The following is a 114,795-nucleotide window of genomic DNA, read 5'->3' on the forward strand; positions in this document are numbered from 1 at the left end:
CTTCTCACGGACGCCGGACAGGCGCGGTACCGGCTCCTTCGAGAAATAAGCGCGCGGCAAGGGCTCGAACGTGATGACGGCAGGTACGAGGCCCCGCGCTTCGGCACGGCGACGCACCTCGTCGAGGATGGTCTGGTGGCCGAGGTGCAGGCCATCGAAAGCACCGATCGCGACGATGCTGCCCTCGGGTGCCAGGCAGGGTCCATCGACGTCGCGATGAAGTCGCAGCGTCATGCGTAGGCGTCCTGGAAGCGATGCGGAATAAAAGCCATCGGGTCAGTATAGCGGCCCCATTGCGCCGCACAATGCGACGCGCCGGGGCCTCGTCGTCGGCTCAACGGGTGCGCAGGTCGCGCGGGCGGAAGCCCATCGCGAACAAGGCCACGACGTAGGCACCGCCACCGGCAACGACCAGCGCAGCGAGGCGCCCGACCCGCTCCCACTTCTCCACGTCGGTCCACTCCGGCCAAAGGGCCAGGCCGGCCAGGAGCACGGCGATCATCGCCGCGCAGGCCACACCCAGGCGAAGCAGGTGACGTGCCCAGCCGGGCTGGCGCTCGTACACGCCGGCCTTGCCCAGCCAGCGCCACAGCAGGGCCAGGTTGAGGTAACTCGCCAGCGCACTGGCCATGCCCAGGGCCATGTGCAGGCCCGGAATGACGGAAATCGCGGCGAACCAGGAACCGGCTTTCTGCGCCGGCGTGGCCCAGAGGTAGAACAGCAGGGCGAGAAAGGCGACGTTGAACACCATGTTGGCGACCAGCGAGGCAACGCCCGCGCGCACCGGTGTCCGGGTGTCCTTGCGGGCGTAGAACGCCGGCAGCACCACCTTGACCAGGGCGAAGGCCGGCAAGCCGAAGCTCAGCGCGGAAATCGACAACGAGGCCATGCGTGTATCGAAGGCGGTGAAGCGCCCGTGCTGGAAGATTGTCGCTACCAGCGGGACGGACAGGATCATCAGGGCAAACATCGCCGGCACCGCGATCAGCAAGGTCGTACGCAGGCCCCAATCCAGGGCCCGTGAGAACGCTTCCTTGTCCGCACCCACGTGGTGACGCGACAGCGAAGGCAGGATCACCGTGCCCAGGGCGACACCGAACACACCCAGCGGCAGCTCAAGGAAACGATCGGCCTGGGACAGCCAGCTCTGCGAGCCGGCTACCAGCAGCGAGGCGATCACCGTGTCCAGCAGGAGGTTGATCTGCGCCACGGAGGAGCCGAACAAGGTCGGCACCATCAGCCGCATGATCCGGCGTACATCCGGCGAGCTCCAGCCCCAGCGCGGCACGGCGAGCAGGTCGAGGCGGCGCAGCGTCGGCAACTGGAACGCCAGCTGCAGGATGCCGGCGAGCAGGATCGCCCAGCCCATGGCCATGATCGGCGTGTGCAATCGCGGCGCCAGCCAGAGCGCGCCAGCAATCATGCACAGGTTGAGGATCACCGGCGTCAGCGCCGGCAGCCCGAACTTGTGGAAACTGTTGAGCGCCCCGCCACACAAGGCCGTCAGCGAGACGAACAGCAGGAAAGGGAACGTCAGGCGCAGCAGGTTGACGGTGAGCTCGAATTTGTCGGGCGACTCGACCGCGCCGGGCGAGAACAACGCCGTCACCTGGGGCGCGAAGAGGACACCCAGGGCCACCACCACCAGCAGCACCCCGCCGAGCGTTCCCGCCGTGCGCGACATGAGCTGCTTCAGGTCGTCGTGCGGTCGGGTTTCCTTGACCTCGGTGAACACCGGCACGAAGGCCGTCGAGAACGAGCCCTCGGCGAACAGGCGGCGCATGAAGTTCGGAATGCGGAACGCCACCCAGAACGCATCGGTGGCCGCATTGGCGCCGAACGAGGCATTGATCGCCATGTCGCGGACCAGGCCGAGGACACGGGAGACCATGGTCATGCCACTGAAAGACAGCACGCCGCGAAGAAGGCTGGGGGTTTTCATCCGTGTCCGGGTGACTGCAAACCCCTAGTTTGACAGCGGCGGGCAGGCGGAGGACAGTCTGTGGTCTGGTATTTACCGGGCACGGAGCCCGGCCCGCCCTCCAGGCCCGCCCGTGCGGGCTCTAAGCTATTGACGCGACCCGTCTTTGGCCTCAAAATGGGCGTCTTTCTTAAAACCAACAGAACTCTGGAGCTTCACCTTGGCCAACATCAAGTCCGCGAAGAAGCGTGCGCGTCAGTCGGAGCAGCGCCGTCTGCGCAACGTCAGCGCGCGCTCCATGGTGCGTTCCGCACTGAAGAAGGTCGTCAAGGCGATCGACGCCAAGGATAAGGCTGGCGCAGCCACGGCTTATGCCGTCGCCGTGCCGGTGATGGACCGCTACGCTGCACGCGGCCTCATCCACAAGAACAAGGCTGCCCGTCACAAGAGCCGCCTGAACGCGAAGATCCGCGACCTGGCGTAATTGCCTGCGCGACATCGCAGTTCGCAAAAAAGCCGGCGCAAGCCGGCTTTTTTGTTGCGTGGATTCCGGTGGCTTGACCCGGTAAGGATGACCTGGCTCGGTAGGAGCCGATTCATCGGCGATCCCCTCCGTCGAGGAGGCCAACGCAAGCAACCTTGGAGGAGCGCTGCTGCGCAGCGCGGTAATTTACTATTCGCCGATGAATCGGCTCCTACATTTACCTATTCGCGCATGCGCACGTCGTCGGCCAGTTCCTTGTTCTCGCGCTGCTTTTCGCGCTCTTCGTCGAAGAACTGCTGCACCTTGAGGCAGACGTCCCAGGTACCGATTTCGCCAGCGGCGGAGACGAGGAACCAGGGACCCTTCCACTCCAGACGAGCGACGATATCGTCAGCCACGCGCTTAAGCTCGTCCTCGTCGGAGAAGACGTCGGACTTGTTGATCACCAGCCAGCGCGGACGCTCGACCAACTCGGCATCGAACTCCGCCAGCTCTTTCTCGATGGTACGGACCTGCTCGACCGGATCCGAGCCGTCGATCGGCTGGATGTCGACCACGTGCAGCAACAGGCTGGTGCGCGAGACATGGCGAAGGAACTGGATACCCAGGCCCGCGCCCTCGGCCGCACCCTCGATGATCCCGGGGATATCCGCGATCACGAAGCTCTGGTCGTAGCCGATGCGCACGACACCCAGGTTCGGGTGCAGCGTCGTGAACGGGTAATCCGCCACGCGCGGCGTCGCCGCCGACACGGCGCGAATGAACGTGCTCTTGCCCGCATTGGGGAAGCCCAACAGGCCGACATCCGCGAGCAGGCGCATCTCGAGCTTGATGTCGCGGACTTCGCCCGGCGTACCCGGCGTGAACTTGCGCGGCGCGCGGTTCACCGAGCTCTTGAAATGGATATTGCCGAGACCGCCGCGACCGCCCTGCGCCACCTTGAGGCGCTGGCCGTGCGCCGTGAGATCGCCGATCACCTCGTCGGTGTCGACGTTGATCACGATGGTGCCGACCGGCACGCGGACTTCGGAATCTTCGCCGCCCTTGCCGTACATCTGGCTGCCCATGCCGCCCTGCCCGCGCTCAGCCTTGAAGGCGCGCATATGGCGGAAGTCGACGAGCGTATTGAGCCCTTCGTCGGCGACGAGCCAGACCGAACCACCGTTGCCGCCGTCGCCGCCATCGGGACCGCCGAACGGAATGAATTTTTCTCGACGGAAGCTGACGCAGCCGTTGCCGCCGGTACCGGCCGTGACCCTGATCTGTGCTTCGTCGACGAATTTCATGGGAAAGGAACCTGGGTGAAGAAGTGATACTGCTTTACAAACGAAAAGCCCCGCCGTGGGCGGGGCCTTCGTCATCGCGTCGAAACAGGCTTACGCCGTGACGACGTCGACAAACTTGCGACCCTTGTCGCCACGGACCTTGAAGGCAACCGTGCCGTCGATCAGGGCGAACAGGGTGTGGTCGCGGCCGAGGCCGACGCCCACGCCAGCATGGAACTTGGTACCACGCTGACGAACGATGATGTTGCCGGCTTCAACAGCCTGGCCGCCATAGATCTTCACACCGAGATACTTCGGGTTCGAATCGCGACCGTTGCGGCTGGAACCTACGCCTTTTTTATGTGCCATGACTCATATCCTCCGCAGATCAGGCGTTGATGCCAGTGATCTGGATTTCGGTGTAATGCTGACGATGTCCCTGCGTACGCTTGTAGTGCTTACGACGACGGAACTTGACGATGCGGATCTTATCCGCGCGACCGTGGGCGCGAACCGTCGCGCTGACGGTGGCACCGGCGACCAGAGGGGCACCAATGGTGACCGACTCGCCTTCGCCTACCAGGAGGACCTGGTCGAACTGGACGGTGGAATCGACTTCGGCGGTGAGCAGTTCGACGCGCAGGATTTCGCCTGCCATCACACGATACTGCTTGCCACCGGTCTTGATGACTGCGTAGCTCATGGTTGTTTCCTGTTGCTGATTATGTAGTTCTTTTTAGGGTCGTACGGGTGTTGCGAACTGCGAATTATAGCCAAGGGGAAAAGGCAAGGTCAATCAGATGGTTAAGGCGAGGCGGGCGGGATGGGCGCCGGTCGAGCCAAAAGCCCTTAAAACCTTTCGTAACAACGACATATGCCAAACCCCTGTAGGAGCCGCTTCAGCGGCGAACCCTCAGGGGCGGGTTCGGCGAGGGAGGCCTGGCGCCTCGTGCATGCCGGCTGTTCAGGCCTCAGAGCCAACCGCCCGCTCCGTGAGATCGGACAGCCGGCCTGTGCCAGCGCAAAGCCTCATTCGCCAAGGGAGCGCCTGAGGGTTCGCGGACAAGTCCGCTCCTACCCCATACCCTGTTGGCGGCAGTGTACCGCCGCCTTGCAGGTGCGCTATTTCTTTTTAGAGGGCGTCGGCGCAGCCGGCGCCGGGGTTGCGGGCGTAGCGGGCTTCGCGGCGGTGCCGCTGGCCGGGCACTGGCCCTGCGGATTCAGGGTGCCCTGGCTCTGCAGCTGGGAAATCATCTGCTGGCCGCGCTCCTGGCCCCAGGCCTTGCCGATCTGCATGCCCTCGGCCATGGTCGCCGGCATCTGGGTGATCACCTTCTGGCCGAGCGGCGAGCGGTAGAACTTGAGCAGGCCGTCGATATCCTCGGCGGTGAAATGCTTCTGGTAGACCGGCACCATGCGGCCGATCAGCTGGTTGGTCGCATTGGCGTCGACAAAGCCCTGCCAGTAGCTGGCCGGCACGCAGGGCAGCGCGTTCTGCATCACACCGGCCATCTGGCTGTTCATCTGACTGAGCATACGGCCCATGCCCACAGCGTCCATCAACTGGCGCACCTGCTGCTCGCTGGGCTGCGCCGCAAGCGCCTGACCCGTACAACCCGCCAGCACGAGGCCGACGGCGATCCCTGTCCACTTACGCATGTGTCACGTTCCTCTTTGGGATGGATGGCACACCCCTCCCCGGGGTAGCGGCCATGGTAGCCGCGTCCGGCGCGGACGGGTACGCCTTGACGGCCAGCTACCGATCCCGCAAATCACCTGTGCTGAACCGTCATAAGTCGAGGCGGAATGAAGGCGGAAAACCCTTGGTATAGTCGGGGGCTTCCCCCACATTGTCGGCACATGGACAGCATTCGCATCCGCGGCGCCCGCACGCACAATCTCAAGAATATCGACCTCGACCTGCCCCGCGATCGCCTGATCGTGATCACGGGGCTGTCCGGATCCGGTAAATCCTCGCTGGCTTTCGACACGATCTATGCCGAAGGCCAGCGTCGCTATGTCGAGTCATTGTCCGCCTACGCGCGGCAATTCCTCTCGATCATGGAAAAGCCGGACGTGGACACGATCGAAGGCCTCTCGCCGGCCATCTCGATCGAGCAGAAGTCGACTTCCCACAACCCCCGCTCCACCGTCGGTACGATCACCGAGGTGTACGACTACCTGCGCCTGCTCTACGCGCGAGTCGGCACACCCCGCTGCCCGACCCACGGCATCGCGCTAGAGGCTCAGACCGTCAGCCAGATGGTCGACACCGCGATGACACTCGATGCCGACAAGCGCTGGATGCTTCTCGCGCCGGTGATCCGCGAGCGCAAGGGCGAGCACGTGCAGGTCTTCGACCAGCTGCGCGCCCAGGGCTTTGTCCGTGCCCGTGTGGACGGCGAGGTCTACGATCTCGACGCCGTGCCGCCGCTCACGCTGCGCCAGAAGCACACGATCGAGGCCGTGATCGACCGCTTCCGCCCGCGTGACGACATCAAGCAGCGCCTGGCGGAATCCTTCGAGACCGCCCTCCGCCTCGGTGAAGGCATTGTCGTCCTGGTCGACATGGACGATGCGAAGGCGCCTGAGCAGCTGTTCTCCTCGCGCTTCTCCTGCCCGATGTGCGACTACTCGCTGCCGGAGCTCGAGCCGCGCCTGTTCTCGTTCAATTCCCCGGTCGGCGCCTGCCCGACCTGCGACGGCCTGGGCGTGACCCAGGTTTTCGATCCCTCGCGCGTGGTCGGCCATCCCGAACTCAGCCTTGCCGGCGGCGCCATTCGTGGCTGGGACCGCCGCAATGCGCATTATTTCCAGCTGATCATCTCGCTGGCCAAGTATTACGGCTTCGACCCGGAAACCCCGTGGCGCGAGCTGGCCAAGCCGATGCAGAACGCCGTTCTCAACGGTTCGGGCAAGGACGTCATCCCCTTCCGCTACATCACCGATCGTGGCGGCAAGGTCACCCGCGAGCACAAGTTCGAGGGCATCCTGCCCAACCTCGAGCGTCGCTACCGCGAGACCGAGTCCGCTGCCGTGCGTGAGGAACTCTCGCGCTACATCGCGGACCACCCCTGCCCGGACTGCGGCGGCCAGCGCCTGAACCCGTCGGCACGTAACGTCTTCGTCGCCGACCGTGCGATTCCGGAGCTGACCTCGCTCGCCATCGACAACGCGCTCGGCTTCTTCGAAAACCTCAAGCTGCCCGGCTGGCGCGGTGAGATCGCCGTCAAGATCGTCAAGGAAATCCGCGAACGGCTGACCTTCCTCAACGATGTCGGCCTCAACTACCTCACGCTCGATCGCCAGGCAGATTCGCTGTCCGGCGGCGAAGCGCAGCGCATCCGCCTGGCCAGCCAGATCGGTGCCGGCCTCGTGGGCGTGATGTACGTGCTGGACGAGCCGTCCATCGGCCTACACCAGCGCGACAACGAACGCCTGCTCGGCACCCTCACCCGTCTGCGCGACCTGGGCAATACGGTGATCGTGGTCGAGCACGACGAGGATGCGATCCGCGCGGCGGACCACATCCTCGACATCGGCCCCGGTGCCGGCGTCCACGGCGGTGAAATTGTCGGCGAAGGTTCGCTGGAAGACATCCTCGCGTCGCCGCGTTCGGTGACCGCGAAGTACCTGACCGGCGAGCGCGGCATCCGCGTGCCGAAGAAGCGTCGGCAGCCGCGCGACGACAAATGGATCGAACTCAAGGGCGCGACGGGTAACAACCTCAAGGATGTCGACGTCCGCATTCCGGTCGGCACCTTTACTTGCGTCACCGGCGTGTCCGGCTCCGGCAAATCCACCCTGATCAACGACACGTTCTATCGCCTCGCTGCGATGGAACTCAACGGTGCGGGCGAACAGCCGGCACCGTATGAGTCGATCGAAGGCCTCGAGCTGTTCGACAAGGTGGTCGACATCGACCAATCGCCGATCGGCCGCACGCCACGCTCCAATCCGGCCACGTATACCGGCCTGTTCACGCCACTGCGTGAGCTTTACGCGCAGGTGCCGGAGTCGCGCCAGCGCGGCTATTCGGCCGGCCGTTTCAGCTTCAACGTACGTGGCGGTCGCTGCGAGGCCTGCGAAGGCGACGGCATGATCAAGGTGGAGATGCACTTCCTCCCGGACGTGTACGTACCCTGCGATGTCTGCCACGGCAAGCGCTACAACCGCGAAACGCTCGAAGTCCTCTACAAGGGCCACACCATCGCCGACGTGCTCGACATGACGGTGGAAGACGCGTTCAAGCTGTTCGAGCCGGTGCCGGTAATCGCGCGCAAGCTGGAAACGCTTCGCGCCGTGGGCCTGGATTACATCAAGCTCGGCCAGAGCGCGACTACCCTGTCCGGTGGTGAAGCGCAGCGCGTGAAGCTGTCGAAAGAGCTGTCCAAGCGTGACACGGGCAGCACGCTCTACATTCTCGATGAGCCGACGACGGGCCTGCATTTCCACGACATCGAACAGCTGCTCGATGTGCTGCACAAGCTGGTCGAACACGGTAATACCGTGGTTGTCATCGAGCACAACCTCGATGTGATCAAGACGGCCGACTGGTTGATCGATCTCGGCCCCGAGGGCGGGTCCGGCGGCGGACGTATCCTGGTCAGCGGCACACCGGAAACGGTGGCGGCGACGAAGGAATCACACACGGGTCGCTTCCTGAAGTCGCATCTGACACCCGTCGCCACGCCTGCGGCGAAGCACGTGACCAAGACGGTAGCGAAAGCGGCGACGAAGCCCGCCGCCAAGCAGGCTGTCGTCAAGCAGGTTTCGGCCAAGTCGGCGACCACGAAGGCATCTGCAAAAACCGCGGCGTCGGCCACGAAGGCCGCGCCCGTCAAATCCACCGCGAAGGCGGCTACGGCCGCAAAGAAGAAACGAACCGCATGAGCACCGACGCTTCGAACACGCCTCTTCCGCTGTTCATCACGCCGATGGACGTCCGTTGGCAGGACATGGACGCCTATAACCATGTCAACAACGCCAACTACCTGGTCTACCTGCAGGAGGCCCGCCTGAAGTGGCTGCAGGCGCTACCCGGCGACTGGTACAGCGACGAAGGCGCACCCGTGATGGCGCACAGCGAGATCAACTATCGCCTGCCGATCGAATGGCCCGCCGATATTCAGATCGAACTCTTCGCCAACCGCATGGGCAACAGCTCGATGACCGTCGGTCACCGCATCGTCGACTCCAACGACGCGACGAAGATCCATGCCGACGGCAGCGTCACCATGGTCTGGATCAACACGAAGACCGGCCGGCCCGTGCCGCTGCCGCAGGTCATTCGCGACGCGGTCGCCGACKCACAGAACGGCTGAGGTTTTTCTTGTAGGCCCCAGGCCGTTGTTGTAGGAGCCGATTCATCGGCGATCCCGCGGCAGCGGGCAGGTTATCGCGAGCACCCAATCGCCGATTCACCGGCTCCTACACCGTTCACGTCTCCCCGGTATGATCCCGCAGGATCATCACGGAGAGAGCCTCTATGTCGCGTCGTTTACTCGTTCTCGCGATCGCCGGTGCCATTGCGCTGCCGGCCTTCGCCGCTACCGACGAGCGCACCGCGCTCACCCTCTACCGCGCCGAGGGGGATCAGCTTTTCGCCACCAATGGCGAGGCAGTGTCGGGTGACGGCTACGCGGTGGTTCACGAGCGCCGCCACTTCGACCTGAAGGGTGGTGCCCAGGACCTCTCCATCGACGGCCTTCCCTCCGCCCTGGACAGCGAAGCGCTATCCCTGCGCTTTCCCGGCAAGGGCACGCGTGTCGTCTCCCAGCGCCTCCTGCTAGGCCAGGGCTTCGACGGCGCTGTGGCCGGGCTGGTCGGCCATAACGTGACCGCCATCGGCAGCACGGGCCAGCCGATCGCCAGCGGCACCCTGGTCCGTGGTGGCGACACCCTGGTGATTCGCGAAGCCAGTGGCCAGGCGAGCCTGATCAAGAGCTACAGCGCCCTTCGCGCTGCCGACGCCACCGACTTCGCCCGCGGCTCCACGCTGCAGGTGCGAGTCGCCGGCGGCAGCGCGGGCAGCACGACCGCCCAGCTCGACTATCCGACCTCCGGCCTCGGCTGGCGTGGCGCCTACGTGGCGACCGTCGCGCCGGGGGCCACGTGCAAGATGAACTTCGATGCGTCGGCCAGCATCGCCAACCGCAGTGGGCGGGACTGGAAGGATGTCTCCCTCAAACTGGTCGCCGGCGACGCGCAGCGCGCCAAGGCGCCGCCGCAGCCCAAGGTGTTCATGGCCCGGGCCGCCCCGGCGGCGATGGCGATGGATGCCGCCTCCATGGAGCCGCGCCAGGCCACCCTGGGTGACCTGCGTACGTACACCCTGCCCGCCGCTGTGGACCTGCCCGACGGCAGCGTGACGCAAACGCCGCTTTACGACAGCCGCACGCTCGATTGCGAGCGCGAGGCGCTCTACGACACCAACCTGCGTTACTACGGCAACGCGCCGCGTCTGGAGCGCGACATCGGCATGCCGCCGTCGACCCAGATCGTCTCGAACCTGCGTTTCAAGGCTTTCGATGCGCTGCCATCGGGCTACGTGCGCGTGCTCACCACCGATCGTGACGGCAACGCGGAACTGCTCGGCGAAGGCCGTCTCGACGACACCCCGAAGAACAAGGACGCGACGATTTCGCTCGGCAACGCCTTCGACCTCACCGCAACGCGCGAACAGACATCGTTCAGCGCGGACGCCGCCTCGCATCGCATGGATGAAGGCACCCGCCTGACCCTGAGCAATGCGGGCGATACAAAGCGAACGATCACGGTGCGTGAGCATCCGAGCCGCTGGCGCGCCTGGACGGTCACGTCGTCCTCGGTGAAGCCCACGAAGTCGACGCCCGACCTGCTCGAGTTCCAGGTGGAGGTACCGGCCAACGGCTCGGTCAATCTCGATTACGCCCTGCGCTACACCTGGGCAGACGCCGACCTGCCACACCAGTAAAGCGTCATAATTGGCCCCACATCACCGACGGAAACGCGCCCATGCTCGACATCCTTCCGCACGACGGCGGCATCCATGAAATCCGCATGGCACGCGCGCCGGTCAACGCCTTCGACATCCACCTCGTGCGTGCGCTGCGCGAAGCCATCGTCGAAGCACCGTCCAACGGCGCGCGCGGCATCGTTCTCTCCGGTGCCCAGGGCATGTTTTCGGCGGGCGTGGACGTACCGGCACTGATCCAGCGCGATCGCGCCGGCGTGCAGGAGTTCTGGAACGAATTCTTCGCCCTCTGCGGAGCGATCGCCGCATCGAGCATTCCCACCGTCGCCGCCGTGACCGGCCACAGCCCCGCGGGCGGCGCCGTGGTGTCGTTGTTCTGCGACTACCGGATCATGGCGCACGGTCCGTACAAGATCGGCCTCAACGAGGTACAGGTCGGCCTGTCGGTGCCCGAGCCGATCCAGTTCGCCATGCGCCGCATCGTCGGCAATTACCGCGCTGAACGCCTTCTCGTCGCCGGCGCCATGGTCGATGCCGAGCAGGCCCACGCCATCGGCCTGGTCGACGAACTGGCGACCGTCGAACAGGTCGTCCAGCGCGCCGTGATCTGGATGACCGATATCCTGAAGCTGCCGCCGAACGCGATGCTGCGTACGCGGGCCATCGCGCGCGCCGATCTGGTCGCCGTCTGGGGCGATACGACCCACTTGCTCGACCCTGGCTTCATCGATGATTTCTTTGCGGATGAAACGCAGGGTGTGTTGAGGGCGTTGGTTGCGCGGCTGAAGTCGAAATCCTGAGGTCGGAAAGGATCGCTTTGCGATCCATCGCCGATGAATCGGCTCCTACACAAGCCCGCCCTTTGTAGGAGCCGATTCATCGGCGATGCTTTTACAGTTACAGAAACCCTCGAATACCAGCCACACCCTGCGCCGCATGCAACCGCGCCTCCATCCCATCACCTGGCCCCAGCCCACCCAAGGCATACACCGGCAACGAAGCCCCCTCGGCGAGCTGCGCGAAGCGCGGCCAGCCGAGCGGCTCCGCACCCGGATGGCTGGCCGTGACCTGCACCGGCGACAGGGTCGCGAAGTCGCAACCCAATGCGGAGGCCCGCGCGAGTTCGTCCGCGTCATGACATGACGCGGCGACGACCTGTGACAACGGCAACGGCCGAGCGTCGAGCTGATTCAGTTGCGACGCCGCCAGATGCACGCCGACGCCTTCACCGAAGGCATGCGCACCTTCGATATCGCGATTCAGCAGCAAGGTGGCGCCGAGCGCGCGTAGCTCCGGCAACACCTGCGCGACGACGCCGTGGACCACCTCTGTCGGCAAGCCGGGCACGCGCAGCTGGAGCAGCCGCTCGCCACGCGCCAGCGCGCTGGTCAGCAAAGCCAGGGCCGCGTCGGCCGTTACATCAGGCGGCGTGATCGGGTAATGCGACGGCAACCGCGTGGCCGCCAGGATCGGGCGGTCGGCCGGAGCGAGCAAGGCAGGGTCGATATCGCGGGGATCGGCCCAACGAATCTCGGCCGCATCCAGTGCTTTTGCCTCACCGGCCCATGCGCGCACCAGGATCGCCTCCAGCAGCATTGCCCGCTCGCCGTAAGTCCACGGAATGCGCACGAGCGCCTCGAACGAGAGCGGGTCGACGGCAATCCCGAGCTCCTCGTCCAGCTCGCGCTCGAGCGCCATCGGCGGCGTTTCACCCGCCTCGAGCTTACCGCCGGGGAACTCCCACATCCCTGCCAGGTGCTTGCCCGGCGGCCGCTGCGCGATGAGGATCCGTCCGGCGCCGTCGACGAGGACGCCGGCAACGACATGCATCAGACGTTCCGGACGTATTCGACCATGTCGAACGAGTGGGCGTGGTCCTTGTCGGCCTTGTGATGCACGCGCGAGACCTCGGCCCATTCCTTGAAGTCGATGCCGGGGAAAAACACGTCGGCGCCATCGACCGCGGCATAGACCCAGGTCAGGTACAGCGTGCGCGCGTACGGCAGCGCCTCGCGGAACACCTCACCACCGCCGATGACCATCAGGCCCGCGTGGTTGCAGCTGGCCTGTGCTTCGGCCACCGAACGCACGGTAATCTGACCCGGAAACGGGGCCTCGCCCTTGCGCGAAAGCACATAGTTCACCCGGTCCGGGAGCGCCTTGCCGATCGACTCGGCGGTCTTGCGCCCCATCAGCACGGACTTATCCATGGTCAGGCGCTTGAAGTGACGCAGGTCTTCGGGGAGGTGCCAGGGCAGGCCTCCCTGCTTGCCGATGGCAAAATTCTCGTCGAGCGCGGCAACCAGGTGAACGGACATGTAGCTTCCTTCGGATGAGAGGTGGAGCGGGCGCACACGGCGGCCCTTGCGGACCGCATAGTAGTCCTCCGCGTGTGATGAAGAAACTAACGCCGGCGTTCCCGCGGGCGGCCCACGTCCGCCTGTCCGCCGTCGATCTGTCCGCGGACAGGCCCCTTAGGCCGGGCGTCGCCCCGTGGCGCGGCCGAAGCCATGGCACAGCCCTTGCTACCCTGCCCTGAAGGACACACCACAGGGATCGCCAACGATGTTCGGTTACTACGTGCAACTCGGGCTTCGCAGCCTCAGGCGCAACCCGGTGCTCACGCTGTTGATGGTGCTGGTGATCGGGGTGGGCGTCGCCGCCTCGATGACGAGCTATGCGGTATTCCGCGCGACATCGGGCAACCCCATACCTGAAAAATCCTCGCAACTGTTCATCGCGCAGATCGACAACTACGGTCCTGACTCCACCGACAATGGCGAACCGCTGAACTGGTTGACCTGGCGTGATGCCACAGCGCTGGCCGCCGCGCATCGGGCAAAACGCCAGACCCCGATGTATCCCATCGGGGTATCCGTCGTCCCCGATCAGCCGAACACGATGGCCTCGCCGGCACGCGGTTACGCCGTCCAGGCCGACATGTTTCCCATGTTCGACGTGCCGTTTATCTACGGCGGCCCCTGGTCGGCAGCCGACGATGCCGGGCAGGCGCGCGTCGTCGTAATCGCCAAGAGCCTCAACGATCGCGTGTTCGGTGGGGTCGACAGCGTGGGTCGCGACCTCGATCTCGACGGCCACTCCTTCCGCGTCGTCGGCGTCACCGACTACTGGGATGCACGGCCGCGCTTCTTCGACCTGGATTCGAAGCACGGGTTCGGCGATCTAGGCGAGGTCTACATGCCGTTCACGCGGGCTATCACCGACGGTCTGGAACCGGCCGGGGGCAACGTCTGCAACCGCCCTTCGAAACCGGGCTGGGATAACTTCGTCCATTCCGAATGCCTGTTCGTCAGCTTCTGGGCGGAGCTGCCCGATGCCGCCAGCGCCACGGCCTATCGGCAGTTCCTGCACGACTACGCCGCCGAACAAACGCGCAGCGGCCGCTTCACCTGGCCGCCAAACGTGCGACTGCGTGACGTCATGGAATGGCTGAACGTCCGTCACGTCGTCCCCGCCGAGGCACGCATGGGTCTGTTGGTATCCGCGGCCTTCCTCGTCATTTGCCTGGTGAACGTCATCGGCCTGCTCCTGGCGAAATTCATGCGCCGCGCCCCGGAAATCGGCATACGCCGTGCACTGGGCGCATCGCGCGGCGCCATCTACACGCAATTCCTGCTCGAGGCCGCCTCGGTAGGACTGGCCGGCGGCGCCCTCGGGGTCATCTTCACCGCCCTGGGGACCCTGTGCATCGGCGCCGTCTTCGACCCCGCCATCGCCGACCTGGTGCACATGAGCCTGCCCCTGCTTGGCCTGACGATCCTGGTTGCCCTGGCGAGCACCCTGGTCGCCGCCTTCTATCCCACCTGGCGCGCCTCACGAGTGCAGCCGGCATGGCAACTCAAAGCCAGCTGATCCGGAGTCCGATATGCCGCCTTTCCGCCCTATCCTCGCCGCGCTGCGCTATCACAAGGCCGGCGCCATCCTCATCGCCCTGCAGGTCGCCTTGACCCTTGCCGTCATCTGCAACGCGATCTTCGTCATCGAGCAACGCTTGCAGCGCCTGTCACGCGACACGGGCATCGCCGAGAGCGAGCTGATGGTCGTCAACAACAAGTGGGTCGCACCGGCGGCGGAACTTCCCGCGCGACAGGCGGCGGACGTGGCGATGCTGCGCGCCTTGCCCGGCGTGGCGGACGCGTACGCGACCAACGCGTATCCGCTCATCGGCGGCGCCTGGCAAAGCGGCGTGCGACTGGATCCGACCAGCAAGCACTTCGTCAGCGAAAGTGCGTCGATCTACTTCGTCGACGACCATGCACTGAACACCCTTGGTGTAAAAATCGCCGAAGGGCGGAATTTCCGCTCCGACGACATCGGCGCCCTTGTGCCCAACGGCAGCCCCGACGCACCGTCCATCATCATCACGCGTGCGCTGGCCAAGCGCGCTTTCCCCGACGGCCAGGCACTGGGCAAGGCGTTCTACATCGGCAACAGCGACTCTCGTCCGAGCACGATCGTCGGTATCGTCGAGCACGTGCAAACCCCGCAAACCGATAGCAACGACGATATCTACTGGGAGGATTCGATCTTCGTGCCGATGCATCTCACCGGCAGTGGCGCGTTCTTCGTCGTTCGTGCGCAGCCGGGGCAGCTCAATGCGCTCCTGCGCTCCGTGCCGGAGGCGCTCAAGACATTGAGCACACGGCGTGTGATTCCACAGCCACACGGCGTCATGCCCTTCAGTCAGGTGCGCGACATCGCCTACCGCAGCGATCGCGGCCTGGCCTGGATGCTCGCCGGCATCTGCGTCACCCTGCTCGTGGTCACCGCCGCCGGGATCGTGGGACTGACCAGTTTCTGGGTAGGCCAACGTCGTCGGCAGATCGGCATCCGTCGTGCGCTGGGCGCTACGCGTCGCGACATCCTCGTGTATTTCCTCACCGAGAACGGACTCATCAGCCTGGCCGGTACGCTCGCCGGCGTCGTGCTGGCATTCGGCGTCAACGCGTGGATGATGCGCGCCTTCGAGACGTCACGGCTTTCGCTGCTCTATGTCGGCACGGGGGCTGTGATCCTGCTGCTGCTCGGCCAGCTGGCCGTGCTCTCACCGGCACGGCGCGCGTCACGCGTTCCTCCGGTCGAGGCGACGCGGACGATCTGAGCCGACGGATCACAACCTGTCCGATTTATGCAGTGGCACGACTGCAGATCGCGACGAGGGTATCGCGCAGCCAGCGATGACCGGGGTCGGCGTCAAGGCGAGGATGCCAGATGGCGGACACGTTGATTCCCGGCGTTCTTACCGGGAGTTCGAAGTGCTCGACGCCTGCGTTGTTTCCATGGCTGCTCCATAGCGTGCTGCCCAGGCTCGAATGCGGGACAAGTCCCAGAAGGTCCGAGTGTCGTGCGATCTGAACAGCGTTGGCGTAAGTGAGCACCACCATGGCGATGGTTCTCTGCAGACCCAGTGCTTCCAGCGCATCGTCCACCGGACCGGCGTACTGCCGCTTCCGCGAGACCACCACGTGCTGGAAGCGGGCGTAATGCTTCGCGCTCATGCTTGTCAGGAAAGGATGCCCGGACCGACAAACACCGACAAACCGGTCGCGAAACAGCAGCCGGGTCTTCAGTTCCGGTGCCGAGGTTCCGAGCACGCCCACCTCGAGGTCGATGCTGCCTTCCCGGAGCGGAGCCGCATCCTTATCCGGCTTGGGTACGAAGCGGATACGGACATTGGGAGCGGCACGTGCCAGCTCCGCAAGCAGCGGCGCGCCGACCAGCTCGACGAAGCCATCGTTCGCGCGAATCGTGAATGTCCGATTTAGCGCGACAACGTCCAGGGTACGATTCGCCGGTCGGAGCACCGCCTTGACGCCCTGGGCGAGTTCATGGACCTGCTCGCTGAGCTGCTCGGCATACGGCGTCGGAACGAGCTTTCGACCTGCCAGCACCAGCAACGGATCGCCCGTGGCCATTCGCAACCGGGAAAGGGTCCTGCTCATGGCCGAGGGACTGAGACCGAGTCGGCGCGCCGCCTTGGTCACGCTGCATTCGGCGAGCAGAACATCCAGGGCCGTCAGAAGATTCAAGTCTACGTCTTGCATATCAGGCGCCCTTCGCTCAGATCGTTGACTTCGGTGCAATCAACTATTGCATACCGTGCGTCTGGTGCAACCAACTGTTCGCGAAGAGAATCGGCGGCACTCGTCTCAAGGGCTCAGCCATGAAACTGATCGGTATCGAAGAACACTTTCTGACCTCCGGCATTCGCGACGCCTGGACGGCCCGCGGCCTCGACGCAAGCGATCCCAGCGTAGCGTTTCATTCGGGCGCCATCGAAGGACGCCTGCTCGATCTAGCGCACGATCGACTTGCGCTCATGGACGAGACCGGCATGGATATGCAGGTCTTGTCACTGACGACTCCCGCACTCCACGACCTCGGAGCGGAGAGCGTCGATCTGGCTCGACGTACGAACGACGCGCTGGCTGAGGCCGTTGCAAGCCACCCCACGCGTTTCCAGGCCATGGCGACCTTGCCCGTGTCGATGCCGGACGAAGCAGCCATCGAACTGGAGCGCTGCGTCAAGACGCTCGGCTTCAAAGGCACGGTACTGTGCGGAAAAGTGGGGCAGCGCCATCTGGACGATCCCGCCCTTTTGCCTGTGCTGCAAAGCGCCCACGCCTTGGGCGTGCCGATCTTGATCCACCCTCGCGTGCCCGACACCGCCGTGAGAGCTGCCTACTATTCGGGCTTCGCACCCGCGGTCGACGCGGCCTTCGCCACGTACGGACTGGGCTGGCATTACGACGCAGGCATCCAGTTTCTTCGTCTCGTACTCGCCGGCACGTTCGATCGCATGCCCGGACTTCAGATGATTCTCGGGCATTGGGGCGAGGTGGTGCTGTTCTACGCCGAACGTCTCGCCGCCATGGACAGAGTGTCCGGGCTCGCCCAGCCGATGGCCAGCTATCTGCGAAAGAACCTCTACGTCACTGCCAGCGGGATGTATCTGCCGCATTACCTCGAGCGTGCCGCCGCCGTTGTCGGCACCGACCGCCTGCTGTTCTCGAGTGACTTTCCCTATCAGTATCGACCGGGCCACGACGCAAGACGCTTTTTGGAAAATTGTGGACTCAGCGAACACGACAAGGCTGGATTCGCCCATGCCAACTGGACGCGGCTGACGGGCGAGCTCTAGCCTGGTCCTCCGATCCCGCGCGGCCTACACCGCCACAGGTGCCTTGATCGCCGGATACGGGTCGTAATCCACGATGGCGACATCCTCGAAGCGGAAATCGAAGACCGACGTCACGTCCGGATTGAGCGACAGGCGCGGCAACGGACGCGGCTCGCGCAGCAATTGCTTGTCGGCCTGCTCGATGTGGTTCGAATACAGGTGTGCATCGCCCAGCGTGTGCACGAAGTCGCCCACTTCCAGCCCGGTCACCTGGGCGATCATGTGCGTGAGCAAGGCATAGCTGGCGATGTTGAACGGGATGCCGAGGAAGATATCGCCCGAGCGCTGATAGAGCTGGCAGGATAGCTTGCCGTTGGCCACGTAGAACTGGAACATCGTGTGGCACGGCATCAGGGCCATTTTCGGCAGCTCGCCCACGTTCCACGCCGAAACGATCAGGCGACGCGAATCGGGATTGCGCTTGATCTCGTCCACCACCCAGGCGATCTGGTCGACCACCTTGCCGTCCGCCGTCGGCCACGCACGCCACTGGCGTCCGTAGACAGGGCCGAGGTCGCCATTGGCGTCGGCCCACTCGTCCCAGATGCTGACCCCGTTTTCCTTCAGGTAGGCGACATTCGTGTCGCCCTGGAGAAACCAGATCAGCTCATGGACGATGGACCGCAGATGCAGCTTCTTGGTCGTGACCAGCGGAAAGCCTTTGGCCAGGTCGTAACGCATCTGCCAGCCGAAGACACTGCGCGTGCCCGTGCCGGTGCGGTCCGATTTCTCGGTGCCGTGGTCGCGCACATGGCGCAGGAGTTCGAGATAGGGCTGCATGGCTCGGGACGATATCAGGTCGCGGTCGCGGCGGTGGCCGCGACGGGAGCGACAGGCGCGTACGGCGCACGGCGCGACATCACCAGCCAGAGGATGCCGAGCGCGATCAGCGGCAACGAGAGGACCTGCCCCATAGTGACCCAGCCGAAAGCCAGATAACCCAGTTGGGCGTCGGGCACGCGGACGAATTCGATGATGAAGCGGAAGCTGCCGTACATCAGCGCGAACAGGCCCGACACGGCATAACGCCGGCGCGGCTTCAGCGTGAACAGCCAGAGCACGGTGAACATCACCACGCCTTCGAGAGCGAACTCATAGAGCGGATTGGGATGACGCGGCAGGGCGTCGGGGGCATGCGGGAAGATCATGCCGATGGCCAGGTCGGTGGGCTTGCCCCACAGCTCGCCATTGATGAAGTTGCCCAGGCGGCCCAGGCCGAGGCCCAGGGGCACCAGCGGGGCGACGAAGTCGATGGTGTCGAAGAACTTGACGTGGTTGCGCCGCGACCACCAGATACCGGCCACGACCACGCCGAGCAGGCCACCGTGGAAGGACATGCCGCCGTCCCAGATGCGGAAGATGGCGAGGGGGTCGGTCCAGATCCAGGAAATGGCCGTGTAAAACAGCATGTAGCCGACCCGGCCGCCCAGCACCACGCCCATCATGCAATAGAACATGAGGTCGCCGAAGCGGTCTGCGCTGACAGGCAAACGCCCCTGTCGGCGGCGATACTCGCCGAGCGCCCATCCGCCGAGGAAGCCGCCGAGGTACATGAGCCCGTACCAATGGACCTGAAGAGGTCCGAGGGACAGCGCGACGGGATCGATATTGACGACGAACGGAGTTGCCATGGAAGGCCCAGATAGAACGCAGGCGGCAAGTGTAGCGCCCCCTCCGGCCGAGGGGGCCGCCTTGTGGGCGGCTCCGGAATCGGCTATATCCGGCGAGGGCGCTGTCCGGGGAGGGCAGCGTGTAAGGGAAGTACACCAAAGCAAGGGGAGTCGAACATGAAGTACCGCTTCGCGCGGCCGCTACTGGCCGTGCTGTGTCTCGCCGCGTGCGCCACGGGCGTCGCCGCCGCCGATCTCATCCCGACGGCCGATTTCGCCCGTCGCCTGCCCCTGACCATGCCGCGTCTCTCGCCCGACGGCAAACACTTCTCCGTGGTCTACAACGACCCGGACGGCAAGACGCACGCGATCGCGATCTATTCGGTCGACGACCCGACCAAGCCGGGAAGCCTGATCCGCATGCCTCCGTACGAATTGCCGGCGAACATCGTCTGGGCGAGCGCCACACGCCTGGTCGTCGCGCGCGGCAAGCAGGACGGCTCGATCGGCAACACGTCGTACACCGGCGAGATCATGGCCATCGACATCAATGGCAAGAATCCCGACTACCTGTATGGCTACGAGGCCGTCGGCAAGCGCTCGGGTACCCGCCAGACCGACTCCGGCTGGGGCGAGATCGAAGGCACGCCGGTGCAGAGCAACGGCCACTTCTACATGCGCGCCACCTCGTGGTCGGACAAGAATCGAAGCACCCTCTTCGACGTCGACGCGACCACCAGCACACGTAAGGAGATGGCCAACATCGGCATCGGCGACATGGGTTTCATGGTCTCGCCCGAAGGCGTGGCCAAGTTCTCCTACGGCACGGACGACAACTTCAAGTACGTGGTGTTCCACCGCGAAGGCACTGGCTGGGCCAAAGTCCCGGAGAACGGAGACCTGCAGCGCTTCGTACCTGTCGCCTCCGTCGCGGGAAGCAACCGCATGTATGCCCGCTACAGCCCCGGCGGCATGGGTGGCGAGTTTGTTGAGCAGGACGAGGACGGCGGCAACCGTCGCGTGATCAGCAAGGACGATTTCAGTACCGTCACGTCCGCCGGCTTGTGGACACCGGTGCCCCTGCGTCCCTTCGGCACGTACGCCACCAGCGGCGTCCCCAAGGTGACCTATGTCGACCCGAAGGAGACCTACTCCAAGTTGCACCAGGCACTGTCGCTGAAATTCCCGGGTAACTTCGTCAACTTCATCGACTTCAGTGAAGATGGCAGCCAGCTGATGTTCGGTCTGGCCAGCGACCGCGATCCCGGCCGCTACATGCTGATCGACACCAAGACCTTCAAGGTGCGCAACCTGTTCGCCGTCGCGCCCTGGATCGACCCAGCGAAGATGGCCGAGCGCCGACCGCTGCGTTTCAAGGCCAGCGACGGTACGGAACTCGAGGCCATCCTGACCTTCCCCAAGGGCAAGTCCGAAGGCAACCTGCCGATGGTGCTCGTCCCCCATGGCGGCCCGATCGGCATCAAGGACGACTGGTTCTACGATGAAGACGCGCAGTTCCTGGCCAACCGCGGCTACCTGGTGCTGCAGGTCAACTACCGGGGCTCCGGTGGCCGTGGCAACGGTTTCGAGCAGGCCGCGTACCTCAAGTGGGGCACGAGGGTCCAGCAGGACCTGATCGATGGCGTGAAATGGGCCATTGCAGAGAATTACGCCGATCCCAAACGCATCTGCGTTTATGGGGCCAGCTTTGGTGGCTACTCGGCCATGATGACCACGATCCGTGAGCCCGGTCTGTTCAAGTGCGCCGTTGGCTACGCGGGCATCTACGATCTGGACATGATGTACAACAAGGGCGACATCAAGACGACCAAGACCGGCCGCAGCTACCTCACCACGGTGATCGGCCGCGACGAGGCCGACCTGGCGGCGAATTCGCCCGTGCATCTGGCCGACAAGATCACCGTCCCCGTGCTCCTGATCCACGGTGAAGACGACGAGCGCGCCCCGTTTGCCCAGTTCAAGGCCATGCGAGCGGCGATGGACGCGGCCCACAAGCCCTATGACGTCCTGACCAAGTCCGGCGAAAAGCACGGTTTCGTCAAGCCGGAGAACGTCGAGGAGTTCTATAACAAGCTGCAGGCGTTCCTCGACAAGAATATCGGTGGCGGCGAGGCCAGCACCGCGTCGAACTGAGACGGAGTCCCAACCGGCGGTCGTCCATGACTTCCGTCGGTTGCCCCCGTCACGCCGCACGCGTTATCTTCGTGTGATCGTCGAGCCCGGGTGGGGTATGGCGGGGCTTGGGAGGCTTCAGGGTATGTACGTCAGTTCCGGGCACAAGCGCCTCGTCGCAGGGCGACGCGTAGCGCTTGCCGTAGCGCTCGGAGCCTGCTTGCCCTATGTCGGCGTCAACGCGCAGGAAACCCCTCCGTCGGCGGAGATGCTCGCGCCGGTGAACGTCAGCGTGACCGGCTCACRCATTCGTGGCACCGATGTCGAAACCGCGCAGCCGGTCTTTACCATGGATCGCCAGGCCATCCGCGACACGGGCCTGACCAGCCTGGCCGACGTGATCGCCCGTATTCCCTCCGCTGCGACGCCCGAAGTGACCCCGCAGGACACGCTCTCGTCCAGCACCGACGCCGGTGGCCGCTACGCCAACCTGCGCAATCTTGGCGCGGTGCGCACCCTCATCCTGGTCAACGGCCGGCGCTGGACCACCAGCCTGAACGGCCTGACCGATCTCTCCACCATTCCCGTGGCGATCGTCGAGCGCATCGAAGTCCTCAAGGATGGCGCCTCGTCGATCTATGGCTCCGATGCCATCGGCGGTGTCGTCAACATCGTCACGACGGATCGCTTCGAAGGCGCGTCCGCCGACGTGCTCTACGGCGTCAACGGCAAGGGTGACGGCACCCAGAAGAACGGCACGTTCACCTGGGGCAAGAGTACCGAGCGCGCTTCGATCATCCTCGGCGCCAGTTACGAAGACGGCGACGAACTGGACGACAGCAAGCGCTCACTGACCCGCACGGCCTACGGTCCGCGCCATCCGGACGATGGATTCGGCATGGGCCCCTACGGCGGTGTGGTCGATCCTCGCGCCGCCGGCACGGCCGGTGCCGGCGCGTACACCGCCGACGGCTCGTGGGCGCCCAACCGTTACGTCGTCAACCATCCGGGCGGCGTGGTTGGTAACACCGCGGACCTTGCCAACTACCACCCCTACGACGTCAACAGCAACGCCGACAAGTATTCGACGCCGCAGGACATGACCTTCCGCGCGAGCAGCAAGCTGCGCAATCTGTTCGCGACGGGCCGCTACAACATTACCGACGACATCGCCCTGCGTGGCATGGCCAACTACGGCGTGCGCGACACGCGCAGCCAGGCGGCGGGCTATCCTCTCGAAAGCGGTTCTGGACGCACCAGCGACCTGACTATCGATGCAGGCAACGCGTACAACCCGTTCCCAGGCTACGGCACCGACTTCTTCCGCCGCACGACGGAACTGCCACGTATCAGCTGGGCGAAGAGCAAGGCCTTCCACGTCGATGCCGGCGCCGAAGGCAGCTTCCTCTGGAATGAGCGCACCTGGAACTGGGACGTCACCTACGGATATTCCGAGGCGCGCGACAGCCGCACCGACAGCGGCAATATCAATCTGGTCAATGCCGCCAAAGCGCTGGGACCGACGTCGGTCGTCAACGGTAACGTCGTCTGCGCCAATGCTGCGGATCGCGCGGCCGGCTGCGTGCCGTGGAACATCCTTGCCGGTCCCGGCGGCACGCCGGATGCCGTATGGAACTACGTGCAATCCACGACCACCGCCCGCCAGGTGACGAGGACCAACGACGTCGTCGCCAACCTGACCGGCGGCGTGTTCGACCTGCCCGCCGGCACCGTTCGCGTGGCTGGGGGCCTCGAGCATCGCACCGAGAACGGACGCTATGAACCTGATCCTGCCGACTCCGCCGGCCTGACGACACAACTGGCCAGCAATCCGACGAACGGCGGCTACATCGTCAACGAGGCCTACCTCGAGCTCGACGTGCCGCTGCTGGCCGACCTTCCCTTCGCGCGGGAACTGGCTGTGAATGCGTCGTCTCGCTATTCGCACTACACGGCCTTCGGTGGCCGCACCAACAACAAGTACAGCTTCCGCTGGAAGCCGTTCGACGATCTCCTCTTGCGCGGCACCTACGCGGAAGGATTCCGCGCGCCGACGGTCGCCGATCTCTACGCGGGTTCGAGCGAGAGTTTCGAAAGCTTCCTCGACCCGTGCGACAGCGCCTATGGTGCCGCCGCATCCGATGCAGGCGTGCGTGGCCGCTGTGCCGCGGCAGCTGTCCCCGCGAACTACCGGCAAGTCGACCAGTCGGGCGCACAGGTCAACTCCGCCACCGGCGGCCAGAATCCCGTCGCTTTCCGTACGGGCGCCAATCCCGCGCTGAAACCGGAATCGTCGATCACGCGCACCGCCGGCCTGGTGTACAGCCCCGGTTATCTCGATGGCCTCGACGTCACGCTCGACTATTACAAGGTCGACATCCGCGATGTCATCACGCCGATCCTCGCCGGCGACATTCTCAACTTCTGCTACGTGCGGAACGATCCGACGTATTGCGGACGCTTCACGCGTGCGGCCGACGGCCATATCACCTCGCTGGACGAAAGCCTGGCCAACCTCGGCACGTTGCGTACCGAAGGCTACGACCTCGGCGCGCATTACCGTTTCCCGGAAACACGCTACGGCGAGTTCACCCTGCTTTCGGATAGCACCTATCTGAAGGACTACACGCAATCGAGCAGCCCCGGTTCACCGCCACGCCAGCTGGCCGGCTACATGAACGGCGTGCAAGGCCTGTATCGCGTCCGCTCGAACCTCTCGCTCGACTGGTCGTGGCGGCGTTTCGGCGCGACGTGGACCGTGCGCTACTTCGACGGCCTGAAAGACTCGTGCTGGTCGTCCACGGTTGAGTGCAATCGTCCGAATGAACTCAACGCGATCACCGGCGTCACCGGCGTGAGCCGCAAGGGCTCGGTCGCCTTCCACGATGCGCAGCTGCGCTGGCAGGCGCCGTGGAACGGTAACTTCCGTGTCGGCATCAACAACGTCTTCGCCCGCAAGGGACCGCTCTACTACAACGTATCCAGCGCCGGCGGGGGCAGCCCGCCGTACAACCCCGCGTTCGACATCGATCRCTACTTCTACGTCGGCTACCAGCAGAAGTTCTGACCTCACGAAACCAGGCTTAGTTAGGCCATGCGCTAAGGCACCAAGGCCAACGGCGAAACGATATCCGCCCCTTCGCTACGCACAGGCGCGCCATTCGTGTTCTGACCCACCGCGATCAACCACTGGCCGTGCTGCTTGCGCGCGAGAAACATCATGATGCCGGAACGGGGCGGGATCGCCCGGCCCGCGTCGTCGGTGGCGCCGGTGATCTGCCAGGTGTAATGCACGGAGGCGAGATCCGGCCCGAGAAAACGCACGTTGGTACCGATGACGCGGTTCACCGAGTCGCGAAAGCGTGTGCCGAGGATGCGCGTGTGGTACGTCTCGAAATCCTTCTGCCCCCGCATCCACTTGCCGTCGACCGTGACGAAGTCCACGTCGCGTTCGGTGAGGACGGTCAGGCCATGACCGTCGTGCCGATTCCACGCATCGATGAACGCCTGGGGTAGCGCCGTGAGCGCGGCCTCGTCGTTGCCGGACTGGGCCTGGGCCAGCGACGGTCCGAGCAACAGGATGAGCAGGAGCAGGAAGGTCTTCATGCGTCGCACCGGACGGGGATGACTCAGGAAGCGTGCTACGGCGAGCCCCGCGAGACCATTCCCCGAAGGGAATATGCCCCCTGCCCCGGGGTGCGTAACGCCAGGGTTACAGCACCAGCGGCCGGTCGGGCAGTTCGTTCTCGCGCGGGCGACCGTTGGCCGGAAAGTGTCGCGCCAGCAAGGCTCCAGCATCCGCCACACCGATCTGTACCCCTTCGCGGAAACGACCTTCGGCGAAGGCATCCCGCATGTGCACGGTAATGGCCTCCCACTCCGCTGGCGTGACAACGCTGGCGATGCCGCGGTCCGCGATGATTTCGATGCGATGCTCGGCGAGCAGGACGTACAGCAAGACACCACAGTTGTCGTCGGTATCCCAGACGCGCAGATGAGCGAACAGCATGGCTGCGCGATCGCGGGCCGTGACGCCGGATGCGACGGCAGAGACCGGCAAGCGCGATTCGATGGCCACACGCAATTCGCCGCGATGCGTGGCTTCGCCTGCGGATACCGTGCCCGCAATGGCATCGAGGGTGTCCGACCCGAACTGACGCCCCATCTGGAACCAGGCACCGAACAGGTTGGCGACGATCCGTTGCATGTCCATCAATAGCTCCCCGACGCGCCACCACCACCGAAGCCGCCGCCGCCGCCTCCACCCCCACCGCCGAAGCCGCCGCCTCCGAAACCGCCACCACCGCCCCAGCCACCGAAACCACCCCAGCCGCCACCGCCGATGGAGCGGCCGGCGCCGCCCGGAATGGCCATGAACAAGGCGCCGGCGACGAGGCCGACGACCCCGCCGAAGATCGAACTCATGATCAGCCACGCCAGGCCGCCGGTGACGGCTCCGCCGATCGGCATGCGCGCCCACAGCGGGGCACGACCGAGAATGCCGCGGAGGAAGATCACGCCGAAGAGGAGGGGGAGGAACAGATTGCCGCCACTACGCTTGCGCTCATGGCTTTCGTCGGGACTGACCGGCGGCGGCAACGCCTCGCCGTCGACGATCTGGGTGATCGCGGTCAGCGCGTCGCTGATGCCGCCGTAGTAGTCGTTCGTGCGCAGCTTGGGCGCCATGTACTCGCGGATGATGCGCGAGGCGATCGCATCGGGCAGCGCGCCTTCGAGGCCGTACCCGGTTTCGATGCGCACCCGGCGATCGTTCTTGGCCACCAACAGGAGGACGCCGTCGTCGGGCCCCTTGCGACCGATCTTGTTGGCCTCGGCGACCTTGAGCGAGTAACCCTCCAGATCGTCCGGCTGGGTCGTCGGCACCATCAACACGATGACCTGGGCGCCTTTGCGCTTTTCCAGATCGGCCAGCCGGGTATCCAGCTGGCTGACCTGATCGGCGCTGAGCGTGCCCGTGAGGTCGGTGACGTGGCGCTGTAGCGTCGGCACGGCGGCATCGCCGTCCGCCAGTGCCGCCATGGGCGGCACCAGCAGGGCGACGGCGAGCCACAGCCGCGCCGCGAACCGCCACATCAGCGGCTGGCCGCGGGAGCCGGTGCGGGGGCCTGGGCCGGGGTGGAACCGAAGTCCACGGTCGGCGCGGTGGAGATGGCCTTCTCGTTCTCGACGCTGAAGTTCGGCTTGACCTTGTAGCCCATGACCTTGGCGGTCAGGTTGTTCGGGAAGGATCGGATCAGCGTGTTGTAGGACTGGATGGCCGCCACGTAGCGGTTACGCGCCACGGTGATCCGGTTCTCGGTGCCTTCCAGCTGGGCCTGCAGGTCACGGAACGAGCCGTCCGCCTTGAGCTGCGGATAGTTCTCGCTGACCACCATCAGGCGCGACAGCGCGCCGGACAGCTGGCCCTGGGCCGCCTGGAATTTCGCCAGGGCCTCGGGGTCGTTGGCGAGCTCCGGGGTGATCTGGGTCTGGCCGACCTTCGCACGGGCGTTGGTGACTTCGGTCAGCACGCGCTCTTCATGCTGGGCATAGCCCTTCACGGTGTTGACGAGGTTCGGGACCAGGTCGGCGCGGCGCTGGTACTGGTTCAGTACTTCGGACCAGGCGGCCTTGACCGATTCGTCCTCGCGCTGGATGGCGTTGTAACCGCAGCCGGAGAGGAAGCCGGCGAGCAGAACGAGGGCAAAAGCACGGACGAGTGTCTTCATGGCGGCGATTCCTTGGGGTGCGGGGCACAAGTTAACCCAAACCCGGGGAGCTCGCAGGAATTTGCAGGGAAAGCATCGCCGATGAATCGGCTCCTACATGGAGCCGCGTCAGTGGCTGTAGTGGGGAATCAGGATCAGGGCCCAGCTGACGCCGACCATCAGCAGGAGGAAAAAGACCGCAGCGGAGCCCATATCCTTGGCTCGCCCGGCCAGTTCATGGAACTCGGGGCTGACCAGATCGACCACGGCTTCGATCGCCGAATTGAGCAGTTCGGCGGCAAGAACGAGGATCGGGAAGGTGACCAGCACGATCTTTTCGACACCGCCCTGGCCCAGCCAGAAGCCCAGTGGCACGAGGATCACGGCAAGATAAACCTCAAGCCGGAACGAGGCCTCATGTTGGTAGCAGGCTTTCAGGCCCTTCATGGACCACTGGAACGCCGAGAACACCTGCCGCGGCCCGCGCGGAATCGTGGAAGCCATGGGCGGTCAGGTCGCCGAAGCGGACAAAAGGACGGGGTTCGGGACCATGGCTCGGGCGCTGGCGTGACGGTAGGCCCCCTATGATGCCATAGCCCGCCTCCGACGCCGCTGAAACCCCGCTCCGTGGCGTATCGCCGCGCCCCTCTGGCGCTGCAGCACAACCCGGTGGACCATTTGTATTACGCTTGAACGGTTGTGACTTCGTTCAGGTCACGGCGACGGGAGCCAGGGTTCCACCACCCGGCTCGCTGTTTCCAATGCTTCCGGAAAATACATGGCAATCCAGAACCCGCCCGTTTCACAGACCAAGTCCTTCAGCACGGTCTTCCTCATCGAGATGTGGGAGCGATTCGGCTTCTACGGCATGCAGGTGCTGATGGTCACCTACATGGTGAAGAAGCTCGGTTTTCCCGACGTCGATGCCAACCTGGTCTGGGGCGCCGCCTCTGCCCTGATCTACGCCACCCCCGCCATCGGCGGCTGGATCGGCGACAAATTCCTCGGTACGCGCCGCACGATGCTTACCGGCGCCGTGGTCCTGATGATCGGCTACGCGCTGCTCTGGATCCCGACCAACAGCACCTACTTCCTGTACATCGCCCTCGGCGTGATCATCCTGGGTAACGGCCTGTTCAAACCGAACGCCGGCAACCTGGTGCGCAAGATCTACGAAGGCGACGAGGTCAAGATCGACAGCGCGTTCACCATCTACTACATGGCGGTGAACGTCGGCTCGACCATCTCGATGCTGCTCACCCCGTGGATCCGCGATTACGTCGGCACCCGCTACAGCGATGCGCTGGGCTGGCACACCGCCTTCGGCGTCTGCTCCATCGGCCTGATCCTCGGCCTGATCAACTACTTCTTCATGCGCCGCACGCTGGCCCACGTGGGTTCCGAGCCGGACGAGCATCCGCCGAAGGTGAAGAACATCCTCGCCATCATCGGCGCAGGCATCCTGATCATCGCCGCCTCGGCCTACATCCTGCAGAACCAGGGCGTCGCGCAGGCCTGCGTGTACATCGCCGGTGTCGTGATCCTCGGCATCTTCGTGCACCTGATCCGCTCGAGCGCACAGGGCGAGCGCGCCGGCCTGATCGCCGCACTCGTGCTGACCGTGCAGACGATCTTCTTCTTCATCTTCTACCAGCAGATGTCGACCTCGCTGAACCTGTTCGCCCAGCGCAACGTCGACCTGCAGTTCAACCTGTTCGGCTGGAATATCTTCACGTGGATTCCCGAGCAGTTTCAGTCGCTGAACGCGATCTGGATCGTGATCCTCTCGCCGATCCTGGTCTGGCTGTACAACACGCTCGGCAAGCACGGCAAGGACTTCCCGGTCGCCGCCAAGTTCGCCCTGGGCTTCGCAGCCGTCGCCGCCGGCTTCTTCATGTACGGCCTCGGCGCCACCACCGCGATCGCCGGCAAGATCTCGTCCTGGTACATGGTCTGGGGTTACGGCCTGTACTCGCTGGGCGAAGTGCTGGTCAGCGGCCTCGGCCTCGCGATGATCGCCCGCTACGTGCCCGCGCGCATGGGCGGCTTCATGATGGGTGCCTACTACGTCGCTTCGGGCGTCGCCCAGTACATGGGTAGCGTGGTCGCCAACTATGCGGCGATCCCGGACAACATCACCGACCCCTTGCAGTCGCTGACGATCTACACGAGCTTGTTCAACAAGCTCGGCATGGTCGGCATCCTGTGCACGGGCATCGCCGTCGGCATGCTGCCGTTGATGAAGAAGCTTTCGCTCAATCATGCGCTGGCCAACGTGCCGCCGTTCCCGCCGGTACACAACGAAGACCTGTAACGCGCCGAAGGGCCGCCCACCCGGCGGCCCTTCCCTTTTGAAGAGACCCCCGTGAGCGACAATCTGCACTCGCCGTCATCCCGCTCCGGTCCCTTCGCACTCGCGCGTACCCTTGCCTGGCTCCGCCTGTGCGCCATCGCCGGGCAGAGCGTGGCGATCCTCTCCTGCGTCACCCTGCTCAACCTCGACGTGCCCCTGCTACCGCTGATGATCGGCGTGTGCGTACTGGCCGTGTTCGCGGCGGCCGCGTCGTTCCGCCTCGGCATGCCGTGGAAGGTGAGCGAAGGCGAAGCCATCGTGCACATCGCCGCCGATACGCTGGTGCTGGGCTACCTGCTCTACTTCACCGGCGGCGCCAGCAATCCGTTCGTCACCCTCCTGCTCGTACCGATCGCGCTGTCGGCGGCCGCGCTGTCGATCGCCGGCGTGTCGCTGGTGGCGATCCTGACCGGCGTGGCCTACGTCCTGCTCGTGCCGTACCACCTGCCGTTGCCGACGCTGGGCAGCAGCAGCCTGGATCTGGACCTCTACGTGGCCGGCATGGGCGTCAACTTCGTCATCATGGCGATCCTGCTCGGCGTGTTCATCAGCAACCTCGCAAAAGCCATCCGCCATCAACAGGGCGAGGTGCAACGCGTGCGCGAACGCGCCCTGCGCGACGAGGGGATCCTTGCCATCGCGACGCAGGCCGCCGGTGCCGCACACGAACTCAACACCCCGTTGTCGACCATGCGCACCTTGCTGCCCGAGATCCGCCGTGAGCACGTCGCGGACAATGCGCTGGGTGACGACCTCGACCTCCTCCAGGGCCAGGTGGAGCGTTGCCGCACCATCCTTCGCGAAATGGTCGCCTTCGGCCAGGCACAGCTGTCGCAGGTGCCGGAACGTCTCACGCTGGACGAGTTCGTCCACGGCTGCATGGAGCGCTTCCAGTTGCTGCGCCCCGAAGCCGAGGTGACTCTCTCGGTCGCGGACGATGCGGCACGCCTGCGCCTGCGCTCACCGCCGGGGCTGCGCCATGCGCTGATCAACCTGCTGAACAACGCCGCCGACGCCTCGGCGATGAACGATAGCGCCGCCGTCTCGCTGGCCATTCGCCGCGATGACCGCTGGCTGGAACTCGTCGTCAGCGACGAGGGCCCCGGTTTCGACGAGTTCGACGAACTCGGCACGCTCGGCCTGTCGCAAAAAGCGACCGGCCTCGGCATCGGCCTTGCGCTGGCCGAAGCGACCGCCGAGCGGCTCGAGGGCGAACTTGCCGCAAGCAATACCGGCCATGGCGCACAGATGCGCCTGCGCCTGCCTCTTTCGGTTATTGGAGATCCGGCATGAATGAACTCGTCCCGCCCGGCGGTCGCCCGCTGCTGATCGTCGATGACGACCCCACCTTCGCCCGCGTGCTGGGACGTGCCATGACCTCGCGTGGCTTCGAGGTCATCACCGCGGACAACGCGGACGACGCGCGCGCACTCACCCGCCGGCACCAGCCGCGCTATTGCGTGCTCGACCTGAAGCTGGGCGACGAAAATGGGCTGCGCCTGATTCCCGAACTGCAGTCGCTGGTGCCGGACATCCGGGTCCTGCTGCTGACCGGGTATGCGTCGATCGCCACCGCGGTGGAAGCCATCAAGCGCGGCGCACACGACTACCTCGCCAAGCCCGTGGACGCCGACGCCGTGGTCCGCGCACTGCTCGACGGCGATTCGGGCCCTGCCGACCCCGACGACCTGGTCGACGCACCCGATGCACCGCTGCCGTTGCGTCGCCTGGAGTGGGAACACATCCAGCGTGTCCTGACCGAGTGCGAGGGCAACATCTCCGAAACGGCCCGCCGTCTGGGCATGCATCGCCGCACGCTGCAGCGCAAGCTGAGCAAGCATCCGGTGCGCGAACGTCCGGACGAGCGCTGAACATGCGCCGCCTCCTTTTCTCCGCTTCGCTGGTCCTTGCCGGTCTGCCCTCGGTGCATGCCGACGACATGCACGGCATGGCCATGGGACATGAGGCCCCGCTGGGCTTCGACGCGGCGATCGATGCCGCTGGTCACCTGTGGGTCGTCGACACCGTGGGCGAGCACGTGCGCGCGCGCCGTTCCGACGACATGGGCCGCTCCTTCACTGTCTCGACCATCGTCAATCCCACCGGTGAGCCGATTTACGCCGAGGGCGAGAATCGGCCCAAGATCGCCCTGGGCCCGAAGGGCGAGCTCTATGTGACCTGGTCGCAGCCACGCAAGCTGCCATGGACGGGGTTCGTGCGTTTTTCGCGATCGCTGGATGGTGGTGCGCACTTCGACACGCCGACCACCGTGCACACGGATCGCGCGGAAATCACCCATCGTTTCGATTCGCTCGCCGTGGATGGCAAGGGCAACGTCATCGTGGCCTGGATCGACAAGCGCGATGTCGAAGCCGCGAAGACGGCGGGCAAGCCGTATCTCGGCGCGGCCACGTATTACAGCTGGTCGACCGACCGCGGCGCGCATTTCGCGCCGGAGCGCAAGATCGTCGATGAGAGCTGCGAATGCTGCCGCATCGCGCTGGCACGCGCACCCGATGGCTCGGTGGACGCGTTCTTTCGTGCGATCTATGGCGACAACATCCGTGACCATGCCTTTGCCACCCTACCTGCGGGTGGTGCCTCGCCGAAGGTGGAGCGCGCGACGTTCACGCAGTGGCACATCGAAGGCTGTCCACATCACGGCCCGTCGTTGTCGATCGATGCCAAGGGCACGCGACACGCCGTGTGGTTCAGCGCCGCCGATGGCAAAGCGACGATCTGGTACGGCCAGCTCGTTCCCGGGGCGCCGCCGGCGCATCTGAGCACGGTTGCCACGGCGGGCGCCTCCCACGCCGACCTCCTTGCCGACGGCACGCATGACTGGATCGCGTATCACCAGATGTCGTCCGACGGCTTGAAACTGATGGTGCGCGAGTCGCGCGATGGTGGCGCCAGCTTCGACGAACCACGCCAGATCGCCCATACCGCGAACGCATCCGGTTGGCCGAAACTGGTCCTCTGGGATCACCGCGCCTTCGTGGCGTGGAATCCGGAAGGCGAGTTCCGCCTGGTACCGACGGAGGCGCTGAAGTGATGAAGCGGTTACTGCTGCTGGCGGCGTTGACCGTCGCGATGCCCGCGATCGCCGCGCCGCCGACTGCCTTCACCCCGGCCGACGTCAAGGCGCTCGTCGCACCACCGGCCAAGGGCGTACGCATCCTGGCGCTATGGGCCCTCGATTGCGCTTATTGCGAGGAGAACCTGTCGGCCCTGGCCACCTGGCAGCGCCAGCACGCCGATGTCGACCTGGTTTTCGTCGCGACCGACTCGATCGGCCAGCGCGATGCGCTGAGTGCGCGATTGAAGGCGGCGGGACTGGACAGCGTGCCGTCGCGCGCCTACGCCGAGGCGACACCGGACCGGATGAATTACCTGATCGATCCCCAGTGGGGCGGCGAGACGCCGCGCACGCTGGTGATTCGTGCGGACGGGACGCGGAAGGCGTTCAGTGGGGCGTTGAGTGCGGAGCGGATTAGCCGTCTGGTGAAGTGAGGCATGCTGGATCGCCGATGAATCGGCTCCTACAAGAGCGCCCCTCGTAGGAGCCGATTCATCGGCGATTTGCGATCACGCCTCGACGGGTTGCGGATGTGGGAACCTGACACTCGCGACGCGATTCGCACCCGGCAGCGAGCGCAGCTCCAGCGGCCACTGGAAGCGATCCGAAAGTCGCCGGGCAATCGCCAGGTCGAAGCCATGCCGATCCACCGAGGCGTGCCGACGGCTGCCCTCTTCGGGCATGTCGACTGCGGGATTGATGACGCTCACGCTGCCCGGCATCACCGTCACGACGATCACGCCCTGGTCGGTCTGCTGCAATGCATGACGAATCAGCTGTCCGCAGAGCACGGCGAACACACGCGGCGAGGCGTGCAAGGCGAAGCTCGCCGGCTCGTCGAGAATCAGTTGCACCGGGCGCCCGGCAATCAGCTCGCGCGCATATTCGACTTCCTGTCGAAGGACCTTGTTGACCACGAAGTCTTCTTCGGCGAGACCCTGGTCGGATTCCCGCGAGAGGATGAGGAAGGCCTCGACCAGTGCTTCCAGTTCGCGCGTGGAACGGCGGATGCGTTCCAGCGAACGGTGCCCGAAGTCGGAGAGGTCCGACTCGTCCGCCAGCATATCCGACGACATCTTGATCACCGTGAGCGGGCTGCGCAGCTCATGGCTGGCGTCACGGGTGAAGTTGCGCTCGCGCTCGCCGTAGCCGTCGATGCGCGACGCCAGACCGTGCAGGCCACGAATAAGTGACCCCACGTCGCCGTCGGACCGCTTCCCGCTTTCCTGATCGAGCTGGGCCATGTCGGGCTTGTCAGGATCCCAGCCATCGAGCAGGCGTGCGAGTGCCGCGATGGGCATCCACTCTCGCGACACGGCCAGCCATGCAAGCCCGCCCGACGACAGCATGATCGCGATCGCGGCGCCAATCGGCGCGACATTGTTCGCTGCCATCAGCGAAGCGATGACGACGACCAGGGTCTGCAGAATGAAGACGATGGCGATACGGGCGCGGAATGAGCCGCGCCGACGCTTCGTCCCCTGCGATTTGCTGCCTTCCATCGATTACATCCGGTGCCGCGTTGCTTTCATGCCGTCTGCGACGCGGCGACTTCGGAATCGAGATCGGCAAGCCGATACCCCGCCGAGTGAATCGTGTGCAGGAGCGGACGGTCGAACGGCTTGTCGATCACGCGGCGCAGGTTGTAGAGGTGCGAACGCAGCGTATCGGAGTCGGGCAAGGTGTCGCCCCAGATTTCCCGCTCGATGTCACGACGGCTGACCACGCGCGGGGATTCGCGCATGAGGATCGCGAGCAGCTTCAGGCCGATCGGCGAGACGGTCAGTTCCTGACCGCCGCGGGTCAGGCGTAGCGTCGCCGTGTCGAGGGTCATGTCGCCGACGTTTAGCACTTCCGACGACACCTGACGACGGTCGCGGCGGATCAACGCACGCAGGCGGGCTTCGAGCTCGCGCACTTCGAACGGCTTCACCAGGTAGTCGTCGGCACCGGCCTCGAGGCCGACCAGCTTGTCTTCCAGGGTGTCGCGTGCGGTGAGCATCAGCACCGGCGTGGACTTCTTGCCGTCCTTGCGCAGCTTGCGGCAGACATCCAGGCCGTCCATGCCCGGGAGCATGAGGTCCAGCACGATCACGTCATAGCTGTTCGAGACCGCCAGGTGGAGGCCACTCACGCCATCGGCGGCGTAGTCGACCGAATAGCCCCGACGTTCAAGGAATTCGCCCACCATCTCGGCGATCTGGCGATTGTCCTCGACAAGAAGGATCAGGCCGGCCTGTTCGTCGCGGTTGCTCATCGGGTGTCACTCCTCTGTGATTCACAAATGTGAAGAGTTAACGGCCGGACCAGTGAGAACCGTGTGAAGACCGAAAACAAGCGTTCATTCTGCGGACGAGAACGTGGACGTTATGTCGTTTAACGCAGCAGCGGCGTAAGCGCTTTCCACACATTGTCCGCCACACGGGGCTCACCCTGCGCTGTGGGATGGAGGCCATCGTCCTGCATCAGCGACGGATCCAGCGCCACGCCGTCGAGCAGGAAGGGAACCAGCCCGACATCGTGTTTCCTTGCGGCGTCTGCGTAGACCTTGCGCAGGCCGTCCCGGTATTGCGGTCCGTAGTTCACCGGCAGCTCGATGCCGAGCAGCAGCACCTTCGCTCCCGCGCTCTTGGCCGCCTCGATCATGCCGTCGAGATTGCCCGCGAGTTGACCCAGGGGCAGCCCCTGCAGGCCATCGTTCGCACCCAGTTCGATCACCACCACCGAGGGATGCTGCTTCTGCAGCAGGCCCGGCAGCCGGTTACGCCCGCTCAGCGAGGTCTCCCCGCTGATGCTGGCATTGACCATCGTCCACGGCGTCGCCATCTTCGAGGTGCGAGCATCCAGCAGACGCACCCACCCGGCGTCCACCGGGATGTTGTGCGCCGCCGACAACGAGTCCCCGAGCACCAGTACCTTGCGCGGCGCATCCGCCGCGGAGGCAATGGCGCACCAGACGAACAGCAACAGGAACAGGCAACGACGCATGAGCGATTCTTCCCGAGGTCTTCTAGAAGTAGCCGATGTTAGCAAGTCGGTTTTCGGCCCGGAGGGACGGCTGGACATCCTGTCCGGGGTGAACCTCAGCGTGGCAGCCGGCGAGAGCTTCGCCATCGTGGGTGCGTCGGGTTCGGGCAAGACCACCCTGCTCGGCCTGCTGGCCGGCCTCGACGTGGCCACCGGGGGCAGCGTACGACTCGACGGCCAGGCCCTCGAGGCGATCGACGAGGAGGCCCGCGCCGCGATTCGCCGTCGACTGGTGGGCTTCGTTTTCCAGTCGTTTCACCTTCTCCCGGCGCTGACGGCCGAGGAAAACGTGATGCTGCCGCTGGAACTGGAAGGCGATAACTCGGCGCGCGACCGGGCGCATGCGGCGCTCGAGTCGGTCGGCCTTGGCGCCCGGCGTCGCCACTACCCGGCCCAGCTGTCCGGCGGCGAGCAGCAGCGCGTGGCCCTGGCCCGCGCCTTCGTGCACCGGCCACGCATCCTCTTCGCCGACGAGCCCACCGGCAATCTCGACCAGCACACCGGCGAGCACATCGGCGACCTGCTCTTCGCGATGAACAGCGAGCACAACACGACGCTGATCCTGGTGACCCACGACGCCCGCCTCGCCGCCCGCTGCGCGCGCTCGGCGGAACTGCACGAAGGCCGTCTCGGAGTGCCCGCGTGAACGTCACCCGGCTCGCCCTGCGCACGCTGCGGCGCGAGTGGCATCTCGTCGAGCTACGCACGCTGGCCGCGTCGCTGGTCCTGGCAGTGATCGCACTGGGTGTCGTCGCGACGCTGTCCACGCGCATCGAACGCGGCATCCTCGCCAGTGCCGCCGAGCTGATCGGCGGCGATCTGGGTGTCTCCGCGCCTGCGCCCCTGCCTGAGCCGCTGTTGCGTACGGCAACCGACGATGGCTTGCGCACGACGCGTGGCGCCGCGTTCCGCAGCGTCGCCTTTGTCGGCGAGCACAGCCAGTTGCTCGACGTCCAGGCGACCGACGCGGCCTACCCGCTGCGCGGCACCCTGGAGGTTCGCGACACGAAGGGTGGCAATCACGCCAGCCATGGTCCAGTCCGCGGGGAAGTGTTCCTCGACCACCGCGCCCTCGTCGGCCTGGGCATCACGCCCGGACAGAAACTGCAGATCGGCGGCCGCGACCTCACCGTCGGCGCGGAGCTGATCCGCCAGCCGGACGGCGGCGAGCTGTTCGCCCTGGCGCCTCGCGCACTGATGAACCTCGACGACGCGAACGAAGCCGGCCTGCTGTCGGTCGGCAGTCGCGCGCGCCACAGCCTGCTGGTGGCAGGATCGCCCGCCGCCGTGACCGCCTGGCGCACCCGTGTCGAACACGGATCGCTTCCCCACGGCGGTGAGCTGATCACCCCGGAAAAGATGCAGGAACGCATGCGTTCCGCGTTCGACCGGGCCAGCGCCTTCCTGCGGCTGACGGCCCTGCTTTCGGCCCTGCTCGCGGGCGTCGCGATCGCCCTCGCTTCGTCACGCTACGCGCGCCGCAAGGCGGCCGAAGTGGCCCTGCTCCGCGCCTTGGGCACGCCACGTCGACGCATCGCCGCCCTGCTGGTAACGACGCTCGCTGCACTGGCCCTGCCCGCCGCGGCCCTGGGCATGGCGATCGCGCTTGGACTCGCACAAGGCGCCTGGTACTTCGCCAGCCAGTTGTTCGACAACATCCCCACCACCTTGCCCCTGGGTCCGGCCTTCGCCGCGGCGGCCATGGGCCTGGCCGTGCTCGCCGGCTTCGCCTTGCCGCCCCTGGTGCGCCTGGCCGAAGTACCGCCCGTCGCGGTGTTCCGCGAATCCATGCAGCGCCGCGTGCGCCGCTTCGACGCGCTCTACCTGGTGCCCGTGCTCACCGCCGTGGCCCTGGTCTGGTTGCAGAGCGATTCGGCAAAACTGGCAGGCATCCTGGCCGCCAGCCTCGCCGGTGTGGCGGTGGTCGCCGCCCTGCTGTCCGGCCTGCTCCTGGTGCTCGCCCGGCGTATCGCGCCGGGCGCCCATCCCGCCTTGCGCCTGGGACTGGCTGCGCTCGCCCGTCGCCGCGGCCTCTCACTGGTCCAGGCCACGGCGCTGTCCCTCGGCCTCTGCGCCCTGCTCCTGCTGGCCGTGATCGCACCGTCGCTGCTCGATGGATGGCGACGCGAACTGCCGGCGGATACGCCGAACTGGTTCGCGCTCAACCTGCAGGACGAACAGCGCGAGGACTTCGCTCGCGCCCTGCAACGCATGGGTGCCAGCAAGACGAACATGATGCCGCTGGCAGTGGGCAAGCTCACCGCGATCAACGGCCAGTCGGTCGATCGCATCGCGTTCGTCGACGACCAGGCGAAGGATGCGGCAGACCGACAACTCCGCCTGTCCTGGAGTGCCGAGCTGCCGCCGTCGAACAAGGTCGTCGCCGGCACGTGGCCGGGCGCCTCTCCCGCGCAGGCCGAGGTATCGGTCGACACCTCCTGGCGCGACCGCTTCCACCTCAAGCTCGGCGACACGCTGCGCTTCGAGGTGGGCGAGGGCACGGTGGATGCGCGCCTGACCAGCGTGCGCCAGGTCGACTGGGGCTCGTTCCGGGTCAACTTCTTCCTGATGATCGATCCGGCCCATGCGACCGAGCTGCCACATACCTGGCTGACCAGTTTTTACCTGCCACGAGGGCATGCCGACGACCTGGCGAAGGTCTCGCGCGACTTCGGCAACCTGAGCCTGATCGATGTGGACGCCCTGCTCGACCGCGTGCGTGAAATCGTCGATCGCGTCGGGGGTGCCGTTCGCTGGGTGCTTGGCTTCAGCCTGCTCGCCGGCGCCCTGGTGCTCGCCGCCGCCCTGGCGGCAAGCGCACAGGAGCGGCGCAAGGAAGCCGCCCTGCTGCGCACCCTCGGTGCGACGCGAGCGCAGCTACGCGCCGCGGCCGCCTGCGAGTTTGCCTTGCTTGGCCTGGTCGCCGGCCTGACCGCGGCGCTCGGCGCGAGCGGCGCGGGCTTCTGGCTGGGCAACGCCGTCTTCCACATCGAGCACTTCGTCCCGCCCGTCTGGCCGCTCGCCGGGGCCGCCGTGCTGGCGGCGCTGGTCGTCATGGCCATCGGCCTGTTCGGCACGCGTCGCGTACTGAGGACGTCCCCGATGGCCTTGCTGCGTGAGGGCTGAGGCCTAGCCGGAAATCCGCATTTCCAGCGACATGACGATCGCTTCCTCGCGTCCGCCCTTGGCCGGGTAGTACGCGGGGCGGCGACCGATCTCGGTAAAGCCCAGCGTGTCGTAGAGCGTCTTGGCCACCGGATTCGACGGACGGACTTCGAGGAAAATCCGCTCGACGCCATACCAGCGCGCGAGATCGATCAACCGGCGCATCATCCGCCGGCCGTAGCCCAGACCGCGATGCGCGTCGCCGACGCACACGTTAAGCACGTGCGCTTCGCCGGCGGCCACCGAGAGGATGCCGTAACCGGCGATGTCACCCTCGTGAACCAGCACCCAGCAGTTATGCCCGGCCTGCAGGCAGTCGCGGAAGATGCCCGCGCTCCAAGGGAATTCGTAGGACGCGTGTTCGATCGCCACGACCGCGTCGAGGTCCTCGCGACGCATCGCGCGTACTTCCGTCGAGGGGCGGGTCACGGCGACCATGGTGTCAGGCCGTGACGAAGGCGCGTCCAAGCGCGCGCAGGCCGTTCCACAAACGGCGTTTGGCGGCCGCGTCGACGAGGATCGTCGAGGGCGGGTCGACCAGCACGATCTGTGCGGCGCTCAATGCGGCGGCCGACAGGTCGCGACCGAGGGCATGGGCCTGTGCGTCGCCAAACACCAGATAGGCAGCGGCCACGGGCACTTGGCCGAGACCACCCTCGCCCACTTCGAGCCGTGCGGCCCGACCGGTGACCGGGCCGAACGCACGCAGCGCCTTGCCGAGCAGGTCGAGCTCGCGGGCACTGCTGCCGGCCGGAAGGATCACGACGCAGCCCACCTGATCGCCGCTGACTACCTCATTGGCAGCGGGCGCGATGCCGCCACCCGCCGCTACCTCACCCACCCGCAGACGCCATGGCGTGACACCCATGACCCGGAGAAGACGTTCGCGCCGCTCGGCGAAGGCTGGCATCGGTGCGCTTACTCCGAAGCCTTGGCGTGACGACGAACGCGACGACGATGCGTGGCACGGCCCCACAGGGTGTGGATCGGTCCGGACAGGGTGTAGAACACCGCCACCGCGAACAGGACACGCGCGGTGTCGACCAGCAGTAGCACCACGATCAGCACCGCCGCGATCAGCCAGATAAAGGGCACGCGATCACCCTTGGGCCAGGCCTTGAAGCTGTAGTAACGCACGTTGCTGACCATGAGCAGGCCCGCGATCACCGCCAGCGGGATCGTGAAGAACGCCACCGACGGACCGGACACATCGAACTTTTCCATCGTCCAGACGAAGGACATGCACAGCCCGGCGGCGGCGGGACTGGCCAGCCCCTGGAAGTAGCGCTTGTCGGCGACGCCGACCTGGGTGTTGAAGCGGGCAAGACGCAGGGCGGCGCACACCGCGTAGATGAAGGCGGCCGCCCAGCCGATCTTGGCCCACACCGGGCCATAGAGAGCCAGCGAGGACAGCGACCAGGTGTACATGACCAGCGAGGGGGCCAAGCCAAAGCTGACCAGGTCGGAAAGCGAGTCGTACTGCACGCCGAATTCGCTCTGCGTGTTGGTCATCCGCGCGACACGACCGTCCATGCCATCCAGGATCGCGGCGACGAATACCGCCAACGCTGCCGTCTGGTAATGCCCACCGATCGCCGAGACGATCGCGTAGAAACCCGCGAACATCGCACCGGTGGTGAACAGGTTGGGCAGCAGGTAAATGCCGCGATGTCGCGGCCCCTGGGCCTGGATCGGATCGCTCATGGGCCAATGCCGTGACGTGGGACGACAGTGTAGCCCAGGCACCGTGAAGCGTCAGTCCGGCGCCGACGTGGGCGCTGCCGCACGAAACCTCACTCCGTCGCTTGCGTGTCCCCCCATCCGGTGATAGTTGTTTGCGCCACTCATCACCCTGCCGGATGGCCCGCATGCGCCGCTACCTCGTCCTCGCCCTTCTCGTGACTGTCTGTCCCCTGGCGTTCGGCCAGGCGTACAAGTGGAAGGACGCCCAGGGCGTCACGCATTACTCGGACTCCCCGCCGCCGGCCGGCACGAAGGTCGAGAAGATCAAGACCAGCGGCGTGGTGATCCCGCCGGCAGGCAATCCGGCGCCGGCTTCGACCGCCGCGGCGGCGGCAAAGCCGGCTTCGGCCAGTTCCGTGGCCGATACGCCGGCCAACCGCACCAAGCTGTGCGAGCAGCTGCGCAAGAACGCGGATACGCTGAGCAAGGAAAAGGTGGTGTCCGTCGACGATGGCAAGGGCGGCTCCCGGGTCCTCGACGATGCCGGCCGGGCACGCCAGGTCGAGACCACCCAGGCGCAGATGACCCTCTACTGCAAGTGATCGGGCCGTTCGCGGGGTGGCCAGCCGGCCTATAATCCCCGCTTTCACCCGAAAGACATCCCGCATGCGCCTCAGCCAGTTCCATCTCGCCACCGTCAAGGAAGTCCCCGCCGACGCGGAAGTCGCCAGCCACAAGCTGATGCTGCGCGCGGGCATGATCCGCAAACTCGCCTCCGGCCTGTACACCTGGTCGCCGCTGGGCCTGCGCGTGCTGCGCAAGGTCGAGCACGTGGTGCGCGACGAAATGCTCCGCGCCGGTGCGATCGAAGTGCTGATGCCCTCCGTGCAGCCGCGCGAGCTGTGGGAAGAGACCGGCCGCTGGGAGAAGTTCGGCGGCCAGCTCCTGAAGATCAAGGACCGTAAGGAGCAGGAGTTCTGCTACGGCCCCACGCACGAGGAGGTCATCACCGACTTCGCGCGCAACGAGCTGAAGAGCTACAAGCAGCTGCCGCTCAACTTCTTCCAGATCCAGACCAAGTTCCGCGACGAGATCCGTCCCCGTTTCGGTGTGATGCGTGCGCGCGAGTTCCTCATGAAGGATGCGTACTCCTTCCACCTGACCATGGAATCGCTCGGCGAAACGTACAAGGTGATGTACGACGCCTATTCGCGCATTTTCACCCGACTCGGGCTGGAATTCCGCGCGGTCGACGCGGACACCGGAGCGATCGGCGGCAGCGCCAGCCACGAATTCCAGGTACTCGCCGACTCGGGCGAGGACGCCATCGCCTTCTCCGATGCCTCGTCGTACGCGGCCAACATCGAGAAAGCCGAAGCGCTCGCGCCCGCCGGTGAGCGCCCTGCCCCCTCGGCCGAGCTCACCCGCGTCGACACGCCGAAGCAGCGCACGATCGACGAGGTCACGGCCTTCCTCGGCGTGCCGGCAACCCAGCTGGTCAAGACCATCCTGGTGCGCGGCCGCGAAGGGTTGGTGGCGCTGTGTGTCCGCGGCGACCACGAGATCAACGAAGTCAAAGCCGCTCACCTGCCCGAGCTGCCGGACGACTCGGAGCTGGCCAGCGAAGAAGAAATCCTTGCCGCTACCGGTGCGCGCCCTGGCTCACTCGGTCCTGTGGGCCTGCCCGAGTCGATCCCGGTGATCGTGGACCGCAGCGCGGCCTTGCTCGCCGACTTCGTCTGCGGCGGCAACCAGGACGGCACCCATTTCACGGGTGCGAACTGGCAGCGCGACGCGCGCATCAATCGTGTCGCGGATATCCGCAAGGTCGTCGACGGTGACCTGTCACCGGATGGCAAGGGCCATATCCGTCTGGCACGCGGCATCGAGGTCGGCCATATTTTCCAGCTTGGCCAGAAGTATGCCGAGGCCATGGGTGCCGACGTGCTCGACAGCAATGGCAAGAAGGCCACGATGTACATGGGCTGCTACGGCATCGGCGTGAGCCGGATCGTCGCTGCCGCGATCGAACAGCGTAACGACGACGCCGGCATGATCTGGACCGATGCCATGGCGCCATGGCGTGTCGCGGTGTGCGTCATCAATCCGAAAAACACCGATGCCGTCGTCGCCGAAGCCGGTGAGTCGCTCTACCACGAACTTTCGCAGGCTGGCGTCGACGCCGTGCTCGACGATCGTGGCCTGCGTCCGGGATCGATGTTTGCCGACATCGAACTGATCGGCATTCCGCACCGCGTGGTGGTTAGCGCACGTGGGCTGGAAGCCGGTACGTTCGAATACCGCGCCCGGACGGATAGCGAAAGCCGGAACGTGACGCGCCAGGAACTACTGGCACTGCTTGGTGCCCTGTAATACGGCTATTAGTGGCGTGGTTATTTATCGCTATTGTTTGTAGGTAAAAGCCAGCTAATGCACGTGAATGCCGGATGGAAACATCCGGCATTTTGCTTTTTGTGGCGTAACCAGCTAAAAATCCCGGCGCGCACATTAATCCTCCACGGGAGACCCCAATGGCTGTCGATATCAAGAACCTCAATCACAACCAGCTCAACGAGCTGATTTCCAAGGCACAAGTCCGCCAGACGGAATTGCGCAAGGAAAAGGTCAGCAAACTGCGCGAGAAGATCAACGCGCTGATCAAGGCCGAGGGGTTTACCTTCGACGACGTATTTGGCGCCCGCGCTCCGAAATCCAAGCGCGCCGGTACCACGGTCGCTGCCAAGTACCGTAATCCTGGCAATGAAGAGCAGACCTGGTCGGGCCGCGGCAAGCGCCCGCGCTGGTTCAATGAAGCGCTGAAGGCCGGCACGAAAGAAAGCGACATGCTGGTCTGATCGGCTGCATTGCGCGAATTGGCTTTTGGTAGGAGCCGATTTTATCGGCGATGCTGTTCGGCTTCACCGCTCCGTTGGCTTTTCGCCGATGAATCGGCTCCTACATGTGCCGATTCGCCGATGAATCGGCTCCTACCTTTACCTATTCGCCGACCCATCGGCTGCAACAGCCCGCTGATCAGAGGGAGCGGCGGGGTGCCACGATCAGGTCGCCGAACAGCAGGCCGGCGACGAGGGAGACCAGCAAGGTCACCCCGAGCAGGCCGGTGTCCATGCTCAGCGAGGCGTCGCGGTCCAGCAGGTAGGAAACGCTACGGAAACTGACCGATCCGGGCACCAGGAGGATGATCCCCGGCTCGCGTACGACTGCCCCGGGCTGCTGTGCGTAACGGGCGTAGACATTGCTCAGCGATCCGAGCAGGAGCCCGCCGACGAACACGCCGAAAGGCGCCCCCGGTAGCGAACCGGAAATGCTTCCGCCCCACCGCGTGGCGAGGTAGCCAAGGACCACCGACCCCATGACGACCAGCCAGTCGCGCTTTGCCGCGCGAAAAAGGATGGCAAACGAAAACGCGCCGAGAATCAGCGTCGGCCAGTCCGCCCAGCCGGGCAAGGGGGGCAATGCGTAATTGCGCGGGATGATGCCGATGGCTTCACAGAGCTGGCTGGCGGCCACGGTGCCGAACGTGAGTTTGAGCAAGGTCGCGATGGCGCCGCCCATGCGAGCCACGCCGGCCACCAGGTGCTGGCTGGAAATCTCACGTACCGCCGTGGTCAGGGCCATGCCGGGCATCAACACGATCAGGCTGCCGAGGATCACCGACTTCAGGGCGAGCGGCACCACATAAGCGCTGACCACCGTCGCCACGATCGTCGCCACCATCGCGCTGATGGCTTCGCTGGCGGCCGCCAGACGCGGTCGGCTGCCTGAGGCGACCGTGATCAGGCCGATCAGGACACCGATCACACAGGCGGTGATGAGGTCGGGCCAGGAGCTGTGAAGCAGCAGGCCAACGACGCTGGCGGCACACAGGCCATAGCTTGCAATGACGCCGAGTTGGGAAAGGAACGTCTCGGGAGCACCCAGCTTGCGCAGCAGATGGAAGCCTTCACGCAATTCCATCTGGCCATCGATCACCGAATCCGCAATGCGATCGGCCTCGCACAAGCGCGCCAGGTTCACGTCGCCCGGCGGCAGGCGCATCACCTGGGTCACCTGGGCGACGCCGTCGTCGCCCTGCCCCAGGTCCGCGAACGACACGATGATCGCCGTGGGACTCGACCAGACTTCGGCGGAGAGTCCCAGGCGCTGCGCCGAGCGTGCGATGGCTGTCTCGAGGCGTGGCGCGGTGGTTCCGTACTGATGCAGACGACGGGCGAGCTCGGTGAGGAACGCGATGCGGGTGTTGATCGCCGTGGTGGCGAAGCTCACCGGCACGCTCATCGGCACGGCCTCAGGCAACGTCCACCGCCTTCACGCGCAGGGTCGTGCCATCGATACCGACCACCTCGATCGTCGCGCCCAACGGCAGGTCGGGGCCGACGACCAGCCACATGCCGTCACCGACGCGAGCCTTGCCGCGACCGTTGACGATGGGTTCGCACAGGGCAAAGCGCTGGCCGATGAGCTGGTCGCCGCGACGGTTCAGGCGTTCGTTACCGATCGGCACGATGCGCTCGAGCCGTGGACGGACGAACTTCCAGTAGGCGAAGCAGGACACGAAGGCGAGCACACCGAACACGAGGGCCTGGGTGAGCGCACCCATGTCAGGCATGACGAAGACGAAGCCACCCATGACAGCGGCCGCGATGCCGATCCACAGCATGAAGTAGCCGGGAAGGACGACTTCGCCGCCGATCAGCACCAGCGCGGCGATCCACCAGAAGTAATGCAGGGCCAGTTCGGTCATGGCATCAACGCGGCGGCAACGGTGGACGATCGGTGCCGGCAACCGGCGCGGCCGTCGCGCGCTGGGCACTGAGGGAATCCTTGGCCAGCTCGGCGATCCCGGCGAGCGAACCGAGGATGCCGGTCGCTTCCATCGGCAACAGCAGGGTCTTCTGGTTCGGTGACTTTGCCATCTCCTTCAGCGCCTCGACGTAGTTGTTGGCGACGAAGTAGTTCAGCGCATTGACGCTGCCGCCGGCGATCGCGTTGGAGACCATGGTGGTCGCCTTCGCTTCGGCTTCGGCAAGGCGCTCTCGCGCCTCGGCCTCGCGGAAGGCGGCTTCCTTCTTGCCTTCGGCCGAGAGAATCGCTGACTGCTTCTCGCCTTCGGCTTTCAGGATGGCGGCCTGGCGGTAACCTTCGGCGTCGAGGATGTTCGCGCGCTTCTCGCGCTCGGCCTTCATCTGCCGGGCCATGGCATCGACGAGATCGCGCGGCGGCGAGATGTCCTTGATCTCGATGCGCGTGACCTTCACACCCCAGGGATGGGTCGCTTCGTCGATCACGCCGAGCAGCTTGGCGTTGATCGCATCGCGCTGGCTGAGGCTCTCGTCGAGATCCATCGAACCGAGCACCGTGCGGATGTTGGTCATGATCAGTGCCAGCGCCGCGCCTTCGAGGTTGGCAACCTCATAGGCAGCTTTGGCGGCATCGAGGATCTGGTAGAAGACGACACCGTCGACACGGACGACCGCGTTGTCCTTGGTGATGACGTCCTGCGAAGGGACTTCGAGCACCTGTTCCATCATGTTCATCTTGCGCCCGATGGCATAGACGAACGGAATGAGGAAATGCAGGCCCGGCGTCAGGGTGCCCGTGTACTTGCCAAACAGCTCGACCGTCCACTCGTAACCCTGCGGCACGATGCGGATCAGCTTGGCCAGCACGATCACCACGACGATGACGACGACTAACGCGACGACGCTTCCCATTGCCCTTGCACTCCCTCATCCGGATATGTCCCGGAGTATAGGCGAAGCAGGTCAGGGCGTTCCGGCGGGAAGTACCAGGGTCACGCGCAGACCGCCGCCCTCGCGGTTGGACAGTGCGATGCGGCCGCCATGAGCCTCAGAAATTTCACGGGCCAGGGCCAGGCCAAGCCCCGTACCCGAGCGTTTGGTCGAGTAGAACGGCAGCAAGGCCTGGGCCAGGACCGTCTCGCTCATCCCTGGACCACGGTCGGACACCTCGATCAGGGTCTCTCGACCGACCGCGTGGACCGCGACCGTGACTTCGCTCGCCTCTCCACCCGCCTCGTGGGCGTTCTTGATCAGGTTGATCAACACCTGCTCCACCTGCGTGGTGTCGAACCAGCCGGGATGCTCGGGTGGCGGCGACGCAAGGCGAAACGACGCATGCAGTCCGAGGGCGTCGAGGAAGGGCCCCCATGGCACGGCCCGCGCCTGCGGATTAGGCAACTTGGCAAAGCTCGCATAGCCCGAAATGAAGGTATGCAGGTGTTTGGCGCGGTCGCCGATCGATGCGAACACACCGGGCAGCCGCGCAAGGTCGCCTCGCCGGGCAAGCTCGGCTCCCGAATGTGACAGCGACGAAATCGGCGCCAGCGAGTTGTTCAGCTCATGGCTGATGACACGGATCACGCGCTTCCACGTATGCACTTCCTGACGGGAGAGCTCTCGCGTCATGCGACGGTACAGCTGCAGACGATGCGGACGTCCCTGCAGCCGGAAGCCACGCTGCGAGAGGTGGAACGTCTCCTCGCTCCCTTCCATCTCGACGGAGAACAAGGCGTCCTCGCCGGTCGCCGCCGCTTCACGCAGGCTCTCGGGCATGCTCGCCAGCACCGTGGTGAAATCGAGTCCGGCCAGCGAACGGCCTTCGTTGAACAGGTGTCGCGCGGCGATGTTCGCGTAGGTGATGTTGTCCGCCGAGTCGGTGAGGACCAGCGCCACCGGCGTGTTCTGCACCACGGTGTCCAGCAGCAGTTCTCGCTGGGCCAGGTGCTGGCGCTGGTCGCGCAGCGTCTGCCCCAAGGCGTTGTGCATGCGGATCAGGTCGCCGAGTTCGTCACGTCGCGTGGTACCGATCGACATGCTGAAGTCGCCGTCGCGGTAGCTGGCCACGGCACTTTCGAGCGCGCGTATCAGGCGGCGCAGCGGTTCGACCAGCGCGTGGGCGACCCACACGGACAACGGCACCAGCACGAGCAGGCAGATGAGCAAGGCCGTGCCACCGTCGAAGAACTCGACGGGAACGACGTCGGGAAGCGCACCGGGCTTGGCCGGCGCTTCGCGCATCCACGCCACCAGTTGCGGAAAGGGCCAGATCGATACGCCGGCGAACACCAGCGCGCCGACAATCGCCGAGCTGGCGACGACCAGGGTCATTCGTCCTTCGAGCGAGAGCGTCTTCATGGCGGGGACGCTAGCAGATCACACCGCCAGTCCGTAACGCTCCATGCGCCGGTACAGCGCCTGTCGCGACAGGCCGAGGTTCGTCGCGGCGCGACTGACCACGCCGCCCGCCGACGCCAGTGCTGCCTCGACCGATTCGCGGCTGGGCTCGTCGAGATTGCGGCTCACGCTCTGCGGGGGTGGTGGAAGGTTCAGGTGCCCTGGCTCGATGCGTCCGTCGCTGGCAAGCAACGCCGCACGAGCGATCGCGTTCTTCAGTTCACGCACATTGCCCGGCCACGGATGGGACAGCAGCGCTTCGCGCGCGTCCTCGCTGAGCTCCGCCTGGCCAGCCAGGAAGAACTCGGCCAGCGGCAGGATATCGTCCGTACGATCGGCCAGGGCCGGCAGGTTCACATCGATCACGTTGAGGCGGTAATAGAGATCCTCGCGGAAGGTGCCCGCGGCGATCATCGCTTTCAGGTCGGCGTTCGTCGCGCTCAGCACGCGCACCTTGGCCTGTCGTGTTCGGCCCGAGCCGAGGCGTTCGAACTGCCCCGTCTCCAGCACACGCAGCAGTTTCATCTGGCCCGGCAACGGCAGGTTGCCGATCTCGTCGAGGAACAGGGTGCCGCCGTCGGCCATCTCGAAGCGGCCTTCGCGCGCCTTGTTGGCACCCGTATACGCACCGGCTTCCGCGCCGAAGAGTTCGGCCTCGATCAGTTCGCCGGGTAGCGCGCCGCAGTTGACCGCCACGAACGGGCCGCGACGCACCCCTGAATTGGCATGCACGATCGCGGCGATACGCTCCTTGCCCGAGCCGTTGGGTCCGGTGATCAACACCGGCACGTCGGAACGCGCGACCTGGCAGGCCAGTTCGATGGTTCGGCTCATGGCCTCGGAAGCGAACACCAGGCCGTCGAGGTCGTATCGGCCTTCGAGGATCTCGCGGCGCTTGCGGCGCTCGACGCGCGCACGAGTCACTTCGCGCGTGGACTCCGAAAGCTCGAGCAGGTTCTCCACCGTGGCGAGCAACTTGGTGTCGTCCCAAGGCTTGGCCAGGTAGTCGGCGGCGCCGGCCTTGACCAGTTCCACCGCGGCCTCCAGGTGCGTCCACGCGGTGAGCAGGATCACCGGCAGGTCGGTATAGCGGCCGCGGATCGCCTTGAACAGCGCCACGCCCTCCTCGCCCGAGGTGGTATCGGCGGTGAAGTTCATGTCCTGGATAACGACGTCCACGCGTTCGGTCGCAAGCGTGGCGAGACCATCCTCGGGCGTCATCGCCACGAGGGGGCGGATATCCCGCAGGGAAAGCGCAAGCGACAGCGCCTCGCCCACCGCGGGGTTGTCGTCGATAATCAGTACGCAGCGCATCTGTTCCCTTCGCATGGAGTCATGGATGCTTCCCCCGCCGAAAGGGTTGCAACCCCATCGGCACTTTATTCGTTCCCAGGGCCATTCTAGCCACGGGTGGCCACGACAGGGGGAACCGACGCCGCGCGCATGGCCGGTGCGAATACGGCGATCTGGCCGAGCAGCCAGAGCAGCACGGCCCCCAGGGGCAGATAGAACAGGGGCAGCCGCGGGAGTTCGTATTCCCTCATCAGGAACAGGTTGACCCCATACGCCAGCGCCATGCCGAGCGCGATACCCATGCTGGCGAGCAGGAAGTTTTCCGTCTGGAAGTAACGAAGGATGTCGACGCGGCGGGCACCGAGGGCACGCCGAACGCCGATCTGCCGCCGTCGCTGCCCCACCCAGAAACTCGCCAGGCCGACGATACCCAGGGCGGTCACCACGAGCAGGACGACGCACACGGCCGCCAGCAGGCCGGCCATGGCGCGGTCGCCGGCAAAGCGTTCGTCGCGGACCGCACTGAACTTTTCCTTCTTGACGATCACGCGACGCGGGTCGATCTGCTTGAGCTTTTCGACGGCGAGGGCCAGTACCCGATCGGCCTCACCCGGGTGGCTGCGGATGATGAAGGAGCCGTCGGTAGCCGTCGTTTCGCGCCAGGGCTGCCACGTGGAGAACTCGGCCACGGAGCGATCGACGCCGCCGGCACTGGCGAGGTGATCCACGATGCCGATCACACGCATCTCGGTGTTGCTGCTGCCTATCCAGACGGACCGCCCGAGCGCCGACGCGTTACCGAAAAGATGGTGCGCGAGACCCTGGGTGATCACGATGACCGGCGATGGCTTGGCCTTGCCCGTGACCAGATCGTCGAGCCAGACGTACTCGCCCGGCTCAAAGTAACGCCCCGCCACCAGACGCGTGCCCAGCGTTTCGCCAACGCCCTCGCCGTAGAAATTCTTTACGTCCACGGTCGAAGACGCCTGGTTCGGCGCGAGGTTGAGGGTGCTACCCCAGCTGGTGTCGCCAAGCGGCAGGCTGTTGGTGATCGTGGCGGCCGCCACACCGGGGATGGCGCGCAGCGCAGCGAGGTCGGCTTCGGCACGCGCATGATCGTCGCCATGCCTGCCGATGTCGGAGGCGACGATATGCACCACGTTCGCCTCGTCGATGCCGCTGGGGGTATCCAGGATCGAAAGGCGGTCGCTGATGAGGAACACCGCATTACAGACGATGGCGCAGGTGAGCGCGATTTCGAGGACCACCAGGCTGGCCGTAAGCCGGTGCTTGCGCAAGGCGGAGAGAATGGGACCGATGTCCTTCAGCATGTCATTGGCTCTTCAGTTGCAGCGCAGGAGTGATACGACAGGCGCGCCACGCCGGCAGCACGCCAGCGGCGACCGTCGCGCCAATCGCCATCGCGAAGGTCACGCCGAGCATCATCAGGTCGAGGTGAGCCAGCTTCGCGTAGGACACCGGTTGCAACCGAACCATCCACAAACCGAGCCAGGACAACAACACCCCGGCAACACCACCCACGAGGCCGACCATGCCGGCTTCAGTCAACAGCTGGCTGAAGATGCTGATGCGTGAGGCACCCAGCGCGCGCCGCACGCCGACCTCGCCCGAGCGCCGCATGAACTTCGCGAGCATCAGGCCCACGGTGTTGATCAGGCACACGAGGAAAAACGCGAGCGCCAGCCACACTTGCAGCCGCACGTCGCTCGGCACGACCTTTTCGTGATCGAGCCAGCCCATCAGGTCGAGCATCCGCGTATGCGCCGGCCGCTCGAAGCGCCCGATGGCTTTCTGCTCCGCGACGTAATGAGAGAGGAAGTCACGGTAAGCGGCCACCTTGGCCGGACTGTCGAGCTCCACCCAGAATTGCAGCCACGCGCACTCGGAGGTTTCCAGTGAACTCTCGTCGCCCGAGCCCTTGCCCCAACACTGGATGCCGCCGGCGCGACTGAGCAGGAAGTCGCGTGATGTCGACAACGGGATGAAAACATCGTCCTGTTCCGAGAATGCTCCCACGTTCAGGTCGAAGAAATGCGGCACCGGGCGCCAGGGTTTGAGCACACCGATCACGCGCAGGTCGTGACCGTCCGCGCGGACCGTGCGGCCCGTGCTGTCTTCGCCATGGAAGAGCTTGTCATTGAGGTCGCTGCCGATCACCGCCACCCTGGCGCGGCTATCGTCCTCAACTGACGTCCAGGGTCTGCCGTAGCGGAACGGCGTCTCGAACATCGGAAAGAAGTCGGCGGTGGTATAGCGTGACGACGAAAAGAACGGATCCATGCGGGCATCGGTCGTCTGCATGGCGACCTTGCCACCGACCATCAACGCCTGATGGTCGGCGCGGTGCGAATGCAGCAGGCTCATGCCATCGGCCCAGGTCAGTTGCCGTGGGTATTCCTGGCTCGGAGAGGCCTGGTCCGACGCATAGTCCTTCATGTCGCGCGGATCCATCTGCGGATAAAAGATCGATGCACTGCGGCCCGGCAGTGGATCGCCCGACAACACGTGCAGCACGGTCAGCGTCGTCATGCACGCCCCGATACCCAGGGCGATCGCAAGGATCATCAGCGCCGTCAGTGCCCGGCTTCGCTTGAGGCTGCGAAGCGCGAGCTCCATGTAATAACCAAACATTCCGTTCTCCGTGATGAAACGTCAGACGCTGCGCGTCGCCTCGACGGGCGACACCCGCGAGGCACGCAACGCCGGCGCGAACACGGCCGCCTGGCCGAGAGCGAGCAAGGCAACGACACCGATCGCGACATAGGTAAGCGACAGACGCTTCATCTCGAAGTGGGTGAACATCCACTGGCTGAGGCCGACCGCGAGTATCACGCCAACGATGACGCCGACCAGGGCGATCAGGAAGTTTTCGGTCATGAAGTAGCTGAGGATATCGCTGCGACGGGCACCGAGCGCACGACGCACACCGATCTGCTTACGACGCTGGCCGACCCAGAAGCTCGACAGGCCGACGATACCGGCCGCCGTGATCGCCAGGAGCACACCGCAGACCACGCTCATCAGGATGGCCATGCCGCGGTCGGCGTCATACGCACGCCGGCGCACTTCCTCGAACTTGCGGATACCCACCTTGTCCGGAAGCACACGCATGCGGTTCGTTGCATAGAGTGCGGGCGGGATGGCCTTGAATACCGCGTCTTCCTGACCCGGCTGCGTGCGCACGAGGAACTGCTGGAAGCTGCTGTTGAACATCACCGGCATGATGGTGACGTAGTCGCCTTCGACAAAGTCGTTCTGGATCCAGGGCGTCGTCAGCTTTTCGACGATGCCGATGATTGTCGAGGGCTTTCCTTTAGCCAGGTAAATCACCTTGCCCAGCGCGTTGCCATCCGGGAAGACCTTGTCCGCCAGGGCTTTGGTGACGATCACCTGCGCCGTGCCCGGTTGCTGCTGGCGCCCGACGGTCACCGTTTCACCGGCCGTGAAGTTACGCCCGGCGATCAGGCGTACACCGAGCGTCTTCAGGGCGTGCTCGTCACCGAAGTAGAGCGCAGTGGACTGACCCTTCGCCTTCGAATCCGGATCGGTCTGCACACCTGTGGACCAGCCACCCTGGCGARGCGGATACGAGTTCGTGACGTACGCATCCACGACACCTGGAAGCGAACGCAGGGTCTGCAGATCCGTCTTCATGAGCGGGGTGAAGTCTTCCGGCGCGCCGACGTAATCGTTCGAGACCGCGATGAGATTGGTCTCGTCCAGGCCGGTCGTGCGATTCACCTTGTCGACGCGCTCGTGCACGATGAATAGCGCATTGCAGACGATGGCCAGTGTGAGCGCGATCTGCAGCGCGATGAGGATCGTGCCTGACTTGTGCCGGCGCAACGCGGAAAGAATGGGCTTGATCTGCATGATCATGTCCTCAGTTGGATTTCAGCTGCCAGGCCGGCTGGACCTGGGCGGCGCGCCATGTGGGGTAGAAAGCGGCGATCAGCGAGGCGACGATCGCAACGACCAGGGTAAGCAGGATCAGGACCGGGTCGAGCTTCGCCAGACGGGCGACGGGCTCGGGGAACACCAGGCCGACACCGAGAATACCCACGCCCGTCAGAATCAACCCGAGCACGCCGCCAGCGACGCCGATGGTCCCCGCTTCGATCAGGAACTGCGCGTAGATGTCCTTGCGCGATGCGCCGAGGGCGCGACGCACACCGATCTCCGGAGCGCGGCGCATGAACTTCGCAAGCAACAGGCCGATGGTGTTGACCAGGCAGATCACCAGAAAGCCCAATGAGACGATCAGCGACACCTGCGATTCCTTCGGCACCACATGCTGGACGTCCAGCCAGGTCATCACGTCACGCACCTTGATATTCGGCGCCCAGCTGAAGCGGCCTGCACGCTGCTGGTCGGCGGCATAGCCTTCGATGTACTGACGGTAGCTGTCGGCTTCCGCCTTGGTGGGCAACTCGCTCCACAACGACAGCCAGATGCATTCCGACCGCAGGTAGTTGTCCCAGCCTTCGCCCGGCTCGGCGATGCAGCTGTTGTTGCCGGCATTGGGCAACTTCAGGTCAACAGCGCGATTGAACGGCACGTACACCTTGGCGCCCTCGTCGAAGCCGCCCGTATTGGGCACGTCGAAGAACAACGGCTGGGGCGCCCAGTCCTCGATGACACCGGTGATGCGGTACAGGTGGCCGTCGAGGTTCAACTGCTTGCCGACGCTCTGGCCGCCGTCGAACAGCTTGTCGTTGAGCGACTTGGCAATGACCACGACACTCGCATGTTTTTCATCGTCCTCGAGCGTCCAGCCCGTGCCCTGCAGGAACGGCACGTCGAACATCGGGAAGAAGTCCGCACCGGTGGCGTAGGCACCCTCCCGTATCGGCAAGCGGCCCGCGTTATCGGGAATCACCGAGACCCCGATGGGGTAGGTGATCGTCTGGCGCTTCGCCTTATGAGCGCGCAACAGGGCCGTCGCGTCCTTGTAGCTGAGCGCCTGCGGCGGCTCGCCCTTCTCGATCTTGTCGGGACCCCAGTTGTCCAGCTGGGTGTTGAACAGCTGGCTCGACTTCTGCGGAATCGGATCCCGCGACGTCGCGCGGAATACCGAGTACGTGGTCATCGAGGCGGCGACACCAAAACCAATGGCCATCACCATCAACCCGGTGAGGACCGGGTTGCGGCGCAGGCTGCGCAGTCCGAGCTGGAGGTAGTAACTGAACATGGAGTTCCCCGGAGCGTTGGGCGGACGGATCAGGAAAGGGCGGCGTGCGGCTGCGTGTGGAAACGCGGTTCTTCAGACAGATCCACCACCTGGCCGTCGATCACGTGAACGTTGCGCTGGGCACGTGCGGCGAGTTCGGGATCGTGGGTGACCATGACGATGGTGGCGCCTTCGCGGTGGATCTCTTCGAGCAGTTCCATCACGCCGCGGGCCATCTGCGTGTCGAGGTTGCCGGTCGGCTCATCGGCCAGAAGCAGGCGCGGCGAACCGGCGAGTGCACGGGCGATGGCGACGCGCTGCTGCTGACCGCCGGAGAGTTCCGCCGGATAGTGCTTGGCACGCGAAGCGAGGCCGACACGCTCCAGTGCATCCATGATCCGCTGCTTGCGCTCGGCCGCCTTCATGCCGCGATAGCGCAGCGGCACTTCCACGTTGTCGAACACGTTGAGGTCGGGAATCAGGTTGAAGGCCTGGAAGATGAAGCCGATCTTCTCGTTGCGGATGCGCGAACGGGCGTTGTCGTCSAGCTGGCTCACTTCGACGCCGTCGAGGTGGTATTGCCCACCGGTGAAGGTTTCGAGCAAACCGGCAATCGTCAGGAAGGTGGTCTTGCCCGAACCCGAGGGACCGGTGACGGCGACGAACTCGCCTTCCTTCACGTCGATGTTGAAGTCACGCAAGGCGTAGGTCTCGACGACTTCCGTGCGGTAGACCTTGGCGAGATGGGTCATCTTGAGCATGGCGGTTCCTTCGTGGGTAAGGGAATGACGTTGGATCAGCGGCTGATGGCGACGTGTTTCGCGTCACCGAAGGTGTCGGCGCCGGAGATGACGATCTTGTCGCCCTCTTTCAGGCCGCTCAGGATTTCGACCTTGTCGATGCTGCTCGCACCGACGCGGATGTCACGGCGATCAGCCATGCCGTCGGCGACGACGTAGGCGTAGCGTCCAGCGCTTTCGTCGACAAAGGAGCCGCGCTGCACGGTGAGCACGTTGTCGCGCTTGTCGAGGAGCACGCGGACGGAGAGACGCTGGCTCTGGCGCAGCTGGCTCGGCGTGGCGCCGTCGAAGCGCAGGCGAGCGGCGACTTCGCCGTTGACCACTTCGGGCGAGATCGCACTGACCTTGCCGTTCCACACCTTGCCGTTGCCGCTGATCTCGCCCGGCATGCCGATCGCGAGATCCCGCGCGAAGCTCTCGGGCACCTTCATCTCCACCTGCAGGGCGGAAAGGTCGATGACGCTGAGCAGCTGTGCGTCCTTCGCGACCGTGGCACGCTCGGCGATGAACGCCTGGCCCACCTGGCCGTCGACCGGCGACTTCACGTTGAGCTCTTCGACCTGGCGCTCGAGGTCCTGCACCAGCAGTACCTGGCGGTCATACGCCAGCTTCTTCGCCTGGATGTCGAAGGTCAGGCTGCCGTTGTCAGTGGTGAGATCGGACTGCGCGTGCTTCACCGTGACGTCGGCCTTGTCGAGCGTGGACTTGGCCTTGTCGACATCGGCGACCGGTACGGCACCTTTCGCAAAGGCACCTTCATAACGCTTGAGATCACGCTGGCCGGCGGTCTGGTCGATGACCGCGTTGTCGTACGCCTTCTGCAGCTCGGAGCGCTTCTTCGTCGCGTCGATCTGCGCACGCAGGAATTCCACTTTCGCCGCGTCGGCCGCGGAACGTTCCTGGGCGAGTTTGGCGGCGAGGTCGGGACTGGTGATGGTGGCGAGCACCTGGTCTTTCTTGACCACGTCGCCCGGGTGCACGGTCAGCACGACCGCGCCGGCGGACGTCGCATACAAGGTGGGGCTCACGGCCGCCACGACCTTGCCCTCGGCGGCGATATCGCGGACGAAGGGTCCGCGCGACACCGTCGCGAAGCTGAGCCGCGAGGCGCTCACCGAGCTGTCCGCGGAGAACATCGTGGCGACATGGGGCAGCGCGAACGCGAGCCCGGCGACGACGGCAACGCCGGCGCCGATGTAAATCATCAGCTTGCGCTTGCGGTTGGACCCGACTTCGACGAGGCGGTCAGTGGCGGAGGTATCGCGGATCATGCTGGCTTCCCTGGATTCTCTTTGGAGGGAAGAGAGCAAGCCGCGTGCCAAGCCGTGACATTGTTTTAAAACATAAGGTTATGGCGCATTTCCGGTTTCGGCGTCGTGTCCGCGGACAGAGTGTCCGGACACTGCGCCGGTCGGACAGGCGTTCGCTCAGACCGTGATGCCCACCGACTCGGAGACTGCGATGTCGCGCGCCACGCCACGGCCCAGCGACGAAATCAGCACGTCGCGCGCACCCAGCACGGTGAAACCGACCATGCGCCGGCGCGTGAACGAGAGTACCCGGGCCCGCCATGCACGCAACCACTCGCGGTCGGGTAGTTCCCGGGTCGGGGCATCGACCGGCGTCGCATCGACGAAGAGCCCATCCCAGGCGAGGTAGTCGGTGTCCGGCAGCAGATAGATGCGGGCGAGCGCTTCGCCCTCACCTCCCACGCAATCGATCCACTCACGCGGACCTTCCGCGGTGATCGCGCAGGTCAGGCCGACGTACCGCGTGGCCAGCAGCGGCGCGAGGTCCGCCGATTCGACGAGGCAGCCGAAAGACTCGTGATCCTGGAAGGGACAGCTTTTCGCGCCCGGCGCGAGGTAGAGGACACCACCAAGCTGACCGAGACCCTCGACCAGCGTGCGTGGCGTGATCGCCAGCCAGCGCGTGGCGGGAGTGGAACGGGCACGCGAGTGCATGCCGAACGAAGCTAACCAGCCGAACATAGCGCGTCTCCCGGGTGACTGCCGGAAAAGGATGCCTGGCTGGGCGGCCTGGAAGGGCCAGCGTGGCTTGGCGTCGGGGAGAAGGTGCCTGGCGGAGCAGGCCTCAGCGAAACAGGCCTGACGGGGGCAGGCCTTACTTGGTAAGAATGAGCTTGTCGTTGCGCGTGAGGCGCAGGTGGTACTCGTTGCCCTGGTGCTCGATCACGAGCTCCCGCGAGCCGTCGAGCAGACGCGTGCTTTCGATACGACGGGCGACCGCGGGGGCGGCACGCAGCGCAACGACCTTGTCACGGCCGCCGTTATCGGTCAGGGGAAGCGATCTCATCAACATGGCTCAGCTCCGGGTAAGAGGTTCGTCTTTGATGATAACGATTCTCATTTACGCGTCAAGGGGTGAATCAAAAAAAGCCCGAACTGAGTCGGGCTTTCGTTGACCTGCTATCGCCGCTGGAGCGGCTCCCCACAAAGGCTGCAGCCAGGCGTCATGCGTCGGCGTGCATGTCCAGCAGTGTCGTCTCGAGCGCCTCGAGGTCCGGGATCACGGCCGTGTCGTCACGGACGAGGACACGGGCGCGGACGCCGAACGGCAGGTCGTGGCCATCATGGGTCGGCAGGAGGAGTTCCGCGTTGAGTGTCGTCAGGCGGGGAAAGCCGTGGGTCAGGACCGCGACATAGGGCATCTCGGGATGATTGGTCACGCCCTTCAATACCGCCACGCGAGGCGCCTGGTTCACACCGTCTTCGGGTAGCGGAGCAACGTGATCGAAACGCACCAGCGGGATACGCCAGCCACGCCAGGCGATCCGCCCGACCAGCCAGGCCGGCGCGTCGGCCACCGGCTCGATGCCGGCCAACGTGATCACTTCGGCCACCGCGGCGTTCGGCAACAGCAGGCGCACACCGCCACTGGGAATCAGGACGCAGCGGATTTCGCGCGGTAACGGCTCGCTCATGGGAATTCCTCGATCAGTTTCTGTGCCAACGCGTGAACGTCGCCGGCAAATCCGGCCACGCGTTCCTCGCGAATCCCGGCCACCATATGCCCGGTCTCGGCCTCGGGCGCGACCGTCTCGACCCAGACACGGCCGCCGGCGTCGTACACCGCCTGCGACCCGGCCACGGCATCGTTACCCCGACCGGCGAAGACGATCGCCAGCGCATCCGTACCGAACCCGCCGGCAAGGGTGCTGAAGATGCCATCGATCGAGGGACCGGTCGCGGAACCCGTGCTGCCATCCTCACGTACGGTGACGCTGCCGTCGCGGCGAATCTGCACATGCGTGCCACGCGGCACGACGAGGATCTCACCGTGCTCGGTATGCGACCCATCCGTGGCTACGCGTGCGCGGCCAAGGCGCTGCGCGAAACCGTTCGCATCCTGGTCGTGGTGGACCGCGACCAGAATGACCGCCGGCATGCGCTTGGGCAAGGCGGCGACGAAGGCGGTCACGGCGCCTTCGCTTTCACGCGAGCCACCCAACGCAACGATGCGGCGCACCGCGCGCGCGCTGCCCTCAAGGAACATTTCATGGGAGAAGTCGCCATCGGTACGCGGCGCGATGGCCTCTTCCATCGACACGAGCTCGAGCGAGAAGCCCGGCTCGAGCCCGTGCGAGCCGTCGTCGACCACGTCCTGCGCGAGGTACTCGGCGGCGCTGACGGTTTCGATGCCGAAGTCGGCCGGGCTTCCGTGCGCGGGCACATCGAGAACGATCGTGTCGTGATCCACCAGATCCCACTCGGGAGCCGGCGGGGGTACGTATTCCGTGGCACGCGATTCGATCTGGAGAGCGGGCACGCTTTCCGGGGGAGCGACTGTCACGCTCTCCGCGTCGGTCGCGAGACTGAACTGACTGACGTCGAATTCCTGTTCCACGGTGGGGGCCGGAGGGGGTGCCTCGTCGATCACTTCGAAACCCGAAAGATCGAGCGAGGCCAGTTCGGTCAGCTCCAGCGGTGCCGAAGGAATGTCTTCCAGTCCGTCGGAGCCGTTGATCGAATTCGCGTCGCTGTCGGCCAGCAGGGCCTCGAGTTCGGCGGCGAGCCTGACCGGATCGCTGCCCTCGCCCTCTTCCCCGTCGTCTTCCACGGCATCGGTCTGGGTAGCCGAGAAATCGAGGGAGTCAGCCAGATCGTCAGTGTTGTCGGAGGCGTCGCCGTCGTCCTCGATCGCAACGAAACCGACGTCCTCGGCCATCGTCATCATCGGTGCCTCGGCATAGCCGTGACTGCCGGTAATGGCGAGATCGTCCGAAAGGGCCTCGTCGAAGGTTTCTTCCGCAGGTGCGGCCACGCCGGCGATCGCCTCGAGGCGCGGCTCGATGGCGCGCGCATCTTCCGGACGCGGCGGATCCATGGGGTTCGTACCGACCAGCTTGGCAGCGAGGTGCCTGGCCCAGCGGGCACGATCCCAGCCTTCCAGGTTGCGGCTGGCGTCGGCATCGTTGAAGACGAGGCGCGGATGGCCGCCTTCAACCGTGTCATAGAGGCGATCGAGATCGCCATCGCTGGGGTCGTCGAGATCGACCACGACCACATCGGCCGATGAACCGACCAGCTCGGCCGGCGCGAACGCCCGCAGGTCCGATTCGTAGACGATCCGCGCACCCTGGGCGACGAGGGCGTCACGCAGGTGTGCGGCGAGCGCCGCGTCGTCGAACAGCAACGCGACCGACGGCTCGCGATCAGCCATGGGTCACTCCGAGCACGTCGTTGATCTGCACGATGAGGTCGTTCTCCTGGTAAGGCTTGCCGATGTAGCGCTCGACACCGATATCGAACGCGCGCTGGCGATGCTTATCGCCCGTGCGCGAGGTGATCATGATGATCGGCACACCCGCCAGGCGTTCGTCCGCCTTCATCTGCGTCGCCAGTTCATAGCCATCCATGCGCGGCATTTCGATATCGAGCAACATCAGGTCGGGCACGCGCTCGTTGAGCTTCTCGAGGGCGTCCACGCCATCCTTTGCCGTCATCACTTCGAACTCATGGCGCTCAAGCACGCGACCGGTGACCTTGCGCATCGTGATCGAGTCGTCGACCACCATGACCAGCGGCTTCACGCGGACCTCGTCCTGCACGCGCGGTGCGTGAGGCACGGCGGCCTCCGCCTCGAATGCACGGCGTGCCACACCGTGACGCACCATCGGTGCGAGGTCGAGAATCATGAGCACCGAACCGTCGCCCATGATCGTCGCGCCGAGGATGCCCGGCACCGAACTGACCTGGGGGCCAACCGGCTTGACCACGATTTCGCGAGAGCCCAGCACGGCGTCGACGCGGATCGCGGCGCGCAGGTCGCCCGAACGGGCGAGCAGCAGCGGTACGTCGCCTTCCTCGGGCGAGGAGACCACGTGCACGCCGAGCAGCTGCGGCAGATCGTGGATGGTGTAGTCATCGCCGAGGTAGTCGAAACTCGGGTTCTCCTCGGCCATGCGATGCGCCAGCTCATTCGGAGCCACGCGCGCCACACCGTGCACCGAGGTCATCGGGATCGCGAAGTTGGTTTCGCCAATGCGCACGATCAGAGCCTGGGTCACCGCGAGGGTGAACGGCAGGCGCATCACGAACGTCGTGCCGACGCCCTTCTGTGATTCGATACCCAGCGTACCGCCGAGCTGCTTGATCTCGTTCGCGACCACGTCCATGCCGACGCCGCGCCCCGCCACCTGGGTGACCTTCTCCGCCGTGGAGAAGCCCGGTACCTGGGTGAGCTGGAAGATCTGGTCGTCGGAGACGCGCGCGTCCGGACGCAGCAGGCCGCGCTCGATCGCCTTGGCCCGAATCACGTCGCGGTCCATGCCGGCACCGTCGTCGGACAGGCGAACCACGACCTCGGTCGCTTCGCGCGACACCTGGATACGTACGGTGCCTTCGGGATTCTTGCCCGTGGCCTCGCGGGTGTCCGGTGTCTCGATGCCATGGGCGACCGCATTGCGCAGCATGTGCTCGAACGGCGCCTTGATGCGGTCGAGCATGTTGCGGTCCATTTCGCCGTTGGCGCCTTCCACCACCAACTGGGCCCGCTTGCCGACGTCGCCGGCCGCCTGGCGCAGCGTGCGGCGCAAGTTGGGCACCATCGCGTCGAACGGCAACATGCGCGTCTGCATGAGACCTTCCTGCAGTTCCGCGTTCACTCGCTGCTGCTGGAGCAGGAGGTTTTCGGACTGACGGGTCAGCTCATCGAGAATCGTCTGCAGCGACACGAGATCGGATACCGACTCGGCCAGTGCGCGCGAGTACTGCTGCAGCTGCGAGAAGCGATCGAGCTCGAGCGGGTCGAAGTTCGTCGCACCCGTTTCGCGGTGTTCCTGGTGGTAACGCGCGATGATCTGCGCTTCGGTTTCGATTTCCAGCATACGCAGCTGGCTGCGCAGGCGGCTGACCGTCTGTTCGTGCTCGGTGAGCGTCGAACGGAAGCTGGCCGTCTGCTGCTCCAGGCGCGAGCGGTAGATCGACACTTCGCCGGCGTGATTCACCAGCGTGTCGAGCATGTCGGCGCGGACGCGGATCTGTTCCTGCGACGAGCGCTGGAGTTCTTCTTCCTCGAACTCCGGCAGCAGCTCCGGCAGGTCGCGATCGAGGACCGGAATCGTCTCGGCGTCGGCCAGCGGCTCGAAGCCGGGGATCGGCGCCGGGTCGACGGTGATGATCGCGGCCTCGCGTTCTTCGCGATAGCTCTCGGCCGTGAGCGTATCCGGCGCGATCGGCGCACCGGCAAGGCGCGCGAACGGCTCGATGTCGGCATCGTTCAGTGCGATGGGGCGACCCAGGGCAATGCTCTGGATCATGCCGTGCAGACGGTCGAAGCCGACCTCGGTCGCCTCGATGGCGGGGCGATCGCTCTCGCGCTGGCCACCGGCCACCGCATCGAGCAAGGCTTCCATCGCATGAGCCAGATCGCCAACGACGGCCAGGCCAGCCATGCGCGCACTGCCCTTGAGCGTATGCAAGTCGCGCTGGAGGGCCGTCACGTGCTCAGCCATCTGCGGCTCGGTACGCCATGCCGCGAGGGCACCATCGGCGTGATCGAGGATCTCGCGTCCTTCTTCGACGAAGACCTCGAGCAGGTCGGGGTCGATATCGGCGTACGGCGACAGCTCCGGGATCATCGCCACGACAGGCTCGTCGACGGGCTCGTCGACCGGCGTGTGGACCGGCTCGGCAAGTGGCTCGTGCGACTGATCTTCGATGACGACGGTATCGTCTACCGGCTCGTCATGAGACGCCGCGACGAACGACGGCTCCTCGACATCCGAAGTCGCTTCGGCGTTCGAAGTGACTTCGACGTCCGAAGGCGCCTCGACGGACTCGTCGACGTTCGCGAGTTCCGTGAGTTCAGTGAACCCTGCGAGTTCCGTCGGCTCGACCGCGGCCGGTTCGGCCGTGGTGGACTCGGTCGGCAACGCGTCCAGGGCGAACGCCTCGTCGGCGAGGAAACCCTCTTCTTCGGAAGCGGTCTCGTCGATCGTCTCGTCGATCGCCTCTTCGTCGTCGATCAGACGTGGCTCGACCAGACCATCGTGACTGTGCAGGACGTCGCCGTCATGCGACATCGGCTGAGGCAAGGCGTCGGTTTCTTCCGGCGCAACCGCCTCGTCGTCGAGGCCGCCGATGAGCGAACGCCACGCGGCGTCTTCTTCCGCGTCGTACTTGAGGATCGGCTTGACCTCGCCTTCGGGCTTGTCGATCTGGAAACCTTCGAACGAAGCAAGCAGTTCGGCGGTGAGATCGGCGGTCTCGCTGGACAGGTCGGAGGTGTCGATCGGCTCGAGTTCGACGCCGGGAATCGTGGCGTGCTCGTCGTGCGCATCGACCGGCGTGACCGGCTCGATCGACGCGTCGCTGGCGACTTGCTGACGTGCGCGCTCAGCCTGCGCCTCGGCGTCGGCCAACTCGCGTGCGGCGAGCTCGCCGGACAGCATGGCCTCGAGTTCGGCCTCGAAATTCTCGTGCGGGGGCGCCTCGGCCTCGATCGGGGTCGACGCCACCGGAACGTCTTCGACAACCGACGGCTCGACAGCCGGCTCGTCGACAACGAGCGACTGCTCGTCCGACCGGGACGTGTCACGCAGAAGCGCCTCGAGCTCGTCTTCATCGAACGTGATGTCGTCGAGACGCTCGTCGGTCACGACCGGCGTTTCTTCGACCACGTCCAGCGTGTCGAAGGCCTCGATGTCTTCGAAAGCCACCGGATCCTGGAAAGCGATCAAAGCCTCGTCGTGCACCACCGGGGCATCCGCTGCGACTTCGTCTTCCAGCGGCTGCGGGTCCGGCTCGTACAGGATGTGGGCAACCGTGGCTTCGGGCTGTTCGTCGCGCAGCGCGATGATCTGCGCGGCGAGCGCGGAGACGTCCGGGACGCGCGGGTCCGGCGCATCGAACTGCTCCATGACGTGATCGACCAGGTCGGCCGCATCCGTGAGGGCATCGACGCCCTTCGGACGCAGCGGCACGCCGCTGGCACGGACGCGCTTGATCAGGCCTTCGAGCGGCGCGAGCACCTGGATGAGCACCGGGATGTCGACCATGCCGATGGCACCGTGCAGGGTATGCACGGCGCGCAGCAAGCCGTCGTCCACCGGCAACTCGCCGTCGCCAGCAAGCGCGAGGTTGGCGCGGATCACGTGCAGGTACTGGGCCACTTCGGTGCGCAGGATATCCAGCAGTACCGCGTCGACCGGCGGCAGCGGCGGAGCCACGTACGGGGGATCCATCGGTGCCGCTTCGACAGGCTCCGACGGCACATGGCCGTAACTGGCAAACGCAGCCGTCGGCACCGCGGCAATCGTGTCGCGCGGTACGCGACGCTTGACCCGCGTGCGAACCGTGTGGACCGAGCTCTTCGCGACGTCTTCCACGAAGGCGCTGTCGCCCATCGCCAGGCGATCGGCCGTCTCCATGATGGCGGCGATCGGTGCACCCGGTGTGGACTCGCCTTCCAGCGCCGACTTGAGCTGGGGCAGCGCATCCACGGCGTGGCGAATGAGCGCCTGCACGCCGTCGTGCGGGGTGATCGTGTGGTCGAGCACACGGTTGAGCATGTTCTCGACCTTCCAGGCGAACTCGCCCAGCAGGCGCGCGCCGACCAGGCGGCCGGAACCCTTGAGCGTGTGGAACGACCGGCGGATCGGAACGAGCGCCTCGATCCGCTCGGGATCCTTCAGCCACGCGTCCTGCGCAGCGAGCAGGTTGCCGATCTCTTCTTCGGTTTCCTCGAGGAAGATCTCGCGGATTTCGTCGTCGATGCCATCGACCGTGATCTGGAATCCGGCGAACTCGGCATTGCCGGTGCCACCGACTTCCTGCTCGACTTCCTCTTCGATCTCGACCCAGTCTTCCTCGCCCGTCGCGGCGACGGCCACGTCGTGCGTGACCGCTTCGCTGGCGTGTGCCTGGGCATGTTCGATCTCCGCCTCGGTGGGCGGCTCGTCGAGAAGGTCGAAGGTGTCGGCGAAGCTGGACACGGTCTCGCCTGCGTCGACGCTGGTCGACGGCACGGCGATATGTTCGATGGCGGCGGTATCGATCGCTTCGAGGGCAGCATCGCCGAGCGACACCTCGTCTTCCACGACCGGCACCGGCCAGTAACCGAGTTCGGCCAGGCTCTGCTGGGTCACGTCGAGGATGTGCTCGAGGCCACCGCGATGTTCGCGCGCCGCTTCCAGGTAATACTCGAGGGCGGCCAGCGCGTCGGCAAGGCGATCCATCTGCGCGCCGTTGGGCACGCGACGATCACCGAGCAGTTCGCGGTGGATGAACAGGCCAATGCCATCGGCCAGCTCGGCCGGACGCGGCGCGCCTAGCATGTTCATCGCACCGCCGATCTCGCCCATGAGTTCGGGCGTGCCGTCGAGCTGCGCGTGGTCCCATGAGGACTCGACGAAGGCGACGATCGCGTCCTTCACCTTGGAGGTGTTGGCGGTGGCTTCACGCATCAGCGTGGAAAGAATGTGGCGCGCTTCGCTGCGCGGCAGCGGCGACGGGCCCGAATCGGAAACCTGGGGTTCACCCTCGCCTTCCGCGCCCAGTCGCTCGATGTGATCGTCCAGCGAGGCTTCGACGTACAGCAGCGCACCCGCGACGTCGAGCAATGCCTCTTCGTCGGGCGAGCGCTGGCCCGTGGCGATCTCGCCGAGGATCCGGCGCTGTTCGCCGACCACGCGACGCGGCACGCCCAGGGCGAGCATGCCCAACGTGTCGCCGACGCGGTCGAGCACTTCGGCCTGCGGGCCGAGCTGTGCGGGATCGCCATCGGGACGACGCAGGAACAGGTCGAGCGATTCCTTGACCCGCAGCAGGTCTTCCTTGATCGCCACCGACACGGTGTCGAGCAGGGCGCGGTTGTGCCCGGACATGGAGCCACGGGCGTGCTCGAGCTCAGCGGCGCGCGGCAGCAGGCCGTCCAGGCGATAGGTCTGGCGGAGTTCCTCGATACGATCGCTGCCGGTCTTGGCCTGGGCGACGTAGTAAAGGAGCTTGCGGGCGAGATCGTCGGATTCGCCGGTCAGAAGGACTTCTTCACCGCCATCGACCAGTTCGCGGATCGAACGATCCACGCGGCCGATCAGCTGACGGACGTCCTTTTCATGGGCACGCAACACGCCGCGCTCGAGGCCTTCGAGCACGCCGGCGGCGATCCACCACAGGCGGCGGCCAGCGATCGTGTAGCAGCGCGCGGCGATCCCATCGAGCGTGGCGCGCATGCCGAGCAACTGGCGTTCATTGCCCTGCCCGCGGAACCATGCCAGCAACTGCTGCTGGAAACGCACGCGCAGCTCGGCCAGCTCGGCGCGATGCGCCTCGGCCACCGACGGGTCGCTCGCACCGGGCGCGCCGAGCGGCAGCATGGTGTCGAGATTGGGCGTGAACAGCGCGGATTCGTGCAGCGACTGCTCACCGCGGCTCGCGCGCAGATCGTTGAGCAAGGGCAGCAGGACGATCGGTACGTCACGATGACCGCTCTGCAGACGCTCGAGGTAATCGGGCATCTGCATCATGCCGCGCATCAGCGCGGCATAGGCGTCATCACGATGCGCGACGCGATCGTCGATCAGGGCGGCAACCAGCTGCTCCATTTCGCCGACAACCATCGCGGCGCCGTAGAGCTCGACCATACGCAGCGTGCCGTGGACCTGATGCAGGTCCGCAGCGCACGTGTGCATGACATAGGCGTCGCGAGAATCCTCGACGTACGACTCGAGGGCCTGGCGTGCCTTGGACAGGGCGTCGTCGAGCTCCGCCTTGACCCAATGCAGCGTCGTGAAATCGGTATGGTCTTGAAGTCTCACTGCATCAGCCCGGCAGCTTGAAGTTCGCGACGGACAGGCGCAGGTCGTTCGCGAGCTGGGCCAGGTTGCCGATCGATTCCGCCGTCTGGCTCGCGCCCAACGACGTCTGCGACGTGATCTCCTGGATGACGTTCATCGTTGCCGAGGTATCGGTCGCCGCAGCGGACTGCTGGCGTGCCGCGGCCGAGATGTTCTGAATCAGCGCCGACAGATCGTTCGAGACGCGCTCGATGTCGCCCAGTGCGGTACCCGCATCCTCGGCCAGTCGCGCACCGGCGACCACCTCGGCGGTGGTCTGTTCCATCGAACTGACCGCCTCGTTGGTATCGGACTGAATGGTCTGCACCAGCGTTTCGATTCGCTTGGTCGCGCTGGCGGAACGTTCGGCGAGGCGCTGGACTTCGTCCGCGACGACCGCGAAACCGCGGCCTGCTTCACCGGCCGATGCCGCCTGGATGGCTGCGTTCAAAGCGAGGATGTTGGTTTGCTCGGCGATGTCGTTGATCAGTTCCACGATCGAGCCGATTTCCTGCGACGACTCACCCAGTCGCTTGATTCGCTTCGAGGTTTCCTGGATCTGGTCACGGATCGAGTCCATGCCCTGAATCGTCTCGCGCACCACTTCCGCGCCGCGCGAGGCGATCTGCACGGAGCGCTGGGCCACGTCGGCCGATTCCGCGGAATCCTTCGACACGGTATCCATCGAGGTTGCGATCTGGTTAATGGCCGAGGTCGCCGAGGTGATCTGCTGCGCCTGCTGTTCCGCCGCGTCGGCGAGGTGCATGGCGGTCGCCTGCGTTTCCTGTGCCGCCGCCGAGACGCGAACTGCCGTCTCGTTAATCGTGGTCACGAGGTTGCGCATCTCGTCGACCGCGGAGTTCATGGCGTCCGCGATGGCGCCCGTGATGTCCTCGGTGACCGTGGCCTTGATGGTCAGGTCGCCTTCGGCGAGCGTACCCATCTCGTCCAGCAACCGCATAATCGCGGTCTGGTTACGCTGGTTCAGTTCGGACGTGCTTTCGAGGCGCTGGCGCTGGTCGCGCACCAGGGTGACGACGAGCAGCAGGGCGAAGGCCACCGTCGCGAGTGCGCCGACGAGACCCCAGCCGACGTTCGGGAAGAGGCGGAACTTCTTGGCGATCTGGTCCGCGGATTCGTTTGCGCGGAGCAACACGGTCTGCGAGTCGAGCGATGCCTGGTTGCCGGCACGCTTCACGTCCTGCAGGTTGGGCGATGCCGCAACAAGCTGGGCCACCGGGTCGACCAGATCGCCCCACGAGGTCTGCATGCCTTCGAGGATCTTGCGTGCGTTGGTGTCGGTCATCGCGCGGACGCCGCCGTCGGCATTGCCGTCGATCAGGCCCTTGAGCACCGCGCCGTAAAGCTGCGCGTCGCGGGAGAGACCGTCGGCCGCGGACTGCGCGCCGTCACCACCCTGCAGGATTTCCTGCACACGACGGATCATACGGTCAGCCATCAGCATCCAGCGGGCGATGGTGAAGGTCTGCTCCGAAGAGGCGTTCTTCTGCTGGACGATGTTCAGCACTTCGTCGGTGCGCGAGTTCAGCAGGGGCATCTGCTTGGAGAAGAGATCGGCGCGCTCACCGGAACTCAGGACAAGGTCCTTGTTCGAGAGGATCTTGCCGATGTCCGCGTCGAGCTGGTGCCAGGCGTTGGCCAGGGCACTGACCGAGCGACCGGATGGCGTCGTGTCGTTCTCGGCGTACGAGGGCATGCCGGTCTTGTCGTCGCCCTTGACCAGTCGCTGCACCGCCGAGTCGATGGTGTTGCGCGTTGCCGCCAGCTCACGGAAGGAGTCGCGGTTGCCGTCGGACGCCTCGAGTGCGTACTTCGCGGTCTGCTGCGAAAGCACCTGCACCTGGGTCGTCAGCGCGATGGCTTCGCGATCCTCACCGTTCTTGATATTCAGCCACCAGAAGTCGACCGACGCCAAACCGATAGCCAGAAGCAGTGCCACGATAACCATCGTGTAGCCACGTTCCCGGCCTGCGCCCCCTGTTGTCGTACTCATACTCACCTCGACCAAACCTGGCAAAGCTAGTCACCGGCGCCCCGAATGAGGCCGTCGGCATGACGAAGCGGCCGCACTGGCCGCCCCTCCGTTCCCATCGCGAGGACGTTACCGCCCCCGCCGATCCTGGTGCGGGGCGGCCACCCGGCCGTCCCGTCCCCCCTGGAGGCGCTTTACAGCGCCGCCTGCCGGAAATCCGGCGCACGAGCCAGGCGGCTCATGCTGAAAAGCCCGAACGATTGCTCGCCCAGTTGTACGTTTTCCGCGACGAACCGCGCCAGGCGCGGGTCGTGTTCCTCGCTACCGGTACCGCGCTGCGCCTCGTCCATGGTGCGCTGGCCAAATACCTCGTCGACCAGCAGGCCCACCGTACCGCCGTGCTGGCGAACCAGCAGCAGGCGCGTACGCTCGGAAGACGGCGTCCGCTCGTCGAAAAGGAACCGACCCAGGTCGATCGCCGGCACCAGGTTGCCGCGCACGTTGGCGACACCCATCAGCCACGGCTGCGTGCCCGGGACATTGGTGAGCGGCGGCACCGCGAGCAGTTCGTTGATCTCCTCGATACCGCTGACGAAGGCACGACGCCCGATGCGGAAACCGATGCCTCGCCAGAGGCCCAGCGATTCGACCCGTTCGGGCGTGCCCGCCGAGTGCGCCAGACAGGCGCGCTCGTAGTGGGCGAGCAGTTCGAAAGGCGTAAGTGCCGCATTCTCGATCATGGTGCCCTCAGTGCTTGTTCGGCAGCAGGCTGGCGATGGTCGAGAGCAGTTCCTTCTCGTTCACCGGCTTGGTTATGAAGGCCTTCGCACCCTGGCGCAGGCCCCATACGCGGTCCGTCTCCATGGACTTGGTCGTGATCATCACCACCGGCACGTCCGCCGTGGCCGGGTCGCGGCTCAGCGTTCGGGTGGCCTGGAAACCATTCATGCCGGGCATGATGACGTCCATGATGACTAGGTCGGGCTTGCTCGCACGGATGCGATCGATGCCCGACTCGGCATTGTCGACACTGGAAACGGAAAAACCCGCCTTCTCCAGCAGCGTGGTGAACACGCGTACGTCGGTCGGCGAGTCGTCAATGATCAGAATGTTTGCCACACGTCCCCCTGGACGTCGAAAAGCGGATGTTTATCAGCTCGCCGTCGCATAACGATGGATCGCGCCGAGAAGCTCGTCGCGGGTGAAAGGCTTGGTCAGGTATTGCTCCGCGCCCACGATGCGGCCACGCGCCTTATCGAACAGGCCATCCTTGGAGGACAGCATGATCACCGGCGTTCCGCGGAACTGGGCGTTGTTCTTGATCAGCGCGCAGGTCTGGTAGCCATCCAGGCGCGGCATCATGATGTCGACGAAGATGATGTTCGGCTTCTGGTCGGAAATCTTTGCCAGCGCCTCGAACCCATCGACCGCGGTAAGAACGTCGCAGCCTTCCTTCTTCAGCAGGGTTTCGGCCGTGCGTCGGATGGTTTTCGAATCGTCGATGACCATGACCCGCAAGCCGGTCAGATCGGTACCACGTCCGTTTTCGTTCACTGCGCCCCCGTAGCACGCACAAAAAAACCGCAAATCCCACCGCAGGATAGCTGGTTTCATGCCGGCTTATCCGTGCGCTGGGTCGTCGTCCGGAACCTGGGCTCCGGTGGCCCGCTCTTCGGCGTTCCTCCCGTTCGCTGTTTAATGGTTGGCCGGGTCGCCGTCAAGATGAATTGTTCTTAAAGGGGAAATTCCTTGTGAAATTGCGACCCCTCCCCCACTAGACTTGGCACCTTTCCTGCTCTTCCGGGACACGCCCATGTCGCTCTCCGTCGCCGTCCTGATGGACCCGATCCGCGCCATCAAGATCGCCAAGGACTCCACCTTCGCCATGTTGCTGGAGGCCTCCCGCCGTGGCCACGCCTTGCTCTACATGGAGCAGGGCGACCTGGCGCTGCGCAACGGCGAGGCCTGGGCCCGCCTGCGCCCGCTCACCGTAAAGGAAGACCCAACCGGCTGGTTCACCCTGGGCGAGGCCACCTGGCGCCCTCTCGCCGAGGTCGACATCGTCCTGGCGCGCAAGGATCCGCCGGTGGATGCCCAGTTCATCTACGACACCATGGTCCTGGAGCGCGCCCAGCGCGCCGGCTGCAAGGTCGTCAACGACCCGCGCAGCCTCCGCGACTGCAACGAGAAGCTCTTCGCCCTGGATTTCCCCCAGTGCATCGCGCCGACCCTGGTCTCCCGGGACGCCGGCGAGCTGCGCCGGTTCGTCGCCGAACACGGTGAAGCCGTGCTCAAGCCGCTGGACGGCATGGGCGGACGCGGCATCTTCCGGGTCAGGCACGGCGACTCCAACCTCAACTCCATGCTGGAAACCCTGCTCGACGGTGCCCGCCACTTCGCGATCGCGCAAAAGTACATCCCGGAAATCACCGCGGGCGACAAGCGCATCCTGCTGATCGACGGCGAGCCGGTGCCCTACGCGCTGGCCCGCATCCCGCAGGGCGACGAATTTCGCGGCAACCTCGCTGCTGGCGGCCGCGGCGAAGGTATCCCGCTGTCCGACCGCGACCGGTGGATCGCCGCCCAGGTCGCTCCGGAACTGGTCCGTCGCGGCCTGCGCTTCGTCGGCCTGGACGTCATCGGCGACTACCTGACCGAGATCAACGTCACATCTCCGACATGCATCCGCGAACTGGATGCCCAGTTCGGCATTAACATCGCAGGGCTGATGTTCGACGCAATCGAGGCCCGATGACGACCCGCACCACCGGCGCCGATCTGTTCGGCGCGACCCTGCTGTTTTCGCTGCTGCTGCACGGTGTCGTCATCCTTGGCATCACCTTCGATGCAGAAAAGCCCAAACCGAGCGTGCCCACGCTCGACGTCACGCTCGTGGACGTTGCCAACCAGGAGCAGCCGGACAAGGCCGACTTCCTGGCCCAGGCGAGCAATGCAGGGGGCGGGGATCAGGACAAGGCGGCGCGACCGTCGGAACCGGTGTCCGGCCCCCTGCCCACGCCCAACCAGGGCCTGACGGCGCAGCCCAAGGAAGCACAGGCACCGGCGCCGACCGAGCGCACCCCTGCCCAGTTACTGACCACCTCCGGGGAGACCGGCTTTGCCGTCGACACGACCAAGGAGCAGGACGAGCAGAAGGAGCGCCCCGTGCCCGTGTCCGACGAGGATGTGCAGCGCAAGCTGGAGATGGCGAAGCTGTCGGCCGAGGTACGCGAGCAGTCCCAGGCCTATGCCAAGCGCCCGAAGAAGAAATTCATCTCGTCCAACACGCGCGAATACGTCTACGCCGCCTACATGAAGGGCTGGGTAGGACGCGTCGAGCGAGTGGGTAACCTCAATTACCCGGACGAAGCACGACGCCAGGGCGTCTACGGCGAGTTGGTGCTTACGGTAGGCCTCAACCGAGACGGCACGATCAAGAGCATGGACGTGATCAAGAGTTCGGGGCACAAGCTTCTCGACGAAGCCGCCCAGCGCATCGTGCGTCTGGCCGCCCCCTTCCCCGCCCTGCCCACGGACAAGACCCGCGTCGACGAGCTGTACATCACGCGCACCTGGCAATTCCTGCCCGGCAATGTCCTAAGAAATTACTGAGTCCCGCTCGGTAGGAGCCGATTCATCGGCGATCCCGCGGCAGCGGGCCAGGTGGGCTCGAGACAATCGATGCTCCCGCATCTTCGCTCCGTTGGCTTTTCGCCGATGAATCGGCTCCCACATGTCCTGATCGCCGATGAATCGGCTCCTACATGTCCCTATTTCAGTAGCTGGTCGGCTTCGCTCACGTAAGCTTTCTCCGCTTTGCGATCCCATACGCACAGCTCGCGCCCGGGCCGGTTGTTCATGTGCTTCTGGGGATAGCGTCCTGCCAGAACCAGCGCCGTGACCGGCACCCGATCGTCGTACTGGATCGGTCCACCCACCGGTTTCACATCCTTCAAGCCGCTGGCGGCGATGCAGGCCTTCATCAGCCGCTGGTCATAGTCCTTCCAGGCAGCCGGTGAGGAAGCCAGCGCGGCAGACGCGACGAAGCCTCCGGCAAGCGTGACAAAAGCCTTTGCAAACATGATCTTCCTCATGAACCTGTCTCCTTATGCATGGACCGATACGGTACCCTGAAAGCGCTGAACATTCGCGCACGAGTCATGGTCGTAGCGGCTACAATGAGGCCATGACGATCGCCAATACATTCGCGGGGCAATTCCTCATCGCCATGCCCTCCCTCGCCGAACCTCCGTTCGCGCGTGGTGTGGCGTTCCTTTGCCAGCACGGCGAAGACGGAGCGGTCGGCCTGCTGATCAACCAGATCTCCGAATACCGTCTTGGCGACGTGCTCGCGCAGATGAAACTCGATTGCGACGATCCGGAAATCGCGGACTATCCCGTCCTCATCGGTGGCCCCGTGCAACAGGAGCGCGGCTTCGTGCTTCATCGCGAGCCGGGCCACTGGGACTCCAGCTACCGCGTCAACGAAGACTGGTCGGTCACGACGTCGCGCGACATCCTCGTCGCCATGGCCAAGGGCGAAGGTCCGCGTCGCGCCGTCGTCACCCTCGGCTACGCGGGCTGGGAAGCCGGCCAGCTCGAGCAGGAAGTCATGGACAACGCCTGGCTGACGACTCGCGCCGACGAACGCATCATCTTCGACACCCCCCTCGACGAACGCTGGACCGCCGCCGCGCGCAAGCTGGGCGTGACCGACCCTTCGCAGATCGCCGGCTATGCCGGCCACGCCTGAGCACGGGGCGCGATGAGCTGTCTGTTCGGATTCGATGTCGGGACGAAGGTCGTCGGCGTCGCCGTCGGTAATCGCCTGACCGGCACGGCGCGCGCCCTGGCCGCCATTCCCGTCCGCAACGGCGAGCCGGACTGGCAAGCCCTCGACCTACTGCGTCGCGAATGGCTGCCCGCCGAACTCGTGGTCGGCCTGCCGCTCGATAACGACGGCAAGGAACAACCCATGACGCGCACGGCACGCCGCTTCGCCGAGCGTCTCGCCGAGCGCTACGGCTTGCCGATCGCCTTCGCCGACGAACGCATGAGCTCGCAAGAAGCGGCACGCCGGTTCGCCGCGGCGCGCGCGGCCGGTACGCGCAAACGATCGGACGTGAAATCCATCGATGCCGAAGCCGCGGCCGTCATTCTCGAATCGCACCTCGCACAATCCTGAAACCGATGCATTCCACCTTGAGGACGTCGACGTCATGTCACAACGCCTGCGCCACCTGACCACCCTCGAGAACCTGCCGCGCGAAACCATCGAGCGCCTGCTCGATCGCGCCAACAGCATGCGCGAAGCGACCGCGCACGGCACACGCAAGCTCGACCTGCTCGGCGGGCGTACAGTGCTCAACCTGTTCTTCGAACCCTCCACGCGCACGCGCACTTCGTTCGAGCTGGCCGCGCGCCGGCTCGGCGCCGACGTGATCAACTTCGACATCGGCTTCTCGTCGACGGCGAAGGGCGAGGAGTTGTTCGACACCCTGCATACGCTCGAAGCGATGCACCTGGACACGATCATCGTGCGGCACAAGGAATCGGGCACGCCCGATTCCCTGGTCAAGCACGCGATGAGCGGTGTGGCCGTGGTCAACGCCGGCGACGGCAACCGCGCCCATCCGACCCAGGGCCTGCTCGACGCGCTGACCATCCGCAACCATCACCCGGATTTTCGCAAGCTGCGCATCGTGATCTGCGGCGACGTGCGTCACTCACGCGTCGCCCGTTCCGATGTGCACGCGTTCACCGCACTGGGCGCAAAGGATGTCCGACTCGTCGGTCCGGCGTCGCTGCTGCCGTCGGAAGGTGAACTGGAAGGCGTGAGCCTCTATGAGGACTTCGACCAGGCGATCGAAGGGGCCCACGCCGTCATCATGCTGCGCCTTCAGAAAGAACGCATGGCCACCACCGACCTGCCCGACGAGGCGGCCTATTTCGACCGGTTCGGCCTCGACACGCAACGCCTCTCACGCGCGGCCAAGGGCTGCCTGGTCATGCATCCCGGCCCGATCAACCGCGGCATCGAGATCGCCACCGACGTCGCCGATGGCGCCCAGTCGCGCATCCTCGAACAGGTGGGCAACGGCGTGTTCGTGCGGATGGCGGTCCTGGCCGAGGTCATGGGACGCTGATCCCGCGCCCGGCCCGGCTTCCGGCATAATGGCCGGACCAAGGGACAACTCAAACAATGGGATACGAAATGCGACCGACGAAGCGACTCATCGCGCTCGGCGTCGCCAGCGTGCTGCTGGCGGCCTGCGGCCACAAGGACAAGGACGCCCCGCTGGCCTTCGTGCCGGCCGACACACCGTACGTTGCGGCCAGCCTCGACAAGCTGGACGACGATGCCTATGAAGCCATGCTCAACCAGGTCAACACCGAGTTGCCCGGCCAGGTCGCCCAGATGAAGGCGGTGGCCCAGGACATGGAAGCCAAGGGAAATGTGGATGGCTCCCACCTGATGAAGGCCGTGGCTGCCGAGTTCGATGGCAAGACCGCCGAAGCGGCGCTGAAGAACCTCGGCCTCGACGTCAAGACCGGCTCGGCCATCTACGGCCTGGGCCTCAGCCCGGTGGCCCGTGTTTCGCTCGCCGATCCGGCGGCCTGGGAAGCCTTCGTCGGCCGCCTCGAAACGGCTTATGGCAAGAAGCTGGAAACCGCCGACGCGGGTGGCCAGGCGTACCGCCATGTCGCCATCTCCGACACCGGCATCCAGCTGGTCATCGCGACCGTGGGCAAGCAGGCCGTGGTCTCGCTGCTGCCGTCCGATGCCGCGCAGCCGCTGATTCGCCAGGCCCTGGGCGCCGACCGTCCGGAGAAGAGCCTGCAGGAAGACGGTCGCCTCGCTGATCTCGCCAAGGACAAGGGCTACAAGGATTACGCCGTTGGCCTGCTGGATCTCACGCGCCTGCTGCCGCTGATCGCGACGGGCAAGGATCCGCTCTTCGCCGCCTTCATCAAGCAGCAGTCGGCCAAGACGGGCGAGCCCGCACCGGCGCTTCCGCCGAGCTGCCAGACCGAAGCCTCGCGCATTGCCGCACGCGTACCGACGATCAGCTTCGGGTACACCAAGCTCGACCTTCACCACCAGAACCAGCGTGTCGACATCGCCCTCGCCGACGACGTCACCAAGGCGTTCTCTGGCCTGAAGGTGGAATTGCCGGGCCTGGGCCAGGATGCCAGCGCTCCGTTCGACGTCAGCCTCGCGCTGCCCGTCGAGCAGATCCGCACGTTCATGACGACTCAGTCCGAAGCCGTCGCCGCCAAGCCGTTCGAATGCCCCGCGTTCGCCAGCATGAACGACAGCTTCACCAAGCTCGGCTCGACGATGCAGCAGGCAGCGATTCCGCCGTTCGGCGATATCCGCGGCGTGCGCATCATCATCGACTCGTTCAAACCGGCTGCCTCCGCGACGCAGATGCCGCAGGTCACCGGTCGCGTCGTGCTCGCCACGCGCAATGCCCCGGGTCTGCTCGCGATGGGCCAGGCCGTGCTCGGCGGCGACTTCAAGCTGGCCGGCGACGGCAAGCCGGCTGCCCTGCCGGCGAACATCGTCGGCATGCTCGGCATGCCGGGCTGGGCGGCGATGAATGGCCAGGCCATCGCGATCGGCGTGGGCCTGGGCGAAGACGCCAAGCTCGACGAAGTGCTGATGGCCAGCACGGGCGATGCCGGTCGACTCAGCCGCATGCATCTCAATGGCGACATGTACCGCGCCTGGGTCGACGTGATGGCGGACAAGGCCAAGGCCTACGCCAACGCGATGAGTACGGCAGCGGGCGCTGACGGCGCTCCGGATAGCCAGGCTGAAGACACGGCGGCGGCAGAGCGCTCCAAGGCTCAGTTCGATTCCATGAAGGCGCAGGCCACCCGCGTCGTGCAGGTATCCGGCGAAGCTCACATGGAAGAGAAGGGCCTGGTGATTTCGGGCGCCGTTGAATACAAATAAGTAAGCGTTCGTTACATGCGTCGACGAAAGCGCCCTTCGGGGCGCTTTTTTTGTTGCCATTCGGCAAACCTGAACAAAGTAGTTTTGTGGGCACGAATCGTTCACGGATGCGCTGTTTTCATTGGTCCCGGACAGGCAGCCACCCCGTGGCGCCGTTCCCCAGCCCCATAACCAGATTTGTAGAAAGGAGTTCACCATGAACCATGCCAACCTCCGCAAGGCCCTGTTTGCTGCCGCCCTCGTCGCCGGTCTCGGTACGGTCCCGTTCGCCCAGGTGAATGCCCAGGACGCTACGCCGGCAGCCGCCAAGGCTGACAACCAGACGGTCGCCGGCAAGACCGACGATGCCTGGATCACGACGAAGGTGAAGTCGGAATTCGCGACCAAGAAGGCCGTGAAGGGTACTGACATCTCGGTCACCACCACCGAGGGCGTTGTCGCCCTGACCGGCACGGTCTCGACGGCGAAGGAAAAGAGCAACGCCGAGAAGATCGCGAAGGCCGTCAAGGGCGTGAAGAGCGTCGACGCCAGCGGCCTGACGGTTTCCGCCGCCGCCAAGTAACACAGCGCCACCTACGGCGTGATCGGAGGGGCCCCCATGGGGCCCCTTTTTATTGATCAGCTCGCGCTTACGCCGCTGTCGCGAACACACCTACGCTACATCCGCCATTGTGGCGACATCCGCTGCGTGCAAAGGAACGTCTAATACGCGAGCGCGGCTCTCGCGCATCCGTACTCAAGGAAGACACCATGCAGAAACGCGTCATCGCTACCGCCATCGCCATGCTGGCGAGCCAGGCCACCATGGCTACCTCACCCGTCTCGAAGCACTTACCGCGAAGCTACGGCAGCGGCGTGTCCACGTCCGCTCAGGGCGCGCGGGTAAGACCAGGTTTCGAGCACATCGCCGACGCCGAAATGGTCGTCAAGGCGGGCCCGGCCGCATCCACCGTGTGTGCCGACGTTGCCGGCTATGCCAAGGTCGGCTGGACCTTCTTCGATCGCTGGGGATCCTTCCCCATTCGTCGGCCCGCTGGCGTCGAAGGCTCGGTGCGCTACTGCGTCGGCCAGCGACACATGACGGGGCACCTCGTCCAGATGGCCTACGACGTCATCGGCGAATAAGCGGCCTCAGCGCGAGAGCATCCCGCCGAAGGTCTGCTTGTCGTCGGCCTTATCGATTTCGACACCTTCGAGACCCTGTGAGAGGGTGTGCGCATCGCCACCCTGGGCCAGCTTGATGCGCAGGCGCACTTCATTCGAGCTATCGGCGTGACGCAGGGCGTCCTCGTAGGAAATCTCGCCAGCGTGGAACAGCTCCACCAGGCTCTGGTCGAAGGTGCGCATGCCGAGCTGGTTGGAGTCGCGCATCAGCTCCTTGAGCTTGTGGACTTCGCCCTGGCGGATGTAGTCCTGCGCGAGCGGCGTACCGAGCAGTACCTCGACCGCGACACGACGGGCCTTACCGTCCGGCGTCGGGATGAGCTGCTGGGCGACGATGCCCTTGAGGTTGAGCGAGAGGTCCATGAACAGCGCGCTGCGACGATCCTCAGGGAAAAAGTGCAGGATGCGGTCCAGCGCCTGGTTGGCGTTGTTCGCATGGAGCGTGCACAGGCACAGGTGGCCGGTTTCGGAGAAGTTGATCGCGTGTTCCATCGTTTCTCGTGTACGCACTTCGCCGATCATGATCACGTCGGGCGCCTGGCGCAGCGTGTTCTTCAGTGCGTTCTCCCAGCTGTCGGTATCGATGCCGAGCTCGCGCTGGGTGACGATGCAGCCTTCGTGCTTGTGCACGTATTCGATCGGGTCCTCGATCGTGATGATGTGACCGGTGGAATTCTGGTTGCGGTAGCCGATCATCGAGGCCAGCGACGTGGACTTACCCGTACCGGTACCGCCGACGAAGATGATGATGCCGCGCTTGGTCATCGCCAGCTGCTTGATCACCGGCGGCAGGTTGAGTTCTTCCGGGGTAGGGATCTTCGATTCGATCCGGCGCAGCACCATGCCGACGCAGTTGCGCTGGTAGAAACACGACACACGGAAACGGCCCACGCCGGACGCACTGATGGCGAACTGGCACTCGTGGGTCTTTTCGAACTCCTCGCGCTGCGCGGGAGTCATCACGTTCAGGACCATATCGCGCGACTGCTGCGCGGACAGCGGACTCTGGGTGATCGGGACGATGCGCCCCTGGACCTTCATGGACGGCGCGACGCCGGCGGTGATGAACAGGTCGGACGCCTGCTTATGCACCATCAGTTTCAGGAAAGAGGTGAAATCGAAGTCGCTCATCGCATGTATCCCCATGGCCGGACCGGGCCGGCGCCCCTGGGGCGATCATATACCGCCGGGATGGGCCCTGCAGCGACGGCTTTCACGGTCTGCGACCGCCCTGCCCGAAGGCAGGGGCGGCCGGCGAAAGCGCTTAACGGAAGCTTTCCTTGTTCTTGGCGTACATCAATCCTTCCTGGCGGGTGATCAGGCCGCGCTTGACGAGATCGAGGAGGTTCTGGTCCAGGGTCTGCATGCCGTACTGCTGACCCGTCTGGATCGCCGAGTACATCTGGGCGACCTTGTCCTCGCGGATCAGGTTACGGATCGCAGGGATGCCGGTCATGATCTCGTGGGCGGCGATGCGGCCACCGCCGACCTTCTTCAGCAAGGACTGGGAGATGACCGCGCGCAGCGATTCGGACAGCATCGAGCGAACCATCGGCTTTTCGCCAGCGGGAAACACGTCGATGATGCGGTCGATGGTCTTGGCGGCCGACGAGGTATGCAGGGTGCCGAACACCAGATGGCCGGTTTCCGCCGCGGTCAGGGCCAGGCGGATGGTTTCCAGGTCGCGAAGCTCGCCGACCAGGATGTAGTCCGGATCTTCACGGAGCGCGGAGCGCAGGGCTTCGTTGAAGCCATGGGTATCGCGATGGACTTCGCGCTGGTTGACCAGGCACTTCTGCGACGTGTGGACGAATTCGATCGGGTCCTCGACGGTGAGGAGATGGCCGTATTCGTTCTTGTTGATGTGGTCGACCATGGCCGCGAGCGTGGTCGACTTGCCCGAGCCGGTCGGGCCGGTGACCAGGATCAGGCCCTGGGGCTGCTCGATCAGCTCACGGAAGATCTTCGGCGCACCGAGGTCTTCCAGGGTGAGCACTTCGGACGGAATGGTACGGAACACGCCGCCGGCGCCACGATTGTGGTTGAAGGCGTTGACTCGAAAGCGCGCCAGGCCCGGAATCTCAAAGGAGAAGTCGGTCTCCAGGAACTCTTCGAAGTCGCGCCGCTGCTTGTCCGACATGATGTCGTAGATCAGCGAATGGACCTGTTTGTGCTCCAGGGCCGGGATATTGATCCGGCGCACGTCGCCGTCGACGCGGATCATCGGCGGGAGTCCCGCGGAGAGGTGCAGGTCGGAGGCCTTGTTCTTCACGGAGAAGGCAAGGAGTTCGGCGATATCCATTAGGGTCCCCTATCTTTGTGGGCATAGGTAAACACGCCCGGGAGTCGGCGGCAAGGCGCGGCACCATATATGCTTCGATGACTGTGAAAGACGTCGCGTACGGAGCGGACACCGCATGAATCGGATCGCCTTCATTGGCGGCGGGAACATGGCCACGGCGCTGATCGCCGGCATGATCCGCCATGGCGCCCAGCCGGGCGGTATCGCCGTGGCCGAACCACGCGCCGAGGCCCTGCAGGAGCTTTCGCGCGAATACGGCGTGGCGACCTATACCAACAACCTCGATGCCGCCGAAGGCGCCGCCATCCTCGTCCTGGCGGTCAAACCACAGATGATGGCGGACGTCTGCCGGACCCTGCGCCCGGTGGTGCAGAAATACCGGCCGGTGATCATCTCGATCGCCGCGGGCATCCGCATAGCCCAGATCGAGCGCTGGCTGGACGGCGCCCTGCCCGTGGTCCGCTGCATGCCCAACACCCCCGCCATGATCGGTGCCGGAGCGACGGCCCTGTTCGCCAACGGCCGGGTCAGCGCGCCGCAGCGTGCCGAGGCCCAGCACGTGCTCGACGCCGCCGGCCTGACCGTGTGGGTACCCGAGGAAGACCAGCTCGATACGGTGACCGCTCTCTCCGGCAGCGGCCCGGCCTACTTCTTCCTGATGGTCGAAGCCCTCGAGAACGCGGCATTTTCTCAAGGTCTTTCCCGCGAGACCGCACGCGCGCTGGCGGCACAAACCGCCCTCGGCGCGGGTCGTATGCTGATCGAAAGCGGCGAAAGCGCCGCCACGCTGCGTCAGCGGGTCACCTCGCCGAACGGGACCACCCAGGCGGCGTTGGACAGCTTTCGCAACGACCACTTCAATGCCATCGTGGCCCGCGCCGTCGATGCGGCACGCCGCCGCGGCTTTGAACTTTCCGAAGACATGGAATCGAACACGTGAACTACCTGACCAACGCGGGCTCCCTGATCCTGGATTTCATTTTCGGGGCCCTCGTCACCCTCTTCGTGCTGCGCCTGCTGGCCGAGGCCTTCCGCGCGGACTTCAACAACCCGATCTGCCAATTCATTTACCGCTTCACCAACCCGGTCCTGCGCCCCGTGCGCAAGGTGCTGCCCAGCGTGCGGCGGGTGAACACCGGTGCGCTGCTGGTCGTCTTCCTGCTGGAATGCGTGAAGTGGCTGCTGATCGTGGCCATGGCCGGCATCCTGCCCAACGTGGTCGGGCTGGTCATCGTCAGCCTCGGCGAGACACTCGACTTCTTCCTGCTGACCTGGGTCGTGCTGGTCTTCGCCTGGTCGCTGATGAGCATGCTTTCGACCGATCGCTACCACCCTGCCGCGCGCCTGGTCACCAGCCTGGCCGATCCGCTGGTGCGTCCGCTGCGCGGCCGCATGACCCTGGGCGGGCTGGATTTCTCGCCGACGGTGGTGATCCTCGGGCTGATCCTGGCGCGCATGCTGATCGCCGCGCCAATCGTGGATTGGGGCAAGGCGATGATGCTCGGCGGGCTGTAGTCACCCGCCTGTGGGAGCCGATTTATCGGCGATCCCGCGGCAGCGGGCCAGGGTGAGGCAAGCACCCTTTCGCCGCTGAAGCGGCTCCCACAAAGAGCCGCTTCCCGTGAATGGGATGACCTATCACCGGCCGCCGAGGCGGCGGGCGTCGGTCACGTTCGGCAGCGCGCCCAGCCGACCCAGCAGCATCGACAGCTGCTCGTAGTCCTTCACCCGCAGCGTGAAGCGCATCTCGACTTCGCCCGTTTTCACGTGCACGCGGCTCGAGGACGCGACGATGTGCGGCCCCGTATTGCTGATCGTGGTCGCCACGTCTTTCTGCAGGCCCTTGCGGTCGTACCCGCGGAGCTCGATGTCGATCTCGTAGTTCTGCACTTCGACCCTGCCCCAGCTCACATCGATCACCCGTTCGGGGTTCTTCCGGGCAAGACGCGACAGGCTGGCGCAGTCGGCCCGATGGACCGACACGCCGCGCCCCCGGGTGATGAACCCGCGCACCGGGTCCCCAGGCAGCGGCTGGCAGCACCGCGCCAGCGTGGTGAGCAGGTTGCCGACGCCCTCGATGGAAAGCGCGCCGCGGTCATGCTGTGCGGCGCGCGAGGCGACGGGGTTACCCGACTGGGTGATCTCGTGTTCGACCGGCTCCTGCAGCGAGCGCGCGATCTGGCCGAGCGAGACTTCGCCCAGTGCGATGGTGACGAAGAGCTCCTCGACGCCCTTGAGGCGGAAGTGCGCGGCCAGTTTCGCCAGGTCCACATCATCCAGCGCCAGCTTGCGCAGTTCCTTTTCGAGCGCCGCCTTGCCGGCCACGATGTTGGCATCGTGCGCGGTACGCCGGAACCAGGCCCGCACCTTCTCCTTCGCACGCGAGGTATTGAGGTAGCCGTGATGCGAGGAGAGCCAGTCGCGGCTCGGCTCGGAACTCTTCGTGGTGAGGATCTCGATGGTGTCGCCACTGCGCGGCTGCGTGGTCAGCGGCACGATGCGACCGTTGACCTTGGCGCCGCGGCAGCGATGCCCGACCTCGGTATGGATGTGGTAAGCAAAGTCGAGCACGGTGGCGCCGCGCGGCATGTCGATCACTTCGCCCTTGGGCGAGAGCACGTAGACGCGGTCTTCCATCAGCTCGGTTTCAAAACCGGCCGCGAGCTCCGCTTCATCCTCGCCGCGCGGCTCGAGCAGCTTGCGCATCCAGGCGATCTTCGCCTCGAACTCGGCATCGGCACCGCCGCCTTCCTTGTAGCGCCAGTGCGCGGCCACACCGAGTTCGTTGGCGCGATGCATCTCGTGCGTGCGGATCTGTACTTCGAGCGTCTTCCCCGCCGGGCCCATCACCGCCGTATGCAGCGAGCGATAGCCGTTGCCTTTCGGTCGCGCCACATAGTCGTCGAACTCGCCGGGCAGATGCGGCCACAAGCTGTGCACCAGGCCGAGCGCGGCGTAGCAATCGGCCACGCTGTCGACGAGGATGCGAACCGCACGAATGTCGTAGAGGTCGGAGAATTCCAGCCCCTTTTTCTTCATCTTCTTCCAGATGGAGAAGATGTGCTTGGGCCGTCCCGCCAACTCCGCGTGCACGCCCGCGCCCTCCAGCGTGCTGCGCAAGGTGGCCAGGCTAGATGCGATGAAGGTCTCGCGATCCGCGCGGCGTTCATCGAGCAGGCGCGCGATACGCCGGTAGGTATCGGGCTCGAGGTAGCGGAAGGCGAGATCTTCCAGCTCCCACTTGAGCTGCCAGATGCCGAGCCGGTTGGCCAGGGGCGCATGGATATCGGAGGTGAGCTGGGCGAGCTCGCGGCGTTCGTGGTCCGGCAGGGCCATGGCCGTACGCATCGCCGCCAGCTGTCGGGCCAGTAGGACAAAGACCACACGCAGATCGCGGATGATCGCCAGCAGGAGGCGCCGCAATCCTTCGGCGCCACCGACCGGACCGCGCTGGGCATGCAGCGCCCAGACCTTCTCGGCTTCGCCCTGCCCGTCGATCAGTCGGCGTAGCGACGCCGGCCAGGTTTTGGCCGCCTCGTCGGCGGCGCCTGGCAAGCCGTTGAGCAGCGAGAACCACAGGGCCGATGCGCAGGTTTCGTCGTCGCAGCCGAGCAGGCGCAGCAGCTCGATGACGGTCTCCGCTTCGGCGCGCGCTGCCACGGGCAACAAGGCGCAGGCCTCGCGCGCACGCTGGGTCAGCGGCATCGCCGTCGACTTGGCATCGGGGGAACGCAGCTCGCTCATCGTCGCGTCGTCCTTCCGGGTGGTCATCGTTGCGCTGCCTGGGCCACTTCCAACGCGCGGGCAAGACGTTTGGCCGACACGGGTTCGGCGGTCTTCAGCTCCTGCGCGAACAGCGACACGCGCCATTCCTCCAGCAACCAGCGCAGTTCGCTCCAGACCACCGCATCCAGGGCGGTACCCCCCGCATTGAGCAATGCGCGCCAGTAAGGCAGCACCTGCAGCATACGCGACTGGTCGCGCGCCGGGTCCTGCCGGAGGCGTTCGCCGCGCAGGCGCATCGCCTTGAGGTAGCGCGGCAGGTGGGCCAGGCGCGCGGTCGGCAGTTCACGCAGGAAACCCGGCATAAGCAGGCCCGCCAGTTGCTCGCGCAGGTCGTCGTAGCTGGCCTTGGCAAAGCCCATCAGCGGCGGATCCATCCACGGTTTCAGCTCGGCCTGGGCCTCGATGATCGGCTCGGCGAGCTTCTGCCGGGCCATCGCGGCGCCGAACAGTTCACGGCCGAGTTGGACGTGCAGCGCCTCGAACTCGCCCTGGGTCCGCGCATCCAGGCGGCGATCGGCGATCAGGTCGCTGAAGCCGCCCTCGACCAGATCCTCGCGCAAGCCCTCGACGCTACCCATCGGCGCGTACTTCAGCGAGAGCGGGTTGGCGATCGGCAGCTGGCGTCGTGCACGCTTGAACTCGGGGGCCAGCGCCTGCCGGAGCAGGCGCTCCACGCCGCCCACATGCGCCTCGGCCGCTTCATCGGCACGTTCGAAGACGCGCAGCGCGACCGCCTCGCCGAGGTCGACCAGCGCGGGATACGCGGTCAGCCCGCCCTCGGAGCGAACCTCCTTCGGGATCGATTCGAAGTCCCAGGCGACGATGTCCTCACGCGTGAGTTCGACATCCGTCTTGCGCGAGAACGCTTCACGGGCCTTGCCCTCCCAGCTGGCACGGATCGCCGCCAAATCCCGGCCTTCCGCAAGCGTCCGGCCGTTTTCGTCGTGAATGCGGTAACGCATGAGCAGATGCGGCGGCAATTCCGCAGCCCCGAAGGCCGCCGGATCGACATCGACACCGGTCGCGCGCTTGAGGAAACGCGCCAGCGCCTTCGCCAGCGGCTCATCACGCGGCGCCTCCGCCTCGGCGAACGCGCGCGCAAAGTCGGGGGCGGGAACGAAGTTGCGACGCAACGCCTTGGGCAAGGCGCGAATCAGTTCGGCAACCTTGTCGACCACGAGGCCACCGACCAGCCACTCGCCCCGCGCGATCGGCAGCGCATTGAGGAAGGCCAGCGGGACCTGGATGGTGACGCCGTCAGCCGGATCGCCCGGGACGAAGCGATATTCCAGCCGGTAGCGATGCTGGTCGATATCGAGCGACGCCGGGAAGGCCTTCGGATCGAGGCCGGTACCGCTGTCCATGACATCGGCAAGCGTCCAGCGCAAGGCAGCCTGTTCGCCGGGCGACGCCTTGCGGAACCACGCGTCGAGCCCCCGCACATCGGCGATCTCCTCGGGCAGCTTGCCGTCGAAGAAGGCGGACAGTTCCTCGTCCGAACGCAGCAGGCCGGCACGGCGCTGCTTGGCCTCGATGTCGTGGGCCTGCTCGAGCACGCGGGCATTGGCGCGGACGAAATCGGCGCGACTGTCGATATCGGCACGGATCAGCGCCTCGCGCACGAAGATCTCGTGGGCCAGTCGCGGATCCTGCTTGTGGAACGTGACCGGGCGACGTTCGACGAGCACCAGCCCGAACAGGGTGACCTGCTCATAGGCGATCACCGTGCCGCGCTTGCGCGACCAGTGCGCGTCGCGCGCCGTGGCGCGCACGAGATGACTGGCCTGCGATTCGATCCACGCAGGGTCGACGCGGGCACACATCATCGCCCACACGCGCCCGCCGATATCGATGATCTGTCCGGCAAACAGCCAGGCCGGCGGTGCCTTGGCCAGCGCGGAACCGGGGAACACCTGGAAGCGACGTTCACGGGTGCCGCGGAAAACACCCTTCTCGTCCTTGTGGCCAACCTGGGTCGGCAAACCGGCGAGCACGCTGCGATGGATCGCCTCGAACTGGGCGTCCCCTTCCAGTGCGGCCGCCGTGGGCGGGGCCTTGCTGCCCCAGTCCAGATCACGCGTGACCAGGACCAGCTGACGGTGCAGCTCGCGCCACTCGCGCATGCGCATGAAGCTGAGGAAGTGCCGCGAGCACCAGTCGCGAAGCTTGGACGAGGTGAGTTCCTCGGCCGCGTCGCCATGCGCGCGCCACAGGTTCAGCACACCGATGAAATCCGACTTGGGATCGGCGAACTGTGCATGGGCCGCATCCGCCTGCCCGCGAGCCTCCGGCGGACGCTCACGCGGATCCTGGATGCTCATGAACGCCACGATGGTCAGCAGCTCGGACAGGCCGCCCAGCCGCCGCGCCTCCACCAGCATGCGCGCCAACTGTACGTCGATCGGCAAGCGCGCGACGGTGCGACCGATTGGCGTCAGGCGCTGGGTGTCGTCGATCGCGCCGATTTCAGCGAGGCGGCGGTAGCCGTCCGCGACGACGCGCGGGTCCGGGGCTTCCAGGAAGGGGAAATCATCCACGTCGCCCAGGTCCAGCGCGAGCATGCGCAGGATGACATTGGCGAGCGAGGACCTCAGCAGCTCCGGATCGGTGAAGGCCGGACGCAGGTTGAAATCCGCTTCGTCATAAAGCCTGTAACAAATGCCCGGACCGATACGGCCGCAACGGCCCTTGCGCTGGTTGGCCGCCGCCTGCGAGATCGGCTCGATGTGAAGGCGTTCCAGCTGGCTGCGCTGGCTGTAACGCTTCACCCGCGCCGTGCCGGGATCGATCACGTAGCGGATGCGCGGCACCGTGAGGGAGGTCTCGGCGACGTTGGTGGCCAGCACGATGCGGCGCTTCGTCCCCGGCTTGAACACGCGGTCCTGCTCGTTGGCCGAGAGCCGTGCGTAGAGCGCCAGCACCTCGGTTTCCCGGTATTGCTTGCGCGAAAGAAGAAGGTGGGTATCGCGGATCTCACGCTCGCCGGGCAGGAACACCAGGACATCGCCGCGCGGGTCTTCACGCGTGATCTCGTCCATGGCGTCGGCGATCATCTGGGCGACATTACCCTCGCCACGCTCGCCCGGTGGGCGATAGCGCGTTTCGACCGGGTAGGTCCGGCCTTCCACCTCGACCACGGGCGCATCGCCAAAATGCGCGGCGAAACGTTCGGTGTCGATCGTCGCCGAGGTGACGATGATCTTCAGCTCGGGCCGGCGCTGGGCGAGCCGCTTGAGGTAGCCGAGCAGGAAGTCGATGTTGAGGCTGCGCTCGTGCGCCTCGTCGATGATGATCGTGTCGTAGGCCGACAACCAGGGATCGGACTGGGTCTCGGCCAGCAGGATGCCGTCGGTCATGAACTTGACCAGCGCCTGGTCCGAGACCTTTTCGGTGAAGCGGACCTGGAAGCCGACCTTGTCACCCAGCGGCGTGCCCAGTTCCTCCGCGACACGGGTGGCCACCGAGCGCGCGGCGAGCCGACGGGGCTGGGTGCAGCCGATCAGGCCGGCCTCGCCACGACCCGCGGCCAGGCATAGCTTGGGCAACTGCGTGGTCTTGCCCGAGCCCGTCTCACCGGCGAGCACCACCACCTGGTTCTCGCGAATCAGCTTGATGATGTCCTCGGCCCGTGCGGCGATCGGCAGCGAGGCATCCACGGTGATGGGCGGCTTGGACGCCGCACGCGCCGCGCGGCGGGCCACCGAGGCGGCGATGTCCTTGCCCAGCGCCTCGATCTTCGCCGCGTCCGGCTTACGCGAGAGCGCGCGCCAGCGGCCGGACAGGCGGCCGAAGTCGCGGCTGGTGACCTGGCCGAGCGCCTCACGCAGCTCACGCAGGCGCGGATCCGGGGCGGGGTGTCGTGTGGGGCTTGTCGAGGTACTCATGGGAACGCCAATAATAGCGTGCGTCTATCGACAGCATCGGAACGTTTCATTTCACGTGCACCGTGCCGCCCGTTAAGATTTCGCTTCAAGCAAGAAAAAAACCAAGGAGAGTCGCACCATGGCCATCGATATCGGCATCGCCAAGAAAGACCGGGAAGCGGTCGCGAAGCACCTGTCCAAGCTCCTCGCGGACACGTATTCGCTCTATCTGAAGACGCATAATTTCCATTGGAACGTGACGGGGCCGCAGTTCAACAGCCTGCACGCCATGTTCGAGGTGCAGTACAACGCCCTCTGGCTGGCTGCCGACGAAGTGGCCGAGCGCATCCGCATCCTCGACGTGTTCGCACCGGGCTCGTACAGCCAGTTCGGCAAGCTGACCTCGATCAAGGAAGAAGCCGGCGTGCCGGAGTGGAAGGATATGGTGGCCCAGCTGGTCGAAGGCCATGAAATCGCCGCCGCCACGGCCCGCGACACCATCAAGGGTGCCGAGGCCGCCGGAGACGAAGGCACCGCCGACATGGTCACCGGTCGCCTGAAGGACCACGAGAAGACCGCCTGGATGCTCCGTTCGCTGCTGAAGTAAGAGCTCCTCGCTCCGGGTAGGAGCCGATTCATCGGCGATCGGGTGCTCGCCGCATCCCCGCCCGCTGCCGCGGGATCGCCGCTGAAGCGGCTCCCACAATCGCCGATGAATCGGCTCCTACAAGGGCCCGAGCGTCCCGTGTGAAAGCCTTGCTCTCTGAGTTCCCCCTGACCGGCCATGCTGCAATGCGTTGAGCCTGTCCGCCACGTTCGTTAAGCTCCCCCGGTTACCTCACTTGATGCCACTTGGGGGCCGACCGGTCCGGGGATTGTTTTTGAGCGCTGTTACCACGACCGAACGAAGCCATCCGATCCTCACCGCGCTGCTGCTGGCGGTCCTAGTCGCGGGCCTCAACGTGGGCCTGTGGTTCCTGGGCAACATCCCGCGCGGCCCGGACGACTGGAACGGCCCGATCTCCGGTTTCGCCTTCACGGCCTACCAGCGCTACCAGAATCCGATGAAGGGCGACTTCTCCACCGACCCGGAGATCGCCAGCGACCTGCACCTGGTACGTCGTTATTCGCCGCGCATCCGAACCTACTCGATGCTGGAAAACCCGCAGACGATCCGCCTGGCCGACAAGGAAGGCCTGGACGTCCTGGCTGGCGCCAACATCGACACCCGTCTGGAGAACAACGAGCGGGAGATCGACGCACTGATCGCCCAGGCCCATCGCTATCCGAAGACGATCTCGCGAGTGATTGTCGGAAACGAAACGCTGTTCCGCGGCGATCTCAAGCCCGAACAGATGATGGCTTACCTCGATCGCGTGCGCGCCGCCGTCCGCCAGCCGGTCTCCATCGCCGAACCGTTCCATGTCTGGATGCAGAACCCGGAACTGGCCGACCATGTCGATTTCATCACGGTCCACCTGTTCCCTTACTGGAACGGTATCGACCGCAAGGACGCCGTGCCCGACTCGATCGGCACGCGCGACGCCGACGGCAGCAAGGACAGCGATGGCAGCTTCCAGGCCCTCCAGCATCGCTTCCCGGGCAAGCACATCGTTATCGGCGAGATCGGCTGGCCGTCCAACGGCGACCGCTTCCAGTACGCCTACCCGACCGTTTCCAATGAAGCGATCTTCCTGCGCGACTTCTTCAACATGGCCAAGCGCAAGGGCATCGACGACTACTACGTCCTCGAAGCCATCGACCAGCCGTGGAAGGAAAACCTGGGCGAAGGCCGCACCGGCGCGTACTGGGGCATGTTCAACGCCGACCGCCAGCTGAAATTCCCGTTCAAGGGTCCGGTCACCGAAGACACAAGCTGGCCGTGGAAGGCGTTCGCCGCCTCGGCGCTGGCTTTCTTCCCCATGGTCTGGTTCGGCAGCCGCTTCCGCCGCTTCAAACTGATGGGCCGGCTTTTCTTCATGGCCCTGCTGCAGTTGGCCTGCGGCCTGATCGTCTGGTCGGCCACCCTGCCCTTCAACTTCTACCTGAGCCCGTTCGACTGGGCCATGTTGATCCTGCTGTTCCCTGCGCAGATCGCGATCCTGGCGATCCTGCTGATCAACGGCTTCGAATTCACCGAAGTGCTCTGGCGCCGCGAATGGATCCGTCACGCCGGCATGCTGCCGTACGATCCGGTCGAGAAGCAGCCGTTCGTGTCCATCCACCTGGCCTGCCACAACGAGCCGCCGGAGATGGTCCAGATCACGCTGGATTCGCTGGCCCGCCTGAACTACGAGAACTTCGAAGTCCTGGTGCTGGATAACAACACCAAGGATCCGGCGGTTTGGGAGCCGGTGAAGGCGTACTGCGAACAGCTCGGTCCCAAGTTCCGCTTCTTCCATCTCGAACCCTGGCCCGGCTACAAGGCCGGCGCGCTGAACTTCGGCCTCACCGCCACGGACGAGCGTGCCGAGGTGGTCGCCGTGATCGATGCCGACTACGAGGTCCGCGAGGACTGGCTGGCCGCGCTCACCGGCTATTTCCATGATGCCAAGGTGGCCGTGGTGCAGTGCCCGCAGGCCCACCGCGAGTTCGAGAACAACCGTTTCCGTCGCATGACCGCGTGGGAATACGACGGCTTCTTCCGCATCGGCATGCACCATCGCAACGAGCGCAACGCGATCATCCAGCACGGCACCATGACCATGGTCCGTCGCTCGGCGCTGGAAGGCACGGGCGGCTGGTCCGAATGGACGATCTGCGAAGATGCCGAGCTCGGCCTGCGCCTCATGCACGCCGGCTACGAGCTGGTCTACGTGGACGAACTGATGGGCAAGGGCCTGACCCCTGCCGACTTCAAGGCGTACAAGAGCCAGCGCTATCGCTGGGCCTTCGGTGCCATGCAGATCCTCAAGGGCCGCTGGAGCTGGATGACCCGCAAGGGCCCGCTCTCCGCCGGACAACGCTTCCACTTCCTCACGGGCTGGTTCAGCTGGTTCGCGGACGCGCTGCACTTCATCTTCACGATGATGGGCCTGCTGTGGACCGCCGGCATGATCTACGCGCCGCAGTACTTCAACCTGCCGATGCAGTTGTTCCTGATCCCGGTGATCGGGTTCTTCTTCGCCAAGGCGATCTTCGGCTTCGTGCTGTATCGCGCCCGTGTCCCCTGCGGCTGGTACGACACCATCATGGCCTCGGTGGCCAGCATGGGCCTGTCGCACGCCATCGCACGCGGCATCCTGCATGGCCTGACACGCGAAAAGACCGCCTTCGTGGTCACCGCGAAGAGCCGTCGCATGGGTGGCAGCAGTTTTGCCGCTTTTGCCCCGGTCCGTGAGGAAGGGCTCATGGCGATCGCCCTGCTCTGCGCGGTGATCGGCATGGCGATGCACTACGGCACGAGCTACGTGGAGAGCATGCTGTGGATGTTCATCCTCACGGCGCAGTCCATTCCTTATGTGTCGGCCCTGGTCGGCGCATGGATTGCCCACACCGCGGGTGACGAAGCGGGCTGAACCACCGGGGGTCGTTCACGTTTGTGTATCGACCCTGCACGCCTTGCGCGGTAAGTTACGCCAAGACCTGATGTCAGGGGATGCCGGAGGTGTCCCCGCTCGCCGCCGTACCTCACGGCGTTGGATCACGACCGGAACGGGATGCTCATGCGCCGAACCAGACGCCATGGACTGCTGCTTCTGCCGTGGTTCCTCCTGCCCTGCCTCGCCCATGCCGGCGTTGTCGTCACCGTGGATGGCGTCGATGAAACCCTGAAAAACGCCGTCGTTGCCGGCGTCGAACTGAGTCAGTACGCCAAGCGTGATGCCACCGCAGCGCAGATCCGGCGGCTCTACGACAACGCCCCCGACCAGGTGCAGGCTGCGCTCCGGCCTTACGGCTACTACGAAGCGACCGCTACCGGCGACATCAAGCAGGTCGGCAATGACTGGCAGGTGTCCCTCCACGTCGTACCCGGCACGCCAGTTACCGTGAAGACCGTCAACGTCAGCCTGGACAAGGAGGCTGCCAAGCTGCAGCCCATCGCCCGTGCCATGCGCGGCGTCAACGGGCTCAAGGACAAGACGCTCAACGACGGCCAGTACGACGCGGCGCGTGATGCCGTCAGCGGCGCGCTCACGGCGACGGGCTTTCTCGATGCCAAGCTAGTCACCCATCGTGTCGAGGTGAACCGCGCCGAACACAGCGCCACTGTCGAGCTGGCCTGGGAGACGGGCAAACGCTACCGCTACGGCACGATCCACTTCGAGAACTCGCAGTTCCGCGACGGCTTCCTCGATCGCTACGTACCATTCAAGAGTGGCGACTACTTCTCGCAGAACCAGTTGCTCGACCTGCAGCAGGCACTCAACGGCGCCGATTACTTCGCCGTGGTCAATGTCATGCCCGACACGGACAACGCGAAGGACGGCACGATCGACATCAACGTGGAACTGGCACCGGCCAAGCGCACCATCTATACCGGCGGCCCGTTCTTCGGCACCGATACCGGCGCCGGCCTGCGCGGCGGCATCGAGAAGCGCTGGGTGAACGATCGAGGTCACAAGTGGAAGAACGAACTCGTCGTCGCGCAACGGCTGAAGACCATTTCCACGCTGTACCAGATTCCCATGCCCGGTCCGAACCAGCGCAGTTTCAATTTCGGCGCGAACTACCGCGACGCCAACACGGTCACCTCGAAATCGCGCACGATCCAGCTCGTCGCCAATGAAACGCGGCTGTGGCACGGCTGGACACGAACGATCGGCATCAATGTCCTGTCAGGCACGTTCACCGTCGGCAAACGCGGCGGCGAAGGGGATAACGCCCTCGGCCTGGATCACGGCCAGAGCACCCTGCTCTACCCGGAACTCACCTTGAGCCGGAAGAAGGGTGACAACCCGACCTTCGTGCGCAGCGGCTGGTCGCTCACACTCACCGCGCGCAGCACTGCCGGCACCCTGCTCTCCGATGCACGCTTCTCCGAGCTGATGGGCGACGCGAAGTGGATCCAGTCGTTCTGGGGACGCAATCGCCTGATCCTCCGTGGCACCGCGGGCAAGATCTGGACCGACGACTTCAGCGCCTTGCCGCCGCAGCTGCGTTTCTTCGCCGGTGGCGACCGCTCCGTGCGCGGTTACGACTTCGAAAGCATCGGCCCGAAGAACTCGTACGGCCGGGTGATCGGCGGTGAAAACCTGCTCGTCGGCAGTACCGAGGTGGAGCATTACTTCACGCGTAACTGGGGCATGGCCGCCTTCGTCGATGCGGGTAACGCCTTCGCCGGCACTGACTACAAGCCACTGGTCGGCACCGGCCTGGGCGTGCGCTGGCTCTCACCGGTCGGCATGATCCGCGCCGACCTTGCCGTACCGGTAGGGAACAAGGAGTCGCACGGTATCCACCTGCACGTCGTCATCGGGCCCGACTTGTGAGGAGCACCGGCATGAAATGGTTGATTCGTGCGGGCATAGCCGTTGGCGTACTGCTTCTGGTCGTCGTGCTTGGTGTGTGGTGGCTGGTGGAGAGTGCGTCGGGACTTCGCTTTGCGCTGGCGCGTGCGGGTGGCTTTACCGACAACGCACTCACCGTCGAGCATGCCGAAGGGCGGCTCGCCGGCCCGCTGGATCTCACTGGCCTGCGTTATCGCGACGGCAAGGGCATGGACATCCGTGTCGCCCGTGCGCATGTCGATTTCTCGTTCGGCTCACTGCTGCGCAAGCGCGCGCACGTCTATGACCTGACCGCCGATGGCATCGATGTGGCATTACCGCCGAGCCAGCCCGAGCCCGGGACGGCATCGGAGCCGTTCTCGCTCGAGCCGCCGCTCGACATCGTGCTCGACAAGGTCAAGGTCGGTCACGTCACGGTGACCCAGGCTGGCCAGCCACTGTTCGAATCCAACTCGCTCGACCTCGTCGGCTCGTGGACGTCGAAGGGCATCGCGCTGCAGACCCTCGCGCTGCGGGCTCCCGACGGACAGGCCGACCTCGGCGGCACACTCGCCGTCGGCAAGGGTTACAAGGGTGACGGCAAGGCCAGCTTCCGCTGGAAACTCGGCGACATCGACTACGCCGGCGAGCTCGAAGCGCATAGCGATGGCGCGAAGGCGCACACCCTCGTCAAGCTCACCCTGCCCTTCGTGGCGCAGGTCGATGCCAACCTCGTACAGAGTGGCGACTTCGCCTGGACGGCAAAGATCGATGCGCCACGCTTCGATCCCAAGCCGCTGATCGGCGACAGCAGCCTGCAGTCGCTGGGTCTCGCGTTGCAGGGCTCGGGCGACCGCTACCACGCTGATCTCACCGGCGACATCGGCCTCAACGATTACGTGGTGCGACTGACGCCGGTGAAGGCCGCGTTCGACCACGAGTACAAGCGACTCACGCTCGACGAACTCACCGTCGGCTCGCCACAGGTCAAGGGTGCGCTGACCGCGCGCGGCACGGTCGACATCGGGGCCCAACCGGTCTCGGCAGACCTCGCCCTCAGCTGGAAGGACGTCCTGGTCCCCGCGAGCATCGCCGGACAGGACCTCGCCAGCGTCGGCCAACTCACCTTCAAGGGCAGCGCCGACGCGTACCACGCGGCCGGCGACGTCGACATCGGACCACCGGGCCATGTCGGCAAGTTCACCCTGGACGTGGACGGCAAGCCGGATGTCATCGCCCTGCATACGGTGCAGCTGAAACAGCCGAACGGCAGCCTCGCCGCCAGCGGCACGCTGACCTTGCAGCCACAACTGGCGTGGAAGATCGATCTCAAGGGCGAGCGTTTCGATCCCAGCCAGTTGCTTGCCGAATGGCCCGGCGCACTCAATCTCGACCTGTCCTCCGAGGGCCAGATGGCGAAGGACGGTCCGCTCGGCACCCTCGATCTGCGCAAGCTCGACGGCACCCTTCGTCAACGGCAGCTACGCGGCTTCGGCAAGCTCACATTGAAGCCCAACGAGGTGGTCAACGGCACGCTCGACCTCGCGTCTGGCGGCAGCACGGTGCATCTGGACGCCAAGGGCGATACAACCAACGACGCGAACCTGAAGCTGGCGATCACCTCGCTCGGCGACTGGCTGCCGGATGCCGGCGGCCGCATTCAGGGCGATGTCTCGGCCAAGGGCAACGTGCCGAAGCTGGCGGTGAAGGCGAACCTGCGCGGCAGTGCCCTGATGTATGCCGGACAGAAGGTCGATGCGCTGACTGTCGATGCGGACATTCCCGACATCAGCAAGCCCGGCGGCAAGGTCGCGGTCGTCGGCACGCACGTCGTGTCGGGCGGTCTGGTCTTCGACCGTCTCGCGGTGAACGCCAACGGTACGCAGGAGCAGCATCAGCTCAGCGTGGACGTCACCGGCCGCCCGCTCGCCGCCGATCTCCAGCTCTCCGGTTCACTGCGCGACGGCGCGTGGAACGGTAGCTTGTCCACGCTCAACATCGATTACCAGGGACTGCCCCGCTGGCGACTGCAGAACGCTAGCCAACTCGCCTGGAAGGATGGCGCCGCCAGCCTGAGTGATCTCTGCCTCACCGCCGGCGAGCCGTTGCTGTGCGTGGCGGCGAAGCAGGACAAGGGTGGCAACCTCGACGCCAGCTATCGCCTGCGCAAGGTCCCCCTCGCGCTGATCATGACGGCCGCCGAGCAGTCGAACAGCCCGATGCGCGCCGACGGCATCATCGAAGGTGACGGCAGTGTTCGTCGTACCGCCGCGGGCGCGTTGTCCGGGCAGGCGAATATCACCAGCGCGCATGGCTCCATCGCCTACACCGACCGCAGCGAGAATCCGCTGCTCGTCTACGACAACCTCGTCGCCAATGCGCAGCTTGCGCCCGACAACCAGCGTGTCACCGTTCGCGCATCGCTCAACAAGGGCGGCACGCTGGATGGCAACGTGTCGATCAGCGGCGCACAGCAGGCGCTCGGCGGCACCGTTGCCCTGCATCTCACCGACCTCGGCGTTATCGAGCTGTTCACCAGCGAGGTCGCCGAAGTGAAGGGTGGCCTCGACGCCAACTTCCATCTCGGTGGCACGGTCGCTACACCGGCCATTACCGGGCAGGCACTCGTCGCCGGCTTCGCTGCGGAAGTACCGAGCGCGGGCCTGAAGCTCAAGGACGGCCGCATCAGCGTCACCACCACGGACGCGACGAATTACACCGTCGACGGCACGATCGGCTCCGGCGACGGCACGCTCGGCATTAAGGGTACGGCCGCGCTCGRCACCGGTGCACAGATGCGCCTGGGTATCCAGGGCTCGAAGTTCACCGCCGTCGACATTCCCGCCGCCAAGGCCATTGTCTCGCCCGACATCCAGATCGTGCAGGACACCAAGGGCATGAACGTCACCGGCAAACTCAACATCGACCTCGCCGACGTCAACGTCGAACGCTTGCCCGGTGCCGGCGCGACCAAGGCCTCGCCCGATGTCGTCGTGGTCGACGACAAGCAGCAGGAAGCCGCGGCCGAGGCTTCGCCGATTTCCGCCGACATTCGCGTCGACCTTGGGCAGAAAGTGCACCTCGTCGGCTTCGGTATCGATGGTCGCATTACTGGCCAGCTCGACGTGCGCGAACGTCCGGGCCGCGCGACCACGGGCCAGGGGCAGATCGGAGTCGACGGAACCTATAAGGCCTACGGGCAGGATCTGAAAATCCAGCAAGGCCAGTTGTTGTTCGCCAGCACGCCAATCGACAACCCGCGCCTGAATATCCGCGCCGTGCGTGCGATCAATCCCAACGCCACCATCGACGACGGCCAGACCGTCGGCCTCTACGTCTCCGGAACCGCGCAACGCCCGATCCTCACGGTGTTCTCAAACCCGGTGATGGAACAGTCCGACGCGCTTTCCTACCTGGTCACCGGCAAGCCGCTGTCGCAGGTAAGCGGCGGCGAAGGCAACATGGTCGGCGCCGCGGCACAGGCACTCGGCTCGGCGGCAGGCGATCTGCTGGCGAAGAGTGTCGGCTCGAAAATCGGCGTCGACGACATCGGTGTGTCGAGCAACGATGCCCTCGGCGGCACCTCGGCGTTCACCGTCGGCAAGTATCTCTCGCCGCGCTTGTATCTGAGCTACGGCGTCGGCCTGTTCGATCCCGGCCAGGTGATCACGCTGAGATATCTCTTCAGCAAGAAGTGGAACTTCGAGGCACAGAACGCCACGGAGTTCAGCCGGGCGAGTTTGAATTACAGACTAGAGCGCTAGCCGCGGCGGACGAGAACGCTAACCACGGCCGCTAGAACGCTGACCGTAGCCGTTCCTTGTAGGAGCCGATTCATCGGCGAAAGCCAGCCTGCCTCAGTCCCGATCTATCTGATTCAAAGAAAAGGCCCGCAAGGGCCCTTTTCGCTTTCTACCGTGGCCTTCGCCATGCCATCGCCCTGATCGACGTAGTACACAGCGATCCCAGGAAGCTCATCGCCACCTCCGAAATCGATTTTGCACCCGCAATCGCACGGCTCGTGGCGTCTTGCTGCTCCGCCGTACATTGAATGGTTGAAGCAGTCGCTGCGATTTGCGCGCCAGCACGCGCCACCACAAATGTAGCGGCGTTACTTTTGACTGACTCGTGAGGAGTACTCTCCGATTCCCCATTTGGCAGGATCACCGGAACGCGCTCGTATATTGCTACGCTCGTTTTTACCGTGACTGATCCCGCCGGAGGAAGATCGTACTCCCGGGATAAGTCGACCTTGGCATCGAGGTGTTTTCCCGACCGAATGCGGATGAACAGGGACGGCGGCGGCGCGCCCATGACGACATAGCGCCCCTTGTACAGGACTTCGTGCCCGAACGCGTCGGTAACGCTGAGCCAATTGCTGGTCGTCCGGCCATCGGGCTGGGCGAAGACGCTGTTATAGCCGTAAACGAAAATATCGTGGTCTGTGCCGTTGGAGAGAGTCAAGGCGATTGAATTCGCCGCAGAAGCATCTCGGCCATCGTGGGTCAAAGACAGGGAAACACCGCTGCTGGCATACGCGGCTGGAACGAAAAACCAGATGGCCGCTGTGAACGCGGTTCTATAGATACCTCTCATGCTGACGCTTCCTGACGTGTATGGAGCCCTGTTGGCCCATTCACGCTATGTCAGGCGACTATCACGTCATATGGAAGGATTCTGAAATACGTCCGCAGGAATCTTGAACGTGACGTACGTCACATCGAATCAGCGAGGCGCGTGCAACCGCTGCAACAACTCCGCCTCAGTCAACGAAATCCCGCACGTCTCGGAAATATCCTTCGCCGAAGCGCCCTGGCGCGCGAGACGCTGGGCAAGCGCCAGCGCCCGATCGGTCGCCGCACCCGGCTCACCCGCCACGGTCATGGCAGGATTCCGGCGTACCTGGTCTTCGATATCGCCGAGGCGGTTCTCGAGACGGCGAAGCATCGCGGCGAGTGCGTCAGGCGGAACGGCTGGCGTGGGCTCGTCGCGGATGTCACGAATGTCTTCGTAGGCGGACGTCGCGCTTGCGGCGGGCGTGGCCTGTGTCACCGGAGTCGCAGCCGGCACGGCCGACGGCGCCGTGCCGAAGCGGCGGAAAAGCAGCAGGAGGCCGACCAGGTTGAGGACGGCCAGTGCGATCAGCACGTATCCGATGACGGGGTTCATGCGTGGGTTCCCTTGGGTGCGGGGACACGGTAGCGCATCGGGGTGTCTGGTTGAAGCGTGATGTTTTGCGGGGGTATGGGAGGCAGGTCTTCGCAGGGATCGCCGATGAATCGGCTCCTACCGAAAAGCGTGTGCCCGGCAGACCGAGAAGCTCATGCCCGGCAGAGGCGGGGGATGTCGATGAGGGCGATGAAGCCGTCGTCGCGGGTGATGACGCCGCTGACGGGGTCGTCGCGGCGGGTGGCGCGGCCCGGGGGCGGCGGTGCGACATCGGCGGGGTTGAACTCGAGCATGTCGCCGATCACGTCGATGCGCATGCCGACGATGCTGCCCGAGTCGTCGAAGACGATGACACGCTGGGCGTCTTCGTCGGCGACGTCGATACGTCCTTCGAGGCCGAAGCGACGACGACCGTCGAGCACGGGGACGATCTGGCCACGCAGGTTGACGATGCCGAGGACGTCCTCGGGTGCACCCGGCACGGGCGTGATGTCGCCGCAGCGAATCACTTCGCGCACGCTGGCGAGGGACACCGCGTAGCGCTGCCCCTTCAGGGAAAATCCAAGCCAGGCACCACGCCCGTCGCGTTGGGGTTCGGTCACGGGCCTAGCTCCTTTTCCAGCCATTCAATCAGCGCCGCGGTACCGACCACGCCGCACTTGGGTTCTTGGGACATGCCGGCGAGCCACGGACGCGTGGTCGCGCCCATGCGCCACTGGATCGCCGTGGCGTCGAGTTCTACCGGCTCTTCGTCGACGATGCAGGCCAGTGCCCAGGCACGGTCGCCCAGCAGGACAAGCGTGGGCGAATGCGCGCCAGCCATGTCGGGCGAGAGGATCGCTGCCAGGTCCGCCACGCGCGCGACGCCGCTCGGATGGCGCCAGCGCCCGAGGCATATCGGGTTCGTCGTGTTCGGCGGCGTCAGCGGCGGCATCGGCAGCATATGGGTGATATCGGACATCGGCACGGCAAGACGCACGCCGGCCGCGAGGCAGAGCAGATAGCGGCTGTCGGCGGGCGTCGGTGGCTCGGCGTTCGGCACCGTGCGCCAGGGGTCGATGGAAACGACCTTGACCTCGGCGTCCGGCGCAGGTGTGGGCAACGCAGGCGTCAGCAGTTCCGCCAGGTAGTCGGCGACGATCTGCTCGGCGTCCTRCAGGGCACGCATTACGCCGCCGCGTCCGCGACGGAGGTCGCCGGCGAGTCCAGCAATTCATCGAGCAACTGCCGGTAGGCCAGGCCGCCGCGACGCGCGGCCGGCCAAGACGCCAGGGGCACGCCTGCCGCGCTCGCTTCGCGAATCTGCGTATCGGTCGGGATGACGGCCTGGCTGACGCCTTCGGCATACTTCTCGCGCAGTTGCTCGAGGCAGGCCCGCGAGGCATGCGTGCGTGCGTCGAACATCGTCGGCACGATCGTGCGCGGCAGCGGACGACCGCGCGAGCGCTCGATCATGGACAGGCTGCGCAGCATGCGCTCGAGGCCTGCGAGGGCCAGCGCTTCGGTCTGCGTCGGCACGAGCAAGCGGTCGCTCGCGGCCAACGCGTTGACCATCAAAACACCGAGGGTCGGCGGGCAGTCGAGCAAGACGTGATCGAAATCGCTGGCGAGTTCGGCGAGCGCCTTGGCGAGGATCAACCCCATGCCCGGCCGTGTGCCGAGCTGGCGATCCAGCGTGATCATCGCCGCGGACGCCGGTAGCACGCTCAGGTGATCCCACTTCGTGGCATGCACGAGCGTGCCAGGTGGCAACGGATTGCCACCGATGCCGAACAGGTCGTAGACGCTGCCATGCGCGCCACCTTCGACGCCGATATAACCGGACAGCGAGGCGTGCGGATCCATGTCGATCAGCAGCGTGCGCTTGCCGGAGGCGGCAAGCAGGCTGCCGAGCGCGACGGTCGTCGTGGTCTTGCCGACGCCGCCCTTCTGATTGGAGACCGCCCAGACACGCATCAGCGATTCCCTCCTGCGGGGGGCGTCGTCGCGTTCGCTGCGGGAGCCGCCGTCGGAGCCGTCGCTGCACCGACGACGGGAAGGCGATCGGCATCGCTGTAAAAACGCGCCGGCTCGGCCTTGTCGCTCATCACGACGATGAGTACGCGACGATTGCGATTGCGGCCTTCGTCGGTACCGTTATCGGTGGTCGGGCGAAACTCGCCCCAGCCGACGATGCCGACGCGATGCGGATCAACGCCACTGGTCGTCAGCAGGCGCGCCACGGTTGCCGCGCGCGCCGCCGACAGTTCCCAGTTCGAGGGGAAGGTTGGCGTCGCGATCGGCGTGTTGTCCGTATAGCCCTCGATACGCATGGCGTTCGGGAACGGGCCGAGAATGCCGGCGAGCTTGCGCAGCACGTCTTCGGCGGTGCCCTGCAGCTTGGCCACGCCGACGGGAAAGAGGATGTCGGTACGGACTTCGATCTCGAGCCAGTCCTTGGTCTGGCGCACGCTGACGAGGTTCTTGTCGATCAGCGGCTTCATCGCGCGCTGCACTTCGTCGGAAATCTGGCTGAGGCTGGCGTCCTCGGTCTTGCCGACCGTGGTGTTCGCCGCCGTCGCGGTATTAATGTTCGCCGATTCCTGGTGCGTTGGCGCGGCGCCTTCGTGCCCCGGCAGCGGCAGGTTGCGCGGCGGAATCGGCACATCGATCTTGGCGATGGGGGCAGCTGCCGGCGCGCGCGACTGGTTCGGCAACGGCACCTGCGCCGCAGGCGTGGCCTCGCGGATCGGCTCGATGACCTTGCCGGTGCCGTTGAAGGCCTCGTTGATCGACTGGGCCATGACGCGGAACTTGGTTTCGTTCACGGCCGAGACGGCGTACATCACCACGAACAACGCCAGGAGCAGCGTGATCAGATCCCCATAGGGAATCGCCCAGCGCTCGTGGTTGATGTGTTCTTCGTGGTGGCGCCGCTTCACGAAAGGAATCCCTGGAGCTTGCTTTCGATATGCCGCGGGTTGTCGCCCTGCGCGATCGAAACCAGGCCTTCGACGAGGATTTCGCGCATCTGCGAGCGCAGGCGGGCGAGGCCTTTCAGTCGCGATGCCATCGGCAAGGCGAGCAGGTTGGCCAGGCCGATACCGTAGATCGTCGCGACGAAGGCCGCGGCGATGCCATGACCGAGCTTGCTCGGGTCGGCGAGATTCTGCATGACCGACATCAGGCCCATGACGGCGCCAATGATGCCCATCGTCGGCGAATACGCCCCGGCGTTCTCGAAGACCTTGGCGGCTTCGATGTCGGTGTGTTCGCGTGCGTAGACTTCGACTTCGAGCACGGAACGCATGGCGTCCGGCTCGGTGCCGTCCACAAGCAGCTGGAGCCCCTTGCGGATGAAGGGATCGGATTCGCGCTCGATCGCCGGCTCCAGGCCGAGCAGGCCCGTGCGACGGGAAATCTCGCTCCAGCCGACGATGCGGCTGACGAGATTCTCCGACTCGATGTCCGGCGGGCGATACACCCACGGCAGCATGGTCCAGGCGCGCTTGAGCACCGGGCCGGGTGTCTGCACCAAGAGCGCGGCGAGCGTGCCGAGGAAGACGATGACGAACGCCGCCGGATTCCACAGGGCGTCGAGACTCGAGCCCTTGAGAATGGTGCCCACGATGATGACCACGAAGGCCAGGATCGTTCCGACGACGCTCACGATATCCATATCAGACAGCCATCCTTAGTGAAGGCAGCACCTGGCCCGCGTCGTCGGCAAGGCCGGCGAGGTCGAGCACGAGGGAGATGCGGCCATCGCCGGTAATCGTCGCACCAGCGACACCCGGGACATCCTTAAGGAACGGACCCAGCGGCTTGGCCATGACGTCTTCGCGGCCGAGCACTTCGTCGACCAGGCAACCCAGTGTCTGGTGGCCGATCTGCACGACGACGACGTGACCGCCCTTCCCCGCCGCGCCAGCCCAGTTGCCGAGATCGGCGAGCGGCAGCGCGCGCTGGCGGTGCGCGGCGACGATGCGGCCGTCCAGTTCCTGGATCTGGCCCGGCACGAGTTCGAACACTTCGGTGACGTTGGACAGCGGCAGCGACAACAGGCGGTTACCCACGCGGACCATGAGCACGCGCATGATCGCCAGGGTGAGCGGTACCGAGAGACGGACCGTGCTGCCATGGCCCACGCGCGAGTCGATGGAGAGCGTGCCGCCGAGTTCGACGATCTTGGTCTTGACCACGTCCATGCCGACGCCGCGGCCGGAAATGTCCGAGACCTCAGCCGCCGTGGAGAAGCCGGGACGGAAGACGATTTCGTAGCATTCGCGCTCGTCCAGACGCGCCGCCTGCTCTTCGTCCATCAGGCCCTTTTCGACGGCCTTGCGGCGCAGGACCTCGGGATCCATGCCCTTGCCGTCGTCGGTGACGGTGATGACGATGCGGTCGCCGAACTGGCCGGCAGCAAGGCGAACCGTGCCGGAGCGCGACTTGCCGGCCTGCTCGCGCACGTTGGGCATCTCGATACCGTGGTCGACCGCGTTACGCAGCAGATGGACCAGGGGATCGGCCAGCGCCTCGACCACGGTACGGTCGATATCGGTGTCTTCGCCGTCGGTGACCAGCTCGATGTCCTTGCCGAGTTGGCGCGCGAGGTCGCGGATGATGCGGGGGAAGCGTGAGAACAGCTTGCCCACCGGCTGCATGCGCATGCGCAGGACAGCGTTCTGCAGGTCCTCGGCGACGCGCTCGAGTTCGCCGATGGCGCGTTCCATCGGGTCGTTCGTGCCGCGCGGCGCGAGATTGGTCAGGCGGTTGCGGACGAGTACCAGCTCGCCTGCGGCATCGACGAGGCTGTCGAGGCGGAAGGTGTCGACGCGGACGGTGGTGTCGGCGGTTGAAGAGCTGCGTTTTTCGGTGGTGGCTGCGGGCTTTGCGGTCGGAGCCTGTTTTGCTGGTGGCGTTGCGGCGACGGGGATCGCCGATGAATCGGCTCCTACAACAGCGGCGGCGGCGACGGGCGGCGGCGTGAGCGTGCCGGGGGCGGCGGTGCCGTGGAGGCTGTCTAGCAGGGCTTCGAATTCATCGTCGCTGATGGCGTTGGGGTCGGCGGCGGGTGCCACCGGCGTTGCGGCGACTGGGATCGCCCCTGAAGCGGCTCCTACAGTGGCCGCCGCCCCTGCAGGGGCTCCCGCATCGGCGCCGGGGGCGCCGGTGCCGTAGAGCGAATCCAGTAGTGCTTCGAATTCGTCGTCGTTGATCGTGCCGGACGCCGTCGAGGCCGGTGCGCGATCGTTGCGCGCGGCGTCGAGCATGGCTTCGAATTCGTCTTCGATGGGATCGTAGGGACGCTGCGACGACACGGCGGGAGCGCCGGTCGACGCAGGCGTCGACATCACCGGTGACAGCGCCACCGGTGGCGCGGAGCCGGCGCGGCCCGGGATCAGCAGGCGATCGAGCACGGAGCGGGGCGCGGGCTCGGCGGGGACGCCCGCGTCGGCCGCACGCATCATGTCGTTGAGGAGGTCCAGCGACTCGAGCAACGCATCCATGAAGCCGGGGTTCAACACCACCGCGCCATTACGGGCCTCGTTGAGGAGGTCCTCGGCGCGGTGGCACAGCTCCACCATGGCGTTGAGGCCAAGGAAGCCCGCACCGCCCTTCACGGTATGGAACGCGCGGAAGACCGCGTTCAGCAGCTCGGCGTCTCCCGGCGATGCTTCGAGGTCCACGAGCTGTTCGCCCAGGCTCTCGAGCAGTTCGCGTGCTTCGATCAGGAAGACATTGAGCAGCTCGTTGTCCAGCTCCACGCTCATACGGCGCTCAGAACCCGAATTCGCTGAGCAGTCGATCCACTTCGTCCTGGCTGACCTTGTCCGCGGCCGGTGCGTGAGCGCCGCCCGCGAGCGAACCGGTGAGACGCACCAGCTCGACCAGCGACGACTCCACCTTGGCCATGAACGATTCGACCTGCGCCACGCGCTGGCCGGAGAGATCCTGCCAGGACTGGGCTTCGACCATCTCGCCCAGGCCGATGTCGCAGCTCTGCGCGAAATCGCCGACGCGCACGGCCAGGGCCGTCGCGCTCGTTGCGAAGGCGGGATCGGCCTGGTCGAGCACCAGCACTTCGTCGGCCTGCTTGGCCAGCGCCTGCGCTTGCGGGCGCAGCTTGTCGCTGAAATCGAGGGTGCGGTGGGCGGCCTGCGAGCTCATCTCGAGCACGTCGCGCAGGTGCTTGCGCGCGTCGCTCATGTTGCCCGGCACACCATCGCTGGAGATATCGGAGGCGAGGCGGCGGACCGACTCATGAAGATCGCGCGCGAGGTGGCCCAGGGCCAGGAACAGGTGCTGTTCACGGCTGCGCAACAGGCGGTCGAGCGCCTGTTCGAAGGCGACGCTGTCATCGGCATCGAGCAACTCGCGCAGCTCGGGAACGACCTCGTGGCCGGCGGTAAGCATGGTGTTCATCGTTATTCCCTTAGCCCGCAGCCGCGGCGAGTCGTTCGAAGATCTTGTCGAGCTTTTCCTTCAGCGTGACCGCCGTGAACGGCTTGACCACGTAGCCGTTCACGCCACTCTGCGCGGCAGCGATGATCTGGTCGCGATTGTTCTCGGCCGTGACCATCAGCACCGGCATCGACTTCAGCGCGGCGTCCGCGCGGATCGCGCGGAGCAGGTCGATGCCCGTCATGTTGGGCATGTTCCAGTCGGTCACCACCAGGTCGAAGGGCTGGGCGCGCAGCATCGTGAGCGCCGCGTTGCCGTCTTCAGCCTCCTGGATGAGGGTGTTCGTGAATCCCAGCTCGACCAGGAGATTCCTGACGATGCGCCGCATGGTGGAGAAATCGTCCACCACGAGGATTTTCATGTTCTTGTCCAAAACTCGTCTCCGCCTGACTGCGCGTTCTTACCGGCGACGGCACCGTAATGCCGTCAATGCTTGTCTTTCCAACCCGTCATGCGTGCGCGGAGGCGGATCAGGGCCTGGCCATGGATCTGGCACACCCGCGATTCACTCACACCCAGCACCGCACCGATTTCCTTCAGGTTGAGCTCTTCATCGTAGTACAGCGACATCACCAGCTTCTCGCGTTCGGGCAGGCCGTCGATGGATTGGGCCAGCGCATCGCGCAAGCCGTCCTGTTCGAAGAGCCCTTCCGGACCCGCGGCATCCGGGTCCGCGACATCGATTGCCGCGCCTTCGTCGCCTTCGGGCGCCGTAAGACTGAGCAACCGCGCGCTCGCCGCGTCGGCCAGAATCTGGTTGTACTCCATGGCGTCGATGCCCAGCCGCTTCATCACTTCGGCGTCTTCGGCATCACCACCCGTTTCGTTCTCGATCTGCCTCGTTACTTCAGCCACCTCGCGCAACTTCCGGTGCACGGAGCGGGGGGTCCAGTCCGTCTTGCGCAGTTCGTCCAGCATCGCGCCCCGTATGCGGATACCCGCATAGGTCTCGAAACTGGCCGCGCGAGTCGGCGAGTAATTTCTTGCGGCCTCCAGCAGTCCGATCATTCCGGCCTGCATGAGGTCGTTTGCATCCACGCTCGGCGGCAGCCGGCCCATCAGGTGATAGGCGATCCGGCGCACCAGCGGCGCGTGGGTTCGTACCAATTGATCCGCCGGGATTCGCGTGACTTCAAGGTATTCCGTCGCAACGCTCACAGTGGCAACCCTCCTCCCAGGTGGGACCGCTCGGCGAAAAAGCCGATGCGACCCTGAGCACGGGGTTCGGGTTCACCCCATGTATCGACCGACCTGGCCAGATTCTTGAATCCGACGGCGGATCGGCTGCTCGGCCAGACATCGACCACCGCCGATTGGCGGCGAATCGCCTGGCGCAGGTACTCGTCGTGCGGGACCATCCCCATGAAATCCAAGGAAACATCCAGGAACCGGTTGGTCACCCGGGACAGTTTCTCGAACAACTGGCGGCCTTCCTGGGCGTGGCGGACCATGTTGGCCACGATGCGGAAGCGGTTCACGCCGAACTCGCGGCTCATGACCTTGATCAGGGCGTAGGCATCGGTCAGCGAGGCCGGCTCGTCGCAGACCACCACCACGACTTCGTCCGAAGCGGCGGCGAACATGGACACGCTGTCCGAAATGCCGGCGGCGGTGTCGACGATCAGGTATTCGGGAGCGATCGGGTATTCGTCGAACGCGCGGATGACGGCGGCGTGCTCGATGTTCGGCAGCTGCGCCATGCGACGGGCGCCGGAGGTGGCCGGAATCACCTTCAGGCCATGCGGCGCCTGGAGGATCAGATCCTCGATGCGGCACTCGCCCTCGAGCATGTGTCCGAGATGACGGGTCGGCTGCAGCCCGAGCAGCACGTCGATATTGGCCATGGCCAGATCGGCATCGAGCAGGACKACGTCGCGTCCGCCCATGGCCAGGGCCATACCGAGGTTGACCGCCACGGTGGTCTTGCCGACGCCGCCCTTGCCGCCCGCGATCGCGATGCTGCGTGTGGGGCGACGGTCGTCAAGCCAGTTGAGGCCGGCGGCCTGGGTGCTATCGACGTGTGTGGTCATGAAGGAGTTCACTGCCGTGAAAGAGTGTGCGGTGGCGGTAGTCACGTTATGCGGGTTCCCGATCAGGCGAGCGCGGGCGCCGCGGTGCCGAAACGATCGGCAAGGATGGCGTCGTCGGGCTCCTCGTTGCGCTGCTTGAGCAACTGGGCCGCGAGGCAGACCAGCTTGCGCGCATCGGCGGAGGCGATGTCTTCGGGCACGCGCTGCCCGTCGGTGGTGTAGTCCAGCGGCATGGCGTGGCGAATGAGTGCCGACAGGGCGCCGCCGATCAGCGGTGCCTCGTCGAGCTTGGTAAGGATGGCGGTCTGCGGCGACAGCGGCGCGTACGAGCGGATCGCGTTGTCGATGGCCTGGGCCTGCGCATTGGCGGCGAGCACCAGGCAAACGCGCAGGTTCGAGGTCGCGCGCAGCGTGTCGAACTGCTGCTGCAGCTTGGGATCGTTGCCGGCCATGCCGGCAGTGTCGACCAGCACGGTGTGCTTGCTGCGCAGCTGGAGGAGCACGTTGCGCAGGCTGTCGGCGTCATGGGCGTTGTACACGCGCACACCGAGCAGGCGGCCGTAATGCTCCAGCTGCGCGCCGGCACCGATGCGGTACTGGTCGGCGCTGATCAGGGCGACGTTGGAGGCACCGTGGCGAAGCACGGCGCGCGCGGCGAGCTTGGCGATGGTCGTCGTCTTGCCGACGCCGGTGGTACCGACCAGCGCGGTGACGCCGCCGCCGACCGTGTCGAAGTTGCGCCCGCTGGTGCGGATGTTGCGCGAGAGGATGCCCAGCGGCAGGTAACGTGCCTGCTCGGCGGTCATGCCGGCGGGCAGCTCGGCGCACAGTGCGCGGGCCACATCGCCATCGATACCCAGGCGGGTCATCTCGCGAAGCACGCGGGCGCGCAGCGGCTGCTCGCGATCCATCTGGTTCCAGGCCAGCGTGGAGAGCTGCACTTCCAGCATTTCACGCAGGCTGTTGATCTCGGCACGCACGCCGTTCACGGCGGCGTCGCTGTTCGGATTGACGGTGGCGGCACGGACTACATCGGCCACGCTGGACGCGAGGGCGGCGCTGGACTGGCGCTGCGGTGCGTTCGGGTTGACGGGTGCGCCCTTGGCGGCGCGCTCGACGGCGGCGGCCGTGGCGGCGCGCGCCTGATCGATGCGTGCGGCGCGGTCGCTGTCGCGCGTGGCGCGGATCGGCGCCAGCGCGGCAGCATGCTTCGCAGCGGTCTCTTCGGCGGTCGGCGGTTCGAAGGCGAAACCCGCCTCGCGAACCAGCGCTTCGTCGTAGTCGAGCGCGGCGATGATTTCGATACCGTCGTCCATCCGACGCGTGGACAGGATCACGGCGTCCGGACCCTGCTCATCGCGAACCTGGCGCATGGCCTGGCGCATGTCGGCGGCAACGAATCGTTTGATTTTCATGCGTTAGCTCCTCTGTCCTATCGTCCGAGGGCCGTCACCAGCTTGACGCGGCGGTTGTCCGGGACCTCGTTATAGGCGAGTACATGCAGGTTTTGGGCCACATGCCGAGTGAAGCGTGAAAGCCAGGGACGAAGTGCCGGCGAGACCAGCAGGACGGCCGGTTCGCCGGCCGCTTCCTGACGTCGCGCGGCCTCCGCCACGTTCTGCTGGAGACGATCGGCCAGACCCGGCTCGATCGCCGCACCGGCGGGACCACCACCCTGCAGGGACTGCAGAAGAATCTGCTCCAGTTCCGGCGCCAAAGTAATGACGGGGACCTCAGTTCCGAGCCCTGCAATCTCCTGCACGATCTGTCGGCCAAGGGTGACGCGCACACTGGCCGCGAGGACGCCGGGATCCTGACTCTGGCCCGCATGCTCGGCCAGCGACTCGACGATGCCGCGGAAGTTGCGGATCGGCACGCGCTCGGCGAGCAGGTTCTGCAGCACCTTGACCACGGCACCGAGCGACAGCCGCTTGGGCACCAGGTCTTCGACCAGCTTCGGCGTCTGCTGGGCCAGGCGGTCGAGCAGCTGCTGCACGTCCTGGTGGCCGATGAGCTCGTGGGCGTGGTTCTGCAGGATGTGCGAGAGGTGGGTGGCGATCACCGTGGCCGGGTCGACCACCGTGTAGCCCAGCGTTTGCGCATGCTCGCGCAGGCCGGGTTCGATCCATACGGCGTCGAGGCCGAAGGCCGGATCGCGGGTGGCGATGCCGTTGATGGTGCCGTGCACGCGGCCCGGATCGATCGCCAGCATGCGCTCGGTGTGGATTTCGGCTTCACCCATCGGCACGCCCATCAGCGAGATGCGATAGCCGTGTGGCGAGAGATCGAGGTTGTCGCGGATGTGTACAGACGGGACGAGGAAGCCCAGTTCCTGCGAGAGCTTCCGGCGCACGGACTTGATGCGCGCCATGAGTTCGCCGCCCTGCGCCTTGTCGACCAGCGGGATAAGGCGGTAGCCCACCTCCAGTCCGATCGTGTCGACCTGGGCCACGTCTTCCCATGACAGTTCGAGGCGTTCGCCGGGCGGCGTCGATTCCAGCGCCAGCTCGGTGCCAGGCGTCGCGGCGCCAGCCGGCGCACCACCGTCGGCGAGCCGGTCCTTGTTCTGCTGCAGCTTCCACGCACCGAAGCCAGCGGCGGCGGCCAGCAGCAGGAACGGCAGGTTCGGCATGCCCGGGACCAGGCCCATCGCACCGAGCACCGCAGCCGCGACAGCCAGCGCCTTGGGCTGGCCGAACAGCTGCCCCATCACGTGCTTGCCCATTTCCTGGGACTTGGAGACGCGGGTGACGATGACCGCCGTAGCGATCGAGAGCATCAGGCCCGGCACCTGGGCGACCAGGCCGTCGCCGATGGTCAGCAGGGTGTAGGTGCGTGCAGCCTCCGAGGCGGACAGGCCGTGCTGCAGCATGCCGATGAAGAAGCCGCCGATGATGTTGATCGCCAGGATCAGCATGCCGGCCGTGGCATCGCCGCGGACGAACTTGGACGCACCGTCCATCGAACCGTAGAAGTCGGCTTCCTCGCGCACTTCCTGGCGGCGCTCGCGCGCCTGTTCCTGGGTGAGCAGGCCGGCATTGAGATCGGCATCGATCGCCATCTGCTTGCCGGGCATGGCGTCGAGGGTGAAGCGCGCGGTCACTTCGGAGACGCGCGTGGCGCCCTTGGTCACGACCACGAAGTTGATGATGGTGAGGATGGCGAAGACCACGAAGCCGACGGCGAAGTTGCCGCCGATGACGAACTCGCCGAAGGCCTCGATCACCTTGCCGGCCGCGCCCGGGCCGTTGTGGCCATGCAGCAGGACGACGCGCGTTGAAGCGATGTTCAGCGCCAGGCGCAGCAAGGTAGCGAACAGCACCACGGTCGGGAACGAGGCCAGCTCCAGCGGGCGCATCACGTACATGGTGGCCAGCAGGATCACCAGGGACAACGCGATGTTGAAGGTGAACAGCAGGTCGAGCATGAACGGCGGCAGCGGCAGCATGAGCATGCCGAGCATCACCAGCATCACTACCGGCGCGGCAACGCCTCGCCGGCCGATCTGCCGGAACGTGCCCATGAGCGTGGTCGTCGCTGCCATCGTCACTTATCCATACGGTAGGGGCCGAGCAGTTCAGGATCGATGTCCTGCACGGGTAGATCGGGCGGGAGATCGCCAACGGCGATCGCCTGCTTCAGGCGGAACACATAGGCCAGGATCTGGGCGACGGCGACATACAGCGCCGAAGGGATCTCGCGACCGACTTCCGTTGTTGCATACAAGGCGCGTGCCAACGGCGCCGCTTCCACCACAGGAACTTTCGCGGCACCGGCCACATCGCGGATTTGCTGGGCAAGAACGTCCACACCCTTTGCCACGACTCGCGGCGCGCCCATTTTCACGTCGTCATACTTGAGGGCGACGGCGAAGTGGGTCGGGTTGACCACGATCACGTCCGCCGTAGGAACGTCTTCCATCATCCGGCGACGGGCCATCTGGTGCTGCATCTGACGGATTTTCGACTTCAGTTCCGGACTACCCTCGCTTTCCTTGTGCTCGTCCTTCACTTCCTGCTTGGTCATGCGCATCTTCTTGGTGAAGCTGAAGGCCTGCCAGGGCGCATCCACCAGGGCGATCAGACCCAGGGCGCAGGCGAAGATCAACGACGCCTGACCCAGCACGCTAAAGGTGTGGGCGATGCCATCCTTGACCGGCCCGCTGCCCACCGCGTACATATCCTGCGTGGTGCGGTTGAGGTACCAGACCAGTGCGCCGCCGATCAGGAGCAGCTTGAGCAGCGACTTGCCCAGCTCGACCAGCCCGTTCATGGATACCAGGCGACCGAAGCCCTTGATCGGATCGAGACGATCGAATTTCGGCACCAACGCTTCCAGCGAGAAATTCAGGCCACCCATAAGCGCGGGCGCGGCGACCGCGGCCACGGCAGTTACGGTGAATACCGGGCCGAGCAGTTTCAGGCCCTCGCCCGCGGCGGTCATCAGCGCATGACTGATGCCATTGGCGGCAAACAGGTCGTCGCGACCGTAACGCAGGCCCACATGCATGATGTTCGATGCGTGCACGGCCATCTGGTCGCGCGAGGCGATCATCGTGGTTACGCCGGCGAGCACGACCACGGCGGTGGACAGATCGCGCGAACGCGGCAGGTCACCCTTCTCGCGCGCCTCGCGAAGTCGTTTGTCACTGGGTGATTCGGTTTTGTCTTCCTGGTCGGACTCGCTCATGGCGACGACCTCCCGACCAGCTGGCGCATGGCTTCCCAGGCGTCGGTCTGCAGCGAATCCCAGGCGCTGGGCAGGCCGCGCAAGGCCAGCCACACGGCGATGATGCCCAGGCAGATGGTGATCGGGAAACCGACTGCGAACAGGTTCATCGACGGCGCCGAACGGCTGATCGCGCCGAAGCCCAGGTTGACGACGAGCACCGCGGTGAGCGCGGGCAAGGCGACGCGAACGGCACCCGCGAACAGGTGGCTGGCAAACTGAAGCACGCCCCAGATACCGTCCGCACCGATGCCGTGATCGCTCACCGGCATGCTGCGGAAGCTGTCGGCGAGCAGGCCGATCAGTTGCAGGTGACCGTTCATCACCAGGAACAGCAGGGTCACGATCATCGTGTAGAACTGGCTGAGCACCGGCGTGGTGCCGCCAAGGCCGGGGTTCAGCACCTCGGCGAAGCCCAGGCTCATGGCCTGCGAAACGAACTGACCACCGAAGGCCACGGCTTCGAACACGAGCTTGAGCAGGAAGCCGAGCGCCGCACCAATCAGGATCTGCTGGGCCAACGTCGCCACTCCCTGTGCCGACAGCGGCCGCAGCTCCATCGGCGCCAGCGGCGCAAGCAAGACCGTGAGCATGACGGCCAGGCCCATTTTGATGCGCGGCGGGACCGTGTTCGCGCTCAGCACCGGCGCGACGAGCAACAGGCCGGAAATGCGGGCCAATGCCCAGCACGCCCCGCCTACCCACCCCTCGAGCTGGTTCAGGTCGATCGGCATCAACGCACCGCCTGGGGCAGGCTTTCGATCAGGGTGCGGGTGAAGGTCACGAGCGTGCGCAGCATCCAGGGGCCGGTGATGATCATCACCAGCGCCATGGAAATCAGCTTCGGAATGAAGCTGAGGGTCTGTTCGTTGATCTGCGTGGCCGCCTGAATCATGCCGACGATCAAGCCGACCGCCAGTGCGGTGAGCAGCAGCGGCGCACCGACCAGCATGGCGATATGCAGGGCCTGCTGCCCGAAGGCGATGACCGACTCGGGCGTCATTGGTAGAAGCTTCCCGCCAGCGTGCCCAGCAGCAGTGTCCAGCCATCGACCAGGACGAACAGCATGATCTTGAACGGCAGCGAGATGATCATCGGCGAGACCATCATCATGCCCATCGACATCAACACGCTGGCCACGACCAGGTCGATGATCAGGAACGGAATGAACAGCAGGAAGCCCATCTGGAACGCGGTCTTCAGCTCGCTGGTCACGAAGGCAGGCAAGGCCACGCGGTAAGGCACCGAGTCCTTGTCGGCATACGGCTGCTCGCCGGCGAGCTTGGTGAACAGCTGCAGATCCGGCTCGCGTGTCTGGTCGAGCATGAAGTGACGGAACGGCGCTGCAGCCAGCGGCACGGCATCCTGCACGGTCATCTGGCCATCCATGTACGGCTTGATGCCCGTGTCGTAGGCCTTGTTGATCACCGGCGACATCACGAACAGGGTGAGGAACAGCGACAGGCCGATGATCACCTGGTTCGGCGGCGTGCTGTTGGTACCGAGCGCCTGGCGTAGGAAACCAAGCACGATGACGATGCGTGTGAACGAGGTCATCATCAGCAGGATCGCCGGAAGGACCGTCAGCGCCGTCATCAGCGCCAGCATCTGGATCGACAGCGACCAGTTCTGGCTACCATTGGCGCCCGGCTGCACGTTCAGCAGCTGGATGCCCGGCGGCGGCAGCGGATCGGCGGCGAACGCCATCATCGGCGCGAAAAGCAGCACGAGAAGCGCCAGCAACGACCCGTAACGCAGCATTCGGGCACGCACTTTGTGGGAGCGGGCTTCGCCCGCGATAGCCCCCCCGATCACGGCCGCTTCCACTGATTCAGCACGTCACGGAACCCACGAATCGCTGGCGCCGTGGCCGCCGGGGCGGCGTCATCCTGGACCGGCGTCGCCAGGACATGCAGCGTACGCAGGCCACCCGTAGGCGAAGCACCGACCAGCAGCTGCGTGCCACCGACTTCGAGCAGCATGATCTTTTCCTTGATGCCGACCGGCATCGTTTCGATGACACGGATCTTCCGGCCGCCGGGACGCACGCGCCCCTGCGCGCGACGGCTCAGCCAACCGACGAAGAAGATGAGTGCGACCACGCCGAGCAGGCTGATCAGCACGCGAACCAGTTCAGCGCCCGAGTCCACTGCCGGGGCGGCGACCGACGGGGCCACCGGAGCGACCACCGGGGCCGCCATCAGGGCGCAGGAAAGGAAGCCACCGGCGAGGGCGGCGACGGTACGGCGCATGTCGATCACCGCAGTTTGCGGACGCGCTCGGCCGGACTGATCACGTCGGTCAGCCGGATACCGAACTTTTCGTTGATCACGACGACTTCGCCGTGGGCGACCAGGGTGCCGTTGACGAAGACGTCGAGCGGTTCACCAGCGGCGCGATCGAGCTCGACCACCGAGCCCTGGTTCAGCTGGAGCAGGTTGCGAATGCTGATCTTGGTGCGACCGACCTCCATCGCCATCGTGACCGGTACGTCCAGGATGACGTCGAGGTTGACCTCGGCGCCCAGACCCATCGACTTGTGCAGGCTGGCCTCGTTGGCGCCTTCGATCTCTTCGAGCGTGGTCGGTTCGTTCATGTCGGTTCCGGTGATCGCGTTGCTGGGGTATATACCCCTTGAAGCAAACGGCGTGCCATGGATTCGACGACCGGGTGACGGTGAATTTTTTGTGTTTTTTCAGGTGGTTGGCGGGGTGCCGCCGTTCACCTTTGCTGACCGGAAACCGTCACTTGTCGGAAAGCTGACGCGTGACGGCAGTTGCGTGCAGTGACGGTCAATTGACGTCACACCAGCTCGGGCATCGGCTCGGTCGTGGTGATCGGCATGGCCTTGGTCTCGCCGCGCTTGCGCATCAACGAATCGAACTGGATGGCCTTGTTGCCGTTGGAATTGGCCATGCGGCCGCGAAAAATCGGCACGTCCTCGGCGAAGATCGTGGCGAACTCCGGCAGGCTGATCGGAATGACATCGCCCTTGCGCAGGTGCAGGAAGTCGCCAATGGTCAGGCGCGCCTCGGCCAGCATGGAGGTGACCTCCACTTCCGCATCGAGGATTTCCTCGTGCAGGTTCTGGATCCAACGCTCGTCGCGCTCGGCACGATCGCTCTGCACGCCGGCATCGAGCAACTCGCGGATCGGCTCGACCATCGAATACGGCAGGGTCAGGTGCACTTCGCCGCCACCGCCGTCGAGCTCGATATGGAAGCGCGAGACCACCACGGTTTCCGTGGGGCTGACGATGTTCGCGAACTGCGGATTGATCTCCGAGTTCAGAAATTCGAACTGCATCTTCAGGACCGGCGCCCAGGCTTCGGCCATGGCCGTGAAGGCCTCCTGCAGCACGATCTGGATCACGCGGTTCTCGGTCGGCGTGAAATCCCGGCCCTCGATACGCGCGTGATAGCGGCCATCGCCACCGAAGAAATTGTCGATGACGGTGAACACCAGGCGCGGCTCGAACACCATCAGCGCGGTCCCGCGAAGCGGTTTGATGCGAATCAGGTTGAGGTTGCTCGGCACGGC

General features: G+C 65.3%; 102 protein-coding genes and 2 pseudogenes (2 of these 104 running past the window's edge). 35 read left to right on the top strand and 69 right to left on the bottom strand.

What is annotated here, in order from left to right:
- Nucleotides 1-234, bottom strand: partial view of a bifunctional riboflavin kinase/FAD synthetase gene (locus AC1DYM_RS00755; RefSeq protein WP_477335012.1) — the 5' end (the start) only. The gene continues 732 nt to the left of window position 1, outside the view; the window shows 234 of its 966 coding nt (coding positions 1-234); it begins with the start codon at nucleotides 232-234; the stop codon falls past the left edge of the window.
- Nucleotides 235-334: 100 nt separating this feature from the next.
- Nucleotides 335-1,942, bottom strand: a complete 1,608-nt coding sequence (gene murJ / locus AC1DYM_RS00760) for a murein biosynthesis integral membrane protein MurJ (RefSeq protein WP_477335014.1) — start codon at nucleotides 1,940-1,942, stop codon at nucleotides 335-337.
- Nucleotides 1,943-2,141: 199 nt separating this feature from the next.
- On the opposite strand from murJ, the gene rpsT reads away from it, so the two are divergent.
- Nucleotides 2,142-2,405 carry a 30S ribosomal protein S20 gene (gene rpsT, locus AC1DYM_RS00765; RefSeq protein ID WP_063571080.1) on the top strand — a complete coding sequence of 88 codons (264 nt, stop codon included), beginning with the start codon at nucleotides 2,142-2,144 and terminating at the stop codon, nucleotides 2,403-2,405.
- A gap of 221 nt (nucleotides 2,406-2,626) precedes the next feature.
- On the opposite strand, the gene cgtA is transcribed toward rpsT, so the two are convergent.
- From cgtA to AC1DYM_RS00785, 4 genes are all read right to left on the bottom strand, one after another.
- Nucleotides 2,627-3,691, bottom strand: a complete 1,065-nt coding sequence (cgtA, locus tag AC1DYM_RS00770) for an Obg family GTPase CgtA (protein WP_477335016.1) — start codon at nucleotides 3,689-3,691, stop codon at nucleotides 2,627-2,629.
- 90 nt (nucleotides 3,692-3,781) lie between these two features.
- Nucleotides 3,782-4,039: a 50S ribosomal protein L27 gene (gene rpmA / locus AC1DYM_RS00775; protein ID WP_071924845.1), complete on the bottom strand. Its 258-nt coding sequence runs from the start codon at nucleotides 4,037-4,039 to the stop codon at nucleotides 3,782-3,784.
- 19 nt (nucleotides 4,040-4,058) lie between these two features.
- Entirely contained in the window at nucleotides 4,059-4,373 is a 315-nt protein-coding gene (gene rplU, locus AC1DYM_RS00780; RefSeq protein ID WP_071924846.1) for a 50S ribosomal protein L21, read from the bottom strand.
- Between the two features lie 419 nt (nucleotides 4,374-4,792).
- A complete protein-coding gene (locus AC1DYM_RS00785) occupies nucleotides 4,793-5,329 on the bottom strand; it encodes a DUF2059 domain-containing protein (protein ID WP_477335018.1) in 537 nt (178 codons plus the stop codon).
- Nucleotides 5,330-5,530: 201 nt separating this feature from the next.
- Between AC1DYM_RS00785 and uvrA the strand changes: the two genes are divergently transcribed.
- From uvrA to AC1DYM_RS00805, 4 genes are all read left to right on the top strand, one after another.
- The gene (gene uvrA / locus AC1DYM_RS00790; protein WP_477335020.1) at nucleotides 5,531-8,563 is read left to right on the top strand and encodes an excinuclease ABC subunit UvrA; all 3,033 of its coding nucleotides are present in this window, start codon (nucleotides 5,531-5,533) and stop codon (nucleotides 8,561-8,563) included.
- The gene (locus AC1DYM_RS00795; RefSeq protein ID WP_477335022.1) at nucleotides 8,560-8,994 is read left to right on the top strand and encodes an acyl-CoA thioesterase; all 435 of its coding nucleotides are present in this window, start codon (nucleotides 8,560-8,562) and stop codon (nucleotides 8,992-8,994) included. The genes uvrA and AC1DYM_RS00795 overlap by 4 nt, the downstream gene beginning before the upstream one ends.
- A 164-nt stretch (nucleotides 8,995-9,158) precedes the next feature.
- On the top strand, nucleotides 9,159-10,625 hold the full coding sequence (locus AC1DYM_RS00800; protein ID WP_477335024.1) for a DUF4139 domain-containing protein: 1,467 nt from the start codon (nucleotides 9,159-9,161) through the stop codon (nucleotides 10,623-10,625).
- Nucleotides 10,626-10,666: 41 nt separating this feature from the next.
- Nucleotides 10,667-11,425, top strand: a complete 759-nt coding sequence (locus AC1DYM_RS00805) for an enoyl-CoA hydratase/isomerase family protein (protein WP_477335026.1) — start codon at nucleotides 10,667-10,669, stop codon at nucleotides 11,423-11,425.
- A gap of 97 nt (nucleotides 11,426-11,522) precedes the next feature.
- On the opposite strand, the gene AC1DYM_RS00810 is transcribed toward AC1DYM_RS00805, so the two are convergent.
- Together AC1DYM_RS00810 and AC1DYM_RS00815 are read right to left on the bottom strand one after the other, a co-directional pair.
- On the bottom strand, nucleotides 11,523-12,455 hold the full coding sequence (locus AC1DYM_RS00810; protein WP_477335028.1) for a Nudix family hydrolase: 933 nt from the start codon (nucleotides 12,453-12,455) through the stop codon (nucleotides 11,523-11,525).
- On the bottom strand, nucleotides 12,455-12,943 hold the full coding sequence (locus tag AC1DYM_RS00815; protein WP_477335030.1) for a dihydrofolate reductase: 489 nt from the start codon (nucleotides 12,941-12,943) through the stop codon (nucleotides 12,455-12,457). Before AC1DYM_RS00815 ends, AC1DYM_RS00810 begins: the two co-directional genes overlap by 1 nt.
- Nucleotides 12,944-13,190: 247 nt before the next feature.
- Here AC1DYM_RS00815 and AC1DYM_RS00820 point away from each other — a divergent pair, with 247 nt between their 5' ends.
- Both AC1DYM_RS00820 and AC1DYM_RS00825 read left to right on the top strand, forming a co-directional pair.
- Nucleotides 13,191-14,498 (top strand): ABC transporter permease, encoded by a 1,308-nt coding sequence (locus AC1DYM_RS00820; RefSeq protein WP_477335032.1) that lies wholly within the window; start codon nucleotides 13,191-13,193, stop codon nucleotides 14,496-14,498.
- A 13-nt stretch (nucleotides 14,499-14,511) separates the two neighbouring features.
- Entirely contained in the window at nucleotides 14,512-15,747 is a 1,236-nt protein-coding gene (locus tag AC1DYM_RS00825; RefSeq protein WP_477335034.1) for an ABC transporter permease, read from the top strand.
- Nucleotides 15,748-15,772: 25 nt separating this feature from the next.
- Here the strand turns inward: AC1DYM_RS00825 and AC1DYM_RS00830 are convergent, their stop codons facing one another.
- Nucleotides 15,773-16,675, bottom strand: coding sequence for a LysR family transcriptional regulator (locus AC1DYM_RS00830; RefSeq protein WP_477335036.1), 903 nt, complete (start codon nucleotides 16,673-16,675; stop codon nucleotides 15,773-15,775).
- 134 nt (nucleotides 16,676-16,809) lie between these two features.
- Here AC1DYM_RS00830 and AC1DYM_RS00835 point away from each other — a divergent pair, with 134 nt between their 5' ends.
- Nucleotides 16,810-17,787, top strand: coding sequence for an amidohydrolase family protein (locus tag AC1DYM_RS00835; RefSeq protein ID WP_477335038.1), 978 nt, complete (start codon nucleotides 16,810-16,812; stop codon nucleotides 17,785-17,787).
- Nucleotides 17,788-17,811: 24 nt separating this feature from the next.
- Here the strand turns inward: AC1DYM_RS00835 and AC1DYM_RS00840 are convergent, their stop codons facing one another.
- Nucleotides 17,812-18,606 (bottom strand): thymidylate synthase, encoded by a 795-nt coding sequence (locus AC1DYM_RS00840; RefSeq protein ID WP_477335040.1) that lies wholly within the window; start codon nucleotides 18,604-18,606, stop codon nucleotides 17,812-17,814.
- A gap of 14 nt (nucleotides 18,607-18,620) precedes the next feature.
- Entirely contained in the window at nucleotides 18,621-19,457 is an 837-nt protein-coding gene (gene lgt, locus AC1DYM_RS00845; protein WP_477335042.1) for a prolipoprotein diacylglyceryl transferase, read from the bottom strand.
- 156 nt (nucleotides 19,458-19,613) lie between these two features.
- Between lgt and AC1DYM_RS00850 the strand changes: the two genes are divergently transcribed.
- Nucleotides 19,614-21,590, top strand: coding sequence for an alpha/beta hydrolase family protein (locus AC1DYM_RS00850; protein WP_477335044.1), 1,977 nt, complete (start codon nucleotides 19,614-19,616; stop codon nucleotides 21,588-21,590).
- Nucleotides 21,591-21,714: 124 nt separating this feature from the next.
- Nucleotides 21,715-24,636, top strand: coding sequence for a TonB-dependent receptor plug domain-containing protein (locus tag AC1DYM_RS00855; RefSeq protein ID WP_477335046.1), 2,922 nt, complete (start codon nucleotides 21,715-21,717; stop codon nucleotides 24,634-24,636).
- A gap of 32 nt (nucleotides 24,637-24,668) precedes the next feature.
- Here the strand turns inward: AC1DYM_RS00855 and AC1DYM_RS00860 are convergent, their stop codons facing one another.
- From AC1DYM_RS00860 to AC1DYM_RS00880, 5 genes are all read right to left on the bottom strand, one after another.
- Nucleotides 24,669-25,175 carry an SgcJ/EcaC family oxidoreductase gene (locus tag AC1DYM_RS00860; RefSeq protein WP_477335048.1) on the bottom strand — a complete coding sequence of 169 codons (507 nt, stop codon included), beginning with the start codon at nucleotides 25,173-25,175 and terminating at the stop codon, nucleotides 24,669-24,671.
- 106 nt (nucleotides 25,176-25,281) lie between these two features.
- The gene (locus AC1DYM_RS00865) at nucleotides 25,282-25,782 is read right to left on the bottom strand and encodes a TPM domain-containing protein (RefSeq protein ID WP_477335050.1); all 501 of its coding nucleotides are present in this window, start codon (nucleotides 25,780-25,782) and stop codon (nucleotides 25,282-25,284) included.
- Nucleotides 25,782-26,663, bottom strand: coding sequence for a TPM domain-containing protein (locus AC1DYM_RS00870; RefSeq protein WP_477335052.1), 882 nt, complete (start codon nucleotides 26,661-26,663; stop codon nucleotides 25,782-25,784). The genes AC1DYM_RS00865 and AC1DYM_RS00870 overlap by 1 nt, the downstream gene beginning before the upstream one ends.
- Entirely contained in the window at nucleotides 26,663-27,298 is a 636-nt protein-coding gene (locus AC1DYM_RS00875) for a LemA family protein (protein WP_477335054.1), read from the bottom strand. Before AC1DYM_RS00875 ends, AC1DYM_RS00870 begins: the two co-directional genes overlap by 1 nt.
- A gap of 108 nt (nucleotides 27,299-27,406) precedes the next feature.
- Nucleotides 27,407-27,781: a diacylglycerol kinase gene (locus AC1DYM_RS00880; RefSeq protein ID WP_046969594.1), complete on the bottom strand. Its 375-nt coding sequence runs from the start codon at nucleotides 27,779-27,781 to the stop codon at nucleotides 27,407-27,409.
- A 274-nt stretch (nucleotides 27,782-28,055) separates the two neighbouring features.
- On the opposite strand from AC1DYM_RS00880, the gene AC1DYM_RS00885 reads away from it, so the two are divergent.
- Genes AC1DYM_RS00885 through AC1DYM_RS00905 form a run of 5 tightly spaced genes read left to right on the top strand, consistent with a single transcriptional unit; the run spans nucleotide 28,056 to nucleotide 33,143 of the window.
- Complete coding sequence (locus AC1DYM_RS00885; RefSeq protein WP_477335056.1) at nucleotides 28,056-29,591, top strand: peptide MFS transporter; 1,536 nt, start codon at nucleotides 28,056-28,058, stop codon at nucleotides 29,589-29,591.
- A 51-nt stretch (nucleotides 29,592-29,642) separates the two neighbouring features.
- Entirely contained in the window at nucleotides 29,643-30,923 is a 1,281-nt protein-coding gene (locus AC1DYM_RS00890; RefSeq protein WP_477335058.1) for an ATP-binding protein, read from the top strand.
- Complete coding sequence (locus AC1DYM_RS00895) at nucleotides 30,920-31,501, top strand: response regulator transcription factor (protein WP_046969596.1); 582 nt, start codon at nucleotides 30,920-30,922, stop codon at nucleotides 31,499-31,501. Before AC1DYM_RS00890 ends, AC1DYM_RS00895 begins: the two co-directional genes overlap by 4 nt.
- A 2-nt stretch (nucleotides 31,502-31,503) precedes the next feature.
- Nucleotides 31,504-32,685, top strand: coding sequence for a sialidase family protein (locus AC1DYM_RS00900; protein ID WP_477335061.1), 1,182 nt, complete (start codon nucleotides 31,504-31,506; stop codon nucleotides 32,683-32,685).
- Entirely contained in the window at nucleotides 32,685-33,143 is a 459-nt protein-coding gene (locus AC1DYM_RS00905; RefSeq protein WP_477335063.1) for a TlpA family protein disulfide reductase, read from the top strand. Before AC1DYM_RS00900 ends, AC1DYM_RS00905 begins: the two co-directional genes overlap by 1 nt.
- 75 nt (nucleotides 33,144-33,218) lie before the next feature.
- On the opposite strand, the gene AC1DYM_RS00910 is transcribed toward AC1DYM_RS00905, so the two are convergent.
- The 3 genes from AC1DYM_RS00910 to AC1DYM_RS00920 form a co-directional block, all read right to left on the bottom strand.
- On the bottom strand, nucleotides 33,219-34,211 hold the full coding sequence (locus AC1DYM_RS00910; RefSeq protein ID WP_477335065.1) for a sensor histidine kinase: 993 nt from the start codon (nucleotides 34,209-34,211) through the stop codon (nucleotides 33,219-33,221).
- 26 nt (nucleotides 34,212-34,237) lie between these two features.
- Nucleotides 34,238-34,966 carry a response regulator transcription factor gene (locus tag AC1DYM_RS00915; RefSeq protein ID WP_036111366.1) on the bottom strand — a complete coding sequence of 243 codons (729 nt, stop codon included), beginning with the start codon at nucleotides 34,964-34,966 and terminating at the stop codon, nucleotides 34,238-34,240.
- Nucleotides 34,967-35,085: 119 nt separating this feature from the next.
- Nucleotides 35,086-35,697: an arylesterase gene (locus tag AC1DYM_RS00920; RefSeq protein ID WP_477335067.1), complete on the bottom strand. Its 612-nt coding sequence runs from the start codon at nucleotides 35,695-35,697 to the stop codon at nucleotides 35,086-35,088.
- Here AC1DYM_RS00920 and AC1DYM_RS00925 point away from each other — a divergent pair.
- Both AC1DYM_RS00925 and AC1DYM_RS00930 read left to right on the top strand, forming a co-directional pair.
- Nucleotides 35,696-36,382: an ABC transporter ATP-binding protein gene (locus AC1DYM_RS00925; RefSeq protein ID WP_046969601.1), complete on the top strand. Its 687-nt coding sequence runs from the start codon at nucleotides 35,696-35,698 to the stop codon at nucleotides 36,380-36,382. The two genes, AC1DYM_RS00920 and AC1DYM_RS00925, sit on opposite strands and share 2 nt — an antisense overlap.
- A complete protein-coding gene (locus tag AC1DYM_RS00930; RefSeq protein WP_477335069.1) occupies nucleotides 36,379-38,862 on the top strand; it encodes an ABC transporter permease in 2,484 nt (827 codons plus the stop codon). The genes AC1DYM_RS00925 and AC1DYM_RS00930 overlap by 4 nt, the downstream gene beginning before the upstream one ends.
- 3 nt (nucleotides 38,863-38,865) lie before the next feature.
- Here the strand turns inward: AC1DYM_RS00930 and rimI are convergent, their stop codons facing one another.
- The 3 genes from rimI to pssA are packed head-to-tail and all read right to left on the bottom strand — an operon-like array spanning nucleotide 38,866 to nucleotide 40,605.
- A complete protein-coding gene (rimI, locus tag AC1DYM_RS00935; protein WP_477335071.1) occupies nucleotides 38,866-39,339 on the bottom strand; it encodes a ribosomal protein S18-alanine N-acetyltransferase in 474 nt (157 codons plus the stop codon).
- A gap of 4 nt (nucleotides 39,340-39,343) precedes the next feature.
- On the bottom strand, nucleotides 39,344-39,811 hold the full coding sequence (locus AC1DYM_RS00940) for a hypothetical protein (RefSeq protein WP_477335073.1): 468 nt from the start codon (nucleotides 39,809-39,811) through the stop codon (nucleotides 39,344-39,346).
- Nucleotides 39,812-39,819: 8 nt separating this feature from the next.
- A complete protein-coding gene (gene pssA / locus AC1DYM_RS00945; RefSeq protein ID WP_477335075.1) occupies nucleotides 39,820-40,605 on the bottom strand; it encodes a CDP-diacylglycerol--serine O-phosphatidyltransferase in 786 nt (261 codons plus the stop codon).
- Between the two features lie 164 nt (nucleotides 40,606-40,769).
- Here pssA and AC1DYM_RS00950 point away from each other — a divergent pair, with 164 nt between their 5' ends.
- The 3 genes from AC1DYM_RS00950 to AC1DYM_RS00960 all read left to right on the top strand — a co-directional run bounded on the left by AC1DYM_RS00950 (nucleotide 40,770) and on the right by AC1DYM_RS00960 (nucleotide 43,439).
- On the top strand, nucleotides 40,770-41,186 hold the full coding sequence (locus tag AC1DYM_RS00950; RefSeq protein WP_477335077.1) for a DUF4124 domain-containing protein: 417 nt from the start codon (nucleotides 40,770-40,772) through the stop codon (nucleotides 41,184-41,186).
- A 64-nt stretch (nucleotides 41,187-41,250) separates the two neighbouring features.
- Nucleotides 41,251-42,957 carry a proline--tRNA ligase gene (locus tag AC1DYM_RS00955; protein ID WP_477335079.1) on the top strand — a complete coding sequence of 569 codons (1,707 nt, stop codon included), beginning with the start codon at nucleotides 41,251-41,253 and terminating at the stop codon, nucleotides 42,955-42,957.
- A gap of 158 nt (nucleotides 42,958-43,115) precedes the next feature.
- Complete coding sequence (locus AC1DYM_RS00960; protein WP_477335081.1) at nucleotides 43,116-43,439, top strand: H-NS histone family protein; 324 nt, start codon at nucleotides 43,116-43,118, stop codon at nucleotides 43,437-43,439.
- Between the two features lie 178 nt (nucleotides 43,440-43,617).
- On the opposite strand, the gene AC1DYM_RS00965 is transcribed toward AC1DYM_RS00960, so the two are convergent.
- The 21 genes and pseudogenes from AC1DYM_RS00965 to pilG form a co-directional block, all read right to left on the bottom strand.
- Entirely contained in the window at nucleotides 43,618-44,883 is a 1,266-nt protein-coding gene (locus tag AC1DYM_RS00965; RefSeq protein ID WP_477335466.1) for a threonine/serine exporter family protein, read from the bottom strand.
- A 10-nt stretch (nucleotides 44,884-44,893) separates the two neighbouring features.
- Nucleotides 44,894-45,349, bottom strand: a complete 456-nt coding sequence (locus AC1DYM_RS00970; protein ID WP_477335083.1) for an NfeD family protein — start codon at nucleotides 45,347-45,349, stop codon at nucleotides 44,894-44,896.
- 4 nt (nucleotides 45,350-45,353) lie between these two features.
- A complete protein-coding gene (locus AC1DYM_RS00975; protein ID WP_477335085.1) occupies nucleotides 45,354-46,319 on the bottom strand; it encodes an SPFH domain-containing protein in 966 nt (321 codons plus the stop codon).
- Between the two features lie 51 nt (nucleotides 46,320-46,370).
- Nucleotides 46,371-47,762 carry a sensor histidine kinase gene (locus AC1DYM_RS00980; RefSeq protein WP_046969615.1) on the bottom strand — a complete coding sequence of 464 codons (1,392 nt, stop codon included), beginning with the start codon at nucleotides 47,760-47,762 and terminating at the stop codon, nucleotides 46,371-46,373.
- A gap of 18 nt (nucleotides 47,763-47,780) precedes the next feature.
- A complete protein-coding gene (locus tag AC1DYM_RS00985; protein WP_477335088.1) occupies nucleotides 47,781-49,115 on the bottom strand; it encodes a sigma-54-dependent transcriptional regulator in 1,335 nt (444 codons plus the stop codon).
- Nucleotides 49,116-49,201: 86 nt separating this feature from the next.
- Nucleotides 49,202-50,425 (bottom strand): FtsX-like permease family protein, encoded by a 1,224-nt coding sequence (locus AC1DYM_RS00990; protein WP_477335090.1) that lies wholly within the window; start codon nucleotides 50,423-50,425, stop codon nucleotides 49,202-49,204.
- 1 nt (nucleotide 50,426) lies between these two features.
- A complete protein-coding gene (locus AC1DYM_RS00995; protein ID WP_477335092.1) occupies nucleotides 50,427-51,746 on the bottom strand; it encodes an ABC transporter permease in 1,320 nt (439 codons plus the stop codon).
- A gap of 21 nt (nucleotides 51,747-51,767) precedes the next feature.
- Nucleotides 51,768-52,988, bottom strand: coding sequence for an ABC transporter permease (locus tag AC1DYM_RS01000; RefSeq protein ID WP_477335094.1), 1,221 nt, complete (start codon nucleotides 52,986-52,988; stop codon nucleotides 51,768-51,770).
- Between the two features lie 10 nt (nucleotides 52,989-52,998).
- Nucleotides 52,999-54,306: an ABC transporter permease gene (locus AC1DYM_RS01005; protein WP_477335096.1), complete on the bottom strand. Its 1,308-nt coding sequence runs from the start codon at nucleotides 54,304-54,306 to the stop codon at nucleotides 52,999-53,001.
- Between the two features lie 29 nt (nucleotides 54,307-54,335).
- On the bottom strand, nucleotides 54,336-55,046 hold the full coding sequence (locus AC1DYM_RS01010; RefSeq protein WP_046968474.1) for an ABC transporter ATP-binding protein: 711 nt from the start codon (nucleotides 55,044-55,046) through the stop codon (nucleotides 54,336-54,338).
- Nucleotides 55,047-55,081: 35 nt separating this feature from the next.
- Entirely contained in the window at nucleotides 55,082-56,356 is a 1,275-nt protein-coding gene (locus AC1DYM_RS01015; RefSeq protein WP_477335098.1) for an efflux RND transporter periplasmic adaptor subunit, read from the bottom strand.
- Between the two features lie 156 nt (nucleotides 56,357-56,512).
- Nucleotides 56,513-57,076, bottom strand: a complete 564-nt coding sequence (locus tag AC1DYM_RS01020; protein WP_477335100.1) for a hypothetical protein — start codon at nucleotides 57,074-57,076, stop codon at nucleotides 56,513-56,515.
- A 133-nt stretch (nucleotides 57,077-57,209) separates the two neighbouring features.
- A complete protein-coding gene (gene hemP / locus AC1DYM_RS01025; RefSeq protein WP_046968472.1) occupies nucleotides 57,210-57,407 on the bottom strand; it encodes a hemin uptake protein HemP in 198 nt (65 codons plus the stop codon).
- Between the two features lie 151 nt (nucleotides 57,408-57,558).
- On the bottom strand, nucleotides 57,559-58,029 hold the full coding sequence (locus tag AC1DYM_RS01030; protein WP_477335102.1) for a chemotaxis protein CheW: 471 nt from the start codon (nucleotides 58,027-58,029) through the stop codon (nucleotides 57,559-57,561).
- The gene (locus tag AC1DYM_RS01035; RefSeq protein ID WP_477335104.1) at nucleotides 58,026-59,768 is read right to left on the bottom strand and encodes a chemotaxis protein CheB; all 1,743 of its coding nucleotides are present in this window, start codon (nucleotides 59,766-59,768) and stop codon (nucleotides 58,026-58,028) included. The genes AC1DYM_RS01030 and AC1DYM_RS01035 overlap by 4 nt, the downstream gene beginning before the upstream one ends.
- Nucleotides 59,761-62,157: pseudogene (locus tag AC1DYM_RS01040) on the bottom strand (response regulator); the annotation flags it as partial. The pseudogene AC1DYM_RS01040 and the gene AC1DYM_RS01035, both read right to left, overlap by 8 nt.
- Before the next feature lie 1,332 nt (nucleotides 62,158-63,489).
- A pseudogene (locus AC1DYM_RS01045) lies at nucleotides 63,490-66,366 on the bottom strand (FimL-related protein); the annotation flags it as partial.
- A 4-nt stretch (nucleotides 66,367-66,370) separates the two neighbouring features.
- Nucleotides 66,371-68,353 (bottom strand): methyl-accepting chemotaxis protein, encoded by a 1,983-nt coding sequence (locus AC1DYM_RS01050; protein ID WP_477335468.1) that lies wholly within the window; start codon nucleotides 68,351-68,353, stop codon nucleotides 66,371-66,373.
- A gap of 218 nt (nucleotides 68,354-68,571) precedes the next feature.
- Entirely contained in the window at nucleotides 68,572-69,117 is a 546-nt protein-coding gene (locus AC1DYM_RS01055; RefSeq protein WP_477335106.1) for a chemotaxis protein CheW, read from the bottom strand.
- Between the two features lie 7 nt (nucleotides 69,118-69,124).
- A complete protein-coding gene (locus AC1DYM_RS01060) occupies nucleotides 69,125-69,496 on the bottom strand; it encodes a response regulator (protein WP_046968466.1) in 372 nt (123 codons plus the stop codon).
- 33 nt (nucleotides 69,497-69,529) lie between these two features.
- A complete protein-coding gene (gene pilG / locus AC1DYM_RS01065) occupies nucleotides 69,530-69,886 on the bottom strand; it encodes a twitching motility response regulator PilG (RefSeq protein ID WP_051944199.1) in 357 nt (118 codons plus the stop codon).
- Nucleotides 69,887-70,190: 304 nt separating this feature from the next.
- On the opposite strand from pilG, the gene gshB reads away from it, so the two are divergent.
- Both gshB and AC1DYM_RS01075 read left to right on the top strand, forming a co-directional pair.
- Nucleotides 70,191-71,132: a glutathione synthase gene (gshB, locus tag AC1DYM_RS01070; RefSeq protein WP_477335108.1), complete on the top strand. Its 942-nt coding sequence runs from the start codon at nucleotides 70,191-70,193 to the stop codon at nucleotides 71,130-71,132.
- Nucleotides 71,129-71,989: an energy transducer TonB gene (locus tag AC1DYM_RS01075; protein ID WP_477335110.1), complete on the top strand. Its 861-nt coding sequence runs from the start codon at nucleotides 71,129-71,131 to the stop codon at nucleotides 71,987-71,989. The genes gshB and AC1DYM_RS01075 overlap by 4 nt, the downstream gene beginning before the upstream one ends.
- 158 nt (nucleotides 71,990-72,147) lie before the next feature.
- Here AC1DYM_RS01075 and AC1DYM_RS01080 read toward each other — a convergent pair whose 3' ends face one another.
- A complete protein-coding gene (locus AC1DYM_RS01080) occupies nucleotides 72,148-72,471 on the bottom strand; it encodes a hypothetical protein (RefSeq protein ID WP_477335112.1) in 324 nt (107 codons plus the stop codon).
- Nucleotides 72,472-72,563: 92 nt separating this feature from the next.
- On the opposite strand from AC1DYM_RS01080, the gene AC1DYM_RS01085 reads away from it, so the two are divergent.
- The 6 genes from AC1DYM_RS01085 to AC1DYM_RS01110 all read left to right on the top strand — a co-directional run bounded on the left by AC1DYM_RS01085 (nucleotide 72,564) and on the right by AC1DYM_RS01110 (nucleotide 77,465).
- Nucleotides 72,564-73,130, top strand: coding sequence for a YqgE/AlgH family protein (locus AC1DYM_RS01085; RefSeq protein ID WP_477335114.1), 567 nt, complete (start codon nucleotides 72,564-72,566; stop codon nucleotides 73,128-73,130).
- Between the two features lie 12 nt (nucleotides 73,131-73,142).
- Nucleotides 73,143-73,562, top strand: a complete 420-nt coding sequence (ruvX, locus tag AC1DYM_RS01090; RefSeq protein ID WP_477335116.1) for a Holliday junction resolvase RuvX — start codon at nucleotides 73,143-73,145, stop codon at nucleotides 73,560-73,562.
- Nucleotides 73,563-73,596: 34 nt separating this feature from the next.
- Entirely contained in the window at nucleotides 73,597-74,523 is a 927-nt protein-coding gene (locus AC1DYM_RS01095) for an aspartate carbamoyltransferase catalytic subunit (RefSeq protein WP_477335118.1), read from the top strand.
- A 68-nt stretch (nucleotides 74,524-74,591) separates the two neighbouring features.
- Nucleotides 74,592-76,340, top strand: a complete 1,749-nt coding sequence (locus AC1DYM_RS01100; protein ID WP_477335120.1) for a hypothetical protein — start codon at nucleotides 74,592-74,594, stop codon at nucleotides 76,338-76,340.
- A 196-nt stretch (nucleotides 76,341-76,536) separates the two neighbouring features.
- On the top strand, nucleotides 76,537-76,902 hold the full coding sequence (locus tag AC1DYM_RS01105; RefSeq protein ID WP_477335122.1) for a BON domain-containing protein: 366 nt from the start codon (nucleotides 76,537-76,539) through the stop codon (nucleotides 76,900-76,902).
- Between the two features lie 188 nt (nucleotides 76,903-77,090).
- Nucleotides 77,091-77,465 (top strand): hypothetical protein, encoded by a 375-nt coding sequence (locus AC1DYM_RS01110; RefSeq protein ID WP_477335124.1) that lies wholly within the window; start codon nucleotides 77,091-77,093, stop codon nucleotides 77,463-77,465.
- 6 nt (nucleotides 77,466-77,471) lie between these two features.
- Here AC1DYM_RS01110 and AC1DYM_RS01115 read toward each other — a convergent pair whose 3' ends face one another.
- Both AC1DYM_RS01115 and AC1DYM_RS01120 read right to left on the bottom strand, forming a co-directional pair.
- Entirely contained in the window at nucleotides 77,472-78,635 is a 1,164-nt protein-coding gene (locus tag AC1DYM_RS01115; protein ID WP_477335126.1) for a PilT/PilU family type 4a pilus ATPase, read from the bottom strand.
- A gap of 133 nt (nucleotides 78,636-78,768) precedes the next feature.
- Nucleotides 78,769-79,806 carry a type IV pilus twitching motility protein PilT gene (locus tag AC1DYM_RS01120; protein ID WP_325467664.1) on the bottom strand — a complete coding sequence of 346 codons (1,038 nt, stop codon included), beginning with the start codon at nucleotides 79,804-79,806 and terminating at the stop codon, nucleotides 78,769-78,771.
- 115 nt (nucleotides 79,807-79,921) lie between these two features.
- Here AC1DYM_RS01120 and proC point away from each other — a divergent pair, with 115 nt between their 5' ends.
- Together proC and AC1DYM_RS01130 are read left to right on the top strand one after the other, a co-directional pair.
- A complete protein-coding gene (proC, locus tag AC1DYM_RS01125; RefSeq protein ID WP_477335128.1) occupies nucleotides 79,922-80,746 on the top strand; it encodes a pyrroline-5-carboxylate reductase in 825 nt (274 codons plus the stop codon).
- The gene (locus AC1DYM_RS01130; RefSeq protein ID WP_477335130.1) at nucleotides 80,743-81,321 is read left to right on the top strand and encodes a YggT family protein; all 579 of its coding nucleotides are present in this window, start codon (nucleotides 80,743-80,745) and stop codon (nucleotides 81,319-81,321) included. The genes proC and AC1DYM_RS01130 overlap by 4 nt, the downstream gene beginning before the upstream one ends.
- A 123-nt stretch (nucleotides 81,322-81,444) precedes the next feature.
- Here AC1DYM_RS01130 and AC1DYM_RS01135 read toward each other — a convergent pair whose 3' ends face one another.
- Together AC1DYM_RS01135 and hrpA are read right to left on the bottom strand one after the other, a co-directional pair.
- Nucleotides 81,445-83,577, bottom strand: coding sequence for a RelA/SpoT family protein (locus AC1DYM_RS01135; protein WP_477335132.1), 2,133 nt, complete (start codon nucleotides 83,575-83,577; stop codon nucleotides 81,445-81,447).
- A complete protein-coding gene (hrpA, locus tag AC1DYM_RS01140) occupies nucleotides 83,574-87,476 on the bottom strand; it encodes an ATP-dependent RNA helicase HrpA (protein WP_477335134.1) in 3,903 nt (1,300 codons plus the stop codon). Before hrpA ends, AC1DYM_RS01135 begins: the two co-directional genes overlap by 4 nt.
- Nucleotides 87,477-87,594: 118 nt before the next feature.
- On the opposite strand from hrpA, the gene AC1DYM_RS01145 reads away from it, so the two are divergent.
- The 4 genes from AC1DYM_RS01145 to AC1DYM_RS01160 all read left to right on the top strand — a co-directional run bounded on the left by AC1DYM_RS01145 (nucleotide 87,595) and on the right by AC1DYM_RS01160 (nucleotide 96,648).
- The gene (locus AC1DYM_RS01145) at nucleotides 87,595-88,062 is read left to right on the top strand and encodes a Dps family protein (RefSeq protein WP_063573606.1); all 468 of its coding nucleotides are present in this window, start codon (nucleotides 87,595-87,597) and stop codon (nucleotides 88,060-88,062) included.
- Nucleotides 88,063-88,336: 274 nt separating this feature from the next.
- On the top strand, nucleotides 88,337-90,973 hold the full coding sequence (locus AC1DYM_RS01150) for a glycosyltransferase (protein WP_477335136.1): 2,637 nt from the start codon (nucleotides 88,337-88,339) through the stop codon (nucleotides 90,971-90,973).
- A 147-nt stretch (nucleotides 90,974-91,120) separates the two neighbouring features.
- Nucleotides 91,121-92,887 carry an autotransporter assembly complex protein TamA gene (locus AC1DYM_RS01155; RefSeq protein ID WP_477335138.1) on the top strand — a complete coding sequence of 589 codons (1,767 nt, stop codon included), beginning with the start codon at nucleotides 91,121-91,123 and terminating at the stop codon, nucleotides 92,885-92,887.
- A gap of 11 nt (nucleotides 92,888-92,898) precedes the next feature.
- The gene (locus AC1DYM_RS01160; RefSeq protein ID WP_477335140.1) at nucleotides 92,899-96,648 is read left to right on the top strand and encodes a translocation/assembly module TamB domain-containing protein; all 3,750 of its coding nucleotides are present in this window, start codon (nucleotides 92,899-92,901) and stop codon (nucleotides 96,646-96,648) included.
- Nucleotides 96,649-96,796: 148 nt separating this feature from the next.
- On the opposite strand, the gene AC1DYM_RS01165 is transcribed toward AC1DYM_RS01160, so the two are convergent.
- From AC1DYM_RS01165 to fliN, 20 genes are all read right to left on the bottom strand, one after another.
- Nucleotides 96,797-97,480 carry a hypothetical protein gene (locus AC1DYM_RS01165; RefSeq protein ID WP_477335142.1) on the bottom strand — a complete coding sequence of 228 codons (684 nt, stop codon included), beginning with the start codon at nucleotides 97,478-97,480 and terminating at the stop codon, nucleotides 96,797-96,799.
- 129 nt (nucleotides 97,481-97,609) lie between these two features.
- Nucleotides 97,610-98,053, bottom strand: coding sequence for a DUF2802 domain-containing protein (locus AC1DYM_RS01170; RefSeq protein WP_477335144.1), 444 nt, complete (start codon nucleotides 98,051-98,053; stop codon nucleotides 97,610-97,612).
- 152 nt (nucleotides 98,054-98,205) lie between these two features.
- Nucleotides 98,206-98,655, bottom strand: coding sequence for a chemotaxis protein CheW (locus tag AC1DYM_RS01175; RefSeq protein WP_244465297.1), 450 nt, complete (start codon nucleotides 98,653-98,655; stop codon nucleotides 98,206-98,208).
- Nucleotides 98,652-99,221: a chemotaxis protein CheW gene (locus AC1DYM_RS01180; RefSeq protein WP_477335146.1), complete on the bottom strand. Its 570-nt coding sequence runs from the start codon at nucleotides 99,219-99,221 to the stop codon at nucleotides 98,652-98,654. Before AC1DYM_RS01180 ends, AC1DYM_RS01175 begins: the two co-directional genes overlap by 4 nt.
- On the bottom strand, nucleotides 99,221-100,009 hold the full coding sequence (locus AC1DYM_RS01185; RefSeq protein WP_477335148.1) for a ParA family protein: 789 nt from the start codon (nucleotides 100,007-100,009) through the stop codon (nucleotides 99,221-99,223). Before AC1DYM_RS01185 ends, AC1DYM_RS01180 begins: the two co-directional genes overlap by 1 nt.
- A complete protein-coding gene (gene motD, locus AC1DYM_RS01190) occupies nucleotides 100,009-100,974 on the bottom strand; it encodes a flagellar motor protein MotD (RefSeq protein ID WP_477335150.1) in 966 nt (321 codons plus the stop codon). Before motD ends, AC1DYM_RS01185 begins: the two co-directional genes overlap by 1 nt.
- Entirely contained in the window at nucleotides 100,971-101,711 is a 741-nt protein-coding gene (locus AC1DYM_RS01195; protein ID WP_046968443.1) for a flagellar motor protein, read from the bottom strand. The genes motD and AC1DYM_RS01195 overlap by 4 nt, the downstream gene beginning before the upstream one ends.
- 1 nt (nucleotide 101,712) lies before the next feature.
- Nucleotides 101,713-103,806: a chemotaxis protein CheA gene (locus tag AC1DYM_RS01200; RefSeq protein ID WP_477335152.1), complete on the bottom strand. Its 2,094-nt coding sequence runs from the start codon at nucleotides 103,804-103,806 to the stop codon at nucleotides 101,713-101,715.
- Nucleotides 103,807-103,813: 7 nt separating this feature from the next.
- Nucleotides 103,814-104,458 (bottom strand): protein phosphatase CheZ, encoded by a 645-nt coding sequence (locus AC1DYM_RS01205; protein WP_477335154.1) that lies wholly within the window; start codon nucleotides 104,456-104,458, stop codon nucleotides 103,814-103,816.
- Between the two features lie 10 nt (nucleotides 104,459-104,468).
- A complete protein-coding gene (cheY, locus tag AC1DYM_RS01210) occupies nucleotides 104,469-104,870 on the bottom strand; it encodes a chemotaxis response regulator CheY (RefSeq protein WP_046968440.1) in 402 nt (133 codons plus the stop codon).
- Nucleotides 104,871-104,923: 53 nt separating this feature from the next.
- Nucleotides 104,924-105,655 carry an RNA polymerase sigma factor FliA gene (locus AC1DYM_RS01215; RefSeq protein WP_477335157.1) on the bottom strand — a complete coding sequence of 244 codons (732 nt, stop codon included), beginning with the start codon at nucleotides 105,653-105,655 and terminating at the stop codon, nucleotides 104,924-104,926.
- Nucleotides 105,652-106,527 carry a MinD/ParA family protein gene (locus AC1DYM_RS01220; RefSeq protein WP_046968438.1) on the bottom strand — a complete coding sequence of 292 codons (876 nt, stop codon included), beginning with the start codon at nucleotides 106,525-106,527 and terminating at the stop codon, nucleotides 105,652-105,654. Before AC1DYM_RS01220 ends, AC1DYM_RS01215 begins: the two co-directional genes overlap by 4 nt.
- Nucleotides 106,528-106,589: 62 nt before the next feature.
- The gene (gene flhF / locus AC1DYM_RS01225) at nucleotides 106,590-107,942 is read right to left on the bottom strand and encodes a flagellar biosynthesis protein FlhF (protein ID WP_477335159.1); all 1,353 of its coding nucleotides are present in this window, start codon (nucleotides 107,940-107,942) and stop codon (nucleotides 106,590-106,592) included.
- A gap of 17 nt (nucleotides 107,943-107,959) precedes the next feature.
- Nucleotides 107,960-110,071, bottom strand: coding sequence for a flagellar biosynthesis protein FlhA (gene flhA / locus AC1DYM_RS01230; RefSeq protein ID WP_477335161.1), 2,112 nt, complete (start codon nucleotides 110,069-110,071; stop codon nucleotides 107,960-107,962).
- Nucleotides 110,072-110,073: 2 nt separating this feature from the next.
- Nucleotides 110,074-111,216, bottom strand: coding sequence for a flagellar biosynthesis protein FlhB (flhB, locus tag AC1DYM_RS01235; protein WP_477335163.1), 1,143 nt, complete (start codon nucleotides 111,214-111,216; stop codon nucleotides 110,074-110,076).
- On the bottom strand, nucleotides 111,213-111,989 hold the full coding sequence (gene fliR, locus AC1DYM_RS01240) for a flagellar biosynthetic protein FliR (protein ID WP_477335165.1): 777 nt from the start codon (nucleotides 111,987-111,989) through the stop codon (nucleotides 111,213-111,215). Before fliR ends, flhB begins: the two co-directional genes overlap by 4 nt.
- Nucleotides 111,989-112,258 carry a flagellar biosynthesis protein FliQ gene (gene fliQ / locus AC1DYM_RS01245; protein WP_046966192.1) on the bottom strand — a complete coding sequence of 90 codons (270 nt, stop codon included), beginning with the start codon at nucleotides 112,256-112,258 and terminating at the stop codon, nucleotides 111,989-111,991. The genes fliR and fliQ overlap by 1 nt, the downstream gene beginning before the upstream one ends.
- Nucleotides 112,255-113,016 carry a flagellar type III secretion system pore protein FliP gene (gene fliP / locus AC1DYM_RS01250; RefSeq protein ID WP_477335168.1) on the bottom strand — a complete coding sequence of 254 codons (762 nt, stop codon included), beginning with the start codon at nucleotides 113,014-113,016 and terminating at the stop codon, nucleotides 112,255-112,257. The genes fliQ and fliP overlap by 4 nt, the downstream gene beginning before the upstream one ends.
- A gap of 50 nt (nucleotides 113,017-113,066) precedes the next feature.
- On the bottom strand, nucleotides 113,067-113,507 hold the full coding sequence (gene fliO / locus AC1DYM_RS01255) for a flagellar biosynthetic protein FliO (protein WP_477335170.1): 441 nt from the start codon (nucleotides 113,505-113,507) through the stop codon (nucleotides 113,067-113,069).
- 5 nt (nucleotides 113,508-113,512) lie between these two features.
- Nucleotides 113,513-113,788: a flagellar motor switch protein FliN gene (gene fliN, locus AC1DYM_RS01260; protein ID WP_197478325.1), complete on the bottom strand. Its 276-nt coding sequence runs from the start codon at nucleotides 113,786-113,788 to the stop codon at nucleotides 113,513-113,515.
- Nucleotides 113,789-113,849: 61 nt separating this feature from the next.
- Here fliN and AC1DYM_RS01265 point away from each other — a divergent pair, with 61 nt between their 5' ends.
- Nucleotides 113,850-114,044, top strand: coding sequence for a hypothetical protein (locus AC1DYM_RS01265; RefSeq protein ID WP_477335172.1), 195 nt, complete (start codon nucleotides 113,850-113,852; stop codon nucleotides 114,042-114,044).
- A 13-nt stretch (nucleotides 114,045-114,057) separates the two neighbouring features.
- Here the strand turns inward: AC1DYM_RS01265 and fliM are convergent, their stop codons facing one another.
- A protein-coding gene (gene fliM, locus AC1DYM_RS01270) for a flagellar motor switch protein FliM (RefSeq protein ID WP_477335174.1) crosses the window boundary here: on the bottom strand, nucleotides 114,058-114,795 show its 3' portion. The gene runs 285 nt beyond the window's last position; only the last 738 of its 1,023 coding nucleotides appear in the window; its start codon lies off the right edge, out of view — the gene reads right to left on this strand; its stop codon occupies nucleotides 114,058-114,060.

Source organism: Luteibacter sp. P1_D3 (genome assembly GCF_056406135.1).

Coding starts and splice junctions, on each gene's coding strand:
- murJ (WP_477335014.1), bottom strand. CDS start 1,942: ATGAAAACCCCCAGCCTTCTTCGCGGCGTGCTGTCTTTCAGTGGCATG.
- cgtA (WP_477335016.1), bottom strand. CDS start 3,691: ATGAAATTCGTCGACGAAGCACAGATCAGGGTCACGGCCGGTACCGGC.
- rpmA (WP_071924845.1), bottom strand. CDS start 4,039: ATGGCACATAAAAAAGGCGTAGGTTCCAGCCGCAACGGTCGCGATTCG.
- rplU (WP_071924846.1), bottom strand. CDS start 4,373: ATGAGCTACGCAGTCATCAAGACCGGTGGCAAGCAGTATCGTGTGATG.
- AC1DYM_RS00785 (WP_477335018.1), bottom strand. CDS start 5,329: ATGCGTAAGTGGACAGGGATCGCCGTCGGCCTCGTGCTGGCGGGTTGT.
- uvrA (WP_477335020.1), top strand. CDS start 5,531: ATGGACAGCATTCGCATCCGCGGCGCCCGCACGCACAATCTCAAGAAT.
- AC1DYM_RS00800 (WP_477335024.1), top strand. CDS start 9,159: ATGTCGCGTCGTTTACTCGTTCTCGCGATCGCCGGTGCCATTGCGCTG.
- AC1DYM_RS00805 (WP_477335026.1), top strand. CDS start 10,667: ATGCTCGACATCCTTCCGCACGACGGCGGCATCCATGAAATCCGCATG.
- AC1DYM_RS00810 (WP_477335028.1), bottom strand. CDS start 12,455: ATGCATGTCGTTGCCGGCGTCCTCGTCGACGGCGCCGGACGGATCCTC.
- AC1DYM_RS00815 (WP_477335030.1), bottom strand. CDS start 12,943: ATGTCCGTTCACCTGGTTGCCGCGCTCGACGAGAATTTTGCCATCGGC.
- AC1DYM_RS00820 (WP_477335032.1), top strand. CDS start 13,191: ATGTTCGGTTACTACGTGCAACTCGGGCTTCGCAGCCTCAGGCGCAAC.
- AC1DYM_RS00825 (WP_477335034.1), top strand. CDS start 14,512: ATGCCGCCTTTCCGCCCTATCCTCGCCGCGCTGCGCTATCACAAGGCC.
- AC1DYM_RS00835 (WP_477335038.1), top strand. CDS start 16,810: ATGAAACTGATCGGTATCGAAGAACACTTTCTGACCTCCGGCATTCGC.
- AC1DYM_RS00840 (WP_477335040.1), bottom strand. CDS start 18,606: ATGCAGCCCTATCTCGAACTCCTGCGCCATGTGCGCGACCACGGCACC.
- lgt (WP_477335042.1), bottom strand. CDS start 19,457: ATGGCAACTCCGTTCGTCGTCAATATCGATCCCGTCGCGCTGTCCCTC.
- AC1DYM_RS00850 (WP_477335044.1), top strand. CDS start 19,614: ATGAAGTACCGCTTCGCGCGGCCGCTACTGGCCGTGCTGTGTCTCGCC.
- AC1DYM_RS00860 (WP_477335048.1), bottom strand. CDS start 25,175: ATGAAGACCTTCCTGCTCCTGCTCATCCTGTTGCTCGGACCGTCGCTG.
- AC1DYM_RS00865 (WP_477335050.1), bottom strand. CDS start 25,782: ATGGACATGCAACGGATCGTCGCCAACCTGTTCGGTGCCTGGTTCCAG.
- AC1DYM_RS00870 (WP_477335052.1), bottom strand. CDS start 26,663: ATGTGGCGGTTCGCGGCGCGGCTGTGGCTCGCCGTCGCCCTGCTGGTG.
- AC1DYM_RS00875 (WP_477335054.1), bottom strand. CDS start 27,298: ATGAAGACACTCGTCCGTGCTTTTGCCCTCGTTCTGCTCGCCGGCTTC.
- AC1DYM_RS00880 (WP_046969594.1), bottom strand. CDS start 27,781: ATGGCTTCCACGATTCCGCGCGGGCCGCGGCAGGTGTTCTCGGCGTTC.
- AC1DYM_RS00885 (WP_477335056.1), top strand. CDS start 28,056: ATGGCAATCCAGAACCCGCCCGTTTCACAGACCAAGTCCTTCAGCACG.
- AC1DYM_RS00895 (WP_046969596.1), top strand. CDS start 30,920: ATGAATGAACTCGTCCCGCCCGGCGGTCGCCCGCTGCTGATCGTCGAT.
- AC1DYM_RS00900 (WP_477335061.1), top strand. CDS start 31,504: ATGCGCCGCCTCCTTTTCTCCGCTTCGCTGGTCCTTGCCGGTCTGCCC.
- AC1DYM_RS00905 (WP_477335063.1), top strand. CDS start 32,685: ATGAAGCGGTTACTGCTGCTGGCGGCGTTGACCGTCGCGATGCCCGCG.
- AC1DYM_RS00910 (WP_477335065.1), bottom strand. CDS start 34,211: ATGGAAGGCAGCAAATCGCAGGGGACGAAGCGTCGGCGCGGCTCATTC.
- AC1DYM_RS00915 (WP_036111366.1), bottom strand. CDS start 34,966: ATGAGCAACCGCGACGAACAGGCCGGCCTGATCCTTCTTGTCGAGGAC.
- AC1DYM_RS00925 (WP_046969601.1), top strand. CDS start 35,696: ATGAGCGATTCTTCCCGAGGTCTTCTAGAAGTAGCCGATGTTAGCAAG.
- AC1DYM_RS00920 (WP_477335067.1), bottom strand. CDS start 35,697: ATGCGTCGTTGCCTGTTCCTGTTGCTGTTCGTCTGGTGCGCCATTGCC.
- rimI (WP_477335071.1), bottom strand. CDS start 39,339: ATGGTCGCCGTGACCCGCCCCTCGACGGAAGTACGCGCGATGCGTCGC.
- AC1DYM_RS00940 (WP_477335073.1), bottom strand. CDS start 39,811: ATGCCAGCCTTCGCCGAGCGGCGCGAACGTCTTCTCCGGGTCATGGGT.
- pssA (WP_477335075.1), bottom strand. CDS start 40,605: ATGAGCGATCCGATCCAGGCCCAGGGGCCGCGACATCGCGGCATTTAC.
- AC1DYM_RS00950 (WP_477335077.1), top strand. CDS start 40,770: ATGCGCCGCTACCTCGTCCTCGCCCTTCTCGTGACTGTCTGTCCCCTG.
- AC1DYM_RS00955 (WP_477335079.1), top strand. CDS start 41,251: ATGCGCCTCAGCCAGTTCCATCTCGCCACCGTCAAGGAAGTCCCCGCC.
- AC1DYM_RS00960 (WP_477335081.1), top strand. CDS start 43,116: ATGGCTGTCGATATCAAGAACCTCAATCACAACCAGCTCAACGAGCTG.
- AC1DYM_RS00965 (WP_477335466.1), bottom strand. CDS start 44,883: ATGAGCGTGCCGGTGAGCTTCGCCACCACGGCGATCAACACCCGCATC.
- AC1DYM_RS00970 (WP_477335083.1), bottom strand. CDS start 45,349: ATGACCGAACTGGCCCTGCATTACTTCTGGTGGATCGCCGCGCTGGTG.
- AC1DYM_RS00975 (WP_477335085.1), bottom strand. CDS start 46,319: ATGGGAAGCGTCGTCGCGTTAGTCGTCGTCATCGTCGTGGTGATCGTG.
- AC1DYM_RS00980 (WP_046969615.1), bottom strand. CDS start 47,762: ATGAAGACGCTCTCGCTCGAAGGACGAATGACCCTGGTCGTCGCCAGC.
- AC1DYM_RS00985 (WP_477335088.1), bottom strand. CDS start 49,115: ATGCGCTGCGTACTGATTATCGACGACAACCCCGCGGTGGGCGAGGCG.
- AC1DYM_RS00990 (WP_477335090.1), bottom strand. CDS start 50,425: ATGCTGAAGGACATCGGTCCCATTCTCTCCGCCTTGCGCAAGCACCGG.
- AC1DYM_RS00995 (WP_477335092.1), bottom strand. CDS start 51,746: ATGTTTGGTTATTACATGGAGCTCGCGCTTCGCAGCCTCAAGCGAAGC.
- AC1DYM_RS01005 (WP_477335096.1), bottom strand. CDS start 54,306: ATGTTCAGTTACTACCTCCAGCTCGGACTGCGCAGCCTGCGCCGCAAC.
- AC1DYM_RS01015 (WP_477335098.1), bottom strand. CDS start 56,356: ATGATCCGCGATACCTCCGCCACTGACCGCCTCGTCGAAGTCGGGTCC.
- AC1DYM_RS01020 (WP_477335100.1), bottom strand. CDS start 57,076: ATGTTCGGCTGGTTAGCTTCGTTCGGCATGCACTCGCGTGCCCGTTCC.
- hemP (WP_046968472.1), bottom strand. CDS start 57,407: ATGTTGATGAGATCGCTTCCCCTGACCGATAACGGCGGCCGTGACAAG.
- AC1DYM_RS01030 (WP_477335102.1), bottom strand. CDS start 58,029: ATGAGCGAGCCGTTACCGCGCGAAATCCGCTGCGTCCTGATTCCCAGT.
- AC1DYM_RS01035 (WP_477335104.1), bottom strand. CDS start 59,768: ATGGCTGATCGCGAGCCGTCGGTCGCGTTGCTGTTCGACGACGCGGCG.
- AC1DYM_RS01050 (WP_477335468.1), bottom strand. CDS start 68,353: ATGGTTATCGTGGCACTGCTTCTGGCTATCGGTTTGGCGTCGGTCGAC.
- AC1DYM_RS01055 (WP_477335106.1), bottom strand. CDS start 69,117: ATGATCGAGAATGCGGCACTTACGCCTTTCGAACTGCTCGCCCACTAC.
- pilG (WP_051944199.1), bottom strand. CDS start 69,886: ATGGTCATCGACGATTCGAAAACCATCCGACGCACGGCCGAAACCCTG.
- gshB (WP_477335108.1), top strand. CDS start 70,191: ATGTCGCTCTCCGTCGCCGTCCTGATGGACCCGATCCGCGCCATCAAG.
- AC1DYM_RS01075 (WP_477335110.1), top strand. CDS start 71,129: ATGACGACCCGCACCACCGGCGCCGATCTGTTCGGCGCGACCCTGCTG.
- AC1DYM_RS01080 (WP_477335112.1), bottom strand. CDS start 72,471: ATGAGGAAGATCATGTTTGCAAAGGCTTTTGTCACGCTTGCCGGAGGC.
- AC1DYM_RS01085 (WP_477335114.1), top strand. CDS start 72,564: ATGACGATCGCCAATACATTCGCGGGGCAATTCCTCATCGCCATGCCC.
- ruvX (WP_477335116.1), top strand. CDS start 73,143: ATGAGCTGTCTGTTCGGATTCGATGTCGGGACGAAGGTCGTCGGCGTC.
- AC1DYM_RS01095 (WP_477335118.1), top strand. CDS start 73,597: ATGTCACAACGCCTGCGCCACCTGACCACCCTCGAGAACCTGCCGCGC.
- AC1DYM_RS01100 (WP_477335120.1), top strand. CDS start 74,592: ATGCGACCGACGAAGCGACTCATCGCGCTCGGCGTCGCCAGCGTGCTG.
- AC1DYM_RS01105 (WP_477335122.1), top strand. CDS start 76,537: ATGAACCATGCCAACCTCCGCAAGGCCCTGTTTGCTGCCGCCCTCGTC.
- AC1DYM_RS01110 (WP_477335124.1), top strand. CDS start 77,091: ATGCAGAAACGCGTCATCGCTACCGCCATCGCCATGCTGGCGAGCCAG.
- AC1DYM_RS01115 (WP_477335126.1), bottom strand. CDS start 78,635: ATGAGCGACTTCGATTTCACCTCTTTCCTGAAACTGATGGTGCATAAG.
- AC1DYM_RS01120 (WP_325467664.1), bottom strand. CDS start 79,806: ATGGATATCGCCGAACTCCTTGCCTTCTCCGTGAAGAACAAGGCCTCC.
- proC (WP_477335128.1), top strand. CDS start 79,922: ATGAATCGGATCGCCTTCATTGGCGGCGGGAACATGGCCACGGCGCTG.
- AC1DYM_RS01135 (WP_477335132.1), bottom strand. CDS start 83,577: ATGACCACCCGGAAGGACGACGCGACGATGAGCGAGCTGCGTTCCCCC.
- hrpA (WP_477335134.1), bottom strand. CDS start 87,476: ATGAGTACCTCGACAAGCCCCACACGACACCCCGCCCCGGATCCGCGC.
- AC1DYM_RS01145 (WP_063573606.1), top strand. CDS start 87,595: ATGGCCATCGATATCGGCATCGCCAAGAAAGACCGGGAAGCGGTCGCG.
- AC1DYM_RS01155 (WP_477335138.1), top strand. CDS start 91,121: ATGCGCCGAACCAGACGCCATGGACTGCTGCTTCTGCCGTGGTTCCTC.
- AC1DYM_RS01165 (WP_477335142.1), bottom strand. CDS start 97,480: ATGAGAGGTATCTATAGAACCGCGTTCACAGCGGCCATCTGGTTTTTC.
- AC1DYM_RS01170 (WP_477335144.1), bottom strand. CDS start 98,053: ATGAACCCCGTCATCGGATACGTGCTGATCGCACTGGCCGTCCTCAAC.
- AC1DYM_RS01185 (WP_477335148.1), bottom strand. CDS start 100,009: ATGCGTGTCTGGGCGGTCTCCAATCAGAAGGGCGGCGTCGGCAAGACC.
- AC1DYM_RS01195 (WP_046968443.1), bottom strand. CDS start 101,711: ATGGATATCGTGAGCGTCGTCGGAACGATCCTGGCCTTCGTGGTCATC.
- AC1DYM_RS01200 (WP_477335152.1), bottom strand. CDS start 103,806: ATGAGCGTGGAGCTGGACAACGAGCTGCTCAATGTCTTCCTGATCGAA.
- AC1DYM_RS01205 (WP_477335154.1), bottom strand. CDS start 104,458: ATGAACACCATGCTTACCGCCGGCCACGAGGTCGTTCCCGAGCTGCGC.
- flhF (WP_477335159.1), bottom strand. CDS start 107,942: ATGAAAATCAAACGATTCGTTGCCGCCGACATGCGCCAGGCCATGCGC.
- flhA (WP_477335161.1), bottom strand. CDS start 110,071: ATGGCAGCGACGACCACGCTCATGGGCACGTTCCGGCAGATCGGCCGG.
- flhB (WP_477335163.1), bottom strand. CDS start 111,216: ATGAGCGAGTCCGACCAGGAAGACAAAACCGAATCACCCAGTGACAAA.
- fliR (WP_477335165.1), bottom strand. CDS start 111,989: ATGCCGATCGACCTGAACCAGCTCGAGGGGTGGGTAGGCGGGGCGTGC.
- fliQ (WP_046966192.1), bottom strand. CDS start 112,258: ATGACGCCCGAGTCGGTCATCGCCTTCGGGCAGCAGGCCCTGCATATC.
- fliP (WP_477335168.1), bottom strand. CDS start 113,016: ATGCTGCGTTACGGGTCGTTGCTGGCGCTTCTCGTGCTGCTTTTCGCG.
- fliO (WP_477335170.1), bottom strand. CDS start 113,507: ATGCGCCGTACCGTCGCCGCCCTCGCCGGTGGCTTCCTTTCCTGCGCC.
- fliN (WP_197478325.1), bottom strand. CDS start 113,788: ATGGGTCTGGGCGCCGAGGTCAACCTCGACGTCATCCTGGACGTACCG.
- AC1DYM_RS01265 (WP_477335172.1), top strand. CDS start 113,850: ATGTCGGTTCCGGTGATCGCGTTGCTGGGGTATATACCCCTTGAAGCA.